The sequence below is a fragment of the Paenibacillus sp. FSL H7-0690 genome, from assembly GCF_037980415.1.
In the GTDB taxonomy this organism is placed as follows: Bacteria; Bacillota; Bacilli; order Paenibacillales; family Paenibacillaceae; genus Paenibacillus_AQ; species Paenibacillus_AQ odorifer.
In genome coordinates, this window is the sequence record NZ_CP150281.1 from 3,056,589 (window position 1) to 3,171,931 (window position 115,343).

Below are 115,343 nucleotides of genomic sequence, written 5' to 3' on the forward strand. Positions count from 1 at the left end.
TACAATCAGGAATATTCGAAGGGAAAACAACCGGAACTCCACTCTTTGTAGTTCTGTACAACAAAGATATGAAACCGGAGGCCTATAACGATATTCAGCATTCATTTAGACCCGGCCATGCGGATTATACTTTTTTGCAGAAATATGGAATTCGCGATCATAGAGGCAGTGGGCGGGCATCTGGCAGGGAAACAGCGGCAAGAGTAGCTGGCGGAGCGATCGCTCGGAAACTGCTCGAAAGAAGAGGGGTTGAGGTACTAGCCTACACGCAAGAGGTCGGAGGGATTAAGTGTCAAACCTTTGATGAAGATGTTATTGAACAAAATGCAGTCCGCGCCTGTGATGCTAAGGCTGGAGCTGAAATGATTAAAAAAATTGAACACTTAGCTTCGATTGGAGACAGCTGCGGAGGTATCGTGGAGTGTCGGATTAGAGGGGTTATTCCGGGTCTTGGAGAACCCGTATTTGATAAATTGGATGCAGAGTTAGCTAAAGCGATGTTATCTATTGGTGCTGTAAAAGGAATAGAGTTTGGAGCTGGATTCGAAGCGGCCTCTATGCTTGGAAGTGAACATAATGACGCGATGAATAAGGATGGATTTCTTAGTAACCATTCCGGCGGGATTATAGGCGGAATCAGCACAGGAGAAGAGATTATTTTTCGAATAAGTGTAAAGCCTACATCCTCGATTTCTGTTACTCAACAGACCATAAACACGAATGGTGAAGAAGTTGAGATTAAAACGGAGGGCAGACATGATCCATGTATCTGTCCGAGAATCGTGCCGGTTGTTGAAGCAATGGCTTGCTTAGTATTGGAAGATCTTTATAAAAGACAAGCTGCTATTTTTGGATGAAACACTTTATAAAATGAAACAAATCAAAGACTGCACCTCTTAGCAATAGTCTGTGAGGTGTAGTCTTTTTTGCATATGTGGTATCATATGGATAATCATTCAAATTATGCTTTGTCTCTAGCTATGCCATAAGATACAGCACAGCGAAAAGGAGGGAATAGATGAGAATCTTTGTTGCAGGTGCTGCAGGTGTGATTGGACGGTCATTGCTTCCTAAGTTACTACAAGCGGGGCATGAGGTTATCGGTCTGACCCATAAAGAAGAAAACAAAACAATCCTTGAGAGCTTAGGGGCACAAGCGGTAATCGCGGATGTGTATGAGCGTGAGTCTATATTTGCGGCTATTCAAGCAGCCCAACCTGAAGTGGTAATTCATCAGCTGACTTCATTAAGTCAGCGGAATTTTGCAGATAATTCAAGGATAAGAATAGAAGGAACACGAAATATTGTCGATGCTTCACTGACAAACGGGGTTAAACAGATTATTGCTCAAAGTATCTCTTGGGCTTATGAAGCTGGTGAGGGACCTGCCACGGAGAATACTCCATTAGATACTAATGCTTCTGAATCCCGGATGAGAACCATTGAGGGTATCCGCTCACTTGAAAAGGCAGTTGCAGAAATTCCTAATCATGTGATTTTGCGGTACGGAATGTTGTACGGCCAAGGGACTTGGTATGATACTGCGGGATTAATGACAGAAGAAATTCGACAAGGGAGACTGACTGCAACAGAAGCGGTTACGTCATTCCTTCACGTGGAGGATGCAGCTAACGCGGCGGCGCTTGCTCTGAACTGGCCTTCTGGTCCAGTTAATATTGTGGACAATGAACCTGCGCGAGGAATAGATTGGGTGCCTGTTTTTTCTGAAATCTTGGGAGCTCCTAGACCTCCTTTGCAAATGGGCAGAGAAGGCTGGGAACGGGGGGCGTCCAATACAAAAGCTCGAATGGATTACGGATGGAGTCCATCTTACCCTTCATGGAGGTCAGGTTTTGCTCAGAGCTTGAAAGGTTAGAGATGAATCCAAACATGTACAAGGAGAGATAACATGAGTAAATTAAAGAATTTTTCTTTAGTAGTCGTGAATTTAATTGCTGATCTATGGTTTGGAATCGTTCGAAAACCAGAGTTTTATGATAAACACACCGTTACTAGAACAAAGAAAGGGTATGTCCTATTTGTATCTATGGCAGGCATTATCGCAGTGGGTTCAGCTTTTTGGTTATGCTCGAGAATATATTAGAGAAAAGGCTGCCAATTGGCGGTCTTTTTTTTGAGATTGGATGTCAGAAAGCTAGAATGTTATGTTACTACTTAATAGATGGTTAAAACAGGCTCCTTATTATGTTCAGCGCATAAGATTAATGTCTAAACTCATGGATGAAAATCGTGCCAAAGTGACGCTTATTGCCGCCTCAGCTGGATTCGGAAAAACGACACTTGCGGCCGAATGGGCTCGTACTCATTCCGATGAGGTTGCATAGCTTGCAGATAACCATCTTGTACGGTTCTGGTTAAATTTGCATGCTGCAATTGAGAGAATCTTTCGCCCCTTTTTAAATCGCTTGGATTTGTTTATCCAGTCTGTTCGTGAAGGTTCAGTAGAAACTGCGATTCCTCTTTTATTAAACGATCTGCATTCTCTTCCAGGCTCTATTACACTTATAATGGATGATTATCATGCGATTACGAATCAATCGATTCATGAAAGTATGGGCTTTTTCATCGGACATCTTCCGGCTAATGTGAAGCTTGTAATATTGAGTAGAACCCTCCCGCCACTCGCCTTATCCCGCCTAAGAGCACAACAGGAACTACTAGAATTAAGTAACGATGATCTGAGATTTACATTTGACGCAATTGATGAGCTACAATCTCAATCCTTGAGCGAGCAGCTTTCACAAGATGAGTTATTTTTGTTCGAGCAAAAAACAGATGGATGGGTAGCGGGTTTGATTCTTGCCTTCCGCTCTTTTTCAGGAAGGGCTGGTCTTGGAAGCTATCCAGCATGCTTTTGAGGCAGAGGATTATACGTTTTCTGCATCATGTATGGATAGGCCTTTCAATTCAATTATCAAAGATGGCGATGAATCTTCATTGCTAGATTTATTAGATAAGTTGCCGATCAAAAATAGATTGTGCACCCTGATTTGTTTTATTTTCAAGCGAGTTCGATGGCTGTCGCTGGACGATCAGATGATGCCAAACGCTTCTTACAAAAGGTTGAACTTTTCATGGAAGAGGAATTTATTATTCCGGAAAAAGAGCAAGCAGTAATTCAAATGCGGTTGGATCTGTATCGTGCTTCGGTTGCATTTTATCAGGGGGACGTGGATACGTTCGTTGAGCTATTGGACCAAAACAGGGAAGGCACAGAGAGATTTGCATCTATAGTAAACGTTACAAGGACATGGTTTTGTATTTTTGGCGGATCTTTTCTATGAACGGAATCATCTTAAAGATGCAAATGTCCAACTGGACAAAGCGCTTGTTATGTGTATTTCCACGAGGCATGTGAGCGTGTGGGTGCCAGGGGTTATTTTGCAAGCTAAAATGTTAAAAGCAATGGGTCATGTGGAAGATGCAGCGGAGGTTTTGCAGACAGCTATTGCGGAACTTAAGCAATATCATTCTCCTGGCAGGGAAAGATTGCTGGAAGCTGCATATATTCGAATTCAGTTCTCGCAAGGACCGTTAAGTAGCGGTGATGAATGGCTAACGAAAAGGCATATTAGTGCAAATGATAAACCTAATGTTGCCCGGGAATACGAACAAATCACACTCGCGCGTATGCTGATGGTCCGTCAAGCTTATCAAAAGTTAGAGGTTAAAAACCAGGTAAAGCCGTTTCTAAGATAAAAGAAAAGCATTTGCTTTAAATCGGCAAAAGACTAATATAACAGTTTATTACCAAACATTTACTTTAAGAAGTGATACTATGGAATACAGAAGGTGATAGGACTAGCGAGGAGGAAATGTAAATGCAATTAATGGCATGGTCTGATTACGAGATTTCATATGACTTAAATAATGATTTTTCTATTCGTAAGGCAGAGTCGGAAGAATGGGGACTGTATTGTTCCATTTATTATAATATGCAATATAATGGTTTTTTTAAAGAAGAAAGGTTCAATTCTGCCCAAAGAAACGCTTTTTGGATCTATAAAGGCGAGTCTAAAATAGGTGGAGTAAGGATGTCGCCTAACCGGATATATCATTTATTTGTTATTCCACCGTTTAACGATACATTTGTGGTGCTGAAGCTATTAAAAAAGCTTTTGATTTATTGGTCGGATAGAACAAAACCTATAAAAACCTTCGAGGTTCTGCCAGACCAGGTTCAATTATTTGCGCGGGCAGGGTTTTGGCCTGATGAGTTCAGATGCCGTTGGATGCACCGTCCTACAGATTATTTTGAGGTCGAATGGAACAAAGAGTTAAGGATTGAAAGTCCTCAGATCGAAGATAATGGAATGGGCGCTAAACGTTTTATTCTTGAAGAGCAGATCGCCGAATGTAACTATGCGAGCTTCGATGGAAGTCTTGAGGCAACAAGGAGAAAAAAATTCGCTTATGAAGATTTTATCCCAAGTGAAGAACCAAATTATACAAATGAAGTATTACTTACAGCGTCCACGCTTGTGTATGATAAGAAATCGGGACAGCTAATTGCGAATTGTCTCTTGGGTTTACAAGATGATTACGCAGCAGTTTACAGTATTGGTGTAATACCTGCTTACAGAGGAAAAGGGATTGCTACACTGATGTTGAAAAGAGGACTTAATCTCCTGAAAGATAAGTATCCGATCCTAAGGTTATATGTCATGGAAGGTAATGACGCGGAGTCTGTTTATTTAAATCTAGGATTTGTCCCTGGAGTACAAGAGATACAGAGTATGTATATTCCTATGCACGACTAAGAAAGGCTGCCAGATGGCAGCCTTTTTTTTGTTAACTAGGCATGAGAGGTAATAGGAAACATGAAATGTTGAGGGAGTTCTTTTAATAACGGACGTATAAATAAGGTATCTTCACTCTGGGAAATTAATTCTGCCTTAACTTGATCGATTGGATAATCTGGTGTGAAATAAAAATGTATAACTTCAGTATCCGGAGAAATAATGCTTTTCAATACTGTGTTGATATCAAAACTTGTTGTACTAATAATATCAAAAATATGAAGCTGATGATCCTCATGTTTAAAGATCACAATAACGTCAGCCTCTTCAATATAATAAAAGGAATCGTGAAAAGGAAGAATAAAATAAAACAGCAGCTGATGTTCATTATTTATCACACTTAGCGCAGAGGATACCGGTGTTCTTTTGACTGCAAAATTTTTGATCATGCTAAAATCAACGGGGTTACCTATAGATAAAGGCCGCACAGAGTAGGTTGTAGTTGGCTGATTGCTAAGATGAGCAACGTTAAGTGAAAAGCTGCTTTCTTGCATGCGTTCAAACCCGAATTTAGGATAAAAATCCAAAGCGCGCTCATTAGCAAATAAGTAGAGGAAGTCGTATTCATGTTCGTACTTAGCGATAATGTGGTCTATTAATTTTCGGGATAAACCTTGCATACGATAATCAGGATGTGTCATCACCGTCCCAATTTGGATGGCGTTGTATTCTTTTTTGTTGATGAGAATAGTCATTTTATTAATAGATGCATTCGCAATGACGTGATCTTCATCGATAAAGGAATAACAAATATATTTGTCATTCCAGCCCCCTTGTTCATACCAAGGTTTAAAATCAATACCAAAGATTGATTGGGCTAAAGAATTGAAGCTAAGCTTATATTTATCGATGTGTTTATAATCGCTAATCAATTGATATTCATTCATAGAATATACCTCTATTTCAGATGATTTTGGGATTCGCATTTTATGAATATATAATACTATGCTTTTTAACCGTAAAGTTGATTTTAAAAATACTATACCAATATAATCCTGTAGATGTGTTATCATAATCTCTAAATTATTGACTCGGAGGTATAAGATGAGAGAGATAGATTACAGTCATTATTTTTGGCAGGATGAGAAAATAAGACTAAGATCTGTTCACATTTGCAGAATTCTCATCACAGCGACTGATGTTTACGATCGAAAATCTGAATGGTGAATATGTGGGTGGAGTAAATCTTAATAGCATAGACGAGAAAAATGGTACGTTCAGTATAGGCGTGCAAGTGGATAGAGACCATCGAGGTAAGGGGTATGGGACAAGAGCTATCAACATCCTGTTGAAGTGTGCTTTTTTGGAGCTTAGACTCAACAAGTTTAACGAATGTACGCTCGAAGGTAACGAACCCTCAGCAGCTATGCTTAGAAAAGTGGGTTGTGTTCAAGAAGGCGTGCGCCGTAAAGTTATTTATACAAATGGACAGTATTTAGACTTACTGTTGTTTGGATTGACGAAGAATGAATTTGTGGAGAAAAACGCTATGAAATAGTGCTTAGGAGAGGTTACTTGGAAAGCGGAGTGGCGCAGGGATTATAGCTGAGAAGGACGTTTAGAAAATGAACTTGGCAAAGTGGAACTTATTAGTTACCTAAAAAGCGATTCTTCAATAACTGGAGGATCGCTTTTTTGCGTTTTGCTGTTCGAATTGATGTTCTATTGAAGCTTGCGGACCCAGAAGACGCTATTTGCAAATATTAAGCTTTTTCAGAGTAGTTTCGGACTCCAGTGCAGCTATTCCCCAAGAATAGCTCTATATATGTTACTTTTTATGCCAATAGCGTCCATGGGGTCCGACAGCACACCAAAAGTGGGGAAAAGCAGCGAATAGAGTCAATGGGGTCCGATAGTAGCTCGAACGAGCAAACTTGAACAAACTAAACAAAGAATGGGAGGAGGATCATGCAGAAGCATGTGGATTCAGATGGAGTTTGTATCGTGCTGAAGTATATTGATCCAGATAGAGTTTGGTTTGCGCAGAAGTATGTGGGCTCAGATGGAGTTTATTTCGTGCAGAAACCTGTGGATTCAGATGGAGTTTATTTCGCGCAGAAACTTTCGGACCCAGAAGACGCTATTTGCAAATATTAAGCTTTTTCAGAGTAGTTTCGGACACCAGTGCAGCTATTCCTCAAGAATAGCTCTATATATGTTACTTTTTATGCCAATAGCCTCCATGGAGTCCGATAGCACACCAAAAGTGGGGAAAAGCAGCGAATAGAGTCAACTGGGTCCGATAGCAACTCGAACGAGCAAACTTGAACAAACTAAACAAAGAATGGGAGGGGAGCGTGCTGAAGCCTGTGGATTCAGATAGAGTTTATTTCGTGCAGTAGTTTGTGGGCTCAGATAGAGTTTGGTTTGCGCAGAAGTATGTGGGCTCAGATGGAGTTTATTTCGCGCAGAAACTTTCGGACCGAGAAGACGCTATTTGCAAATATTAAGCTTTTTCAGAGTAGTTTCGGACACCAGTGCAGCTATTCCCCAAGAATAGCTGTATAAATGTTACTTTTTATGCTAATAGCGCCCATAGGGTCCGATAGCACAGCAAAAGTGGGGAAAAGCAGCGAATAGAGTCAATGGGGTCCGATAGTAGCTCGAACGAGCAACTGATCAAACTAAACTGATCAAACCAAACAAACCAAACAAACCAAACAAACCAAACAAACCAAACGAATCAAATTAAACTAAACAAAGAATGGGAGGGGGTGCCGAAGCATGCGGGTTCAGATAGAGTTTGTATCGTGCCGAAGCATGTGGACCTAATTCTTCGAGGATCATTCTACGAAATCAACGATGTACAATCATTTATTCCGTACTTTCACCATATGAAAAATTCACAATAGAAAACCACAAAAAAACTAAGCTCTCCCTACCCACATCCACATAAATCATCCTATATCCCACCAAATCTCTATAAACAACGTAATAAGTGAACCCTCTATCAAATTTCAGGTTGTGAAAGTTGGAAAATAGTGCTTATACTAGAGTAATAGAAGGAAAGATTAGCCAACAACATTTACAACATGAGGAGGGTTTATATGGCGTTTATGATTGCTCAACGAGCGTTTATCAAAGTGTATCTTATAACAATGGTAGAACAACACCGCGGTTACGGATATCAAATGCTGGAGGATTTACGTCGGGATTTCAAAGCCCATGGTTATTCCCCTCCACAGAGTGAAATCTATCGCGCCCTGCATGAGCTGGTGCAGCAAGGGATTTTATATCGTACCAAGCAGCTGAAAGGCAATGACCCTAAAGTGGATTTTCAAGAAATCGTACTTTACCATTTCACCTCAGATGGTGAAGAAAAAGCAAAATTATATAAAAAGCAGGTAAAGACGGATCTTGACCGCTGCTTAGGCATTTTGAATAAAGCTGTTGTGGACAACTATTAGAACTGCAACTATAGTAATATTTTCAGGATGCTCTCACCCTGTTATAATGGTTACTGCCGGATGATTGCAGTATATACTTGGAGGTAGCAAAAGATGGATGAACATATGAAACGCCGGTTAGACAAACAGCGGAAGCTGTTCAGTCAACTTGGCATCACATTAGACGCTCTAACCATACATGAAAAAGAATTCAGCATGAAGCTGCGTGGCTACGATGCGGAGGAAGTAGATACATTTCTGGACAGCGTAATCAAAGATTACGAACGTTTCTATGCGACGATAGCTGATCTGATGGATAAATGGCAAGAGCAGCAGCTGGAAATGCGGGAATTAAAGGCAGAAACAAAAACAGAGGTTATCCAGGTTCCTGTTTCCCGAGGCATTGATCCAAAAGAATTGGAAGAGGTTATTCTGAGGCTTGAAACTAACGTCCGCCAGCTTAAAGATAAGCTTCCTCGCGTGGAAGAGTTTTTATAAGGCGCTGTTTGGGATAATGGGAGCTCCGCTTGACATTTCTAAATTTACCATTGACGAGTTAGCAGTTCATGAATTATGATATGTTCATAAATGATCATTTATATTTTAGTGGCGTGTTACCGTTAAGGGCATGAGCCAAGAATTGTCTTTATTTCCATTAGACAATTCTTGGCTTTTTTTGTTCCAATTTGACGATAATTAGGGAGAGGAGTGATGAGCTTGTCGCGAGAGATCGAGCAATTTCAAGTACAGCGTGTAATTGGGAATAACGTTGTAATGGTTCAGGGAAGCAAAAACGGGAAGGAATATGTCATCATTGGCAAAGGTATTGGATTTGCAGTGAAGGGTTCTGGTGTGATCGAAGGAAATGATGCTCGGATTGAAAAATTGTTTCGTCTAGAAGATCGCGAAGCCTGGAGCCAATATCAAGTTTTGCTGGAAGATATAGATCCTAAGGTAATGAAAATAACTGATGAGATAATTGCAGATATCCAAAGTCAATTTCCTGACAAGTTAAACGACAAGATTTATCTGGCACTCCCGAGCCACATACAGTTCACCATCTACCGTCTGCGCAACGGGATGGATATTATTAATCCGTTTTTGCAAGAAACCAAAATGTCATTTCCGAAGGAATTTGAGATCGCTTACAAGGCATCGGAGAAAATCAATGCTGAATTTCAAGTGCAAATCCCCGAAGATGAGATTGGATTTCTTACTTATCATGTGTATTCAGCCGTCAATAATGTATCGGTTGGTCAGTTAGTCAAGGCCTCTAATATTGTCAATGAGCTTCTAGACATGATTCAGCAAGAACGAAAGATAACTTTTGAGCACGGCAGTATGAATCATATCCGATTAATGATCCACTTGCGTTTTTCGCTGGAACGTATTTTAAAAGGATCACTAATAGATAATCCCTTTGTGAAACATATTAAGAAAGAATACAAAGAGGAATACAAGCTGGCTAAAAAGCTCGGTAAAGTAATGCAAAGATCGCTTGAGGTCGAAATTCCGGAAGAAGAACTATGTTTTCTAGCCATGCATTTGCACCGGTTATTTCAGACCTTAGTGAAATCAAATTAACATCTTAAGAGGAGTGGAGCATATGTTTTCCAAATGGAAATCAAAAAAAGAAGAGAAACATACTGAACATACCATCGAAATCATGGCACCAATCAGCGGGGAGTCAGTTCCACTAGCACAGGTTCCGGATGAAACCTTTGCTGGCGGTCATATGGGTAACGGAATTGCAATAAAACCATCTGAAGGAATTTTGAAAGCGCCTTTTGACGGTAGGGTTGCTCATATCGTGAAATCGAGTCATGCAGTCATTCTGGAACATTCCTCCGGTATGCAATTGCTATTACATATCGGAATCGATACTGTCAGCCTCAAGGGCAACGGTTTTGTCAGTCATATAACCTCTGGAGATCAAGTAAAAGCAGGTCAAACGCTAATCGAATTTGATCTGGACGTAATTCGCGCGGCAGGTTGTGACACAATTTCGCCTGTAATCGTGACCAGTACAGAGGAGAATCCACCTCAAGTAAGCGGACATTATGGTCAGGTTACAGCAGGACAGGATCTGATTCTTACCGTGGCTTCAAAGTAAATGGTTTATAGAGCACTACTACTATTGAACCGAAAGGATGATTTTAAATGTTGGCTTTTCTACAAAAACTAGGTAAGTCGTTAATGCTTCCTGTTGCAACCATGCCGGCGGCAGCTATTCTTCAAGGGTTTGGTTTGCTTAACTACGAAAAAGATATTCCGCTAGGAGCGACCATTGGTGGATTTCTGAATCAATACTTTGCTCCATTTCTAAACGCCGGAGCGAATGCGATCTTCGGTAACCTAGCCTTAATCTTCGCGGTAGGGGTTGCCATTGGATTTGCCGGTGACGCCGTAGCAGCTTTGTCAGCAGTAATTTCTTACATGGTACTGACTAAGATTCTGCTTATCGTACCGCTTCAATTCTCTTTCATCAATGATGATGTTGTATTGAACATGGGTGTGCTTGGTGGTATTTTTGCCGGTGCTTGGGCAGCGTTCTTATACAAGAGATATCACAATATAAAAATGCCTGATTGGCTCGGATTTTTTGCAGGTAAACGTTTTGTCCCAATCATTACGGCAGCTTCTATGATGGTTCTTGCTGTATTTGTGGGTATGATCTGGAGTCCGATACAAGATGTTATTAGTGACTTCGGGAACTGGGTTGTGTCACTGGGGGCTGTTGGAGCATTCATCTTCGGTACAGCTAACCGCTTGCTGATTCCGTTCGGTCTTCACCACGTGCTTAATACGATTGCTTGGTTCCAAATTGGTGATTTTACGAATGCAGCTGGTGAACTGGTGCATGGTGACTTGTACCGCTTCTTCGCTGGAGATAAAACTGCTGGGATGTTTATGACTGGATTCTTCCCAATTATGATGTTTGCGCTTCCAGGGGCAGCACTTGCATTTATTCATACAGCTAAACCGGAAAAACGTAAAATGGTTGCTTCCATCTTCATCGGTTCTGCCATTGCTTCTTTCTTAACAGGGATCACTGAACCACTTGAGTTCTCCTTTATGTTCGTAGCACCACTCTTGTACGGAGTTCATGCTTTATTAACAGGATTCTCCATGGCCTTGATGTACATTTTAGATGTTAAGCTTGGTTTTGGTTTCTCCGCAGGTTTGATCGATTATCTTGTAAACCTGAAACTGTCTACTAATGCATGGATACTTATTCCTGTGGGTCTTGGATTCTTCGTCTTGTATTATGTACTATTCCGCTTTATTATCTCATTGTTCAAGCTAAAAACACCTGGACGTGAAGATGATGATGAAGAAAGTCTGTTAGCACCACCTGGAGGTAATGGAACGCCTTCATCGTCTTCTAAAGCTGCTCAAATTCTTGAGAACATCGGCGGTCCATCGAACATCCGCAATATCGATGCATGTATCACACGCCTTCGTCTGATTGTTAATGACGAAAAAGCCGTTAAAGATTCCGCATTGAAACAGCTCGGAGCTTCCGGTGTTATGAGACTGGGTCAAGGGGCTGTGCAGATCGTATTTGGTCCAAAATCAGAGCAAATTAAAGATGATATTCAAAAGCTTTTATAACTAAATTGATCATGTTGAAATCATTAAACAGGGCTGGTTCTCATACCAGTCCTGTTTTTTTGCTGTGTCCAGAGATAAAGGGTTGCTTTATAGATAATGCCTAGTATAATACTTGGTATAAGTAAGCAAAGGAGTCGGTACACATGTCAGTCGATGATTATTTGGATCTTTTAAATTACGCCAAGGCGATTAAAGATGGGCAGTGGCAGGCTGACATCATTGAGCGCTTAAAGAATCTTAGTGCAGCAGCGGAAAGTCCTCAGATACAAGAAGAAAGTGTAATAGAACTTTGGTCAAGGTTTGATGCCATTAACATAATGATCATGAAGCTGTTTGAGAAGTTACGGGAGAATGAACATTCAGAGCAACAGTTTCAGTGGAAAGAGCAGCTCTGGGAGCTTAGGCTGGAACGGAGTATTTTATCTAAAAAGATTCTTAATCGTTACATTCGAATTAGGTAAACACTAGAAGACAGTTTCCTTATTAATTTAGGGGCTGTCTTTTTTTACGTAATCTTGATACAAAAATACATTGATAGTCGTCTTACTTATAGCTGCAGCTGATAAGGAGGATTTACAAGATGGAAATTCCGGAATCTGAAATTTTTAAAGCAATATTCTATGAACATTATCCTATTGTCAGACGTAAGCTGACCGCTTTGGTTCGTGATGAGTCGGCAGCAGATGATTTGGCACAAGAAGTTTTTCTGAGATTGTATCGTAACCCCCCAGATGATCCAGCAGCGCTGGGTGCCTGGCTTCATAGAGTCCTTACTCGTATTGGATATGATTATCTGGACAAAAAAGCAAGGGAACGGCGGCTGCAAAATAAACAAGAACAGTTATACGAAGTGAGGGAATCACCTCCTTCAGGAGAGGAAGTCTTAATCAGTAAGCTGGATCAGGAGGATGTTCATGAATGGTTGAACGAGCTGCCTGACAGGGATAGACAAGCGCTTCTGCTTAGATACTCTGGTTACAGTTATGCGGAAATAGCAGGCGAGCTTGGTCTAAGACCTCCCGTAGTAGGGACATTACTGCACCGTGCGACTCAGAGGTTAAGACAAAATGCAGCAAAATCACTGTCTCAGACGGAATAATAAAACGAGATAAGCGAAGCTCCAAATTATTTAGGAGGGATTACTAATGACTAAACAACCGCTAAATCAAGATCATAATAAACAACATACAGATGAAGCCTGGGCCAAATTGCAAAACAAGTTAGCGTCTGAGCCTGCAAGTCCCAAATGGTCTGTGTGGAGTCAGCAGTTGTCTGTGGATGGTATGAAAGATGATGACAAAACAGATCCACATATAGACCAGCCTCAATCTACGGATGACAATCCAAAAGCTAATATCCGATCCAAGCGTCCTCGCATGAATCGTCGGCGCAAATGGGGAGTAGCAGTGGCAGGTGCCGCGATCTTTGCGGTTATACTTGGAACTCCAGTAGGAAATACGGCTATGGCATCGCTGCTGAATCAATTTCGGATGGAAGAAGTTACAGTTGTGAATGAAAATGATATCCGGGATATTTTTTATCAGGTAAATGAAAGTCAATCCATGAATGAAGCTATGAACAAATTTGGTGTGTTTACTAGTTCCTTTGGTTCAAATAAAGGGATTATTCCGCTAGATCAGGTGGAAGAGACTCTAGGTTTTACACTTCCAAGCGGAACTTTGCTCGAGAATGTGAAGAGCGCATATATAACCAATTCACAAGAAATAACCTTGAAGCTTAATATTGAAGCAGTTAATAAAGCAATGAAAAGATTGGGTGCAAAACAGCTTCTTCCAGAAGCCATAGATGGGAAAGAAATTAAATTAGATCTTTCGGAGATCGTGAATTATGATCTTTCGATAGATAATGATAAATGGGCTAATCTTACACAGACGAAGACTCCTTTAATTACGGTAGATCCAACTATAAAGGTTGATGAAGCTTTGGAAGCTATAATCGATTTTCCATTGCTGCCAGATTATCTGAAATCCAGCTTAAAGCAGAGCCGCATTTTATCGGGTGAAATTCCTCTGCCACTGGTAAAAGGCCTGAATACCGATCAAATAAAGATTAAAGATACAACGGTTCTACTGAATCAGAATGAATATAGTCAAGGGATTGTGTACTCGGCCGTTTGGGTACAGAACGGACAACTGTTTGATTTCAACGGAGGAAGCGTGTATACAGATAAAGCTGTATTCTTAGAGAAGCTAGGGGAGTTGATTGAATAATGACGGCTGCTGCAATAGAAGCGAAGTCTTTGACCAAAGAATATGATAACGGACGTGGTTGCCGTGATGTAACGATTACTGTTGGGAAAGGGGAAGCCTTTGGCTTCCTCGGCCCTAATGGTGCGGGGAAAAGTACCTTTGTCAAAATGTTGGTAGGTCTCATTCGTCCATCGAATGGTAGTGCTACTCTATTTGGTCATAAGATCGGTTCACTTGAAGCCAAGTCCCAAATCGGATATTTACCGGAATTATATCGCTATCAAGAATGGCTTACGGGGGAAGAAGTAGTAAGACTGCATGCCAAGCTGTGCCGTGTAGATCGATCTGTAGCCGACAAAAGAATTCCAGAGCTTCTAGCGGAAGTTGGAATTGGAAACCGTGGACGGGATCGTGTGAAACATTATTCCAAAGGGATGCAGCAGAGATTAGGGCTTGCTTGCGCTCTTGTAAACAATCCGGCCATCGTTTTTCTGGATGAGCCCTCATCGGCGCTAGACCCGATTGGACGTCAGGAAGTTCGGAATATTTTGCAGAGGCTAAAAGAGAAGGGAGTTACAATATTTCTTAACTCTCATCTACTGGAGGATGTTGAACTCATCTGCGACCGTATGGCACTGCTGAATAACGGAGTTATACTGCGGCATGGGAAAGTATCTGAGATCTTAAATAAGCGAACAAGCTGGCATTTTAAAGTGGGCGGTTTTACGCCTATTTTGTTGTCTTGGTTACAGGATAGTACTGAACTTCAGATCAAAGTTTCAGCGGATATCGGAGCTCAATCTGAAAAAGGAGCTTCATTCCCAGCTACATTGGAGAGTAGCACAGTTTGGCTGGAAGCGGAATTGGAGAATGAGGAGCAAGTAGGCTGGCTGAACACGTTAATTATTGAACAGGGCATGACCTTATATGAAGTCTCACGGAAGCGAGAACGTCTGGAAGACTGGTTTATGAGTGCTGTATCCGGCCTAAGTCACAGAGGTGAACACGAATGAGAATAATCATAGGAATGACCTGGAAGGAATTGCTGCGTAAACGAGTAATGGTATTAACATTGCTTATGACCATTGTCTTTCTTATAGGGTTTTGGTTTGTGGCAAATACGATCGGACAAAGCGGAATACCGAACAGAACAGATATTAGCAGTGGCGAGCATCTCTTAGCTAATTTTACAAATGGTGCTTTTATATTATCACTTGGCTTCTTTTTTGGCGCTTTTGTACTCGCCTTTTTGGCGATCTTCAGTTCCTTCTCAGCTATTGCAGGTGAAGCGGAACAAGGGGTTATGCAGGCTTTACTGCCAAGACCGCTGCCGCGGTGGAAATGGTATACAGGTCGCTGGCTTGGATATGTGACGTTTGGGATCGGTTATGCCCTGATTTTATTTATTTCTATTTTATGGATTACTGAGATCCATGCCACCGTTCCTAGAGATGCCGTAGTCCTATTGAAATCATTTTTGTTATTCTCCTCTGTAGTACCTTTGCTAATTACGATTTCTATGCTGGGTTCTGGATTCTTCTCAGCAGTGGGGAATGGTGTCTTTATGACAATGTTATATGGAGCTGGCTGGTTAGGTGGGATGATTGATAAGATCGGAGGATCGCTGAGATTAGAACCCGATGTCCTTGACACATTAAATAATCTGTCAGGAATGATGGCACTGCTTATGCCAGTGGATGGTTTACAGCGGAAAATGACCGCCGTCCTGTTCAGCGCTAATGAAATGAGTGGAATGATGGGGTTGTTCGGCAGCATGAATGGATTGCTGGATTTTAATACGGTTCCGTCAAATATGTTTATTTTTTATGCGATTGGATATACCCTGTTAGCTTTTGTTATAGGTCTACTTCGCTTCGAGCGAAAAGACTTATAAAGGGGATGTTAATCCAAAAAGAGCCCTCTTGTCTCATGATCGGGACAATTAGGGCTCTTTGTGTTGTGTAGCGGGAATCATTTCTTAATACCAAGCTCAATCCATTCGGTAGACCAGTTTCCAATTTCACCAAGTATAGGAGCAAGCGCTGTGCCTTTTGGAGTCAGAGAGTACTCAATACGTACTGGCATTTCAGGATATACAGTTCGCTCTATAATGCCTTCGGTTTCCATTTCCTTCAATCGGTCAGATAACACCTTGCCACTGAGATTGGACAGACAGCTCTCAATTTCACCAAAACGGCGTGGCCCTGGCATAAGCACGAAAACAATAAGCGCGACCCAACGTTTACTTAGCAAGTCTACCGCTTTTTCAAAGCGAGGACACATGTTGAAATCATTCATAATATCACCTCGACATTCATTATATCATAAACTTACATAAAGTAATTATAAATATTTAAAGATATATTATAACTTGACGAAGTTATATTACAATGATAAACTTACTTACAAATAGTTACTTATAATTTAACTAATATTTTATCCTTATGCTTAGCTCTATCTAAGCATTGATGAACAATGAGGAAGGTGTAATTATGATTAAACCAGAAATCACTTCTATTTTACAGAATAAAATCACGCGAATTCCTTTAGCAAATTCCACAAATATATTGGTTGGACCCATTACATTACCGGTGAATTTAGACGGCGAGACCGTTGTTTTTAAATGGTACAACTGGCTGAATACAACGGATGCAGAGCTTCTTCAAGAGGATAGCAGTAAAGCAACGGCAGCTTTAATTTCACGTTTGCCATCCATGAACTTAGCAGAAGGACAACAATCCAGTGTGTTGGTATATGGCGATTTCGAAGAATCTGAGGATGCATTGATCCGGATGCATAGCATCTGCCATACTGGCGATATTTTTGGCAGTAAACGTTGCGATTGCGGCTTCCAGCTGCATCAATCCATGAAAATGATTGTTGAGCATGGCTCTGGGGCATTATTTTATCTCGCGAATCATGAAGGAAGAGGCATTGGCCTGTTCAGCAAATCTTTAGCGTATCTTTTACAGGAAGAAGGATACGATACAGTTGAGGCTAATTTAGAGTTGGGATTTGCTGATGATTCAAGAAACTACGAAGAGGCAATCAGTGTTCTGCAAACTTTACGTCACAAACCAGTGACGCTGATTACGAATAATCCGAAGAAATTGGATGCGCTCAAGGCTGCAGGGATGAATGCCGTGAAAAGAGTAGCGTTATGGGGAGATGTATCTTCTTTTAACGAGAAATATTTGCGGACTAAAGTCGCTCGCTCAGGGCATTTAGAAGCTGTGAAGGACACCCATTCGCTAAATGAAAGACTGGCTAAGTAAAGATTGAAGTAGTGCTTTTGCGCTTCTTCTATTATAATGGGGTACTGGGAACCAACTCTAAGCTTAGTGAGGTACAATATGACTGCTATTCAAGTACAAGACTTACGCAAAACATTCAAAGTACAAAAAAACCGCGAGGGTCTCAAAGGGGCCTTCGCTGATTTGTTTAAAAGGGAATATACGGAAGTGACTGCGGTGAAGGACATTTCCTTTTCCATTCCTGAAGGTGAGATCTGTGGATATATCGGCGAGAACGGTGCTGGGAAATCGACCACGATCAAAATGCTCACAGGTATTCTCGTGCCGACTTCCGGAAACCTGACAGTAGGTGGGTATGTTCCGTATTTGGAGCGCGAGAAATTCGTGAAAAATATCGGTGTGGTATTCGGGCAACGAAGTCAGCTATGGTGGGACATTGGCGTGATTGAGTCGTTCCAGCTCCTGCGCAAGGTTTACCGGGTGTCTGAACAAGATTTCAAGAAACGGCTGGATGAATTGGTCGAACGACTGCAACTGCAAGAACTGCTGAATCGTCCGGTTCGTAAGCTTAGTCTAGGTCAGCGGATGCGTTGTGAATTAGTGGCAGCATTGCTTCATAATCCATCGATTGTATTTCTGGATGAACCGACCATTGGCTTAGATATTGTGGTGAAGTCAGAGATCCGTGAATTCCTGAAAGATATGAACCGCGAGCATGGGACAACCATACTGCTGACTACACATGACCTGCAAGATATTGAGGCGCTTTGCTCCCGAGTGATAATGCTTGATGATGGCCGTATCATTTATGACGGAGGACTGGAAGACCTGAAGCAGCGTTGGGGAACTGGACGTGAGGTTCAATTTCAATTTGGAAATGCAACGAAACGTCAGCAACTTGAGTTATGGACTGAGGGATTGCCTGTTACTTGGTCTGCGGAGAACGATTTAGGGGCGTCTGTCTGGATACCGCTAGAGCTAAATGTATCGGATGTATTAGGCAGAGTAGTGGGAAAAGCAGACATTACTGATATCAAAATCATAGAGACCAATACGGACGATATTGTTCGCAGTATTTATCAATCCGGGTCTGCAGACAAGCCTGATGAAATGGCTGCCGCTCTGAAGGATGAAAGAGAGGCTTTACATGTCTGATAAGCTTAATCCTGCAACAGCTATGTCTTCCTCCTCAGGAAGTTCATCTTCTGGCGGTCCTCAGGAGAATAGCCGTAAATTACTATTCGGGGCTTACTTAGATTTTATACGCATCCGTTTTCTTACCATGCTTGCTTATCGGATTAACTACTACTCAGGTATTCTTATCTATTCACTGAATATTGGGGTTAACTATTTCACTTGGATGGCCATTTATGGCAATGGGGATTCATTGGGTGGCTTTACTGCAACGCAAATGACATCATATGTTGCTGTGTCGTGGATGGCTAGAGCCTTTTATTTTAATAACCTAGACCGCGAGATCTCTACGGATATCCGTGATGGAAGTATCGCTATCCAGTTTATAAGGCCCTATAACTATGTCTTAGTCAAAATGATGCAAGGTCTTGGAGAGGGAATGTTCCGCTTCCTTTTATTTATGATTCCCGGCATGGCGATAGCGATGCTGCTGTTCCCGGTTCAATTGCCAACAGCGCCATCTGCTTGGGCAGGGTTCCTGGTGATGCTCTTTTTCAGCTTTTTAATTAATTCACAGATCAATATCATCACAGGGCTCTCGGCATTTTTTGTAGAAAATAATGAAGGCATGATGCGAATGAAGCGGGTGATTGTAGACTTATTCTCCGGCTTAATCGTACCGATCAGTCTGTTTCCTAACTGGTTATCTTCCGTACTTGAGGTGCTGCCGTTTCAGGCGATTACCTACTTGCCAGGTTCAGTGTTTACGGGACGGGTGCAAGGGGTTGGAATATGGAATGTATTAGGGATACAAATTATTTGGTTCCTAGTATTGCTGATTCCAATTGTCTGGTTATATCATGCGGCGCGGCAGCGTCTCTTCGTGCAGGGAGGTTGAGGAAACATGTATTACCTGGGATTATTAATTGAATATATCAAAAACTATATGAAGAGCCGGCTCACCTATCGCGCTGACTTTTGGGTAGAGGTCATTTCAGACTTACTTTTTCAAGCTACCAACTTTATCTTTATTCTCGTAATTTTTATGCACACAGATAGCCTGGGCGGCTGGAATCAGAATGAAGTAGTGTTCGTTTATGGATTCTTTATGGTGCCATTTGGGGTGTTTAGTTGTTTTGTGAATCTATGGGGATTTAGTGAACGTTACATCGTTAAAGGTGAGATGGACCGTATTTTGACACGCCCAGCTCATAATTTGTTCCAGATCTTTTTGGAAAATGTTGATCCACCAGCACTTATGGGCTCATTCATAGGTATTATTATTATGGCCATCAGTGGCAGCAATCTGGGTCTTCCTTTTGAATGGTGGACGATACCGGCTCTGATCGTTCTAACGTTAAGTGCGGTCGCCATCTATACGGGGATTTACACAACGTTGACTTCATTGTCTTTCTATTCGGATGCTCCTACTGGCATTCTTCCGTTAATGTACAACATTCAGACTTATGGCCGGTACCCGGTAACGATTTACAATCGTGCTATACAGGTATTGCTTACTTGGATCATTCCATTTGCATTCGTCGGAGTGTATCCAGCCGCGCTTTTTCTACAGCGGGAGGAGATGACCAGCCTTGCTCTGATGACACCTGTAGTAGGCGCTATATTCCTGGGGATTGGTTTGTTAGCCTGGAGTTATGGCGTACGAAGATATAAAGGTGCGGGGTCTTAAGTTAAGCTAGTGTTTTGTTAAGTTGGAAAGGCTACCTTCGGGTAGTCTTTTTTTTCACTCGGAATCATGAATATGCTAAAATCATTTATATCTACAATGGGGAGGAATCATAGATGAATGTGTTAGATATTTTACCAGCACCCGAAAACTTAAAAAAACTTATGAAAATACTTGCTTCTCTAAATATTGTCTTATGTCCAGAGGAATGGCTTCGCTATCATAGTTTTGATTCTAAATTTGATAAGAATGTTTCTCTAGCATCGATCGATAATGGCTCAGGCGATAATTTGTTTATTATTTTTACACCTCAAGGAACGGTAATTAAAGGTTTTGATCATGAGTCCGAAGTAAGTCCATATGCGCGTGACGAACATGAAGTTTGGCCAGGAATCTATGAAGAGGTCCCAACCTCGCTATTGTCTTTACTGGAAGATGAGGCGATAGCTAAGGATGATGTTACTTTTTGTTTTTGGCGTGAAAATAATGATTTGACGTGGCAGAAGGGGAAGGTAGAGATTCCAGCGGAGGTAGAAGATGGTTCGGACTTTTTGCTAGGGACTATTTTCCGCACAGCTGAGGATTTTGTGGAATTTGCCGAAGGTTATTTTGAACTCACACTCCCTTTAGAGGTTGTTGCACAAGTTTATGAGGGGGCAGCCATTACAAAAGAGATGATCAAAGCGTTAAATCCTGATGGTGATGTAGAGACAATCCTTCAGGAGTTAGCAGAGCTAGACTCTTAGGGACTTATCGATTTTGAAAACAAAGGGGGATGCGAAATTGGAACTTTACGTGGAAAAGCTGAATGCTGATGCTGCTTGGGATATTTTAAGCTGGCAATATGATCCACCCTATGATTTTTACAATAATGAACTAACTCCTGAAGCTATAAGTGAAATGCTAGAGGAAGCATTTTTTTCTGTACTTGATGCAGATAAACAATTGATCGGATTCTTCTGTGTAGGAAGTCCAGCACAGGTTCCAAATGATAAATATACATATTCTCAGGATTTTATAGATGTGGGTTTAGGAATGAAGCCTGAGTTAACCGGACAGGGGAATGGGACTCTATTTTTCACAACAGTCCTTAACTATATTAATGAGAGATGCGAGGAAAAACCAAAGCGGCTGACAGTGGCGAAGTTCAACGATAGAGCGATACGCTTGTATGAAAAACTAGGATTTAGCAGGGAAGCTGAAATCGTTAAAGGAACTACAGAATTTATAATTATGATTTGTAATGAAAATGATAATCTTGCTTCCATGTATGAGCGGGCGAAACCCGGCGAACTAATTACTTTTGGCGCTTATCCGCAAATGGCGGACGGAGCAGACCAAATGCCGATAAAGTGGCGGGTGCTGCAAAATTCAGGTAGAGAACTGTTCATTTTGAGCGAGTATATTTTGGACTGCAGGCGGTATCACGGTGAATATGTTGACGTTACATGGCATGACTCCGATTTGCGAAAGTGGTTGAACGATGAGTTTTATAATGCCGCTTTTAATGACTCCGAGCACAGGCTCATCAAGACTACACAATGCACAGATAACGGAGAGGGAAGTATAAACACGGAAGATAAGATTTTTCTGCTTAGTGTTTCGGAGGCGAATGAATTCACCTTTAAACTTGGAGAAGATACTTTACGTGCGAAGCGTAGGGCGATAGGAACGGGATTCTCCAAAGTGAAAAAGAACGATGGATGTAAATTGTATGTGTATGATAAAAAAGTCAAAGCTGATTATATCCTTGAGAAGGATGAAGAGTTTGGCTGCTCATGGTGGTGGCTGAGAACTCAACCTGCGATTTCCTCACGTGCGTATTTTGTAGGTACTCGTAGCAGTATTCGCAGTTACGGACATGTCAACTTAGCTTGTTACGGTGTGCGCCCCGCTTTAATCCTTAATCTTCAATGAGATAATTTCCAGAGCCTTGCCCATCTGCTCTTCGCGGGAAGTGAACCCTACCACAGAAACAAAACAGCCTGAACCCCTAGGAATACAGGACTCAGGCTGTTTATTATTGTATCTATTTCATGGAATTAGACTTGTCTTTAGCATTGAGTGTAGCAATCAGTTTCTCGCCTTCGACATCCAGGTTTGGCAGAATACGGTCGAGCCATTTTGGAAGTGCCCAAGCTTTGTTGCCGAAAATAGACATTACAGCAGGAACTAATCCCATTCGAATAATGAAAGCATCGATTAAGATCCCTACGGCCAGTGTAAAGCCGATTTGTTTAATCATGACATCATCCGTAAAAATAAACCCTGCAAAAACGGAGATCATAATTATAGCAGCACCTACTACGACACGACTCACCTGGTTGTATCCATGAACAACGGACTCTGATCCCTCATGACCATGAACGTACGATTCACGCATGGAACTGACAAGGAAAACCTGATAGTCCATCGCAAGCCCATATAGGATACCCGTAACGATGATTGGCATAAAGCTTAGCAATGGGCCACCGGTGTCGAAACCAAAGAGAGAATGGAGCCAGCCCCATTGGAACACGGCTGTGGTGATCCCGAAGGTAGCGAGTATGCTAAGCAGAAAGCCGATCGTAGCTTTGATAGGAACGATAATCGAACGAAATACCAACAGAAGAATAATGAGCGATAGGAGAATGATGATTCCTACATAAATGGGAAATACATCTGCCAGTTTGGCCGACATATCGATGTTAACAGCGGTAAATCCGGTAACCCCGAGTTTAACATCATTACTTTGAGCGATACTAGATTCCGTAGCCCGTAAATCATTCACCAGATTTTTGGTTGTTATATCGCTAGGACCCGTTTCTGGAATCAGACTGAAGATAGCCAAATCCTTAGTCATGCCCAGAGGAGTGACCAACGCGACATTCTCTTGAGCTTGAAGCTCTTTTACAAGATTTCCTAGAAGCTCCGGAGTGACTGGAGTGGAAGAATTCTTTGGTTCTGCAACCAGAATAAGTGGTCCGTTAAACCCCTCTCCAAAACCCTCGGATATAGCATCATAACTTTGTCTTGCTACCGTGTCCAAATTCGCTGAGGCAGCTCCGGGAATGCCCATTTCCATTTTCGCTATGGGGGTTGCTGCTACGCCAAGTACCACGACGATGGCAACAATAGTGACCCAACGATACTTGATGATGAATTTAACCCATCTATCAGCTATACCGCGGTTACCCGTTTTATGATGATCCTTGTTTTTCTTGCGAGCTTTAGGCGAACAGATGCGTTCACCCACCAATCCGAGCAATGCCGGCAATAGGGTTAAGGCAACAAATACGTTGATAAGGACGGTAGCTGCTGCTACTAACGCCATCGTTGATAAGAAAGTAAGCCCGATTACAAGCATACCGCAGAGAGCAATAATAACCGTCAAACCGGCGAAAAATACGGCGCTGCCGGATGTGCCAATAGCTCTAGCCGCAGCTTCTTGTGCGCTTAATCCTTGATCAATAATCATCCGGCGTTGGCGATTTACAATGAAAAGAGCATAATCGATTCCGACGGCTAATCCAATCATAAGCGCCAAGACGGAAGTGACACTAGGCATTTCAATGAATTTGGAAATAGAAAATGCTCCACCTACACCGATGCCGACTCCAAGCAGTGCAGTTATAAGGGGCAGACCTGCTGCAACGACAGAGCCAAGCGTCACCAGCAAAACAATTGCAGCAATGACAAGTCCGACAATCTCAGCTGATCCTACACCGATAGATACTGATTTGAGTGTCTCGCCCGGCAGTACAGTGATGTTGGTATCTTTCTCGACATTCTTGACGGTATCAATTACAGAATCAAAAATATCTTGAGAGATAGCAGATTGCTCAATGGTAAACTGGAACTGGAACAATGCAATGCTACCGTCTGCGGAAAGAATAACACCAGGTACTGGAACGCCATCTGCCATCAGAGGACCATAGGAAGGGGGGGCTGTGGCTGCTGCAGACTGATCCATACTGGCAGCCTGAGTTGCTTCAGTAGTTGAACTACTTGCTTCCGCTGCATAATCCGCAGGATTAATCACTTCGTTTATACCGTAGACCTCATTAACACCTTTAGTGATCGCTGCCAAACGTTCTGGCGTATCCAATCGCTCATTTTCAGGTGCTTTGAACACGACACTCCCTTGTCCACCAGATGCAGCCGGAAGTTCTGTTGCTAATTGATCCAAAATCTTTTGCGATTCTGTGCCTTCAATCTTCATTTCTGAACTGATATGAATACCATTCATGCTGATCATAGAGATGACAATTCCTAAAATTAAAATCCAACCTAAAATGAAGTACCCAGGTTTGCGATAAGCGGTTTTTCCCACTCTGTATAATAATGTTGACATGTATCTATTTTACACTCCCTCGATGATGAAAACTGATTGTTAGCCTATTAGAATCCGTTGCGTAAATATCCGTAAATAGTTTCCAAAAATTGATCGAACGTAAGAGTTTGAGGACTTGGATCGTCGCTCGTCGTTTGTCCCGGAAGCAGCACATTAAGTTTTCCGTCAATTAAGGGAAGTACAGTTCCGTAAACCGAATTTATAAGCAGATAAGTATAGACCTCGTCATACTTACCATTTGACAAGTGCAACAATGTTTTTTGTGCTCCAGTTTGCGTAAGATGTATTGCTCTTAGATAATGGGGCTCGAGAGCTGGGAATTTTCGGGAAAGTAAAGAAAGCTCACGCAACCTCCCTATAAGCTCAGATGTAAGTTGCATCTTAATTAGTTGATATAAGGTATCCAGCAGGGAGGCATTTTCAGGGATTTTGGTGAGCAATTCTTCATACTCATTCGTGTTCCGTACGGTAACTGCTCCCATCGCAACTGCCTCTTCCTTGCATGTGAAATAGTTTGCGAAAGTTCTTCTGGAGTAGCCGGCTTTTTGCACGATATCTTCAACAACAAAACCGTCCAACCCATGTTCAAGTGCAAGTTCGAATGCCGCTTCAGCTAGCGCTTTTTCAGTGGCTTCTTTTTTGAAATCTCTCAACGTTTGTTTAATCATAATTTATGTATACACCTCCCATATAGCTGTAATTGTGGTGAAGAACCTATGAAGTATTCAATTTTTCCAAGGTTACCTCTGTGAGGATTAGTATTGCAGATTATATTCTATCGCAAACTTGCCCAAAGTGCAAAGTTGCTCATTGTGCAAATTTAGCTTCGGGATCTGCTAGAAGAAAATTCCCAGCAGTTTCACAGCTATATGACTACGGCTGAAAATTGAATTGTGGTATAAATAAGAATGGAGGGGATCAAATGCTACAAGAAACATGTGATTATATAAATGACAATTTTCCTGAATATTGGAGCGATATCAACATCCGTTTTGAGTTAGGAAATCCTTATCGAAACGGATCAAAAAAGAGAATTGATCAAGTAAATAAAAGGGTAAATATAATATTCGAAGAATTGTTTAAACCGAATGATGTTATATATGTTTTAATCAAAGATTGGGGAGCAAATGCAGATCCCATGTTTGGAAATACAACCCCTGACTATCTATATGAAATACTTCAAGATAGAGCTATAGAAAGGGAGACCTTCTTTGAGATCGACGAAGAAAAAGATGACAACGGTAACAGCATTCAAGTTAAAAATGAGTATCAACTTATAGTTTTGTCGGGGATAGTTTCTTCGATTCCATATAAGAAAATTTTTGAAGGGATTTCTCATTATGAGCAGGGAAGAGAACCTTCCATTGGGCAAAAAGTTTACTTTCTAAGTCGAGAAAAGAACATTCTATTTCACATGTATGATGATAGAGGATGTATCGCTTACGCTCTTTCAGTACCAAATCTAAAGATACTATATACAAAATATAACGACTGGATTGTTGATTACTGGAGAGAGTATATGGATGGTATATTCAAGAACTAGTTCTTATTTAACATACATGCAGTATGCTAGATGAGCATTGAAAACAGGAAATAAAAATAGAATAATTTCTCTTTATCAACAGATGAAAAGAGTACATAATTACAGACGACCTCATTAACTCTAGAAATATTTTGTGAGTATTATAAATGATCTTTTCAAAGAGGGGAGTTCGTTTGTTGTATGTATGGAATTCTGGCTGTTTCCGGCCTGTCTTTTCTTCTGGTGGCGGTGTTTACACCTCTATTGATCTGGACGCTGCATAGACTGAGGTTGACGCAGCCGATTCGTGCCGAGCTTCCAGCAGATCATCAGGCCAAACGGGGTACACCACTAATGGCAGGGTTGATCCTGCTTATCGGGATAGCGATTTCGCTGCAGTTTCAACCCGGGCCTCTAATGTTACTCTTATGCGTTGTGTTTTTGTTGTTTAGTTCAGTTGGATTTTTGGATGATTTCAAAAAGGCTTTTTGGCAAAACCCATCCGGCATCAGCGGCCGCTCAAAACTAGTGCTTCAATTTCTTTTTACTGGAATTATATTATATGTGTTGTTCCATTCGTTCGGCCTGACGAGTAATATCGAGTTATTTAAAGGCCAAAATCTGCAGTTGCCTTTATACCTTTATGTGACTATCATTTTGCTGTTTGTGGTCGGCTCCGCGAATGCCATCAATTTTACAGATGGTCTCGATGGGCTACTGATCAATGTTGCCATACCGTCGTATTTTTTCTTTTTTATGATCTCGGACAAACCTGAAGTGCAGACTTTTTCACTTGTTATGATCGGTTGTCTGCTAGGGCTTTTGCTTTACAATATTTATCCAGCAAGAGCGTTTATGGGCGATACTGGATCACTCGCGATCGGTGGCTCCCTTTCCGTTCTGGCTGTCATTGAAAAGGTTGAGCTTTTGATTCCGATTTTGTTTTTCGTTTATTTTGCGGAGCAGTTGTCGGTCATTTTACAAGTTTGGTACTACAAACGGACGAAGCTGCGGCTATTCCGGATGGCTCCGATCCATTACCACTTCAGCTTAAAATACGGATGGAGTGAAAACAAAATCGTGATGATTTTCGGTTTCATTTCTTGGGTATCCGTACTGCTGTGCTGGTTGATATGGAAATATTTAATTCACTAAACGAACAATTCGATACGAAACATGAATCTACATAATGTTATTGCAACAACGAGACATCGGCATCTTTTGTATTTACAAATCTATAAAAATAGATATAATGGAACACATGGAACCTTTATTGATATTCAAAGCGTTGTCTAACGAGACTCGCAGTCAAATTATGATGTGGCTAAAAACTCCCGAGGAATTTTTTGATGAAAAGCCTTATTTACAACAAGGCCTAAATTTTCAAATTGGGATTTGCGTGGGAGATATTCAAGCTAAAGCGGGGCTTGCACAGTCGGTTATTTCGAGCTATCTATTGACTATGCAAAAAGCTGGTTTGCTGGAATCTGAGCGAATTGGGAAGTGGACGTATTATCGTCGAAACGAAAAGACAATTCAAGAGTTTTCCGATTATATTAAAGAGAAACTATAGAAGAAAGGAGGAAGGGCTTTTTTTTGGTAATACATATCTACAAATCTAAATATGTGAATATAAATGGAGGATTATTTTAAAATGAAAAAGGTTAACCCTTTGCTTATTATTATTTTGGCTTTAGGCGTATTTGGCATTATTACAACGGAAATGGGGATTATAGGTGTTCTGCCACAGGTAACTCAAAAATTTAATATATCAACTTCTCAGTCTGGATGGCTTGTAAGTATATTTGCTTTAGTTGTTGCTATTTCAGGTCCATTTCTGACCTTATTGGCTTCTGGAATTAATCGTAAAATAATTCTATTAACTGCTGTACTTATTTTTGCAATTTCAAATATTGTTTATGCGTATACGACCATGTTTGAAGTAATGCTGATTTTCCGTATTATCCCTGCTATTTTTCATCCCGTGTTTTTTTCAGTTGCACTTGTTACCGCTGCCCAACTTGTCCCTCCGGAAAAGAGCACCAAAGCAGTTACAAAGGTTTTCGCCGGAATAACGGTCGGGTTTGCTTTTGGTGTGCCTTTGACTTCTTATCTCGCGAACAAAATTTCGTTAGAAGTCGCTTTTCTGTTTGGAGCTGTCGTAAGTATAATTGCCTTTTTAGGAATACTAGCTTGGCTTCCTTCCATGCCAGTTAAAGAAAAAATGTCATATGGTAAACAACTTGATATTTTACGCAAACCCCTATTGTGGTTAAATATTGTGGCAGTTATTTTTATCTTTGCAGCTATGTTTTCTGTGTACAGTTACTTTGCTGAATATCTTGGGCAGGTAACACATATGAACGGGTCATGGATTAGTATCATGTTGATGGCCTTTGGGATAATCATGATTTTTGGGAATTTTTTATTTGGAAGCCTTTTGCATAAAGGCATTACAAAGACCGTTATCATGTTTCCATTGTTATATGCGGTAACTTACTTATTCGTATATTATCTAGGTTCTTATTTCCTTCCGATGGTTGTTATCATAATCATTTGGGGGGCAGTGCATTCCGGCGGACTGATTGTCAGTCAAGCATGGTTAACGACCGAAGCGAAAGAAGCTCCCGAATTCGGTAACAGCTTGTTTATCTCATTTTCCAACCTTGGAATTACTATAGGGACTGCTATCGGTGGTTGGGTTATTTTTCACGCAGGAATACATCAACTCATCTGGATCGGAATTATGTTTTCCCTGCTTGCTTTCTTATCGATCATAATCAAAATAAAGATTTCCAAATTAAACGTGGTGGAAGTAGAGTAAAGGCGAAACAGCGATAGCCAAGTATCTTTTTTCTGGTACATGGCTGTCGCTGTTTTCTATGATTAGTTGTACAGTCTTGTGTTTTTAAGTTTTTTAATTTATTTTTAATAGACCCCATGAAATTACATACGTGTATAAGAAAGAGGTTAACAATGAATAAGATTTATCTAGTAAAAAGATTTTTAGCTATCACACTCTTACTTGGAACAACAACTGCCTGCAACTTAGCCGAGCAGATTACTTTAGAGCCAGTTCCAACGATTACGGCTGATTCCAGTTCTGGATTGGGTTCTACGCCAGACAATACAACAGAGGACAACAAACGTTTAATAGATGCAAAGGTAACACGAGTAGTCGATGGTGACACCATGAAGCTGACTATAGGCGGCAAAAAGGAAACCATTCGTTTATTGCTGGTCGATACTCCAGAGTCAGTGAATCCGAACATCCCCGAACCACAGCCCTTTTCGCTAGAAGCTTCTGATTTCGCCAAAAAGATGCTTACGGATAAAGATGTACAAATTGAACTAGATGTATCGGAGCGGGACAAATATGGCCGCCTACTTTGTTACCTCTATATAGATGGGAAAATGTTCAATGAGATTCTGCTAGAGCAGGGTTATGCACGTGTAGCCTATGTATTTGCACCTAATACAAAATACGTAGATCAATTTCGAGCGATTCAGGATAAGGCGCGAGAGCGGGGAAGAGGTATTTGGAGCATTGAAAATTACGCGCAAGACAATGGTTTTCATGTGCAGAAAAAGAAATAAACTTTAATTAGCTTAGGATATTTGAGCCTATTAGAAGAAAGGATGTAGTTTTTTGAGCGATTATATTATGGAGTTAAGAAAGCTGGTAGGTACCAGACCGCTTATAATGGCAGGAGCCTGTGTTTTATTGTGCAGCAATCATCAATTATTATTACAACGTAGAACGGACAACGGATGCTGGGGTTTGCCAGGTGGCTCGATGGAGCTTGGGGAGACTTTAGAAGAGGTAGCTAAGAGGGAGCTTTTTGAGGAAACGGGCTTAACAGCCAAAGGTCTTGAATTGTTCGACATGTTCTCTGGAAAAGATCTTTATTATAAATACCCGCACGGGGATGAAGTATATAATGTTGTGGCTGCGTATCTATGCACAGACTTTGATGGGGCGCTAAAAGTAGATGGAATTGAAGTGCAAGAATTGCGTTTTTTTAATTATGCAGAATTGCCAAGCGAGCTGTCTCCTCCAGATGTTCCCGTCATTAAGAGGTTTTTGGATCGTTTTGTGAAGTGATGTCGGATGGTATTCAAAAGATTAAAGAGGGCTGCCTAGTGGTAGCCCTTTCTTTAGTTTGCCATTTCCTCGGAAGTTTCAGTACATCCACGAATTTTCCTGTTGAAAATAACTATAGCAGCAGTGTTGACTTCGTCAAACTATTGGAGTAGTCTGTATCCAAGACCCAAACTATTGCAATAGTGTAAGGAGATGATTTAAATGACTATTAAACTTTTTGATTCGGAACTTAAAGTAATGGAAGTGTTATGGAAAGAAGGAGATAGGTCTGCCAAACAAATTTCTGATATTTTGAAGGCTGAGATTGGTTGGAATATGAATACAACTTATACTGTTATCAAAAAGTGTATTGGTAAAGGTGCAATTGAGCGCTATGAACCTAATTTTATGTGTCATGCGTTAATTGCTAAGGTGCAGGTACAAGAAATGGAGACAGATGAGCTGATTGACAAGGTGTTCAATGGTTCTGTCGACAAGTTATTTGCATCCTTACTTGGGCGTAAGAAATTATCTGCTCAACAGATTGAGAAGCTCAAACAAATCGTCGATAACGTTGAATGAGGTGATGGCCTATGAGCACCTTTATGAATATGAGTTTTACTGCTGCGGTGATGATCGTGGCTATTATTGTCATTCGAGCGCTGGTCATCAATAAGCTGCCTAAGAAAACCTTTATGGTGTTATGGGGGGTGGTTGTATACAGACTACTGATTCCCTTTTCTTTGCCGTCACCATTTAGTATTTACACATGGGTTGATAGTTTACCTTTGAATAATTCGAACAATGTGACTTTCGTTAATCCGTCCTCCCCACTAACCTTAACCATGAATCTAGTAGGTTCGACTTCGACGTCTGAGGTTCAGTCGATTAATAACCATTTGTCTTTTGCTATCTCGTCTATCTTAGTCATTTGGATAATGGGTATGGTTATTTCCGCATTGTACTTCATCATCACTTATGTGAAATGTCGAAGAGAATTTCATGCTTCTTTGCCTGTTGATCATCCCGTTGCTTTGAAGTGGCTAGATGAACATAAGTTGACTCGCACGATACAGATCCGGCAATTGGATTTAATCCGTTCACCCCTAACCTATGGAATTAAGCATCCAGTAATCCTACTGCCGAAAAATACAGACTGGAGTAATATTGAGCAGATACAATACATTCTTATGCATGAACTAGTACATATTCGACGATTCGATCAGATAACGAAGCTGATATTAACAGCTGTTCTCTGTGTTCATTGGTTTAACCCGTTAGTGTGGGTCATGTATATGCTGGCTAATCGTGATATTGAACATTCCTGTGATGAAACGGTTGTGCGATCATTTGGCGAAACAACGAAAAGAGCTTATGCGATGTCTCTTATAACAATGGAAGAACGAAAGAATAAGCTAAACCCTTTAAGCAATCATTTTTCAAAAAATGCGATTGAAGAAAGGATTATGATGATTATGAAGATGAAAAAAACGACCACCGCTGCGACTGTTCTAGCCATTGTCTTAGTTGTTGGTGCTACGGCTGTTTTTGCAACCAGTTCAGCGAAGTCTGTTGGCTTGAAGACGAATCAAGATTCATCTGTGTTGACTCGTGGGGACAATGATAATATTCAGTACTCAACGAATGGAGGAAAGACATGGATGAGCCAAGTGGAGTATGAAGCAAAATATCCCGTTTCAGATGTAGAATGGTGGACTTATGATGAATACAAAGCTTGGCTCGAAGATGAAAAAATAGAACTCCCAAAAATAATTGGAGGAAAAGCATGGACCTCAGGAGATGGGTGGTTCACATGGACACAGAAGCGTGTGGATGATGTTATCGCTAGGTATGAAAAAAATCTTGCTGATATTAAGAACGGGACAAAAATTTCAAAGACCGTGAATGGTCAGGACGACATGATGTTGTCCTCTAATGCGACTGAAATAAGTACTTCTGTCTACAGTGAAACCATTTCGTCGGACAACGGTGAGGTTATCTCATTTGGCCCGTTTGACACGAAGGAAGAGCTTCTTGCTAAGGTTAAACCTTACTGTGAGCAACAAGTCAAGCAAGGAAATATGACGCAGAGGGAAGCGAAAGAGATACTGAGCAAATACAATTAAGAATAATCTAAGAGTGTGTTGTCACATAAATGTTAGATTCCTGCTTAACTTCGATTTCTAAAGCGTCACCCTTCCCGCAGAACGTTAATAAGATGAACAATGAAACATGACATCAGCCCGGAAAGGTGTGCGATTATGGACGGAACAATCCTGAATTTCTTTGCTGGCGGCAACACAGCTCACGGCTTCTCTAACCTCTATGAGTCGTCATTGCAAGGTTTAACACGTTTGTTTGTTTTAAAAGGAGGCCCCGGTACGGGGAAAACTAGAATCATTCGAGAAATCGGAGATCTTCTGGCTCAACAAGGTTATGAGATCTGGTTAATTCACACAGCGTCAGATAATGATTCACTCGACGGAGTGGTTATTCCTGAATTAAAAGTAGGAATTATAGATGGTACGGCTCCACGGGTCATTAAGCCAGAATTGCCTGAAGAGGCCATCATACATGTGAATTTGGAGCAGGCCGTCGATACGCTCCAGTTAAGCCAGCGTTGTATTGAGATCGACAGCTTAGTTGATCAGTACACGGAAGAGCATGAACTCGCTTATTCAGGCTTTGCTGAAGCACTCCGCATTCATGACGAATGGGAAGCGATTTATATTGCGACAATGAATTTCCAAGCCGCTGATGAGCTGACTCAGGAGTATATTCAACTTCTGTATGGTGATCAGAACTTCGAAAAAGTAAGCCGGGTGGATCACCGTTTTTTAGGTGCAGCTACGCCTAAGGGTGCAGTGGATTTTGTACCTAATTTAACCGCAGGGCTAAAAAGATATCTTGTAAAAGGTCGCGCGGGTTCCGGTAAATCTACACTTTTAAAAAAATTGGCGGCTGAAGGAATAAAACGTGGTGTCAATGTTGAGATTTACCACTGTGGTTTCGATCCGAACAGCCTTGATATGATTATCGTACGCGAGCTTGGGTTTGCTATTTTTGACAGCACAGCTCCGCATGAGTATTTCCCTGATCGTGCTACCGACGAGATTGTTGATATGTATTCACGGTGCATTCAGCCAGGTACGGATGAAGCTTTTGCCGAAGCCATCGCAAGTATTAAAGAGCGATATTCCAGCACCATGAAACAATCCATTCAACATCTGACTGATGCCAAAGTATTTTTGGATGAGTTAAAGACAATCTATGCCGACGCTACAGATTTTGACCATGTAGATCAGATTAAATCCCAAATTCAACAAGAAATCAGCGGGATTGTAGAAAGTCCTCAGGAGGTTTAACCTTCATTAAAGATCGCTCTCTTAGCGGGCGGTCTTTTTTCTATGTCAAGAAATTGGTATGGTACATACGCACCCATGCGGTTATTTCCACCAGAATTGTATCCAAGTATGCTCTCTCTAGGGACAACGATAAGGGAGAGAGAAACTTATGAGTGATCAGAAAGTGATGTTTAGAACGGGTCTTAAGGATTCTGTAGCTATTGTTGCAGGATTTATTCCTGCTTGTTTTACGTTTGGATTGGTCGGTAAGGGATTAGGCCTGGGGAGTCTGGAAGTGTTCTTATTGTCAGCGCTCGTATTTGCGGGAGCCAGCCAATTTATTGGCGTGAAAATGCTTGCCGCTGGTGCCGCCGCTCCAATGATCCTGCTGCTTACGTTGATCATTAATTTAAGATATTTGTTTATAAGCCTATCTTTTGGGGGTCAGCTTGACCGTACAATCAATTCACTGTCCAAAGTCTGGATTGGGTTCAGTTTAACAGAAGAAGTGTACGCTGTTAGTATGATCCCCCGCAATCATTCAAAAGAAAATATAAAACTTCCATATTTGCTGGGTCTACAAATTCCTCCGTATATAGCAAATTTGCTGGCAACAGCTGCGGGAATATCGCTGGCATCCTACATTCCGGCTATATACTTACCTGCTTTGAACACCTCATTATATGCCTTACTGATAGCACTAATAGTGCCACAACTAAAGGGAAGCATTCGGAATTTGGCCATATGTTTAGCAGCGGCGGGTTCTTCATGGCTTCTACATCCCGTACTTGGAAACTCCTCGATACTTGCAGCTATGTTAATGGGTATGGCAGTAGGCTCCTTATTTCGAAAGCAAGCTGAAGTAGAAAAGGAGGTATCCGTATGACTATTCTGATCATTATCGGGATGGCAATCCTTACATTTTCATTTCGTTTTGTACCTTTGCTGCTGACAAAGCATACGAATGGCTCTTCCAAAGTCCAAGCTTTGTTGGAATATTTGCCTATCGCGGTTCTTAGTGCTTTAACGGTTCCTGGGATATTTCAGGTGGACGCAGATGACAATCTTGTAGGTATCGCTTCGGGTATAGTCGCTGTTATACTGGTATTAATTAGGAAAATCCCGCTGTTACTCGTGATCTTAGGCGCTGTTTCTGCAGCACTAATTGTAAAAATCCTTACTATGAACCATTAAGAAAACCCGGATTAGAAGGGTAGGAAATCTTATGAAGCATGAATTGCTGATTACTCTCGATAAACAAAGACCTATTCCATTAAGCCGTCAAATTTATGAGCAGGTTCGTAATGCTATCCATTCAGGAGCTTTAAGTGGGGGGGATTCACTGCCTCCATCAAGGACTTTGGCCAATCAACTGGAAGTATCCAGAAGTGTAATTCTTCAATCCTACGAGCTACTTCAAGCAGAGGGTTATCTGGAGATGAGAAAAGGGGCAGGAACCTATATAACGGGGCTGCCGGTGGAGGAGAAAGACCCCCAGGATTCTGAGAACCCTTACAATTTTATAACGAAGGGTCCTGATTTCCTAACACTCAATCCTACTTCTATTATAGAAAACGACTTGAACACAGTATTATGTAATTTTCGGCACGGTGTACCTGCATGGGACGCTTTTCCAATGGATCAGTGGCAAAAAGCATTAATGAATGCCTGTCGTCGTGCATCTCCTGATACTTTGGGTTACGGCCCGGTCGAGGGCTCTTTGGGACTACGCCAAGAGATTGCACGTTTATTACGGTCCACACGTTCGATGCCCGTGGTTCCGGAGCAAATTGTGATTACATCCGGGGCAACGCAGGCATTGGATATATTATCGAGAATTTTTGTTTCAAAAGGTGATCATGTTATTGTTGAAGATCCATCACATAACGTTGTGCGGGAGATTTTTTCGTTCGCTGGAGCGGTGGTTACACCCATCAGAGTTGACCTAGAGGGTATCTCTGTAGATGAGCTCCAAGTAAGCTGTGATACCATCAAAGAAGGTCCTCATAAAAAACCAAAACTAGCTTATGTCACTCCCTCGCATCAGTTTCCTTTCGGGGTGACCCTGTCGATGAAACGAAGAGTGCAGTTACTGGAATGGGCCAAAGCCCATCAAGCTTTTATTATTGAAGATGATTATGATAGTGAATACAGGTACGAGGGGCCGAAGCTATCATCACTTGCTGGACTAGATGTTGAGGGTAGAGTAATTTATGTAGGCAGCTTTAGTAAAGTGTTATTTCCTTCTCTGCGCATAGGTTATGTTGTATTGCCTCCGACTTTGATTCAACCTTTTTTGGCGGTCAAATGGATAACAGATCGTATGTCTTCTGCTTTGGATCAGGAAGCGTTGGCGGAATTTATTCAGAATGGACATTATGCAAGGCATGTTACGCAGATGGGGAAACTTTATGCTGCCCGCAGGGCTTGTCTAGTAAAAAGTTTGGATGCTGAATTTGGCAGTCGTGTCCGCTATTATGGGGAAGAGGCGGGTCTTCATTTATTAATTGAGCTGGAATCCAATGCCGAAGAGCATCGTATAGCTGAATTGGCGTTACGCTATGGAGTTCGGGTTTATCCTGCGTCTTCTTATTTTGTGGGCATTAAACCTCAAGGTCCTGTCTTTCTACTTGGTTATTCCAATCTCACCGAGAATCAGATTAAGATGGGTGTGAACCGCTTGATGTTAGCTGAAACGGAAGCGGCAGTTAGTACTAGAACTTAATCGAAAACGATAGAATACCTAATTCTGGAGGTTTTTATGAAACGGTATATGTTAGGGATTGATCTTGGCGGAACCAATATTAAAGCAGGGATTTACGATACTGATTTTATAGCTGTAAAAGAAAGATCTATACCAACAGAGGCTGCTAAGGGCCCGGCCCATGTGTTGGGACGGATTAGAGAAGCAGTACGTTTAATCACGGATGAAGCGAATATTCCATTAGATTTGGTAGAAGGAATGGGAATCGGAGTGCCAGGATTACTTGATCCAGTAACGGGAATTTCTTTTTTCTCACCGAATTTTCCGGATTGGGAGCATGTACATGTTGTAGATGAGATGAAAAAATTCTATGACTTTCCTACTTTTATTGATAATGATGTTAGGGTTAATCTTTATGGTGAATGGCAACAAGGTGCAGGAAGAGGGTATAACAATCTGGTTCTGATTACCTTGGGAACGGGATTAGGGTCGGGTATTGTGAACGACGGAAAAGTGATCTACGGTACGTCTTATAGCGCTGGTGAAATTGGGCATATGAATATGTACAGGAACGGGCGTCCCTGCAAATGTGGAAGCTCCGGTTGTTTGGGGCGATATGTGTCCGCGATTGGCATGGTGAATACTTTTAAAGAAAAGCTGAAAGAAGGTCGAACAAGTATAATTCAGACTTGGACTAAGGATCAAGATGAGCAAATTACCGCGTTAATGATATCTGAGGCTTACGAACTTGGAGACGCTCTCTCTATGGAAGTAATGCAGGAGACTGGAACTATACTTGGGTTTGGATTAGCGAATGTTGTGAATATCCTCAACCCGGATCTTATTATTGTAGGTGGGGGAATGGCAGCGGCGGGAGATAAATTGCTCCAACCTGTAAGAGAGACTGTGCATCAGCATGCGTTGAAGCTATCAAGCAGTAAGTGTAAAATTGTTCAAGCAGAGCTTGGGAGTCGAGCAGGAACTATAGGTGCGGCCTCTTATGCGTATAGTAAGCTGCAAGATGCAGGGAAATTAAACTTTGCTTAGTGTTATTTGTTTTTTACATGAAATGGAACCAGATCGAGCCGCCCGGAATACAACTGTATAAAACCGTGGAGGTGCTCTTATGTTTGCAATCATGCAATTAATAGGTGGAGTGATTCTTTCTTTGGGATGGATCCCGCAGATTGTTCAAATCCTCAAATCAAAATCCGTAGCCGATTTAAATCTCAAATCGTATTTACTTATGCTGCTCGGGATTAGTTTAATGGAAGCTTATGCGATCAGTTTGGCGGTTACGGGGGTTGGATTAGCTTTTTTGATTACGAATACGATGTCTTTATGTGTTGTATTGCTGGTTATTATTCTAGTGATTAAATATCGAACAAGACCATGAATGAAGCTAATAGATATAATCTAGATAATGAATGTAGGAGGTTAATTTGCGCGAAAAATATTATACATATGAAATCGATGCGGTAATTTTTCAATTGCAGGAAGCCTGTGATTTTGCTTGGTTAACTAAGCTGGGAAAAGTGTTTAAAGTGTTCGATCAGCAAGACTCCGGAAATCTTTCTTTTGGTGTGGAGCAGGAGGGGAAGAAGTATTTTGTGAAATTTGCTGGGGGGAAACCTTTGACTTATGCCGGGAATCCTCAGGATGCTGTTAACCGTTTAATTGAAGCTATTCCGTTATATAACGAACTTAGATATGATGCGCTGATCACGCTACTGTCACATTTTGAAGTTGAGTCGGGGTATGTAGCAGTCTTTGATTGGTTTGCAGGTGAATGTTTACATTCGCATTGGCTGTTTGCGGGAGAAGCGAAGCTGAGTCATCCGGAGTCGCCTTTTTTTCGTTATAAGCAATTATCCGTTGAAAAACGTCTGTCTTCATTAGATGTAATCTTTTCGTTTCATGAATATGTGGAGTTACAGGGTTATGTGGCTGTCGATTTTTATGATGGAAGTATTCTATATGATTTTGTAAACGATGAAACTAAAATTTGTGATATTGATTATTATAGACGTAAGCCTACTGTAAATGATCTGGGAGAGAACTTCTGGGGTTCATCCAGATTTAAGTCACCGGAAGAGTTTAGCTTGGATGCGCCGATTGATGAAGTTACGAATGTATTTAATATGGGCGCCACAGCATTTGTTTTGTTAGGAGGAGCATCCGATCGATCGTTTGCAAAATGGGAAACCAGCCAAGCCCTCTACGAGGTTGCTTTGCGGGCTGTCAGTGCGGTGAGGGAGCAGCGGTATCGGAATATAGCGGAATTTAAATTGGCTTGGGATGCGGCAAAAAATGTTTGAGGCTGGAGGGAAGGCGAGGGATATAATTGCTGGTAAACTTTTATGATTTGGATAAGGAAAAAGAAGTTGAGCTGAAGTACGTTGTTATTATGGTTAAACATGGTGAAGAATGGATCTTAGCGAGACATCAGAACCGTTCGACGTGGGAGTTTGCCGGAGGGCATATAGAGGTTGGTGAAATCCCGGAGCAGGCTGCTGCCAGAGAATTATATGAAGAAACGGGTGCGGAACAATTCTCACTTTTTCCAATAGCTATTTATAGGGTCACTAGTATCGACGCTCCAGAAAATTATGGTAAGTTATATTTTGCAAATGTGGAACAGTTCGCAGAACTTCCTCCTTATGAGATGGCAGAAATCAGAGGATTTACTGAGATACCAAAAGAGCTGACGTATCCCTTGATTTACCCAGCCTTGATATCAAAAGTTCAGGATTTCATTAACCATTCATCTTCAGCTGTAGGATAAGAATGATAGCCCTGCTGTTGTCACATGATATGATTAATAAATAGAACAAGCAGGAGGGATTTCATTGAAAAGAGACATTCAGCATGTACCCTATGGCTATGAGCCGCCAGTTGAGCAACGTAAAGGGACTTTAGTGTTTTACGACTCTTTTGAACATATAACAGATCAAGAGCTTGAAGTGGCGGCAAAAACTGCAACAGACCGGCGTTTCACCAAACTGGTGTTATATCCACTTCATGAGGAAACGGTGCGACGGATGACCAAAGAGCCGGTGAGCGCTTATTATAAGCGAGAGGACCGGCTGCATGAATGGAAAAGGGAGCAAGGGCGTAGCTTTATCACGGTAGAGAGTTTGGAAGGGAAGCGAAAGAAGTATACTCCGCTTGATTCAGCGTTGCGGCATCTTTTGGAGATCTATCCTTCGCCGATTTTTCTGTATTTAACGCCTGAGGTGGCGAATCAGTTCGCGTCTTATTCTTCTTTTGAAGAGTGGATTGTAAAGATTCGGTTATTGTTGCCAGCTGCACCTTCATCACTGCATCCACGGTTACTAAAATTTCGCCATCGCTGGGATGTTGTTGGAGAAGAGAGAGATTAAAATTAACAAATTTAATTTGTGCTGCTTTGTTTACGTCTATAATTGTACATTCTCCATTGATAATGGATAAAACATCCGATACAAAAACCTAGGATTGCCACAGTGGCGGCCACCGCAACGAGCGCTGTGAAAATGTAAGCTGCGATCGTCCAGCCAACGATGAAGCTGATGAGACCCCCTGCGAGGCAGAAGACAGCTATGCTTTGATTAAACTGTTGTTGTGACCAGTCTTCGAGTACATAGTGGGAACGCTCTTTTGTCAGAAACCTGGCAGCTAGCTTAATGATGGGATTATAACCGAACAAAAGACCGAGCAATCCGGCAAACAAGGGCAGCGCTAGTATCCAGTGTTGTCCTGTTAGCCAGGTTAATATTACAGAAATGACGATAAACGCCTGATTAGTTTTTACTAATGGCCGGGGAATTCCTTTGGGCACGTTTTGCATTTTATTCACACCTTTCTCATTGGAATAATTATAGTATACGCTGGGATTGCGGGAATGGGAAGTAGAGAATTTCAAGCGGACGTGGGGTGTCGGGAGTTAATTTAGTGAGGGAGAGAGAAGGTATGGAGATGGCTGGAGGCGGATGGGGAAGATGGGGCGGGCGGATGGAGGTAGGTGGAGCAGATGGGCGGATGAAGCAGACGGGCTAGAAGGGGCAGATGGAGAAAATGGGGCGAGTGGGGGCAGAAGGAGCAGAAGGAGCAGAAGGGGCAGAAGGAGCAGATGGGCTGGATGGAGGCAGGTAGTAATTTATTGCGAAAATACAGATGGACATTAATAGCATTCCACCCCAAGCACATTACGTCCTCACCTCCTCTCCACAGCACATTGGGCCTTCTCTCGTTCACACCATCTCCTGCACACCATCTCCTGCACACCATCTCCTGCACACCATCTGCTTCACTTCATCTGCTTCACGTCATCTCATTCACTCCATCGGACCCCAGAGTCCTTATTTGCTGGAAAAGTAACCTTTTGAAAGATTAACGGACCCCAATGCAGCTATGAGCACAAAAAGGGATGAAAACAGTTCGGTTGGAGTGGAATAGCGACGGTGAGGTCCGATAAATTGTGAAAAGACATGATTTAGCGCAAATAGCTGCATCTGAGTCCGATAGGAATGTTAGCTTGAGAGCAAGTGTAGTACAGGGAAAACAAAAGTGTGAGAGTAAGTGTGAAGCAAGGGAGTACACGGACAAATGTATGCGCGGAAATAGTGTGGGACAAGTGTAGTAACTAACGAAGCTAATAGCTCGATGAGAAGTAAATGTGAAGTAGAAGGATGCTCGAAGTTAGGAGCCATCGGACCCCAGAGTCCTTATTTGCTGGAAAAGTAACCTTTTGAAAGATTAACGGACCCCAATGCAGCTATGAGCACAAAAAGGGATGAAAACAGTCCGGTTTGAGGGGAATAGCGGCGCTCAGGTCCGAAAATGAGCCCAAAAGCATGTTTTAGCGCAAATAGCTGCATCTGAGTCCGATAGGGAGGATGGAGCTAACCCAACCCAACCCCCACGATCTTCCACCAAAATTACTTTGAATTTAAGTAATTTATGTGTTGACATATCTCTTTGAAATATGGTTTTATTATGTAGACCAATTGTTATAATGCAAAGGAAGTGTCAGCTTGTCGAACAAGCCGAATACGCGTGAGGCGATTTTGGACACAGCTTCGAAATTGTTTTTTTCTCAGGGATATCATGCAACAGGACTGAATCAGATTATTAAAGACAGCGATTCACCGAAGGGGTCTCTTTATTACTACTTTCCTCACGGTAAAGAAGAACTGGCTTTAACATGTATTAACCGGACTAGTGAAGTTGTCGCTCAGAAGCTTAGACATCATATGGAGAACAGCAAGAGTGCGTCTGAGGCAATGGAGGATTTCATTCTAGGAATGGCTAAAGATGCTGTGGAATCCTCATACGAAGGGATTGTTCCGTTTAGTTTTTGGTTGGCGGCGGAGACATCCTGTATTAGTGAGGAGCTGCGGACTGCGTGTAAATCTGTGTTTATGGACTTGCAGGATGTGATCAAGAAACGTCTTTTGGATGAGGGCGTGGAGAACAAGCCCGCGGCCGATAAGGCTTCAGTGGTAATCTCTTTATTTGAAGGGGCGCTTCTCCAGACGCTGACTTTTCGGGAGGAACAACCGCTTCTCGCGGCGGCAAAGTTTATCCCAGTAATACTTGGTTAGATACAGACAAATAGATAAGATTATCAGGAGGACTAAGGGTGGAAGCAACTATGCAAGGGAACCAACAAAACGAGGTCAAGAAGTTTAAGACTATTCCAATTCTTGTCTCTTTATTACTAGCAGGTTTTATCGGAATGTTCAGTGAAACGGCATTAAATGTTGCCTTAAGTGATCTTATGAATGTCCTACAAATTACCCCAGCAACAGCACAATGGTTGACAACAGCGTATCTGCTTACACTGGGTATACTAGTACCAATTTCGGGGATGCTGCTTCAATGGTTTTCGACGAGACAGCTGTTTATAGCGGCTTTATGTTTTTCAATCCTAGGAACATTCCTAGCGGCAGTATCACCTAACTTTGAGTTCTTACTTACAGCAAGAGTGGTTCAAGCTATGGGAACAGCGCTTCTGTTGCCACTGATGTTTAATACAATCCTTATCATCATTGCTCCTGAAAAACGTGGGGCAGCAATGGGGATGATCGGTCTGGTTATTATGGTTGCTCCGGCGATTGGGCCTACCATTGCTGGACTGCTTATTGAAAGCCTCAGCTGGCACTGGATCTTCTGGTTGTCATTGCCATTCTTAGTGATTGCATTGATATTCGGGATTCTGTTCATGCAAAATGTAACAAAGGTGACGAAACCGAAGATTGATATCCTCTCCATTGTGTTGTCTTCACTCGGGTTTGGTGGTATTGTGTTTGGTTTCAGCAGTGCCGGTGAAGAAGCGGGCTGGGGAAGTCCGAAAGTGATCATTGCAATCATCGTAGGTGTAGTAGCACTGTTATTGTTTGGACTTCGTCAAATGAAGATGAAGGAGCCAATGATTAATCTGCGTGCTTTTAAATATCCAATGTTCGCTATTGGTGTAGCTATGGTATTTATTTGTATGATGGTTATTCTGTCCTCCATGTTGATTCTTCCGATGTACCTTCAACAAGGACAAGGTTATACAGCTTTCAAAGCGGGTCTGTTGCTGCTTCCTGGTGGAATTATAAACGGATTGATGTCCCCAATTATGGGTCGTATGTTTGATAAATACGGTCCGAAATGGCTCGTGATTCCAGGTCTGATTATTGCAGCAGTTGCCTTGTGGTTCTTCTCCAGTATTACTGTAGCTTCTACGGTTGTGTTCGTAATCGTACTTCACAGTACGCTTATGATTGGTATTTCAATGGTATTTATGCCGGCACAGACGAATGGTATTAACCAGTTGCCACTAGAACTCTATCCAGATGGTACAGCTATTATGAATACACTGCAGCAGGTTGCTGGTGCCATTGGTACTGCATTAGCAGTCAGCATTATGACCGCGGGTTCAAAAAGCTACATGAAAACTGTGGAGAACCCAGCAGATCCAGCTAATATGTTACCTGCGTTCACGAACGGTGTACAAAATGCTTTTATTTTCGGAATGAGTATGGCGATTGTAGGACTAATTCTTGCTTTCTTCATAAAAAGAGTAGTTGTTAATCATAAAATGAATACCCCGATGCATTAATAAATAAATTTGACGCAAGAAAAGGTGTTCGAATAGGTTAGTTTGTAAAATCCCCTTAGGATAGACAGTGAAAAAAAGTTCATGATCTCATGGACCTAACACTGTTGATCGAAGGGGATTTTTTTTTTCGCAATAAGAAAGAGGACCACTCCTCATTAGAATACCGAAAAGCGACTCCACTTAAAGCTTTCTTTTTTAAGAAAAATGCTGGGATATATTAGTCAGATATTCTTCTTCGGCCGTATTTTCTTTCATTTGAATGAGCATTTTTGCATCTGCACCAACAACATATCGGAATTGACTTGTCTCATCTGTGGCGGCTTGATATATTGTTTCCGCAACAAGTTCTGGAGGCGAAGCATACGCAGGTTGTTTTTCCATCTCACCCAATTTACCCAAAAATGCAGTAGTAAAAGGTTTATATTCCGTTAATGCTTCATTAAAAAAGAACTCCATCGATCTACTACCAAAGTCTGTCTGAATGGCACCAGGTTCAATTAACTTTACTTTGATGTTTTGTGATGCTAATTCATAAGATACGGATTCAGAAAAACCTTCTACGGCAAATTTCGTTGAATGATACAGAGACATTGTAGGAAAGGTTACTTTCCCACCCATAGAAGAGATATTGATCAGCAAACCATCTTGGTTAGCTCTAAAATGTGGCAGCATGGCTTTAGTCATACTGATAAGACCAAAAACGTTGACTTCAAACTGTCTTCTGATCTGCTCATCTGTAGCTACTTCTATAAGTCCCATTGTTCCATAACCAGCATTATTGAGAAGAACGTCAATTTTACCGAACCGTTTGATCGCCTCCTCTAACGCAGGTTGAATCGTGTCTGCTTTCTCAACATCGAGCCGTAACACCAACACATTATCAAGTGTAGTGAATTCACTTTCTTGTTCAGGTGAACGCATCGTGGCTACCACATTCCATCCTCTTTCAGCAAAATGTTTTGCTGTAGTTCTACCGATACCAGACGAAGCACCCGTTATAAAAATTGTTTTCATCTACAATTCCTCCTAAAAGTTTTATGAGCGGTACATCTTAACCTGGTTCGTATTAAAACTCACTTCGTAAGTACTAACTTCTCCATGTTTAACAATCCCTCAGCAATGGTTGTTAGTTTAGCCTTATATTCTTCTATGCCAATTTGAATGCAGATGATCTGTGCTGGATGCATTTCATCTTTATAAAGCGAATACTGAGCGAGTAATTGATCTAACTTATGTTGTGATTCCTCTTGAGCTTGCTTCAACCAAATAATCACCTTCTCATACCCGACAAATTCACCAAAATAAAGCCTCATCATAAAATCAGATTTCTTAATACTGTCAGCCTCTAGTGGGGCTAGTAAATAGGCATTAAAACTATCTCTTCCTTTATCCGTGATGTTTAAAAGATTTTTATTAGGCTTACCTTCCTGAGGTATGTTTTCCTTAGTAATCAGACCCTCCTTTTCCATGCGAGCAAGTGTAGGGTAAATCGTTCCATAACTAGAACTATAGAAATTAGAGAATATTTCCTCCAATAACTGCTTTATTTCGTATCCAGTCAACGATTTTTTCATAAGCATGCCTAAAATAACATCCTGACTGTTCAAAATAGGGCCTCCTTTAAGTTTCTAAATATTTGTATATCGTTATCACAATATATCAGACCTTTATATATTGAGTCAATATATATTGGACGGATACTTGGAGTTGTTTTTTTATGTATTCATTTCCCTAGAATATAAATGCAGTGGCAGTAGAATGAGGATTACAAGTATGAGGATTATAATAATTAAGAGACATTCCGAGAAAATGACGATCTCTCCCTGGCAGAATACCGGGGAGCGATCGTCGTTTAATTCTCACTTTATTAATTTTCATTGTGTCCATTCCATCATATATACTCGTTGTAACTCCACGTTAAGGATCACGATACAGTAGCTACCATCATCTTTTTTCTTATAATAATACAATCCTCTTTCTTCGAGTTCTATAGGGTTCGCCTGAAATAATTTTTCGTATTTTTCTTTTTCATTGGGATAAATGGCAATCACAGAGTCTTTGAAACTTGATATCCTCTCTTTTAAGAGGTCAATGAAATCAACATTGAGGGGATGCCAAAATGCTGCGTCTTTGATTTCTTTGAATTGCTTTTCGTCATAATCTAATACGTAATAGCTTTCGCCATCCCCATGGAAACTAGGTGGACTTTCAAATATCACCTTTGACTCTGTAGGTTTAGAGATCGATATGCCCCAATTTATCTTCCACGTCTCATAATAGTTCATCGAATTGTTACGGAGCATATATCCAACGAAAACAAATATGAATAGAACGGTAAAACTCAAGATTGTTATTGTTGTTTTTCTCATCGTTGATCTCCTCAACATCCTGCTTGTATTACCATTATTATACATGAATGAGGAGGGAATAAGGGATTCTAAATAGAAACTTTACATACATAGATTTACGATGTATAGTTGTCCTAGGTATAAAAGGATAACTAATATTCATGATATACAGATATTAGTCATTAGAAGACGAAGCAAATCAACGGTATAAATCCCGTAGAATGAGCCGAATCCGGTCCGACGAAGCAAATCAACGGTATAAATCCCGTAGAATGAACCGAATCCGGCTCGACGAAGCAAATCAACGGTATATATCCCGTAGAATGAGCCGAATCCGGCTCGACGAAGTAAATCAACGGTATATATCCCGTAGAATGAGCCGAATCCGGACCGAGGAAGCAAATCAACGGTATATGTCCCGTAGAATGAGCTGAATCCGGCTCGACGAAGCACATCAACGGTATATATCCCGTAGAATGAGCCGAATCCGGACCGAGGAAGCAAATCAACGGTATAAATCCCGTAGAATGAGCCGAATCCGGTCCGAGGAAGTAAATCAACGGTATAAATCCCGTAGAATGAGCCGAATCCGGTCCCACGCCAATTGTAAAGTTAGAATTTAGGAGGTGTTAGCCGTTGAAAGTAAGTAAAGAGATGCTGAAGGGCAGTACGGGTACGTTAATTCTGACACTTTTACTGGAGAAGCCATTATATGGTTATGAGTTAATCAAAGAGCTGGAGCTGAGATCACAGGGTGTTTTTTCATTAAAAGAAGGAACCTTGTATCCAATTCTGCATGCGATGGAAAGTGAGCGCTGGGTAGAGGCTTACTGGATGGAGGTAGAGGGAAGGAAGCGTAAATACTATAGAATTCTGGATGAAGGTAAAGAGAAACTCAAGGAGAAAAAAGCAGAATGGGTTATGTTTAAAGGTGCAGTTGACTCCGTTCTGGGAGAGGGTGGTGTATGATGAAAGAGAGGCAGCAGCAATTTTTGGATGAAGTGTGTGCAGAGATTAAAGCGAAAAAAACTCACCCAGAGATACGTCAAGAATTAGCTAGTCATCTAGAAGATTTAATTTGTGAAAAAGAATCAGAAGGTGTATCACGGGAAGAAGCCATAGCTTGGGCGATCGCACAAATGGGAAATCCGCAAACGTTAGGAAAAGAACTTCATCTAATACATAAACCACATGTACCTTGGGGATTGTTTGGCGTTGTAGCTTTATTATCCGCGATCAGTCTGATCGGAATGAGTTCTGTGGATGTAGGCTACAGTGATATTGTTAAAGGTGCTTTTTTGGATAATGCGTTTAGACGCCAAGCGATAAATATACTCATTGGAATTGTATTGATGTTTGGATTGTATTTTATCGATTTCAGAAAGCTGAAAAGTTTCTCGTGGGTATTATACGGAACATCAATAGCAGGAATTCTGTCGAGTATATTCTGGGGGATAACAATAAATGGAGTGAATTATGGTCCTAGGATTTTTTTGATCTTACCTGATATGACATCCTATCGTCCTTATGTTTTGATAGTCGCGTTAGCAGGGATTTTAGTGAATCGTAAGGAATCGGCTAAAAAGAAAACTTGGCGAAGTGGGTTGTTCGACATAAGCCTTCTGTTAGCACCTGCATGGCTTCTTATCTCTCTAAACTCTCTTCCAGAGCTTGTGGTGTATCTAATCTCTTCACTAGTATTATATGTATGGATTACTCGCGATTGGATAAAGAGTGTAGTATTATTAGGGTTCTTTGTAATAGTTGGACTAATGGTCATCTTCAATAGCGACTACCTGATGGCCAGAATTATTAGTGCAATAAATCCATCTTTAGATCCAGAAGGTTATGGCTATATCTATCAAGTAATGCGTGAAGTTATTAGTTCAGCAGGTTGGTGGGGGCACGGATTCGGAGCAGTAGAACAAAAGCTGCCGTATGTCTACTCAGATATGTTGCCTGTCTATCTTATTCATTGTTTTGGTTGGGCGGGGGCGCTGCTTTTGCTTACAGTTATCTCCTGGTTCTTTATTAAGCTTCTATCTACGATACGAGCGATTCGTGAGCCCTATGGACAAGCTTTAGTGTTGGGTTTGGCATTTTTACTAGCCATAAGACTAACCTATGGTCTTGCTGTTTTGAGCGGCGGAATGATGTTGACTTCTATCCCGTTCCCTTTCCTGAGCTATGGGAGTCATGTGTGGTTTGAATATGCGGCTATTGGACTTTTGATGGGAATTTATCGTAGGAAGGATATTGAAGCCGTCCAGGATAATACTGTACTGAGTTAGATTCAGGATCCTCTCGTATGTCTAATTATTAAGTATGAATACTTAAGGGAGGTCTTTTAATGGGATGGAAAAAAACAGGCTTGTTAAGTATTGCCTTTGCCCTAGGCTCTATGGGAGGGTTTGGGAGTATACATACAACTGAGACTGTAGCTGCCGCAACTCTGAAAGAATCTGCGAAAGTCTATAACCAATTCCAACAATATGTACAGAAACCGGCATCTCTTGCTAACGCACGGAATTATTTGATTAACCATATCAAAGAAGTGGATACCTGGACAGCAACTCAGATGACACTCCAGCTCGAAAATGCACAGAAGGCATATTTACCTGTGTACTCTGAGAAGGTTTTTCCGGAGAATGTTCAGAAAGAGATAAATAATGCTTTTTCCAAAAGCAAAAATCTAACCTACAGCACACTCCTTAATGCGATCAAAGATCCCAATGTACGCAATATGTTAATTGAAGGACGGGATAAGGGGTATAAGCTGGAGACTAGTGAGGGCATGTACTATCCAGTGATGCATTATGAGGGGTTCAAAAGCTTTAAGCCGTATGTCACGAAGGACATCGCTGCTTATATAGACATCATGGCCACTGAATCGAATCAACCAAGTGTTTTTGATGCAGCTATTGTGATTAGTTGGACAGAGTTAACGAACAGGGCGCTTGCACTGGAGGATTTTGTGACGAAATACCCAGCTTCCAATCGGTCAACCGTTCTTCAAAAAGAGCTGCTCAATGCAACTTCACGCTTATTATATGGATCAAGCAACACACCAGCTTATGACTATGATGAGCAAGTAATCAAACCTGAAGTAAAGAAGGCGTATGAGAATGCATTAAAAGGAAACAAAGGCGACACCAGAATCCTAATGATTTTAGAAAAACTACTGCAGTTACTTGATTCCACGAATAATAAACTCACACCTGAAGTGGAGAAATTTCTAAATCAAACGGTTAATTCGAAATGAAGAGGCGGGATCTATTGAGAAGCGGATTTAGAGGAACAAAAATCATAGTTTTCGCATTTGTGCTGTTGTTATGGACAAACACTATTTTTATGGGCAGTGCAGATGCAGCTTACGTTGGATCATCTACAGACAATGTACTGCAGCAAATGCAGCTGGAGAAGAAAAACCGCCTGCCGCAAGGATTTGTCTATTTGGATGAAGTGATACCTACTGCCCAATTTGAAATTCGCTATTACGGAGACAATAATTTTGTAGGGAAGCGGATTGATGGTTATAAAGCGCCTTTAGCGATCTTTTCACAGACTGCAGCTACAGCCTTGAAGGCAGTAAGTGAGGATTTAGCCAAAAAAGGATATATCCTAAAAATCTATGATGCTTATCGTCCGCAGACCGCGGTGAATCATTTTGTAAGATGGTCACAGAATTCCGCGGATACTAAGATGAAGCAGCAATATTACCCGCTACTGGATAAACGTAATTTATTCAAACTCGGATTTATAGCGAAAAAATCAGGACATTCTCGAGGCAGTACCATCGATTTAACGATCGTCAATAAAGAGACCGGTCTAGATGTAGATATGGGCAGCCCGTTTGATTTTTTCGGAGAGATCTCTTTTTATGATACATCGTTGATCACCAAGACTCAGAAAGCAAATCGCGCAATTCTCAAAGAGGTTATGGTGAAGCAAGGCTTTAAACCTTATAGTAAGGAATGGTGGCATTTTACGCTGATAAAAGAACCTTTTCCTAAGCAGTATTTTGACTTCAAGGTGGAATAATCATTTCTAAAGAAGCGGCTCAACATAATGTTGAACGGCTTCTTTTTTTTCTTGGCTTTATTATCCTTAGGATTAGCACATGCTGGAAACGCACATAATACTTGTAATAACTAAAGGGAGGTTTCGAGCGATGATCAAAATGGCAGCGGTAGTTGTGTTAGGTGTTCTGTTTTTAACTAATGGATTTGGTGGATTTGCCGCTCCAACAGTATGGGCAGACTCCGGCCAGGTTAGCGTAATTTTGAATGGTAAACTACTGGAAACTAATCCCCATTCAGCCTACAATAAGGGTTCCACGGTCATGATTCCGCTCAGAGAGGCTTCCAATGCACTGAAATATACAACAACATATCAAAAAAGTTCAGAAACTATAACACTAACAAAGATAAATGAAATAATTAAATGGAAGCTTAACGAACATTTAGTTAGCATCAATAATGCACAAGAGTTGGTTTTTAAAGATGATTTCGAATTCAGACAGGATCATATCTATGTTCCAATCTCCTTTTTTAAGACAATTGGTTTATTAACCTCATATGATGGGGAGTCCAATCAAGTTGAAGTGTATACCCCTGAAGTGACAGCGAGTGTTATAGCGGGGTTACTGGTCGGCGGTAAATATAATGAATTATCGGAGCGATATCATTATGATGTGGTCGTAAATAAGCCAAGCTCAAATGGATTACTGGAAGACTGGAAGCAAATTACGATAAAAGCCGGGAATTATCATGGGATTAAATCTACAAAAAGTAGCTATAACGAGGATCAATTTTCTATCCGCTGTGTATTGGATTTTGCAGAGACAGAGATTCCACTTGAAATTATTTTGAACACATCGGGCAAAATTATAGAATTAAGAGAGACACTCTAATCGGAAAATGATTCCATGATGACTATGCACATTTCCCAAGCGAGAAGATTTTAGGGGATTATGCATAGTCTTTTTGCTGTTCTAATATACTTTCCCAGATAATTTCTGAAGGGTATCGTAAACCCGATGTGTTTTTAATGTAAAAAATGGTTTTATTTGTTGACTTCCAGATTCATCGAATGTAAATTAAAATTTGAAATAATAAATAAAGCATTTAATTAAATTAGAGAAATGAGTGGAGTACTGGATGACAAAAACATTGACCGGAATGAGTTCTGCAGAAGAGCAACCCTTTTCGTTAAAAGCAATCATCCCCCCGCTTCTTGCTATTATTGTCGGTATGATTATGGTTATTCTGGATGGTACTGTTGTGAATGTGGCCGTTCCCAAGCTGGTTGATTATTTTGCTTCCGATCTCAAAACGATTCAGTGGGCGATTACGGGTTATACTTTAGCTTTAGCGGCTGTAATCCCACTCGCGGGCTGGATGACCGATCGTTTTGGATCGAAACAAGTTTTTCTGGCAACTCTTACGATGTTTATTCTTGGCTCTATGTTATGTTCGGTTGCACAAAGCTCATCTCAGCTCATTATTTTTCGAGTCATTCAAGGTCTTGGCGGGGGGATGGTTGCTCCCATTGGGATGGCGATGGTTTTTAAATTAGCTCCAGTAGAACGTCGAGGTTCTATTATGGGGATGCTTGGTATTCCAATGCTCTTAGCTCCGGCACTCGGTCCAGTCTTATCCGGTTGGCTGGTGGAGTACGTAAGCTGGCACTGGATCTTTTTGATTAATGTACCTATTGGAATTGTTGGCATTATTCTTGGTGTTAAATATTTGCCGAAGTCTGAACAAAAGAGCAAAGGCAAACTCGATATCCTAGGCATTATCCTTGCCCCAATTGCCTTCTCTATGTTGGCTTATGGGGTGAATGAAGGCGGTGGAACAAGCTGGTCGTCTACTCCCGCTATTGTTGGCTTATCTGTTGGAGGGGTTGCATTGATCCTTCTTGTCATTGTGGAGCTGCTTCACAAAAATCCGCTTTTACAACTGCGAGTTTTCCGTTCGTCGGATTTCACTCGGGGTATTATTTTAACTTGGGTTATGCAAGCTGCTTTGTTTGGGTCCATGTTATTTGTGCCCCTTTACCTGCAGCAGATTCGAAGCTATACCCCGCTGGAGACCGGTTTGATTCTACTTCCGCAGGCTTTAGCTTCAGCAATCGGAATGCCGATTGGCGGCAGGTTGTTTGATAAGATCGGGGCTCGTCCGCTGGCGTTTGTTGGACTTAGTATCATTACGGTCACCTTGTTCCTGTTATCCGGAATTAGTGTTACAACAAATTTATCGTTAATTATGACATACCTGGGTTTCTTAGGCTTTGGGATGGGTCTAACGATGATGCCTTTGAATACTCATGTCTTGAATGCTGCTCCACGTGAATGGGTGGGAAGTGTAACTTCACTTACTGCTGCTGCTCAACAAGTCGTTGTTTCATTTGCTATAGCTGGAATGACAGGTTACCTGACTAGTCAGATCGCTGTTCATATGGGAGCACTGAAAGCGGGAAGTAATCCTTTGACAGCCGCAGTTAGTGGTTTTGATGATGTGTTCTTCCTGTCTGGCTGCATAGGAGTGGTAGGTGTATTGATGAGTATTATTTTGCGCAAGCCTAAGCTTTCTGCTGGCGATCCTACCTCTGGAGAGGGACAGAAGGCAGATGCGGCGATGATGATGGGGCATTAATGGAATCCATAAACTTAGATAATATAGAAAAGGCGTCGTTCAGCTTGTATAGTTGAACGACGCCTTTATTGTTATAAATGCTCTGGTTTCTTCTGAGCCCACGATGCGGGGAGACTTGCTTTACCAAGCAGCTCAGAAGCCACGATTCCCAACAGAACAAGCGCTGCGCCAGCATAGCCTTGCATCGATAACTTCTCAGCAGCGAACCAATAACCAAACATCGCAGCGAAGACCGGCTCAAGGGAGAAGATTAGTCCGGTGCGGGTTGGTGAAGTATATTTTTGAGCAATAGGTTGCAGGATGAAGCCACAGGCACTGCATAGGATACCAAGCGCTAGAATTGCTGCCCAACCTGGCAAAGTAGAGGGGAGCGAAGGTGTCTCGAAGATTGCGGACAACACTAAGGCCAACCCTCCGGCAAATCCTAACTGCAAGATTCCAATATTCAGGGAATCACATTCTTTTACCGCCTTGCCTGTAAATAAGATCTGTACCGCATAGAACACTGCCGAAAGAATACACAGAAAGTCACCCGGTTGAATAGTTAAGGTTGCATTTAAGGTAAGAAGTCCAATCCCGGCTATGGCGAGGATGGAGCCGAACACTTGCGGAGGTGCAACTCTTTTTTTGAAAATAACTCGATCCAAGATCGGTACAAAAATAACCGTCAATGCAACTAAAAATCCTGCATTTGAGGTGGTGGTTGTTTGAAGTCCGAAGGTTATACATGTGAATACGCCTAGCAGGAGGAATCCGAGGAGAGCACCATATTTTAATGTTCTCATGTCTACTCGTCTTAATCGTTTGTGGAATATCATAGCGGCTAATATAAAAGCAAGTCCGAAGCGGAGTGCAATCAGATTGAATTCGCCTAACGTACCTAACCCCATTTTCATAAATATGTAGGAGGAGCCCCAAAATAATGTTACAACTAACAGCAGCAGCTCAGCTTTGAGCGGTTTCATCTCTTCATCCATCCTTCTTCATTTTCAACTCAATATAGTATAATACGGCTCTATACATAAGGTAACTGAATGTTTATCATAGGATACATGAGTAAAACTTATGTAATTTATAAGGGTGGGAACAGAGGTTGAGCATTAATAAATATGAGATTTTTCTGAAAGTTGTAGAGCTAGGCAGCTTAACAAAAGCAGCAGAAATGTTGGGTTTTACGCAATCCGGAATTAGTCACACCATTAGCAGCTTGGAGATGGAGTTTGGGTTCGCGTTATTAATTAGAAATAGATCCGGTGTGAAATTAACGGTAAACGGGGAACAAGTTCTGCAGCCTATCCGTGAAATCTTGAAATGGAACGAGAAATTGAAGCAGGAGGTAGCGGACATCCACGGGCTAGAGATTGGCACGATCACCATCGGTACGTTCACCAGTGTGTCTGTGCATTGGCTGCCAGGGATGATTAAGCAATTTCGCAGTGAATACCCATATATAGAAATCAAGCTGATGGAAGGCGGTTATTTGGAGGTTGAGCAGTGGATAGAGGCTGGAGTGATCGACTGCGGTTTTATTTCACTGCCTACACGTGAGAAGTTTGACGTAATTCCTTTAAAAAAAGACCGGATGTTAGGGATTGTATCTAAAGAGAATCCACTTAGTGCAGAACCCTTTCTTTCCTTATCGCAAATTGCTAAGGAGGATTTCATTATCCCGAAAGCAGGCTCGGATTATGATGTTAGACGTGTGCTGGATAAGGCGGGTATTAAACCTCATGTTAAATTCTCAGCAGGTGATGACTATGCCATTATGTCGATGGTGGAGAAAGGCCTTGGCATTAGTATTTTGCCAGAGCTTGTCTTGACCCGGCAAAATTATAATGTGGCCATGCTAGAATTGGAGGAACGTAGTTTCAGATCGTTAGGAATTGCTGTCCACTCTATGAAATATGCTTCTCCCGTCACCAAAAAATTCCTAAAGCATGTGCAGGTGTGGCTGAAAGATAACACCTAAATAAATACGTCAAAAAATAAGAAACTGATACCTCATCAAAGTTAAGGGAGATCAGTTTTTTTGTTTAGTACTTCAGCTAGTTTTTCAGAAAACAGGAACTACACACAGGCCGCTGTAATTGATTTTAAAGGATTTTCATTAAATATATGTATATCTCCATTATCTTATAGTTTTTACGGCATTATAGAGGATTTGAGAGACGTTAAATTGCATGTTTATCCTCTATTAATATCTGTTTTACAATAATTAATATGTTATAATTAGAAGAGTGGAAATAAGGAATGTATTCAGATGTTCTGGAAATGTGAGGACTTTATGCACAATTACGGATGGATAAGATTAGGAGGAGGATTAAGCGATTGAGCGTTACAATAATTACACTTGTCGTAGTAGCAGTATTTATAGGTGCCTTAATGAGAACCGTGTTTGGTTTTGGTGAAGCGATTGTGAGCATGCCACTGCTTGCACTGCTCCCGATTCCTCTACATACCTCAGTTTCTTTGATTGGATTGGCAGGCCTCACGGTTGCCTCACTTACAGTTGTGAGTGGGTGGCGGCATATAGAACGATCTATTTTGATTCGATTAGCACTCTCAACAGTGATAGGAATTCCTGTAGGACTTGTCATGCTTTATTTAGCACCGGCAAGTGTAATTATGACTGGACTTGGTATATTTTTGATTGTTTATGGAGTTTATTCGGTGATTAAGAAGAGAATATTTAAGACGATCGATCATCCCTTGCTTAAGGCAAAAGGCTGGGTGTATCCTTTCGGATTCGCTTCGGGTGTACTTGGCGGTGCTTATAACTTTAATGGTGTCCCTGTCGTGATCTATGGTACTTTACGACAATGGAATCCGGATCGTTTTCGGGGTACGTTGCAAGCTCATTTTCTTATTTCTGGTGTACTCGTTGTAACGGGTCATGCTATCGGGGGATTGTGGACGGTGGATGCTCTTGTTCTTTATGGATATTCTATTCCAGCAATTCTCTTAGCTACGGTCCTTGGGGTATATGTGAATAAACGTATTCCTGCTAAAAAATTTGAGAGTTACTTATTTCTGATTATCATTTTACTTGGTGTCCTAATGCTAGTGCCTCGCGGATAGTTGAAAAGAAAAAGAAAGACGTTCTTCCCCCTTACTGTATATGAACGTCTTTTAAATTTATCCAATCTTAGGGTTGACGAAGAGCCTTGTTCATGAGAAAATGTACGCGCGTACATTAAATGAATGCGTTTTCGAATAGCGAATTGAACGAGGCTAAATGTCACTGTTCATAACCTATGAGAAGGAGGAATTTATATCGCCAGCCGTAAAGAGGTTGCCGAGCTTGCAGGTGTCTCAGAAGCCACAGTATCTCGCGTGTTAAACAATGTTGGTCCGATTAAGGAAGAAACGAAGGAACGTGTGTTGGCAGCTGCACTGAAGCTAGGCTATACCCCTAGTTCACTTGCTCAGAGCTTTGCTCGTAGACGGAGCGGGAACTTGGGTGTAGTGATGCCTTATTTGCCGAAAGCCCGCTTGTTCTCCACTTATTATTTTTCGGAAATATTAAGTGGAATAGGGAGCAAGGCGCGAGAAGAGGGTTATGATCTGTTAATGCTGTTTCGGAATGCCGAAGCGCCAATGGATTATAACGAGTTGTTTAAGATGCGGAAGATCGATGCTTGCATTGTGCTTGGCGCTAAAGAAGAGCCAGGTGAGCTAGCCTCACTCCGCCGTTTGAAGGAAGAAGACCATCCTTTTTGTCTGATTAATCAGCATTTTGCTGGGGAAGCTTTTCACGAGGTGGATGCCGATCATGTCGAAGGAAGCTGGCAAGCGGCTAAACACTTACTGGAACAAGGGTTTAAGAGGATTGCTTTTCTAAATGGGCCAGAATCTTATTCCAACAGCCGAGATCGTTTAACGGGGTATACCCGCGCTTTGGCAGAGGTGAATCTTTCTGTAGACTCTTCACTTTTGTTCGAAGGTAACTTCAGCCGGAAAAGCGGAATTATAGCTGCCAAAGAAATGTTGCCTTTGCTGAATGAGATTGATGCGATTATGGCCGCCAATGATCGGATGGCCATAGGTTTGCAGCAAGGACTACAGGAGTTAGGAATACCAAGGGATCGCCTGCCAGCTATTGTGGGTTATGATGATTCGGAAGCTGCGGAGCTTACCACACCTGCATTAAGCAGTGTGCGGGTTCCCTTTTACGAACTAGGTGAACTTGCCGCAGCCCAAATCATTGAATTGCTGGGAAACAATCTGGCAGAAGTACCCGCACCAGCCGTACAGATCAAATTACCGACAGAACTAGTTATACGAGCTTCATCTAAATCTATCAACACTTAGGAGGAATAAGATGAAACAGCTTCGCATTGGAATGATCGGTTATAAATTTATGGGTAAAGCCCACAGTAATGCTTATCGCAGTTTGCCTATGTTTTTCCCGAAAGCGCTTAAACCGGAAATGTCTGTAATCTGTGGACGTAATAGTGAAGCGCTTGGAGAAGCTGCATCGCAGTTAGGCTGGGCGGATTGTGTTACGGACTGGAAGGATCTGATCGCTCGAGAGGATATTGATCTTATAGATATTAATGCTCCCAGCAACGCGCATAAGGAGATAGCTTTGGCAGCAGCCAAAGCAGGTAAACATATTTTTTGTGAAAAACCACTTGCGCTGACCTTGGCGGATTCCCGTGAAATGCTGCAAGCTGCTGAAGACGCGGGAGTTACACATATGGTTGGTTTTAATTATCGCTTTTCTCCGGCAGTTCGACTGGCTAAGAAGCTCATAGAGAGTGGGCGGCTGGGAAAGATTTATCATTTTCGGGCTTGGTTTCTACAAGATTGGATAATAGATCCGGATTTCCCTTTAGTATGGAGACTGCAGAAGGATATCGCCGGTTCAGGTTCACATGGAGATCTGGGGGCGCATCTCATAGATTTGGCTCATTTCTTAGTAGGTGATATGAAGGAAGTAATCGGCATGAGCGAGACCTTCATAAAAGAGCGTCCGCTCGCCGCTGAAATGACTGGTTTAAGCGCTAAAGGAGATAAGGATGCACCCAAGGGTAAGGTTACCGTTGACGATGCCACCTTATTCTTAGCCCGTTTTGATAATGGTGCTCTGGGCAGCTTTGAAGCTACAAGATTCGCAGCGGGTCATCGCTCTACCAATTCTTTTGAGATCAATGGAAGTCTTGGCAGTGTGAAATTCGACTTTGAACGTATGAATGAATTAGAAGTTTATTTGACCTCGGATGCCGAGGATGTACAAGGTTTTCGCCGTGTGCTGGCGACCGATCCTGCTCATGAGTATGCAGAGGCTTGGTGGCCGCCAGGTCATACGATTGGTTTTGAACATACGTTTATTCACGAAATGCTGGAGCTTTCTAACGCAATTGAAGAAGGTCGTCAGCCAGAACCGAATTTCAATGATGGAGTGAAATGCCAAGCGGTGTTAGAGGCAGTAGAACGCTCTATTGATGAACGCCGGTGGGTCGATTTATCTGAGATGTAATCTAACCTTAGAAGGAGTGCTGAAGATGAGAAAAGCATTGATTGTATGGGGCGGTTGGGAGGGTCATGAGCCTGAGCAGGTAGCGGATATATTCGCTAAAATGTTGCAAGAGGAACAGTTTGAAGTTGAAGTATCGAATACACTGGAGGCTTTTGCTGATGAAGATAAGCTTCTTGGACTAGATTTGATCGTTCCGGTATGGACAATGGGCACAATCGAGCAGGATTTTGTGAATAATGTCTCAGCAGCTGTACAGCATGGAACAGGTCTTGCCGGTTGCCATGGCGGGATGTGTGATTCTTTTCGTAATAATGTAGATTGGCAGTTTATGACGGGTGGACAATGGGTAGCTCATCCTGGGAATGACGGCGTTAACTATACCGTAGAGATTTGTCAAAGCTCAAGTCCTCTGGTAGAAGGATTAGAAGATTTCAGTGTTTGCTCAGAGCAATATTATCTGCATGTAGATCCAGCTGTTGAAGTTCTTGCTACGACTCGATTTCCAGTAGTTGAAGGGCCTCATTCGTATAATAAGGCTGTTGATATGCCAGTAGCTTGGACAAAACGTTGGGGCTTGGGCAGAGTTTATTATAATTCACTGGGGCATCATGCGGACATTGTAGATCAGCCGCAAGTGCGTGAAATGATGCGCAGAGGGTTAATATGGGCAGCTGAAGGTAAAGCGCAAGCATTATCCAATGTTTCGGGGGTTAGGAATAGCTATAGTGGAATGGCAGACAGTCAATAAATTCTGGGAGCGATCAGCGAATGGATAAAGTCAAAGTTGGTATTATTGGATGCGGTAAAATCAGTAGCATCTATATGGAGAACTGTCAAAAGTTCGAGATCCTTGATCTAGTTGCATGTGCGGATTTAGATTTGGTGAGAGCACAAGAACAAGCGGATAAATACAATATTCCAAACGTCTATACCACAGAACAATTACTGAATGATCCAGAGATAGAAATCGTAATCAACTTAACGATCCCAGCTGTTCATGCGGAAGTATGCCTGAAAGCTATTGAAGCAGGTAAACATGTATACGTTGAGAAACCTCTAGCTGTGACGAGAGAAGAAGGCCGCAAAGTTCTGTCAGCTGCGCGGGAAAAGGGAGTACTTGTGGGCAGTGCACCGGAGACATTCTTCGGAGCGGGAATTCAAACGGTTTTGAAGCTGATAGATGAAGGAGTAATTGGCGAACCTGTTGCAGCTACTTCGTTTATGCTGGGCCGTGGACATGAGCATTGGCATCCAGATCCGGAATTTTATTATGCCGCTGGTGGAGGTCCAATGTTCGATATGGGTCCTTACTATTTGACGGCTTTGGTGCAGCTGTTGGGTCCTATTCATACGGTTAGCGGAATGACTGGGAAAGCGCTGGAAGAACGTACGATTACAAGCGAGAAGAAATTTGGGAATAAAATTCCTGTTCAAATTCCAACTCACGTAGCCGGAACCTTACGATTTGAAAATGGTGCCATTGCAACGTTGATTACAAGCTTTGATATCTTTGGCGGGAGCAACTTGCCACATATAGAAATCTACGGAACGCTAGGAACGATTCAAGTTCCAGACCCGAATAACTTTGGGGGTCCCGTGAAACTCCGGCTTATGGGTGAGAATGAGTGGACGGAACAGCCGTTGTTGTCAGGGTATGATCAGAATACCCGCGGGATTGGACCAGCAGATATGGCTTACGCCATTCGGACGGGTAGAGGGCATCGTGCCAGTGGAGAACTGGCTTATCACGTATTAGAAGCAATGTGGGCTTTCCATGATTCTTCTGATGCTCATTCATTCTACGAAATGGAAAGCACCTGCACTCGTCCTGCGGCACTTCCAATCGGTCTTGCTCCTTACACTTTGGATTAGAGAATTCTTCCTGAAACTGCAACCTATCACTTCCGGTCTTCGTTTGAGAAGATGAAGAGTGGAGGTGTTAATAGGATGCGTAAGATAATTATTGGTTGGATATGGATTCCCGTTGTTATTTTGTTAATCAGTAGCTGTTCAGAGGCTCAACAAGCGCATAAGGAGCCAGTTCCAACTCCTGTAATTAGTTCAGTACCACAAATTTTAGCTTCTACGAACCCCGCAATGGATGATCCAGGCGCGGTTAAGACTTTCTTATCAGCTCAGAAGATTCCTAACGGAGATATTTATCTGCAAGATAACAAGGTTCATATTAATATTGTAGGTTTGAACTCGGAGATTGAGCAAAGCCTTGCTCAGACTTTCACTGCAGGTACTTATGAGCTTCATGATGTGAAATATACGATGCAAGAGTTATTAGCTGCTCAAGAATTGTTGCATGAACAAGATCTATACCAGAAGCTGAATCTCTACGGCTCTGGTGTAGATACGATTGGTAATAAAGTAACTATTACCATTCCGTCTGATGATGCGGAAGCAGCTAAGCTTGAAATTGAAAAGTGGATCGATCCGAAGATGTTGACCTATGATATTTCAGAAATAGGTGATCCGCATGTAGTAGGTACAATCGTTGATATCGATACTAAACAGGCGAAGCGGATTCTAATCCTTGAACCTGGTAACGAAGATCCATCTTACTGGTTCACATTCAATGCGAAATCTGAAATGTTTAATGAAGCAGGAGAGACCATCAGCTTTAAGGATTTACAGGTTGGACAGCAGGTTAAGTTATGGAATACAGGGATGGTGCTGGAATCTTTTCCCGCGCTTGCGAGTGTGCGGAGGATGGAGCTAGCAATTACTGAATAATCTAATAGACCCGTCAACAGGTAGCAAGTGCTCCACGTATTTGAACTGTAGATGGAAAGTGAGGGTGCTCTAACCCTCACTTTTTTTAATTAGGAATAGTATACTTTTTCTACTTTATATAATGTATGCTCGATTGTTGGACAGAGATTGGCATGTACTTTGTAATATTTAACTCGAAAATATAAACTTTTCAAAAAGTTCTTTATATTATTTTTTTGTTTAAAGGCAGGAAGAAATTCTGGATTTTTCTCCACATCACCAAAACTTTGAATCCATTGCTCTACATAAGTCTGACTAAGCATTTTTCTATCTAAAACACTCATTATGGATCTTACCATTCGCTCATCTTCCCCATCGGAGTATATTCGATCTGTTATGGTCATCTTTTCGTAAACCAAATCGAGGATAGTTATGAGGTCATTTTCATCCAGTTCGGAGCATTGAGCCAATTCATCTAAAGTATCTGCTGCATGGGCTATAGCATGAGCCCAGCCTTTTTCTTCGTCATACCCCCGGTAATCCCGCTCATTTTGCACACTGCAAAATACCTTCTCTTTTATCTGATGAATTTGCTCTCTTGAGAGAAATGGTGATTCTTTATGCCTCATGAAGAGGAGTGGGATAACTAGCATAGAGAAAGATCTGGTAAAGACAGAGTCTGTATTGGTTTCGCCAAGCTTAAAATGCAAATGGTTTTTATCCAAGATAACGGGTATAAGTTGTTCCAGTTCGTTTGTAGTTAGAGAATTACCTGGGATCCAATGTGATAAGGTTGTATAAATTAGCTCATCCCGTAGTTGGGCATCTAAAGAACCAATGTTATTTATCATTTCTTGTACCAACTGGAAGGTATCGGGAGGTGCTTGGTAATCATTTTCTTTTATGCATATCAACGTTTCTTTTAAATTCATTTTATAATCTCCTATTTTCCAGTGTGAATTATTTTCTAATACCGGATGGTGTAGTTCCTTTATATTGCTTAAACAGCTTGGTAAAATAATTAGGATTGTCGCAGCCCACTCGTCCAGCAATCTCCGTTACAGTAAAATCTGTCTCCAGCAGCAGTCGTTCTGCTTCATTTACGCGGCAAAGATTAACATAATCGATGAAGGTTCGGCCGGTGAGCTTCTTAAAGGTTTTGCAGAAATGGTATGGATTTAGATTAACGGATCTCGCGGCGCTTTCAATGGTCATTTTCTCATCAAAATGGTTCTCCATGTACTCCAGCAGTGGCTTAAAACGCTCACGATTGAAGGATTGACGTTCATTTGTTCTGCCAGAAACCTGTTCAGGCAAAAAGGTACGGGAGAGCAATACAAAAAGCAGATGGAGTTGATTTTTGATGATCAGCTGAAATGCAGGACCTTTCTGATGCACTTCATCCACGATAGTGTTCAGAAGAGAGTAATAAGTAGAACAGGTTGGAACTAGTGCTGCTGGTTTAACTGGTAGCTGATATCGATTCTCCAAATAGGGAGCTACGAATTGTTCATGTTGAGGATCTTGCTTCCAATCTTTAAATAAAGAACTATGAAATACGACGGATATAAATCGGACATGATCATCCCGCAGACTATATCCAACATGCAAACCTCCAGAAGGAACAAACAAAACCTCTCCGGGATGCAGTTCGTAGGGCTTGCTGTCGATGTGGAAAATGGCGCTGCCTGCTTGCATGATAATGATTTCGAAATGCTCATGCCAGTGTAGAAAAAGGATGTTCTGGCCGATTTTCGCATGTTTGCATTCATTAAAAAACAATCGAAACGGATAGGTGTTTCCTTCTAATTGAGGGTATTCTTTAAGATCATTAGGATAGCTCAATATTTATTCAACTCCCACAATATACGACTATATAAACACAATATAATAAGAGTTTTAAGCTCAAATGCAGTATATACTCGGGTTATAGAACTTACTATAAACCAATATTGGAGTGGTACACAAGATGAAGGATACAATGCGTATAGGTACATTAGTTGGTGGCGGAGATGCTGTTAGAGTGATTCCGCAAATCGTAGGTCATGGCTTCGAATCTTTTAGCTTAACCTTCTGGCAGACTACAGGTGAAACAGATCTTGTGGAAACTGGTAAGCGTGTGCAAGAACTTGCGGCAAAACATGATTTTGTGATTTCATCGGTTGGCATCTTTGGCAATCCTTTGACGAATACGGGTGACAATTCCGATGCATTAGCGAGCTGGGAACGGCTTATTGATCATGCTCATGTATTTGGTACTGATATGGTATCAGGATTCACGGGACGACTACCAGGAGTGTCTATTGATGAATCGATTCCGAAGTTTGCCGAGGTATTTGGTGAGCTGACAAAAAGAGCAGCAGATCGCGGAGTAAGAATTGCTTTTGAGAACTGTTCCATGGATGGCAATTGGACTTCTGGGGACTGGAATATCGCTCATCATCCAATAGCCTGGGAAAAGATGTTTAACGCTGTCCCTGCTGACAATATGGGACTCGAATGGGAGCCTTGCCATCAGATGGTGCAGTTGATTGACCCGATCCCACAGCTGCGCAAATGGACAGATAAGATTTTCCATGTACACGGCAAGGATGCCACCATCGCTTGGGATATTGTAAAAGAATATGGAATCCACGGCCCGAAACCTTATGTATGGCACCGTACTCCGGGTTTTGGTGATACGAACTGGACGGATGTTATCTCCATTTTGCGTCAGGCTGGTTATAAAGGCACCATTGATATTGAAGGTTGGCATGATCCTGTCTATCGGGATGAACTGGAAATGATGGGTCAAGTACATGCCTTGAATCATTTAAAACAATGCCGCGGGGGCAGCTTTGTGCCTAATCCGCTTTAATAAGTCAGGGGGAGAAATATGACAGCACAGTATCGGGTAGTAGTTGCAGGTTGCGGAGGAATGGCTAATGCATGGATTGAATACGCTTTATTGCGTCCAGATACTAAGATCGTTGCTCTAGTAGATATAAGGTTGGAGTCAGCTGAGGCGATGGCCGCGAAGCATGGGATTTCATGTCTGACGTTTACGGATATTAAGCAGGCGATACAGGAGACCGCAGCAAATCTCGTCTTTGACGTTACTGTTCCCGGAAGTCATTTCAATATTTCTAGCACTGCATTGGAACTTGGATGTAATGTGTTTAGTGAGAAACCTTTAGCTGAGACTATGGAGGAATGTAATAAGATTGTTGAGATCTCGGAACGGACTGGAAACGCTCATGCTGTGATGCAGAACCGCCGTTATGATCCTCGTATTCGTTCTTTAAGAAAAATCATAGAATCAGGAACGATTGGTAGAACAGGATTTATCGGTGCAAGCTTTTTCCTTGGGGCTCATTTCGGGGGATTCCGTGATGTTATGAAAAGTCCGTTGCTGCTGGATATGGCGATTCATACCTTCGACCAGGCCCGGTTTATTAGTGGCGCGAACCCTGTGTCCGTATACTGTCAGGAGTTTAATCCTCCCGGTTCATGGTATGAGGGGAATGCTTCGGCAGTGTGCATTTTCGAGATGTCCGACGGTTCAATATTTACCTATCAGGGATCTTGGTGTGCAGAAGGTGCATCCACGTCATGGGAAGCTTCTTGGCGGGTTAACGGGGAGAAAGGAACCGCAATCTGGGATGGTCATGAGCTGCCATATGCTGAGGTAGTTACTGCAGGAGATCAGAGTGATAAGTTCATTCGTGACGTAAAGCGTGTAAATGGTGAAAACGTTGAGATGAGTAAAACATTCCATCAAGGGTGTTTGGATGAGATGTTCTTGTCATTAGCAGAGCAACGTCCTGCAGAGACGAATTGTAGAGATAATCGGTATAGTATGGCAATGGTGTTCGGAGCGCTGGAAAGTGCTGAATCTGGCCGGAAAATCGATCTAGTGGAGTTTTGAGATTGACTTCTGTTACTACAATCGCCAGCAAGGAGATCAAAATGAATATTAGAGCTTACCGAGAATCGGATCTTAGTCAAATTGTCTCATTGTTCTACGAAACAGTTCATTCCGTAAACAAACAAGACTACTCACAGGAACAGCTGGATGCTTGGGCACCTAAAGAGGAAGAGGCCCTTAAGCTTAATACTTGGAGAGCTTCTTTACGTCAAAATATCACTTATGTAGCCGAAATTGATAATATTATTGTGGGCTTTTCTGATATGACAGCAGAAGGACATTTGGATCGATTATATGTTCACAAAGATTACCAAGGGCAAGGTGTAGCCTCTGCATTGGTGAATAAGTTTGAATTGAAAGCAAAAGAACAGGGTCTTTATGAAATGGATACCGAAGCAAGCATCACTGCTAAACCTTTTTTTGAACGATTGGGGTACCAGGTTATTGCGAAACAAAGTGTAGAACGAAAAGGTGTTTTGTTGGTCAATTATAGGATGAGCAAAAAAATAATGTAATTCAAAAAAGCAGGTTGCTCATTAGAGCAGTCTGCTTTTTATGATAAGAAGGATATTCAAATTCACCCATCAATCAAGTTCATTAATGCTACAGTATCAAATCGATCCCCTTGCACTAACCATTTACCGTCCACTTCAAAGAGAGTCAATATACCTTCCAAAGGTACACGTTTACTTTCTTTGTCATCCTTATCCAATAAAACAAGATCCACCGTATATTTTAACTCGACAATATCCTTTTTTTGTTCGGAAAGGTTGAATTTTAGGTTTTCCGGTTTTAAAGAAAGCTTTTGTTTATCAGCGATTTTAAATGGGATAGTTGTAATTCGGTTCGCTATAGCTTTTTCGGAAAAGTATTCTGTAAAATACGGTTTCATCTCTTCATTTCGCGCAAGAATGGATTCATCAGACATTAAATCCTCAGAAGCCTTGACGGTATATTCTACATTTTTATATTTCTCTGCGGCTTTAGTAGCATCATCTACTTCTGAACTACATCCCATAATTAACGCCAGGGATAATAATATCATGCTTAATATCAACGGTGATTTACGCATTAGTACACCCCCAATGTATTTGATCTTGCATTATTATACTTATATTACCATGTTGTGGTTTCATAATTTCAAGAAGAAAATGATTCAAATCCCTAAATATGGTATGGTGTAAATATGATCGTAAATTTGAGGAGATTAAACTAAAAAGTAGAATCGAAAGGATTATTAAAATGAACACAACCTTAAAATTTACTCACGGGAATAAAGTAGGACTGATTGCTTGTTCAGATGGTGTGAGAGTAGAAAACCTAGCAAAAGTAGAGGAATTAAAAAGAGTTTTGCATTCATTTGGACTCCATGTAGTGGTGGCTAATACTTTGTTTAGAAAAGAGGGTTATTTCAGCGGCAATCCCATGGAAAGAGCAGTGGAGCTGAATCAACTATTTAAAAATACTGAAATTAGCGCGATATTCGATATTTCAGGTGGGGATTCTGCCAATCAGATCTTAGAGTACATAGACTATGAAAGTATCCGAATGACCCCCAAACCCTTTTTCGGAATGAGTGATTTGTCAGTTATTTTGAACGCTTTATATACGCAAAATAATTCGAAATCCTATCATTATCAGTTGATGAATTTAGTGTCTTCTGATGGGGCGGAGCAGCAAAGGGCTTTTTATCGAACATTCTTCGAGGGTCAAAACGATCTTTACGATTTCCGGTATCATTGGGTTCGTGGTAACCAGATGAGCGGGATAGTAATCGGGGGGAATATTCGCTGCTTTTTGAAGCTGGCAGGGACAAGCTATTTTCCGGATCCTTCGGACAAAATTTTATTGTTGGAGAGTTTAAGTGGCAGAGCTAACAAAATAGTCTCCTTTTTTGCTCAGCTCCAGCAATTGAAATATTTTGATGCTTGTGCTGGATTGATTCTAGGGTCGTTTTCAGAACTTGAGAACTTTAATGAATTCCCGATAGTAGAAGAGTATGTGAAGGAAATTAGCCATTCCGCCTCCATTCCTATCATAAAGACAGCTGAGCTTGGGCATGGCAGTAACAGTAAGTGTATTGTTGTGGGTGATAAAATCACTTTGTAAAATTCTTTATCAAATTCCTCTTGCCAGAGAACTTGGAAATGGAGCATATTTATTGAAATCAGAGCGAGTACATAATACATTTGTAAAGTAATTTAATAAAGTGATTTAAAGGAGGGGTATGATGTCAACACACGATTATCTATCAAAAGAAGAATTGAAAGATGCGATTCATATTGCCTATCAGTCTCTTGATCATGAATTTGATGGCATTGAGAACTCCCAAAGAGACAATCGTATGGAAGGGGTTGATCGTACCCCAGCAGAAATCATTGCTTATCAATTGGGCTGGTTGAATCTTGTTATGAAATGGGATAAGGATGAAAAATCAGGGTTAACCGTTATTACACCTTCACCGGATTATAAATGGAATCAACTTGGCGGATTATATCAATCGTTTTATCATACATATGCTGCCTACTCATTAGATGAGTTAAGATCTTTATTTCAAGAGACAGAACATCAGTGGCAGAACTGGATTGATTCTTTAAGTGATGAAGAACTTTTTACGCAAGGCGTGCGGAAATGGACAGGAAACAATCCAAGATGGCCAATGGTCAAATGGATTCATATTAATTCAGTAGCACCGTTTAAGACTTTTCGTTCTAAGATTCGCAAATGGAAAAAGCTTAATGTAACTAAGGAAGTATAAAAGGACGGATGATTTTTGAAGAAGATATCTATTATTGTAAGTACATTTATATTTTTGATTGCATTAAGCTCGATTATATTTGTCGTAGTAAACAACTCTTCTAAACCCATTAAGAGTCCTGAGAACATTGAACTAAAAGAGTTGGCGAATGGAAACAAAATTCAAGTGGACTTTTCGGAGAAACCGACTGTATTCGTATTTTTCACCTCATGGTGTCCATATTGTAATGACGACGCTCCTAAGATTGTCTCATTGTATGAGAAATATAAAAATAGAGTGAACATATACGGAATCAATTTGCTTTATCAAGATGATCTTTCTGAAGTAAAACAATACGTGGCGGATTACAACATTAAGTATCCCGTTCTCCTAGATGAAACAGGTGATCTCCATAAACAATTTGGTGAACAAGCTTTTCCAGCGTTGTTTTTTATAAACTCTGATGGCAAGGTTATGGATCAAATTATTGGCTCGACTGATTTTGACGCAATTGAGAGTTCGTTTAAGATTTTCATTAAAAACTATGATTAAGGAGGTTGAAATGAATACGATCCATTTAGAGGTTTTTGCAGCAAAAGATCAATCGGATGTAGATATATTTTGGGGACTTTTTAATAGTTACATTAATGAATTATCTCTCCACGTATCTATGGGCGATGATTTTGACCTGGATTACTTTTATTCAGACGAGTATAGAGAGATCATTGAAGAGCTAAGAACAAGAGATATAAATCCTTTAAATTTGTTTCTTATACATAAGGACGGTACTGTGCTTGGATTTTTAATGTATGTTACTTATTTTGATGAGGGTGGAAAGTGTTTTTTAATGGAGTATTATATTGAACCTACGTATCGGAATTTAGGGTATGGCGAATTTGCCTATTCAATGGTCGAAAAACATGTTTATGCAGACGGTGCAAAGTATATCGAGTTAACCCCGACTAATGATGCAAATGAAAGGTTTTGGCGCAGTGTGGGGTATATGAAATCATCGGATATGGATGAGGATCATAAATACATTTATCGGAAATCACTTTGTATCTAAACCGTAAGGAGTTAATCCCTATGATCAAAAAAAGAAAGAAACTCATAATCATTACCGCATTTCTTTCATTTTTGCTTCTGATGCTGATTGTAGTCTATATAATAAATCCTCAACCTTTTATGTAGAACCAGATTTTTCAGAGGTCACAACAACGATGCTTTTGAACGATATTGATCCAGACGGATTTAACTTCGATGTGATCGCCCATTCAGAAATTAATAGATGGTTTGGAATCTTTGTCGGGTTTAGTGGAGCTTATTGATGGATTAAATAATGTAAAAGAGTTCAAAACAATCTATAAATCAATCGAATCCCAAAGCTAGGAGGTTGAGATGAAGAAATTCATTATTGTAATTCTAGCCATAATTGCTTTATTGCCATTACATGCGGTCTACGCGGATTGGGCCGGTTCGTTTGTTGTTTATTCAGGTGACATCTACGAAATATCAGACGATGAACTCATCCCCTCCGAAGAAATCGATAAGAAGATAGGGCATGTAACTAAATATTCCGATGAGGAAGGCACGTACAGGGGAAATTTCTCGAATATTTATCCTAAAGGTACGCCCTACTACTCAATTATCAATACCGATCCAAAAGATTACATTGCTATTAAGACCCAAGAGGATATCTTTGTAAAAGCTTATAATAAAGGCCATTATCCCAATGATGAATTGGTTAAAAAAACGATTTGGATATATTTCTTATTGGGGACATCGGTTATCGTCTTATTAATAATTTGGATAATGAAGCGGAAGAAAGCAGTGTTGTAACTAGAACGGCGTGGGGGAAAATTCAAGTTAGAAGGTGAATATAGTGGATGAAGTATCAAATTTAATCAAAAAGTTATCATGGCACACACGCGAAGAGGAAAAGGAAGATGCAATTAATAAGCTACAATATATAAAGGATGAAGCTTTGCATTTATTAGTACAACCTATATCAAAAGACTATTGGGATGGAGCGGCTGAAACAGTCATACGTTTAGGATATCCACGTGTGAAAAGCATATTGCCGGGTTTGCTTGAATGGATACAAGATTTAAATTGGCCAGGTGCGGGGGAAATAGCTGGTTTTTTACTTGAAATAGGGGATCCGATGATTCCATATGTTAAAGATGTACTAAATCAACACAGCGATGATCAAGAATGGGTGTATTGGATTTTCGAAAAATTAATTGATCATTGGAACACGAAACAAGTCCAACAGATACAAGCAGAATTAATTAAGATTTCACAGGAAAAAGCCAATGACCTATCGGCATTAAGAATCTTATTAACTCACGGTATATACGCAAAAGATGTGGTCTGTGAAATAATCCAGCACAAAAAAGATGTCCTTGTATTTGAACTCAAGGAACTTCATGATACTCATCTTGAAATTGATTGTGAAGCTCTTCATAAAGAATTCTTAAATCAGCAGCCTAATGTAATTAAACAGTTTCATGAGCACAATAAAGACCGTTTTTATATATGTAATGCGATATCTAACCGCCAAGAAGTTTTAAGAGAAATAGAAATTTTTACTGCTGAGTTTCTCACTTCGTGAAGTTATCAAGCTTTACTGAAATAAATTGAAAGGAGACTAACCAATGAACAACATAAAAGTACTTCATTATGATGCTTTTTCTCCTTATCCCAACAAAGGAAATCCAGCTGGTGTAGTATTAGATGCGGCTCATTTGAGCGAAAGTGACATGCAAGCGATAGCTCATAAGGTCGGTTTTAACGAAACAGTTTTTGTAGTCTCATCAGATGTAGCTGATTTAAGGCTTAAGTATTTTACGCCAGGCCATGAGATCAATCTTTGTGGACATGCTACAATGGCATCTTTATTTGCTTTAAAAACAAAGGGGATCCTTGGTGAGGCTGGCTCGATAAAGATCGAAACAAACGTGGGGGTGCTACCCATTCAATTCAGTATGGTAACTTCATGATTGAAATTGATTGTCTGGGAGAAATCTGTCCAGTACCAGTAATGATGTTAAAAAAACATCAAAAAGCCATTCAAAATGGCGAACAGGTGATTCTGGTTACTGATCATAGCTGCGCAAAAGTTTCCATCACGGATTACTGTCGTGGTTCAAATTTGAAATGTACCATCCAAGAAGTTATTAATGGGGTATGGGAGATTACGATTGAGATATAAGTTCAACACAATGTATCAATCAATGTCTTTTCTATATAACGAATTAATTGTTTCGTATCATTGTCACAACGCTGATTATGTTTTTTTACCATGTAGACATCGTTATTTACTTGGAACTGATCAATATGAATAATCTTGAGTTGTTTACTATACAACTCTTTTTTTATGGACATATAAGGCAGAAAGGCAACACCATGTCCTCTAATTGCAGCAAGCTTTACCGCCTCAAGGGAGTCCAGATTAAACAGTATGTTTAATTTAAGCTCACCCGCAGATATGTTATTTAAAGCCCTTTGCACACAATGAAGCTGTGAGGACCAGATTAACGGATATTTAGGGAGCTCATTCAGTGTGATTTTATCAGGACAAACGGTCGTACTGCTTGCCACTAGCATAACTTGATCAGAAAACACCATATTGGAGCTTAATTCAGATTTCGGGGAAGGCCCGGAAATAAAGCCAACATCACCTTCTTCAAGAAGCAAACGTTCTTCTACCAGTGACGATGCCCCTTCGTTTAGAGTGATATGGCAATTGGGAAAATGCTTTTTTACCTCATATAAAGTACATGGCAGGGCATAATTACAGACTTCTGGAATCGCATAAATAGACAGCTCATGTTGTGTTGGCTGTAAATGATTGATCTCTGTGACCATATCATCATACAATTTACAGATTTGCTCCGCATACTTCTCTGCTATAATCCCTGCTTCTGTTAGGCTGGCCCCTTTATTACTTCTCACAAAAAGCTCAGAACCCAAGGTATTCTCCCAGGATTTCAACTGCTGACTCAGTGCGGATTGGGTGATATGAGATTTCTGAGCGGCTTTAGATATACTTTTTAACGAAGCAATATCTAAAAATAATTTAAGCGTTTCCATATTCATACTTATTCCTCCTGTTGCCCGCTGTTAGTGCAAACTATAGCATACTTGATTACGCTCCATCTGTGCCATTAGTAACACTTATACAGCATAAAGAAAGCAGATAACCACAGCGCAAATAAGTATGTTACTATTTTCACATAGTCAATTACATAAAACGATGGAGGTGTTAGACTATGGGGCAAACCGTAAGTCCCGAAACGAAATCAACTCGAACCAGAGCTCCTAGAAAACCTAAAAAGAGTCAGTTGCCCATCGCGTTGCTGGTCACAGTTCTCATTATTGGGTTTGGTTTTTTCCTAGACCATTCCCACGATAAAATGGTTGTCTACCTGCTTTTCGGTATTTCGTTTGGCGTTATTTTGCAAAGATCACGTTTCTGTTTTACTGCATCACTTAGAGATCCATGTATTACAGGCAGCACATCGGTAACAAGAGCTGTACTGATAGCATTTTCTCTCGCTACGATCGGATTTACAGCCATAAAGTATCCAGCATTCCTGGAAGGTAAACCGATTCCTGGGATGGATAATGTGGGTCAAATCAGTTTTGCTTTGATAATTGGCGCAGTATTATTCGGAATAGGCATGGTTATTGCAGGGGGTTGCGCTTCGGGTACATTGATGCGTGTAGGTGAAGGATTCACGATGCAGATGTTGTCACTTGTGTTTTTTGTCATTGGGTCACTTTGGGGATCACATGATATGGGTTGGTGGAGAGCTAACGTTATAAAGGATGCACCCACTGTATTTTTACCAGACGTCTTTGGTTGGCTTGGAGCGCTAGTTGTTCAGTTCCTGATCATTCTTCTGTTGTACATCGCTGCAGTTAAATGGCAAGAGAAAAAGATGGGAAGCGCAGATTAGTTTAAGTTATTACGTGAATATTTTCACTATTAGGAATTTTAAAAAATATAAAAGGTGGTTTTTAAGATGGCTGAATTTACACTTGATTGCCTGGGAGAAGCTTGTCCGGTACCGTTAATGAGAACAGAAAAGAAAATGACTGAACTAAATGTTGGAGACGTTCTAGTTGTTGCTATTGATCATAGCTGCGCAATGAAAAACGTACCAGAATGGGCGAGAAAACAGGGACATAATGTGGAAATCGAAGAGGTCGATGATGGCGAGTGGGAAGTTGTTATTGAGAAGGTAAAATAGGATCGCTAAGTAGGAAAGGACGGTGAATGAAACGGTGAACGAATTCTGGTTGAAGATATCGTCTAACCGCTTTTACAAGCAATTGCTCAAAGAACCGTTTACTTATGTAACTGGAGCTGTACTTCTCGCTGTGTTCGCTACAGCACATCTGGCTGTTTTCTCAAAAGGATGGGGAGTAACCAGCGCCTTCGCGGACTGGGGAGCTTGGGCGTATCGACTGGTAGGAGGAAATGTAGATAACTGGGCTTACTTTAGTACGGAGAAAGCTCAAAAAACATTATCTTCCGGATTTTTGAATGATGGTGGGTCTATTCGAAATGTAGGGATTATCTTAGGTGCATTAGCAGCGACATTGTTTGCTTCCGAGTTCAAGCTTAAGAAAATTAAGTCCAAAAAGCAGGTAGTGGCGGCTGTACTTGGTGGGTTGCTCATGGGGTACGGAGCTAGACTGGCTAATGGATGTAATATAGGTGCATTATTTACGGCTATAGCTTCTTTATCGCTTTCAGGCTGGATTTTTGGATTGTTCCTGCTGGTTGGTGCATTTATAGGCAGTAAATTATTAGCCAAATTCTTTATGTAAAAGTGAAATAGGCTGAGCTTATAGTGCTGACGAGAGTCAGCCTATTTTATTGAAATCATAGTCTACACAGGAGGGTCAATTGAAATGGAAAAGAAGACAGAACAGTATGATGTCGTCATTATCGGTGGCGGGGCTGCTGGATTAACAGCAGGGATCTATTGTGGACGAGCAAAATTGAAGACACTTCTTTTGGAAAAATCGCTGGTAGGCGGTCTTGCGACTTATACTAATGAAATAGAAAATTATCCTGGTTTTCCTGAAGGAACGACCGGAACAGATCTTATGGGATTATTTCATAAACAAGCCAAAAAATTTGGTGTGGATTTCAAAATGACAGATGTCAAATCTGTCTCGGCAGCGGAAGGGATTAAAGTAGTGGAAACCTTTCGGGTTCGATATGAATGTAAAGTCATTATCATAGCCAGTGGAGGAAAACCAAGAATTACAGGTGCAGCTAATGAAGATATGTTCTTATATGATAAAGGAATTTCCTTTTGTGCAACCTGTGACGCTGCGGCAAATACGGGGAAAACAGTTATGGTCGTTGGCAGTGGTGATGCAGCTATTGAGGAAGGGATGTTTCTGACTAAGTTTGCAGATAAAGTGATCGTATCTGTCATGCATGATCATGGGAAAATGGATTGTAATGAAATTGCCAAAACGCAGGCACTAGAAAACCCTAAAATGGAATTCATGTGGAATACGGTGGTAAGTTCTTTCGAAGGTGAGGAACGTTTGAATTCCGTCGTCCTGAAAAATTTAAAATCTAATGAACTGCAAAACGTAAAGGTCGATTCATGTTTTTTATTTATTGGATACACCCCTAACACAGAAATTTTATCAGGGGTAGTAGATCTAAATCGTAATGGATATGTACTTATTAATGAGAAAATGGAAACGAATATACCTGGGGTCTTTGCAGCAGGAGATGTGTGCGATAAATTTCTAAAACAAGTTGCTACCGCTGTTGGCGATGGTGCCATTGCAGGGTATGGTGCAGAGAAGTATATATCTGAATGTGAGGTGTATGAGCATCAAATTCTGAATCAAGGCAAAGCATCTGTTGTTTATTTATGGAATGCCACAGATCCTTCCTGTCGGGAGTTATTGCCTCTAATTGAGGGATTTGAGCAATCCCATTCGGATGTCAGGGTCACAAAGGTAGATGTATATAAGTCACCCGGACTTGCTGCCAAGCTAGGAATAGATTCAGTTCCTTCTATTGTTTATCTAGATGATGGAAAGATCCAAAGAGTAATTACTGAAAAGATAAATGAAGAAATACTGAGGACTCTTGCTAATTAAGGAGAAAGTCAAAGACACATGCAGATGTTATCTCTGTATGTGTCTTTTTTTATTCAAGCTTAAGGAATATGAGAAGAGCTAATGCAAGAGAGTGTCAAAGTATCAATAATAGTTGTTTTGTCATATATTTTTGAAAGCGCTTAAACCTTATGATTATTTTATAAATGTTGCAACTATAGCGGAGGGAGAAAGGACATCAATTATCTGTACATATCTTCAAAATCATCACAAGGAGGATTCACCTATGGCGAACGCAAGCGTCGCACCAGACAAGAGATCCGGACCGAATCTCAACAAGCAACGAACTAGCGGGATCAGACGCTTTTTTAAGCAAATAGATCTACAGCTTATGGTATTACCAGCACTTGTTCTAGTTTTTATTTTTGCCTATATCCCCATGTACGGGATTCTAATTGCATTCCAGGATTACAAGTTAGGGAATAGCTTTATTAGCAGTGACTGGGTTGGCTTAAAGCACTTTATTTACTTCTTTAATGCTCCTGAATTTGAAGTGGTTATGAAAAATACAATCATTATCAGCTTACTGAAGTTTTGTTTTGGGTTTCCTGCACCGATTATTTTGGCGTTAATGCTGAACGAAGTCCGTAAGATGTTCTTTAAACGGGTGATTCAGACCGTTACTTACTTGCCTCACTTCTTATCTTGGGTAGTTATCGGCTCAATGGTTACCTCGATGTTATCCGTAGATAACGGCAGTATAAATATGCTGCTTGAGAAATTGAAATTCATTGATGAACCGATCAACTTCCTTTCCATGACAGAATATTTCTGGGGCATTTTAGTTACAACCAATGTATGGAAAGAAATTGGATTTGCTTCAATCGTGTACTTAGCTGCCATTGCTGGTATTGACCCGCATTTATACGAAGCGGCTTCGATGGATGGTGCAAGTCGGTTTAAACAGATATATTTGATAACGTTGCCTTCAATTATGCCAGTTGTAATCATCTTTATGATTTTGGCAATCGGTAATCTGGTGAATGCAGGATTCGAAGATATTTTGATCCTAGCTTCCAATCCAGCTCTGCGAGAAGTGTCAGATTCAGTTGATGTATATGTTGTACGTGTCGGTATAGACAATTTCAGGTACTCCTATGCGACTGCTATCGGATTGTTCAAGGCCGTGATCAGCGTGACATTACTTACCTTTGCCAACTTCATTGCCAGAAGAGCAGGGAACAGCTTGTGGTAATGAATTACTCAATATAGGGGGACCAAACTATGAAACGTATTAATATAGGAGATCGAATATTTATAGGATTCATATATGTATTTTTGACCTTACTGGCATTTTCCGCTTTTTATCCATTTTGGAACTCACTTGTTATTTCCTTTAATGAGGGGATGGATACTTCGAAAGGTGGAGTTACTTTCTGGGTCCGTGAGTTCACGCTTGAGAATTATAAGATCGTTTTTGAAGATTCTCGTCTAATGGGTGGATTCGTCATTGCTACATTGCGGACAGTAATCGGTACAGTAACAGCGATACTGGCCACTTCGATATTCGCTTATGGAATGTCGAAGCGTGAACTGATGGGTCGCAAATACTACATGATTATGTGTATCATTACTATGTATTTCGGTGGGGGACTCATTCCGTCTTACATGCTTATCAGAAGTTTAGGTCTCTTCAACTCATTTTGGGTGTTTATAATTCCTGCACTGGTCAGCGTATGGAATATGATCATATTCCGGACCTTCTTTCAAGGCCTTCCACAAGGTTTAGAGGAGTCAGCAAAGATTGACGGTTGCGGATATTGGGGGACTTTTGTCCGCATCGTACTTCCTTTGTCGGGACCAGTTATAGCAACATTATCTTTGTTCACAGCAGTAAATCACTGGAATGAGTGGTTCGTAGCGAGTATTTACATTACGAAAGAGGAGTTAATGCCGATTCAGACCATCTTAAGACAGATATTGTTCTCTAATATTGCTTCAGAACAGCTGTCTAATGTAGATGCAAGCTCCATTGCTCATATTAACTCGGCAAAGAAAATAACCTCGAAGTCATTAACGATGGCTACGATCATGGTTGCAACCATTCCGATTGTATGTGTGTATCCATTCCTACAAAGATTCTTCGTTAAAGGGGTCTTGGTCGGATCATTGAAAGAGTAGGATGATAGAATGAGAATGGGTTTAGAGCGTATTGCTTTGAACATAGATTACAAATTGAAAGGGGAAAATACATTGAAGACTAAGAGAAAGATGCTTCTCGGTATGATGTCTACCTTGCTATTAACGACTTTGGTGGCGGGTTGTGGTGGCAACAATTCAAGCGCTCCGGCGGCAACTGCTGAACCAGAGAAAGAAGGAGGAACAGCGGTCAACACAGCAACTGAAGCACCTGCGGCTGATTTGTATGAATTAGGGAAAGAACCGCTTGAAGTCTCATTCTACGGAAATTACGGCTGGTATCAAATGCCGAAATGGGGCAAAGATGCTGCTTCTAAATGGATTTTAGATAATCTGAAGATCAATGTCACAGGAATTAGCTCTGGTGGTAATAACGCTCAAAAGCTGCAAACGATGATCGTTGGTAACGAGCTGCCGGATATTGTGTGGACCGAGAAAGGTGCTGACGTAGAACGTCTTCGCCAAGCGGATATGCTAGTTCCTTTGGATGAATATATTGATAAATATCCAAACTTTAAGAAATACTTAACAGCTGGACATTTGGAATTGCTTCGGTCCCCTGATGGGAAGATCTATCAGCTGCCGAATTATTATACAACTCAGCCAAACGGAAATGCCGGTTATGCTATTAATAAAAAGATTTACAAAGAGCTTGGTTCTCCTAAGCTAGAAACGACAGATGATTTGTATGCTTATTTAAATGCTGTTAAGGCGAAGTTCCCTGACGTTATTCCGTTCGAGACGGGTTTAGCGAGAGATGGTAACGGAATTGACCAGTTATTCTCCTCTTTTAAAGAGAGTAATCTGTCGTATACTAGAATATACGCCGTACCTGATGGCGACAAAATGGGTTCGATATACAAGGATGAAGGATTCCGTGAGTCAGTTGTATTTGCTGCTAAATTAATGCGTGAGAAGCTAATGACGCAGGATGCGAATACTCAAACAGAAGATCAAATTAGAGAGAAAGCGATGAATGGCAAGTTTGCTGTTATTGCGACTTTTGATCCAATGAAATTGCTCGCCACTGCTGATGAAGAGATGAAGAAGACGGATCCGGAAGCTGGATATATGTTTATTAAACCGATTTACAAAGCTGGTTTGGATCAAAGTAAGATTACTCCAGGAACGTATAATCAGTTAGGTTGGAACGTTGCTACAATCACTAAAAACGCTAAAAATCCAGAGGCTGTATTCGCTATGCTTGACTGGATGACAGGACCAGAAGGTTCTATGGTTCTTAACTGGGGTCCTCCAGGACCAGAAGGTTATTGGGATGGATTTGAAGCAGATGGACTTACTCCTAAATTTAATAAAGATAAATATCTGAATGAGCCAGAAGCTCTGTCCGAAATTAACGGAAAAGCCGGTGACTTGGTATGGGTAGGTAATACTGTTTTCTTGGATAATACAAAGAAAATGATGTTGCAAACCCTTCCAGCTGACAAGATTGACTTTAGTAACCGTTGGCAGATGGAAGTAACTTGGGCTTCGCAAGGTGACTTTACGGAGTTCCTGAATTGGGATCCGGCTCCAGACAGTGAAGAAGGGATTATCAGACAAAGTGTCAGAGATATCTGGTTAACAGCAAGAGCAAAATCGATGTATGCGAAGACTGATGCAGAAGCATTAGCAATTCTTGATAAAGCACATGAAGATTCTATCAAGGTTGGCTATGAGAAATTCCTTGATTATGTAACAAAAGTATGGACAGAAAATAAGAAAGCTTTAGGTAAATAATAATTTGTAATACGAAGGTTTGCTATTTAGCAAGCCTTCGTTTTTACGTCCCATTTCTTGTACTCATTGTTTTATCAGCTGTTAGGGAAGAGAATGAATGGTATACTGAAAAAGATTGGTTAGTAGAATTCAGCTGGTTGGATTAAAACATTTCAAAGGGGGATTGTGTTGATGTACAACGTATTATTAGTAGACGATGAGATGCTTGATCTTGAAGGCATGAGACAATTCATTCCTTGGAATGAACTGGGTATGCAGGTCGTGGAGGCAGCGAATAACGCGTTTACGGCATGCGATATTTTAGAACAGCATGTTATTGATATTATTGTTAGTGATGTGAATATGCCGAATATGTCGGGTCTAGAGCTGGCTCGGATTGCCATAGAGAAAAAAAACGATATACGTGTGATTTTTGTAAGCGGTTACCAGGATTTCAGCTATGTGAAACAGGCGCTTTCACTAAAAGCATATAGCTATGTCCTTAAGCCAATGGATGACAAGGAACTTATTGCTGCACTACAGAAAGTAAAGCAGGATTTAGATGATGAAAGTAAACGGCGTGACGTTGAAGAAGCTTATCAGCATATGATTCCTATGGCCAAGAATGATTTGTTGATCCGCTTATTTGAAGGGGAATGGGAGGGGGACACTCAAGCTGGAATGTTAAAGCTTATGAAGTCCTACGGTCTGGATAAGCTGGAATGGCCTATACGTGTGGCGGTTTTGGAGCTGGATTATTTCAACTGGTTGCAAGAACAGGATAATCTAACTAAACATCTAATGTCCAAGGACTTTCTGTATGAAGTGAATACTATTGCTCAGAAGCACGGTATGCCACATTGCTATAAGGTATCTTCTTATCGAATCGCGTTGTTGATTAACGAACAGGAGATGGAGAAGTTTATTGAAGAAATTTATGAGTCAATTCGCACAAAATTTCCTGTCACTATGACCGTAGGGGTAGGGAAGCCTACATTTGCTATGGACCAGGTCCACACCTCCTATCGGCAAGCTATGGAAGCCGTTGACGGAAAGATGTTTCTCGGCAAGGGCAAACTAATTATGTATGAAACGGTTAGCAGCGAACCTGGAATGATTGATGCCCGTACGTTGGATGCCCGTATGGATACACTTTTTAAAGCGATGAAAGAATATGAGTTAGTCCTTATTTATGACGAGATCGATAAGCTGTTTAAATCCGTGAGTAGTTTAAGATCTAAATTCACGATTCATAATCTAGCCATGTATATTATATGGAAGCTGGATCAGCAGTTGAAAGAGGTTAGTGAGGATTTATTTGAAATCTTAGGTATGGAGTTACATAGTTTAGATATTTTGCTTCAATTCGATACGATCAGTGATATACGCTCTTGGCTTGTACTCAAAACGTTTGAAATATCCGAGTATCTACGCAGTAAAACAGAGTCAGTGAACAATAAACTGATTAGAGAAATTATGCAAATGATGAAGGATAAGATGAGCGAGAATTTTACGTTAAAGGATATTGCACAGCAGTTCTCTTTCTCACCCAACTATTTGGGATATCTATTTAAAGAGGAAACTGGGAAAACGTTCAGCGAAGTACTCATTCAGCTGCGAATGGAACAAGCCGGCAAGCTTTTGAAAGATCCGAAGTGTAAAATCTATGAAATCGCGAGCCAGGTAGGTTACCGTTATCTTCCTTACTTCAGCAGACAATTCAAAGAAGCCTATGGTATGACACCTATGGAATATCGTAAGCGGGAGAAGTGATGGGGGATGATGTTGCATGAAACAACCAAGAAGTAAACATAAGTATGTGCCGATAGGGTATAAATTAATGCTGACGTATATTTTTTTCATTATTATCCCAGTATCTGTGATAGGTTTTGTCTCTCACTCTATGTACAATGATTCATTACGCGAGCATACAAGTTCGAATATTAAAGGTACGTTGTTGCAAATTCGCGATAATATTGATTATAAAATGGGGGAAGTTACCCGGATATCCACGCAATTATATAGTGATTATGATTTCTATCGGAATCTGCGAAGCTATGAAGAAGGCTGGGAGAATTATGACCGGATGTCTATGAAGGTACTTCCAAAGCTGGACGTAGCTATTCAATCAACGGGTATGAGGATTGGGATGTCGCTATTTTTAAAGAATGAATCCATTCCTGAGATCTATTCGAATTCACTAGAGGGCTATCTGGATAATAGTAGCTTCTATCATCTTTACCATATGAACCGGATTGAAGGGAAATCCTGGTATTATGATTTTCCAACCGAGAAATATGCGGAGACTATGAAATGGTGGCAGATTGAGCGCGATGTAGAAAATAATCGTATCTCGTTGCTACGTAGATTAATAGATACATATGATCCTCTTGTACCTAAGGAGATTGGCTTCCTGCGGATTAATGTAGGCATTCCAGATCTGTTCAATAGTGTGAATTATACGAAGATAGGAAAAGGAAGTATTCTAATTTTAAAAAACGAGTTCGGAAGAACGATGTACCAATCGGGAGAACTACCAGAGCACTATTCCAACGAAGCCGAACTTAATAAGGATTACCTGACGATTAGTGAAACAGTTACAGTTTCTAACCAAGCTTGGCAATTAAACGCGCTAGTTCCAATTACGATTCTTGAACAGGATGCAGTGAAGGTACGACTGTTTATTATTTTGATGTGTCTCATCTGTTGTGTAGTTTTTAGTTTTGTCGGCATATTTATATCCCGATATTTTTCAATTCGGATTAATAAGTTCGTGTACGTGCTGAATGCCTATCGGGAAGGTGATCTTCACAAGCGTATTTCCTATCGAGGCAAGGATGAATTCTCTCAGATTGCAACCGCATTAAATGATATGGGCGAAAATATCGATATGTTGATTAAAGAGGTATATTTGACGCAGCTCCAGAAGAAGGAAGCAGAGCTTGAAATTCTGCAATCACAAATCAATCCTCATTTTCTATATAATACGTTGTCATCTATTATTCAATTAGCCAAGTTTGGTCAAAATGAGAAGCTGCAGCAGATGGTGCTGGAATTAGCGAAGTTTTATCGCCTGACGCTTAATGAAGGACGAACCATGATTCCGGTCCCGACTGAAATTGAGCAGGCAAACGCTTATTTAGAAATTCAGAAAATTAAATACGGTGATCGTCTGGAAGTTATGTTTGATTTTGATACAGAAATCTGGCCTTATGAGACTATAAAACTGATTCTACAACCCTTTATCGAGAACGTGCTGAAGCACGCCTGGTGTGGTGATCACATTCATTTACGCATTGTTGGGCGTAAAGAGGGCAATGATATTCTATTCCGCATCATTGATGATGGAATCGGCATGAGACAGGAACGTATTGATCAAATTTTTGATCCAAAGGGCCACACGAATACAGGTTATGGGGTCCGTAATGTAGATCAGCGGATTAAACTGCAATATGGATCTGAGTACGGCGTAACCATTTTTAGCCGTGTTGGAATTGGCACTTCTGTTCAGATACTAATTCCTGCTAATAAGGGCAAGCGTGGCATTCGTTCGAATGTTGTACATGATGAAAAGGGGTCTTAAAGCTAGTTTTTCTAGCCTAAGACCCCTTTAATTTTAATTAAAATCCTTTATATTGAGGCTCTTCGGACTCCAATTCGGTTACCCGGTTCTCTACTTGAGTTACGATTTGTTGTGTTTGCTCGGCTGCGTTCGTGAACAAGGTTTTTGCACTCTCGTTTTGTGTTTCTAGTGCAAATTGTTCAAGACTGGCTTGAGCACCTTTTAAAGAAGATAAACATGTTTTAACTTGTGAGGCTACTGTCATTGAGTTTCTCTCCTCTGTGTTGGATTATTAGCATGACGAATGCTATTGTCCTCAAATGCTTCTAGCGTTATGCAGGAAAAAAATTCATACTTCTAGTAATAGATGATTTTCCATAAATAAGTAGTGAAATTCCGGATTGAATGCGCCTTTATTGACAAATAATGAGTGTTAGTAAACAAGTTTTGATTCAAAAGGAGGGTAATTGTAATGCCGGAGTGGTTAGAGGTTGTAGTTCGAACGCTCTTTGCTGTGGTTGTACTTTTCTTTTTAACAAAATTACTGGGAAAGAGACAAGTATCGCAGCTCTCGTTCTTCGAGTATATAACGGGGATAACCGTCGGCAGCTTAGCCGCTTACATTTCTTTGGATACGGATAAGTTATGGCATTTAGGGCTCATTGCACTGATTGTATGGGTGGCTTGTTCTTTAGGGATCGAATACCTTCAGATGAAGAGTAAAAAAGCAAGAGACTTTATTGATTTCAAGTCCACCGTACTAATTAAGGACGGAAAAATACTCGAAGATCATATGAAAAAAGAACGTTTAACCACAGATGAACTGCTGGAGGAATTACGCAAAAAAGACGTTTTCAATATATCGGAAGTGGAATTTGCGATTATGGAATCTGATGGAGCCATAAATGTTTTACTCAAGAGTGAATATCAGCCGGTAACCCCTAAGCAATTGGGTATAAAGGTTGCCCCGGAGAAAGAGTCGCAAGTTGTCATTATGGATGGTAAAGTGCTCGACAAACCATTAGACACCCTAAACCTGACGCGAAGCTGGCTGGATGGAGCCCTTGAGAAAATGGGTTTTACGGTTGAGAATGTTTTTCTTGGACAAGTTGATTCTTATGGTGAGCTGACTGTCGATTTGTATGCAGATAACTTTAAAGTCCCACAGCCGCAGGATAAGCCTCAATTATATGCTTTGCTGAAAAAGTGTGAAGCTGATTTAGAGATGTTCAGTTTATCAACAGATAACGAAAAAGCTAAAAAAATGTATGAACAATGTTCGGAGCAATTGCAGGCTTCACTGAAGGTTTTGAAACCGTTAATTCAAAGCTAAGGGTAAAGATAAAGGCACTCTCGAGTAAGATCGAGGGTGTTTTTTATATTAATTTAAATAAATGTAATAATATGGGCATAAAGTAGCTGTACAACTTCGAAATATTAATTATAGTTGAGATTAGGCTGGAGTTATAGATGACACAAGATTGGAGGAATGCCTTCGCTTTTTATTTACATCAGAAAACAAGGAGGAAGATGTTCACGTGAAACTAAAAGGAAGATTTTCATTCGGAATTATGGTTGCGCTTACAACTTCACTGGTTCTAGGTAATTTGGCATGGAGTAACCCTACCGCTCAGGCAGCAAATATCTTCAGTAATGATTTTGAGAATGGAAGTGCCGACAATTGGATGAGTACAACAGGAACTTGGTCTGTAGTTGAAGAAGGTGGCAATCATGTGTATTACCAATCCAGTCAAAACGAAGGACGTTCGTTCTCCGGTAGCAACACGTGGACAGATTACAGCGTTCAAGCTGATGTGAAGATTGATGATTTCAATGGGACTAATCGAACTTATGTGTGCGGGCGCTATGTTGACGGAAATAACTATTATGCTGCATCTCTGTCTAACAGTAATGGTGGGACGCTTGAAATACGAAAAAAAGTGAATGGTTCAAGTTCAACACTGGCTAGTAAAACTGATTTTCCTATAACTACAGGGACTGCCTATACAGTTAGGCTAGAGCTTAGTGGAGATTCGCTTAAAATGTATGTTAATGATGTTTTACAGCTAAATGCACACGATAACATTTTGACAGCAGGAGGTATAGGACTTGTAGCTTATAAGACAGCAGCGAAGTTCGACAATATCAATGTCTCCGATATCACCACGGGCACTCCGACACCAACGCCTACTATAGCTCCAACAATTGCACCAACGGTAGCTCCTACGGCTACTCCAACAGCAAGCGCAACCCCCACTGCGACAGTAGCTCCAACCGTCACACCAACAGCAACACCAGTTGCAGGCTCTATTTATGTAGCTCCAAATGGTCTGGACAGCAACGCAGGAACAATTGGTAGTCCAACCACACTGGCCTCAGCGATTACGAAGGTAGCCCCCGGGGAAACCATCTATATGCGTGGAGGGGTTTACACGTATTCTTCAACAATAATTGTTGGACAAGATAATAGCGGAAGCTCTAACTTACGAAAGAACATCACTGCATATGGGACTGAGAAGCCTATATTGGATTTTTACGCTCAGCCATTTGACCCAGCTCAACGTGGTTTGCAGATATACGGTAACTACTGGAAGGTAAAAGGATTAGAGATAAGAGGCTCAGGAGACAATGGGATCTTTATTGGCGGGAACTATAACATTATTGAGAATGTTGAAACCCACCATAATCGGGATTCGGGACTGCAAATCAGCCGTTATGCTTCATCACTGACCAGCATGAGTCAATGGCCGAGCTATAATCAGATCATTGGAGTGTATTCTCATGATAATTATGATCCGGATAACGGGGAAGACGCTGATGGTTTTGCTGCTAAGCTGACCATAGGTCCTGGTAACGTATTCGATAAATGTATAGCTGCATGGAATACAGATGACGGCTGGGATCTTTACAGTAAATCAGAAACAGGCCCCATCGGAGTGGTGACGATCAAGAATAGTATCTCCTATAAGAACGGACAGACCTCAGATGGAAATTCAACGGCAAACAGTGATGGGAATGGATTCAAACTAGGTGGTGAAAAAATTGCAGTAAACCACATTGTGCTGAATAGCATAGCGTTTCAAAATAAAAAACACGGATTCACTTACAATAGTAATCCAGGTTCCATTCAGTTAACAAATAATACTTCTTGGAGTAACGGACAGAGTAACTTTGCTTTTGATGCCGGTACTCACCAATTTACGAACAACTTGTCTTTTGCTGGAGGATCGAGTGACAAAACAAGTGGAACCGATATTCTAAGTACTAATGTGTGGTGGAAAAGTAATGCAAGTACCAATGCCAAGGGTTTGGTGGCCAGTGCCGCTGATTTTGTAAGTCTTACACCTTCAGTGGTGCGAAATGCAGATGGTTCTTTTAGTCTGGGCAGTTTCCTCAAATTAACTGGGGGTAGCGATCTAATCGGAACTGGAACACCTAGCGGAACTAATATTGGTGCAACTTTTCCGTGATTTGAAAGCTAGGGGTATGAGCTCCTTATTTAATTGACTCTGTAGGATTAGATAGGTCATTTTATTCGATATTTTGATGGGCATGAGTCCGGTACTATACCGGATTTGTGCCTATTTGGTTTGTTTTAAGTATAAACCTTCCATCACGTTGGCAAACTAAGCCAGATTAACAAGTCACAATTTTGGAGGTAGTCTGCAGATGTCTGGAATTATTGAAACAATAAAAGAACAACTGGAAGGATCTAGTGATGCAGTTTTTCAAAACATTCGCCTTCATGGGCATTCCTGTGACTTGATCTATATCCCATTCATCGTAAATTCCCTGAGTCTTCATAAAGATATTGCATTGCCGCTAAAAAATGAAGCAAATTCAGAGCACAAATGGCCGGATTTTTTAGAACGACTGGATCGAGGAGCTGTTTTTCCCATCCCGTATCTTAAGGAGTTTGACATAAACAAGGCTGTGGATTTGATTGTCGCTGGAAAAGTAGTGCTTTATTTTGAAGAGCTTCCTTATGTTTATTATTTTGAGATCACGCAATATCAGAAAAGATCGGTTACGGAATCACAAAATGAACTTGTGGTGATTGGACCACAAGAAGCATTTATTGAAGATATTGAAACAAATCTGTCCCTGCTCCGACACAAAATTAAACATCCGGATCTAAAGACTATTCATTATACGATTGGTAAATATACAAAAACTGATGTGTATGTTGTATATATTGAAGGACTTTATAAAAAAGAAGTTCTTACTGAAATTGAAAAGCAACTAAATGAAATAGATATTGATGGCATATTGGGCATTAGTTATATATCGGAACAATTACGGAAGGGGAACTTGACACCATTTCCGGTATTTCAATATACAGAACGTCCCGACTCGGTGGCAGCTTCTTTAATGGAAGGCCGGATCGGAATATTACAGGATGGCACACCCACTGCAATGATTGCACCTACCTCTTTTTTTACAATGCTACAATCCTCTGAGGATTATTATCAAAGCTTCTATGCCGCAAGCTGGATTCGAATGGTTCGATTTGTGTTCTCCATCCTATCGATGATTCTTCCATCGCTTTATGTTGCGATTACAACCTTTCATCCTCAGATCATTCCCTCAAACCTGTTAATTACGATAGCATCTGCCAGAGAGAACATTCCTTTCTCAGCATTGACTGAGGCTTTGATTATGGAGCTTACCTTCGAAGCCCTTAGAGAAGCTGGAACCCGAATACCAAAGCCTGTGGGCCAGACCGTTTCTATTATTGGGGGTATAGTCATCGGTCAGGCTGCGGTACAAGCGGGAATTGTATCCGCTCCAATGGTTATTGTTGTTTCCATTACCGGAATTGCCACCTACATTATTCCCCATTATGAGCTCGGTCTGACTTTTCGCTTACTTCGTTTCCCTTTATTGATTATGGGGGGAACAATGGGATTGCTCGGGGTATATATTACAGCTTTTTTGATTTACGGACATTTAGCTAATCTTAGACCGTTAGGCTCACCGTATTTACAACCCGTTGCCCCTTTGGTGTTAGAAGATTGGAAGGACACATTATCTCGCTTTCCCTCTAACTATATGAAGAAACGCAGCAAACTTTATAGCAACAGGAATCTAAGGAGACAGAATCAAAAATGAGAACTCTAAAGATAGGAGTTGTTATACTTCTACTCCTAAATTTAACAGGCTGTTGGTCTTCAAAGGTGGAACTGGACGAATTAACCTTTGTGTACGGCTTATTTATAGATGTAGGCAAAGAAGCAGGCACCGTTGAAATTACGATTAACTCTCCTTTGCCCAATCGTCTCAACTCGGGAAGCCAGCCCTCAAGTGGTGGCGGTGATGGGAATAGTTATTCTACAGTTTCTAAGACCGCAGATACGATCGCAGACGCCATGTTACTAGTTCAGAAAGATCTGACACGTCAACTTAGTCTTTCCCAATTGAAAATAATTGTCTTAGGGAAAGCTTATGCAGAACAAGGGATTGGTGAACTCCTATTATGGATTAGAAGAGAGCCAAGTCTCCCCCTTGGAACCTATGTCATGGCTAGTCCCGGCAGTGCAAAAGAGATGAATACATTAACACCTATCTATGAACAATTGCCTTCTGATGTACTGAGGAGCTTTGGAACAGAAAAATACATGTTTTCGACTACAATTAAGGACTGCATATTCGCTGAGGCTTCGGGCGTTGGATTTGCTATAAATAATCTTTCATTTGGCAAAAAAGAAGAAACTACAAAAGAAGGCAAACCACAATATTGGGCAGGCATTCAAGGAGCTATGTTGTTTCAGAATGAGAAAATGAAGGGAATACTAAAGCTTAAAGAGGGGAGGGCATTGGCATGGGCCGCAGGCAAGCTTAAGCTGTCGGTTTATTCTGTTACCTGGGATGGTGGAGAAAGTGCAGCAAGTGTTGTATTTGTTAGCACCAAATCTTCGAAAAAAGTAAAAATAACGGATAAGGGTCCAGTTTTTACAGTGAAATTAAAGGGAAAAGCTAGTGTGATTTATTTAAGGGATCCTAAGAAAAGAAATCTAGAGGAGATCAGTAATATCATTACAGAGAAACTAAGCGATAAAGTAACTGCTAATCTGACCGAAGCTATACGTTTATCCCAGCAAGCAGGTGCGGATGTTCTACAGCTCGGCATGTTGCTGGAATGGAATGATCCGAAACTTTGGAAGCAATTAAGAGAACGTTGGGATAATTACTACGCTCATGAGGCAGATATTAAGGTGAAGACGGACTTTCGGATTGTGGATTTTGGGACAGCAAAATAAAGAACTGAGGAAGGAGAAGTTATGCGTACAACAAAGTGGCAGCTGTTCCGGTTTATCACCATTTTTTTTAGCTCACAAACCACCATTTTTTTGATACCAGCTATTATTGCTACTTCCTCTTATCAAGGCTGGATTGCATTAATCGTTGGCTCCTTATTAGGATTGATATTATTGTGGTTTACAATCTATGTTGGTAAGCTGCGACCTAATCAAGCTTGGGTTCACTTTGGAAAAGAGATCATTGGCAAATGGCCACATAAATTTATGATTCTGCTCCTACTATGCTGGTGTGTTTATTATGTTTCTTTCGATATAGAGAATTTCGTACTATTTTTCGGCTCGAATTATTTAAGAGGAACTCCACCTCTATTTATCCAGTGTGTCGTTGGTCTCGTAATCATGTACACGGCAAGTCTAGGATTTGCAACAATTACATATATGGCCGATGGATTATTTATTATTTTCTTTATTACCGTGATCATATTATTTAATTTATTCCTTCCAAACGCGGACTTTAATATGGTACCTGCTTTCTTTCATTATCATGATCCTGGAATCGCCCTGAAAGATTCTATTGTGGTCATGTCATGGTTTGGAGAATGGATTGTGCTTTTGTTCATTGCACCTGATTTAAAAATTGAAGCGAAAATGATGAAAAGATTAGTATTTGCGCAGTTCTATGTTTCAATTACGGTCTTAATAGGATGGTTATTGACAATGATGAGTTTTGGTCCACATTTAGGCCAGCAACTCCAATATCCTTTTCTTGAGATGGTGCGTAGTTCAAAAGAAGATAATTTATTAGGTAATACTGACCCGCTTTTGATTGGAATATGGTCGTCTTCGATGTTTATTCACAGCGCTTTCCTTATCTATGTAGCTTCAAAATGTGTAGCAAGTTTGTTTAATACTAATAGTAAAAAATTTTACGTTCCCCTTTTAACACTGGCTTCAGTGACAATAGCATACTTATATTCACGCGACGTCGGCAGATATTACGAACACTACAAAAGCTTTGCCATTGTGATCATTTGGCTAATCGTTGAAAGCATACCCATCTATTATGGGATTGTAGCCTTTTTTCGATATCGGCATAAGACTGCGAAATGAAAATCGAATGGAAGACGGGTGCTGTCTAATTACGGACAGTGCTTTTTTTGTGAATTATAAATCGGGTACGCTTTCTGTTATGATTAAAGCACTTATTACATAATTATCCTCAGATTGGATGGTGTATTCACATGAATCTTCAAGAAGTAACTGAACTTATCAAATCTATTAGGGCCAATCTTGCCAAAGTCATTGTAGGAAAAGAGGAGGGAGTAGACCTGCTGCTGACCGCATTACTTGCGAATGGACATGTCTTGCTGGAAGATGTACCTGGTACGGGTAAAACCTTGCTGGCAAAGGTTCTTGCCAAATCATTGGATTGTTCATTTAAGCGCATACAATTTACGCCGGATTTATTGCCTTCCGATTTAAGCGGGATCAACTATTACAATCAGAAGACGGGAGAGTTTCAGTTCAGACCAGGTCCGGTATTTGCTAATATACTGCTGGCTGACGAAATTAATCGTGCAACACCTAGAACCCAATCCAGCCTACTGGAGTGTATGGAGGAACGGCAAATTACTATCGATGGGGTAACGCACGGATTAGAAGCACCGTTTCTTGTCATTGCTACTCAGAATCCGATAGACAACCAAGGGACCTTCCCACTGCCTGAGGCTCAATTAGATCGATTTTTGATGCGGATTACTACGGGTTATCCTACCTTTGATGAAGGGATACATATTTTGCAGCGTTTTCGTGAGAATAATCCGCTCGAAGAGTCTTTTCCTGTAGCAACGGCACAAGATATTCAAGCCGCACAGCGTTTAGCCGCATCGGTAAGTATCAGTGATGATTTATTAGGTTATATCGTACGGATAACGGAAGCTACACGCAAATCTACGGCAGTAAAACTGGGTGCGAGTCCACGTGCCAGTGGCGCGTTGCTTAGATCAGCTCAGGGATATGCACTTATTCAAGGCAGATCCTATGTAACACCGGATGATATCAAAGCCGTGGCTGTTTCCGTGCTTGCACATCGTCTGCTGCTTCATCGGGGATTAGGCTCAAGAGAGGGACAAGCCGCGGATATTGTATTGCAAGTGCTTCGTGAAGTTGAGGTGCCTGCTGAACCCGTGACGTCCTTAAGAGGCGGAAAGGTGGAATGACCTATGGCTTTGCCTTGGTTCATTTTCATTACAGTGGCGTTGGTGTTACTTCTTGCTGACATTTATAAACGGAATGGTCTGAAAGCGCTTAGTTATTCTCGTTATTTTTCAAGTAAGACTGCTTATGAAGGAGAACGTATTGAGATGATCGAGGAGATCATTAATGCGAAGCTTCTTCCTTTGCCGTGGCTCCGATTGGAGTCTAGTATTGCGAGAGGTCTGGAATTTGGAAGTCAGGATAATCTTGGGATTAGTACAGGAGAAATCTCTCAGAATCATATTAGTTTATTCTATTTAAAATCTTATCGTCATATTAAAAGACGGCATCAAGTGACATGTGAGCGTCGTGGTTTATATCGTTTAGAATCCGTGACTATGACAACGGGAGATCCATTTGGTTTGACTCGAAAAAACAAAACATATCCACTCGAGTTAGAGTTGTTGATCTATCCCGTTCTGCTGAATCTAGACGAGCTTCCATTGCCCATTCATAGCTGGCTGGGTGAGCTTCCTGTGAAAAGATGGATCGTTGAAGACCCTTTTCTGACTGCTGGCATTCGTGAATATAGCTCAGGAGATTCTATGGGATTGGTAAACTGGAAGGCTACAGCACGTACTGGTGTTATGCAGGTTCATAAAAAAGATTACACGGCTGATTCCCGGCTCGTCATCTGTCTGAATATAGAGGACAGTGATTCCATGTGGAGAACGGTGACTGATGTGGAACGAATCGAGCAAGGAATAAGATATGCAGCGACTATAGCTGAATACGCAATGCAGCATGGAATTGAGACCGGATTAATCTGTAATGGCAGATTGGACGATGCTGGCGAAAGAGATCCAATTGAAGCAGAGCCGATGGCTCAGCTCGAAGATATGTTAGAGCTCCTGGCAAGGCTGAAGCTGGATAGAACACTTCCTATGAGTCGACTATTGGAATTGCAGGTTGAGAGTGGAATTAGTGACACAGACTTTCTAATCATAAGCTGCCATAGGGGAGCAGAATTGCAAAAGGCGACGGATCTCCTAATGCAGCAAGGCAATGGTGTGGAATGGCTGGATATTCCGGAACAAGGGAGAGAGAGCGCATGAAGCTTACGTTGTCTGGCTATGTAAGGGAAACAGTGAAACTCTGGTTGTGGTCTATTATTGAATTGTTGCTATTTCTACCGGTTTGGGTTCTATTTCAGATTTATTTGTTGCCCCAACAAGATGAACAAATATGGTTGATTGCGCTGCCTATACTAGCTTTAGCAGGCATTCTTTTGCGCAATTTTTGCAATGTAAGATGGAAGCAATTACTTGCCGCCTTAATCCTCGGGGCATTATTAGGTGTGGCTTCAGGGAGTTTATCCATCGAAAGCCTTCCCTTAGGTGTAGCTGGAATTATATGTACATTCTTAGGGATGACGGTAGACTCTAGAAATAATAGATTCAGAATGTTTTGGATAGGTATAATAATCTATTTTGTGGCAACTATAGCGTTTCATAGAGTTCCTGAATTGGAGCCAAGTGTGCCGTTATTGACCTGGTGTGGCAGTCTGTATTTAATACTGACTTTACTTATTTCTAATAGCAGCTATATACGATACAGCGCACTTACTGAAGAGAATGAAACGCTGCCCAAAGGGATACAACGGAATAATCGTATATATGTCATTGTAATTGGAGTTATTGCAGCTGTACTAGCGGCAGGTGTCGGTAAAGCTATAGGATCATTGGTATGGAGACTCTTACGCTCATTTTTCAATTTTATTAATCAGTTATTTTCTGGCACAAAAGAACCAGAGCCTCCGCCAGCAGAATTGCCGCCAGCAACTCCGATGTTACCACCAGTTGGCGAGCAAAAGCGTGGCTGGCTAGCTATTATACTAGAATACGGGTTTTATATTTTGGCGGCGGTATTATTGGGATTTGTAGCCTATTATGCACTTCGCTGGTTGTACAGAAATGCTGGAGAAAAGTGGCGGAAAGTCATAGATGCATTGTTATCGATGTTACGTAGGGAACATACCCCTAAGAATAATACAGCATATCTTGACGAGGAGAAAAGCGTCTTTACTTGGGAACAAACCGTTCGAGGGTTAAAAAATTTCTGGAGCTCTCGTCTTCCTTCAAAACATCGTAAGGATCGCTGGGATCAGATGAATGGCGAGCAGGAACGTGTCCGTTGGCTTTATCGGCGGTGGCTTAATATAAAGCGCGATAACGGTTATGAAATGAAAAGTTATCTTACGCCGCAGGAAACAAAAAGGGATGTTTTGCTATGGGGAGATCGTAGCAAGCATAAACGTAAGGGTGATGATGATTCTTTAGCAGCAGATCAATTGATTGAAATATATGAAAAAGTTAGATACGGAGAAGACGAGCCTGCTGCTTCTGATATTGCAGCTTTGAAAAATCAACTGAAATTATAGAATCATTTTCAGAATATATGCAAATTGGAACAAATAGGTTACAAAAGACCTGTAAGAGTTACAACATGGATACAATTGGATCTGTGCTAACCACTATAATAATTCTAGTAAAATACTCGTGGAGGGAAGTCAATGAGAAAGCATAGCAGTACATATGTTGTTTTACTCTTAAGCACCTTTGTCATAAGCCAGTTGACAGGGCATACCGCTTCGGCTGCTGCAGTTAGTTCTGTTCAGCCAAAATCGGCGGTAGCTGCTGCAACTGTAACAGCTCCTAGTAATCTGGGTTCCGTTTCTTTAGGAGCTAATATCAAAGCTACACTGGAAGATGTGAATATTTGGTCACAGCCTGGAGGCAATATTTTAACTTATACAATTAACTATTCGAATGGAAGCAGCAAAAGTGCTAGCCTACTGTATTATTTTTCGAGAGTTATGACCTCTGGCGGCTCTGTTATTCCAGGGAATCCACTAAGTGCGGACGCTACTAAGAAAAAAGTGGGTTCTAACGAAAGCTTGCGCGTTACATATTATGTTAATGTCGGCCAGGTAAATTCGTTAAAAGGTATCAAGATTCCAATGTACGTTTGGGATTCCAAAACCAAGGGGTATCTCAAGCAAGTAGGAACTTTTAATATACCCGCCAACTATTCGCCAACCGCTGTAAACGGAAAAAATGTAAGCACTACAATGAATGACATTCCGGTTATTGCTAAAAGTGAATCCTTGGAGCTCTACAAATACAGCGGAAAGGTTTATGCCAAGGTGGGCATAAGCTTGACCAATAAAGGCAGCAAAGTATTAAGTGATCCTGGTTACGCAGCATATTTGGTCTCGGCAGGGGGAAGCTCGTATGAATTAGCCCTTGACCGTTCTCAGCTTAGTTATAAAATTCAGCCCCAAGAGAAAAAAACCATTTATTATCTTACAGAAATTCCTTCGTATATGAAGACGGAGAATATGAAACTGCAATTCACCCAAAAGGATGAGGCGCTGAAGCTGGAGATTGCCAAATCCTCGTACAAGCTGCCTGCGGCTACTACACCAAATCTGGTAGTTGGCAAAGGTGTAATCAAGAAAATTACCATCAATAACAATACGGTTGAAACCCAATTAAATAACGCAACCGTATACGCAGAGAACAATAAGGGATTCTGGACTTTTCAGCTGCGAGTGAAGAATACAGGAAAGACAGCCGTTACGTTACCTTCTTATGAGCTTGCTGTCAAATCCTCAACGGGGACAACCTTTCCGATCAATTCTAAGGGCTTGAGCGGATTAACCATAAAACCGCTGGAGGAAAAAATCATCCCGCTTACCGCACAGGTACCCCTTGAGGTAGAACAGAATTCACTGCAATTGCAGATGATTGAGGCTGTTTCTGCTCCAGATAATAGTGAAACGGGAACTACTGGAGAAGGTGCAGCAACTGGAAGCACTGGTGGAACCAATGTCGCTACGAGTAACACAGCTAAACTAACGGTTCCGGTTGCTTACTTTACGATCTCCTATACCTTGCGTCCTGAGATACAGAAAGGTATGGAATATAGAGCAACAAATGAATATGGGACGTTTACTTATAGTTTAGTTTCCTTGCAGCGTTTTCCATGGAAAGACGATGATATCGTTGTTGCCAGATTAAATATTACGAATACCCAATCGGTTGCCTTGTCTCTGCCGGAATTAAAGGGAGCTGTTCAGGTAGACAATGAGGACATGTCATCTTCAACGGAATTGTTTATGGATAAGGAAACTTCAACGATTGGGCCCGGTAAAAACGCTGAAATCTATGTGTTTGCCAAAATTCCTTATACACAAGAGTTCGATAAATTAAAATTAAATCTTTATTCTATGGTAAAAGAAGAGAAAAGCTCGTTCCTGTCAGTTACTACGAACAGCATGATGAACGCTGTAGCTTCTATTGAAACTGGAGGAAGTTATGTTATCTCTGGTAAAGGCAAGAACGCAAAAGTGCAAGAGAACAAAACCATTATTTATGAAGGACTTAACTCCAATCTCGTATACACAGAGCTGCTTCTGAGCAGTGAAGAGAAAAGACAAAGCAAAATGGCTCGCCTCCAAGCTTATTACAAAACGGGAGATGGTCAGCTATTCGAAGCTACAGCCAATCAGCCGGATACGTCTGCTACTCCAGGCGGTAAGCAATTAATCACCTTCTGGGCGAAGGTTCCCAAGGCTGTTAATGCTTCTGATGTAAGTCTGTTCCTTGGGCCAGGGATTACTGGGAATAAACTGACGGAACCCGGTCAGGAATCCACTGGATTTATTAATATGGCTTCACTGTCATTAAATCCGGTCATCACACCACCAGAGAAGAACTTGACGAGGGTGGCTATTTATCCGTATACCATGTCCGTTCTAAGTTCGGAAGGGCGCTCACTACAAGGCAGTGACTCTATAAATATAGTTATGAATTACAATCTTCTTCGTGACAGCAGCTATGATATGGGAACCTTCACGCATAAGCTGGTCCTCAAAATGACGGATCCATATGGTCTATCTCAGGAACGAAGCTTGAACATTGGCACCGATATTCTTGAAGGGACCAACAACTCGTATACAGCAAGCTTTAGCAATAATATGTATAAGAATTTGTCAGGAGGAACCTACCGGATCACGCTGTACGATGAATTCCAAGGCGAACGGATCGAGTTGGCTAGTCAAGCTTATAACATCAAGATTGATAGAGCAGTTGTAACTGAGAAATAGCATTTCATATCTATTATTGTACGAAGAGGAGCAGCTCCAATGTTGCGAGTGGAAAATGTAACGCATTCTTATAAAAACGGTAATGAAACTACAGCAGTGCTTCATCAAATTGACTTTTCTGTGAAAGAGGGGGAGATGGTAGCACTGCTGGGGAGCTCGGGTTCCGGTAAGTCAACGATGCTCAATCTGATGGCAGGACTAATGAAACCTACGGAAGGCCATATTTATATTGCCGATCAAGATATCGTGAAGATGAGTGAGAATAAGCTATCGGAATTTCGCAGAAAAAATATCGGGTTTATCTTTCAAGCTTATGAGCTGATTACTAGCATGACAGTCCGTGAAAATGTAGAGCTGCCGCTGGTTTTTCAATCCGTTGCACCCTCTATACGTAAACAAAAAGCTTTAGAATTGTTGGAAGGAGTCGGCATTCCTGATAAAGCCGACTTGTTCCCTTCCCAGCTGTCTGGCGGACAGCAGCAGCGTGTTAGTATTGCACGCTCCTTGATTACGGAACCATCTGTTATCTTTGCAGATGAACCAACCGGAAACCTAGATTCGAAGACAGAAGAAGAAATTATCAATATCCTGCTTAACCTGAACAAGAAGATGAAGACCACCTTCATAGTTGTAACTCACGAGCTAAAAGTCGCGGAGCAAATGCAGCGGATATTCACGCTTCGGGACGGATATATGATTACTGAAAACCAAACTTCTTCGAATACTGAACTCGAAGGGGGTATACTCATTGAGGATTAGTGATATTTCCCGCTTGGCTTGGGAACAGGTCAAACGGCGGAAAGTTGTCACAGGTCTTTGTATGGCTGGCATATCCATTGGATGTGCTGCAATCATAGTTGCATTAAGTATAGGAGACTCCGCACAGAGCTACACGGAGCGGGAAATCAACCGCAATTTCAAAATGGATGAAATTACGGTGTCTCCCAACGGAGGTATACCCTCCCAAGGAGGAGGCAACGGTGGCAGCGGATCGTCTGCGGCCAATGAAAAGCTTGATCCCGGCAGGCTGACAGCACAAAAGCTGGAGATTATTAAAGGCTTGCGGCATGTAACTGCAGCAGCTCCCTTTCAAGAGCTAGGGTACATACAGATGTTGACTATCGATAATAAAATAACAGATGTACAGCTTATTGGAACGGATCTACGCTTGTTAACGAAATATGATAAGAAATTCAAACAAGGCGGAGCTTCTGATTTGGTAGGAATGGCTGTACTGAACTATGGTGCAACCGTTGGACTGATTGATAACGAAACTCGGCAGCGTCTTTTTGAACAACTGAGTACAGATCCATATAACAATAAGTTGATGGAACAGTACAACAGCTTAAGCATGCTTCCAACAGATATGTACAAGCAGCAGGTTCAATTACAGTCTTTTGATCCCGCCTCTCAAACTGGAGGGATGTTGGTTAGCTCACCGATTCAAGTGGTGGGAATCCTCGACAACCCGAGTGGAACGAACGAGAACATGGCTATGTACGACAAGAAGATCTATGTGTCACTAGAGACTGGCGAGCGGCTTGTAGAACAAATGAAGCTATCGAGTGGAACCGCTGGGCAAAAGGGTGTCTATAACTCAGCGATTGTAAAGGTAGACAGCACTGAGAATATCGTGGAACTGGAGAAGCTTATTCAGAAACTTACTCTAACAACAAGCACGAATTTGTATCAAAAAGAGGCACTCGCTGATACCTTCAGCATGGTCAAGAAAGCAGCTCTCGGTATAGGTGTATTTATTCTGATTATTGCTTCGATCTCCATTATCGTTGCGATGACTATGTCCACTCATCAACGACGACGGCAGATCGGTATTATGAAAGTGTTGGGCGCCAATATGGGCCAGATCCGCAATATGTTCATTACAGAAGCGGCATTGCTCGGGATGTTGGGCGGATTGCTCGGCATAGCCTTTTCATACTTGATTGTATTAGGAATTAATAAGCTCATCGGTAACTCTTCAGGAATGGGTGGAGGCGAGCCTTTGGTGATTTATATTCCTCTGATGACTCTTCCGGTAGGGATCGCATTTGCGGTAATGACAGGGGTATTATCGGGTATTTATCCGGCGATCAGTGCATCCAGAACGAATGCACTCACGGCGATTAAACGGGATTAGCTATTTTTAAGTTGAAAGGAAGCCAAAGTGATGAAGAGGAGAATCAAGTGGATTGTATTGGTACTGATTATAATTGCAGCAGGTTATTTTCTATATAGTAAGATGTATAAGCCTGAAGCGCAGTTAGAGCCTGTTGAACCCCCACAAGCCATAACTTTTGAGGTCACACAGGAGACCATTACCAATTCCATACAGGTTAAAGGTAATTCTAATTATGAGAAAGAAACGCTTGTTTATGCTCCATATGCTTCAAAGGTGACAAAGTGGAAGGTTGAGAACGGTGGACAGGTCAAAAAAGGTGATTTACTGTTTACTCTCGATCAGGAAGCCTTGAAGAATGAGATTGCTACACAAGAGGCGACCATCCGTAAAGCAAAGCTGGAAGCAGAGCTGAATGCATTTGTGAGCCAGCAAGACGAGGAGAATGCAGCCCTTGGTGCGACTGAAGCAGAACGCATTAAAGCACTCACAGCCCAAGAAGCAACACGGCTAGGGGACGAGCTTAATCAGGTCAATGCCGAAATACAGGCACGCGAACTAACAGAGAAAAAAGCCAAACTCAAAACAGCACTTTATTATGCTCCGGCAACCGGCATTTTCTTATTTGACAGTGCAAGCGAAATTCCGCAAACAGTGACAGATAATCAATATATCGGAAAAATAGTAGATATGAACAAGCTAGAATTCATTGCTCTTGTAGGTGAACAAGACGTCTTCCGTATAAAGACAGGCATGAAGGTCGACGTAAAAATGACAGCTATAAAAGATTTGAAGTTATCTGGAGAAGTTACGAAGGTAGCGAAATTTGCAAAGACAGCTTCAGGGCAGAATGCTACTGCCAGTTCGGTTCCTCAATTCGAAGTGGTTATCACGCTGCAGCCTGACGAGCATTTGATCGGTGGCTTAAGCTTAAACGGAGAAATTGAAACAGTTCGCAAAGAAAATGCCACCGTTGTATCCAGCATAGCTGTAATGCATGAAGGAGACCTCTCCTACGTTATGCTGGATAAAGGGGACGGGCAATATGAACGAAAAGATATCGAAGTGGGTCTGGAAACTACGGACAAAACAGAGGTTCTCTCTGGGTTGAAGGTTGGAGATGTTGTTGTTCTTCAGTAAAAATGACTAACGCTTAGATTTACTTCTCAATCGTTTGACGCCAAACGTTAATCTCTTTATTAAGATCGGTAAGATCAGGAACCGGGATTTGCTCATCGGAAAGGTTATATTTGGCTTTTAAGGCTAAGATCCGATAGACGCTTTCATCAATCCGTGTTTCTTGAATCTTACCGTTTTTTACGTTTTGCAGGAGGGAGTCCATGACCCGTTTTTCATTATCATAGCCGTGAGCAACAAGGAGAATATCACTACCTGCATTCACAGTATCTACTGCTGCTGTAGTCAGATCGTAGTTCTTCATAATGGCTCCCATGGTTAGATCGTCTGTAATTACGATTCCTTGGTAGCCCATTTCATCTCGAAGCTGTTCACCAATAATGGTACGCGATAAGGATGCAGGTTTGTCTGGATCTAATTTTGGAAACAAAATATGAGCGACCATTACGGCGTCCGTCCCCTCTTTAATGGCTGCTTGGAAGGGGAGCCATTCTAAGTCAGCTAGCTGACCGGCTGTTTTGTTCACAATCGGCAGATCCAGATGGGAGTCGACAGAAGTATCTCCGTGTCCTGGGAAATGCTTGACAACAGGAACGACGCCTTCGCTCTCAATTCCCTTCATTTCGGCAATTCCTAGTTGAATGACTTGGTCAGCAGCATTGCCGAACGACCGGTCTCCGATGACTGGATTGTCTGGATTGCTATTGATATCGAGAACGGGAGCAAAGTTCATATTAAATCCGGCTGAACGTACTTCTCTTGCGAGCAGCTTTCCCATTTTCTCGGCAGCAGCAGCGTCATTACTTGCACCCACTGTTCCGTTAGAAGGGAATGTAGCATATTCTTTAGGCATCCGGCTGACTTTTCCACCCTCCTGATCAACACTCATGAATAGTGGGGCAGGGTTGCCAGTGTTACTCTTTTTCATAGAATTGATAAGACTGATCATCCCTTTCAGGCTTTTAATATTGTCCTTATAGAGGATGATTCCACCTATTTTGTCTTCGGTAATCATCCTTTTAGCTTGCTCATCAAGGACAGTTCCATCAATTCCAACTAGGAGCATTTGTCCGATTTTTTCTTCCAAAGTCATCTCAGCAACCTGAAGAGCAATTGGATCGCTGACTGCTGAGGGGGTGGGAGCCAAGCTGGTGGTTGGTGCAGGTGTGGATTCGGAGGTCGGTGAATCGGTAGCTTCGGACGGTGAATTATTGCTGCTATTAGAACAGCCAGCTATGAGGAACAGTGACACCATAGCTGCAATAATGAAGAGTGTACCGGAAATCTTAGGCTTTAGGCTGTGACGAGTCAATCTAATCATCTGAATAGTCGTCCTTTCGTTAGCTAAATTAGATATTGGGAGAGGAATCCTTGCTGACTTAGAAGCACGGTGATAAGATAAACTTAAATATTTACATATTAAATTTGAATAATGAGGTGACGGTCCAATGAAAGATGGATTAGTACAAGCACTTAATGAACAGATGAATTTCGAGTTTTATTCCGCTCATGTTTATCTAGCGATGGCTGCTTATTGTTCCGGCGAAAGTCTGGATGGATTTGCAAACTTTTTTCTAATTCAAGCCGAAGAAGAACGGTTCCATGCCATGAAGATTTATAAATTCCTTAACGACCGGGATAACCGTGCTACGCTAGAAGCACTGCCAGAGCCGAAGAACGAATATAACTCGATGTTAGATGCTTTTGAACATGCCTTCGCGCATGAACAGCAGAACACTAAACGGTTCTATCATTTGGCTGACCTTGCTCTGGATGAGCGTGAACATGCGACGATTTATTTCTTGAAATGGTTTATAGACGAGCAAGTAGAAGAAGAAGCACTCTTTAGCAACATCATCAGTAAACTGAAACGAATTGAAAAAGATAGCAACGCCTTCTACATGCTGGATGCCGAGTTTGCTGCACGTACTTTTACAGCTCCGGCTGAATAAGTTATTGAAGCCCAAAAGCCTGAGAAATCAGGCTTTTTTATTTTATAGATGTAGGAAGTTTAATCGCGAGCAGCTTATTATCCGTCCGAATCATCAGCATCCCTCCAGTTTTAAGGGAAGGGGCAAAGTTACGAGAGCCTGTGTTCACAGTGAAAATAGGCTTTAGAGTTAACATGTCATAAGCGTGAAATAGGCCATCAGATTGTCCACTATAAACCACGTTTCCGAACAGATCCGTCTGTACCACTGGATTCTCTCCAATATTGAGGACGACAAGCTGGCCGGTTCCTAGCTTCAGTGCGGATAAAGTACCTTTATCTTGATTTTGAAATAACATTCTTTGTTGATAAACTTGGTTCAATGGAGAGTCTTTTTCTTTAACCATCGAGGCCCAGGTTTGCACCGGTTTACCCTCTGCAGAATAATTCCAGAAATCATATTTCACAAACTTACTGCCCTGAAAGATATAAAAGTCCTTTCCATCCAAAAACGCGTTTCCATTCATCCCATTATAACTGTACACACCATCTTTATTCTCGGTATCTGTCCATTTATATAAACGTTCTCCTTTTAATTCACCTGTCTTTATGTTGAACACGGATACTTTGACTTTTCGATTTACCGGGTCATCATCCATCATAAATGTATTCGTGATAGAGTAGAGGAGCCCATCCTTCACTGCTAACGGCATCCACTGCCGGGTCTGGTCCCATAGTTTTTTTCCTGTCAGACTGTCATAAGCGGCGAGTCCAGCAGTTGTTAAGGCCCCTTGAGACAGATAGCTGCGAATAACGACCCCATCTGATTCCATGACCTCTGATAAGCCTGTAAAGTTATTGCTTTTCTCTACAGCCTTCCATTTGATCTTTCCGGTTACGGCGTCAACTGCTGCTAATTGTTCCTCTTGAGTAACATAAATAGTAGATCCTAAACGCTGTATATTTGTAGCTTTGGGGAGTGTTATGGAAGCCGACCATGCTTTTTTACCTGCCTCATTAACGGCATATAGGGAGCCGCTTTGGGTCAGACCGTAGATAAATCCATTGCTGTACGTGAATAGCGGCGCTAATCCACTTCCGAACTCCCATAATTTTTTGCCTGTTGCCGCATTCATTGCGGTTAATTTTTCATTGCGCTGCAATGCAAAGATCTTCCCGTTTTCCGCGAGTGCTGTAATGTCCTGTCCGGTGATTCTGTCTTTTTTTAAAATGGCGAGTTGTGCTGACCAAACAGGTTTTAGGATCGGGGCTGTGACTTCACTGTAATAAGTGTTACTTAGGCTTACAATTGCTTTTTCTGCAGAAATGACTGACATTGATCCACTGTTTGTTATTGGAATTAAAATACTCCCTATAGCTAAACATGTAACAATTTTCTTCGGCAAAGACTGAATCATCACTCCACGCTCCTTTGAATTAGTCATTACTATAATTAGACAATAAAAATAGCAAAAAGTTACTATTCCAGAAGAATGGAAGCAAAGTTGAACGGGGGCAAACTATGTTGCGTCCTGCAAAACAGTTACGACCTTGCAACTCTATTTGACAGAGGGAACTATTGCGCCCCGTAGCAACACTGTTTCTCTAGACCCACCCGATTCTCAAAGTGTAGTATAGAACAATACTATTCTTTGGGGGTTCTTTTTTTGGAAACTTATAACGACATTAAACAAGGCGAAAAAGGAGCTTGGCTAAGCATCGTTGCTTATATCTTTTTATCAGCTATCAAGCTGTTCATAGGTACGGTCTCAGGATCTCAAGCGTTGCTTGCAGATGGATTGAATAACAGTACAGATATTATTGCTTCTATCGCGGTACTAATTGGCCTGAAGATTTCCAGAAGACCGCCGGATTCGAACCACAGCTACGGGCATTTTAGAGCGGAGACCGTGGCTTCATTAATTGCTTCATTCATTATGATTGCGGTAGGGCTTCAAGTTTTGTACCAAGCTGTGAACAAATTTATTCAACCAGCACTGGAAAGTCCTGATCTCATAGCGGCGTGGACGGCAGTGGGCTGTGCTGTAGTTATGATGGCTGTCTATATGTATAATATTAGGCTGGCCCGTGCCATTAACAGTAACGCAATGCGGGCAGTAGCACTGGATAATCGATCAGATGCTATAGTTAGCGTGGGCGCTTTTATCGGAATTGTGGCTTCCTCCTTGGGCGTTCCTTGGCTTGACCCGCTTACAGCCATCATTGTCGGACTAATCATCTGTAAGACGGCATGGGATATCTTTAGCAAAGCTACGCATGATCTGACGGACGGATTTGATGCGGAAGAGCTTGAACATATGAAAGAAACTGTGGCAGAAATTGATGGTGTACAATCCATAAAAGATATCAAAGCCCGTATCCATGGGAATAACGTATTAGTAGACACAACTGTGCTAGTGGATTCTCAGCTAAGTGTAGTGCAGAGTCATGATATTACGGAAGAAATTGAAGAACAGTTAAAAGACCGGCACCAAGTTTCCAATGTACTTGTACATATCGAACCCGTGATGAAGTAGAGATTTATCAGTAGGTGCCATATGTACAGCTAATGGTTGAATATAAGCACCTGTGATGTTGTTAATAGTTCTTTTGTGGAGAAAGGTGGAAAATAAAATTAAAATGTAATTTTCAAGAAACGGAATGGTGATTTCATGATCGCTTGGAAAGATTCATATGATATCGGTGTAGAAAAAATTGACTGCCAGCACAGACAGTTGTTAGCGAAATTGAACGAATTCTTTGAAGCATGCAGTAATCAGCAAGGGAAAGAAAAGATTGAGGAAACACTGAAATTCTTAAAAGAATACACGATTGAACATTTCAGTAATGAAGAGCAGCTGATGGAGGAGATCAACTTCCCTGAACTAGCTGAACATCGTCAGACGCATGCTGATTTCGTGAAGGCAGTTCTCGAATTGGAAGAAACGGTCAAAACAAAGGGAGTATCCGTACTCTCAACCATCAAGCTTAATCGAACGTTAACAGACTGGCTGATAAATCACATCAATAAATGCGATAAGCTGATTGGTCAATGTATGGCCACACGTGATAAAGCGATATAAGATAAACCTCCAAAGAAGATGCCGATGGGCATTTTCTTTTTTTAGTTCCGATGTTTTCCGAACACCGCATTGCAGTTTATACTGGGTTAACGGTTTGTGTTATGATTTGAGATAAGAAGTAGAGAAGTAGTTAGGTAAAGGGGAGAGAAACGATGAAAACATTACGAATGTTAGCTTCAGGATTTGCTATGCTGCTCATTCTGGGTCTTGTTAATTTCTACATTGGCTATCACGGCTGGTTACTTATTCATGAATGGTTTTCAGGTGTTTCGTCAGCAGTATTCTGGACATTATTTATGCTGATCGCTTTTGCGTATGTCATTGGAATGATCCCATGGCCAAAATCGGTTAAACCGATCGCCAGATTCTTTAAAGTGATTGGATCGTATTATTTAGCGTGTATGGAATTTGCTATCATTACGTTACCTTTGGCAGACCTATTATATGTGATACTGGGATGGTCAGGAATCAATCGTACCTATTACATTGCAGAAGCGGGCGGGACAATTCTGATATTACTGGCAGTCTTTCTGGTCTGGGGTTCAATCAACGCCTGGAGTACCGTGATCCGCACACATTCCATACCTATTGATAAATCTATTGGCACCAGCACGCCATTAACGATCGCGGTTGCTTCAGACCTGCACTTAGGGAATATCGTGGGCAATCGTCATCTCAAAAAAATGGTGGCACAAATGAACGCGATGCAACCCGATGTGATTTTGCTGGCTGGAGATGTCTTGGATGACAGCATTGAACCTTTTATCCGCAATAGTATGAGTGAACAGATTAAACAGTTAAAAGCTCGTTATGGTGTCTACGCAGTACTGGGCAATCACGAATATTATGGTGGATCAATTAAGGAATATACCGATTTGATGAGTAGTATTGGGATCAAGGTCCTGCAAGATGAGGTTGAAGAAATCGCAGGAACGTATATTGTAGGCCGAAAAGACAAGACAGCCGAGACGATGGAAGCTGGTGGCAGACAAAGTGTAAGCACCTTGCTCGAAGGACTTGATCTTACACGTCCTGTGATTATGATGGATCATCAGCCTACAGGCTTCGACGTAGCCGCTCAAGCTGGGGTAGACGTTCTACTCTCTGGTCATACGCACCGAGGACAGATTGCTCCTAATCACTGGATCACTAAACGTTTGTTCGAGCTGGACTGGGGATATCTTCGTAAGGACAATTTGCATGTAGTGGTGTCGTCAGGATATGGAACATGGGGACCCCCAATTCGTTTAGCTAGCCGGTCGGAGATCATTAAGCTGGAGGTTATGCTGGAGGGTTCTAAAAAATACAGTGAAGAGTCTGTTTCCACAAAAACGGTGTTAATCTAAAGTGAGTTTATTTAGAGGCTGTTTCATCAGCAGATTTATTCTGCTAGGTGAGGCAGCTTCTTTTTTTGACAACTCATGGGGAGTGTAGTATGTTTAAAATTAGTTAAGGACTTAACTATATTGGAGCTGAATTATAGAAAATGGATCATTTACAACAGTTTGTGCTGAATCAGCCATTGCATACCAAAGCATTTTTTACATTAGTTGAAGCTACTGCAAATTTAGTTTCTGTTTCTGAGAAATATTGGCAGTCGAAAGGATTGAACGGAGCAAGAATTCGTATCTTGGTGGAGATCTCTAAACAGGGAGGTGCGATTCTGCCTTCTACATTGGCTCACATTATTGGAGTTACCAAAGCTAATATAAGCATGCTGTTAACACCATTGGAGCGAGACGGATTAATAACCCGTTCGAATGATACCAAGGATGGCAGAAAAAGCGTCATTTCGATTACGACTGAAGGCCAGCAATTACTTCTGGAGCATCTTCCAGAGAATCGTCAGGCTGTCGCAGAGAGAATGAAGAATCTGAATGATCAGGAGCTTCATCAACTTATCTTTTTATTACAAAAACTGAGTACATTGGAATAACAGAAAGGGTGTTATGTATGTCGATTATGGTTACAGGAGCCACAGGCCAATTAGGCAGCTTAATTATGGAGAAGCTTGAGAAGTACATTCCGGCTAGTCAAGTTATTGCTTGTGTTCGTCAGCCAGAGAAAGCTGTTAATTATTTAGAAAAAGGGTTCGAAGTCCGTTTTGGCGATTATGACCAGTTAGATACGCTGATTGAAGCTTTTACTGGGGTCACAACGTTACTTTTAATCTCCAGCGCTCATACCGATGATAAGATCAGATTATATCAGCATGCTCAGGTCATTCATGCAGCAAAAAAGGCCAATGTGAAGCATCTGCTTTATACTGGATTTGCCTTTCCCCCCAAAGGTCCGATTCCTTCTTATCATGTTCATTTACTAACTGAGCAGATGATTCTTGAATCAGGGATAGATTATACGTTTCTACGTAACGCTTTGTATATAGATTTTGTGGGTGTGCTTGGGTTGAAGGAAGCGATGGAAAGCGGTGAGCTACCCACTTATCCAGGGAACTGGCAGTTTAATTCAGTCACTCGTGAGGACCTCGCTTTAGCTACGGCAAAGGTTCTTACAACGAATGGACATATGAACCAAGTCTACGAACTAGCTGCACCAAACGTTTGGGACTTCAACGAATTAGTTGATGTATTATCAGAGTTATCAGGGAAAAAAATTACGTTTCGCCAGGATTCAAGTATTCAGCATTGGATTTATACATTTCTAGCGAAGATAGATACTGCTTCTACATCAAAAGATCTGGAGAGACTGATGGAGCGGCCGGTTACCACACTTAGAGAGAGTATTAAGCCTTTTGTTTGATCTGACTTTAGTTGTTCTATCGTTATAAAGTTGTTACTATGAGTTCATCCATTATTCAGGGAGTGTAAATGATGAAGAAGATTTTAGTAGCAGATGACGATGTGAATATTCGAACATTATTAAAACATGTACTAACAAGGGAAGGATATCAGGTGATGGAGGCCAGTGATGGCCGAGATGCGATACATAAATTGCAGGACAGTATTGCGGATTTAGCGGTCGTAGATGTAATGATGCCACATGTAGATGGGTTAGAGCTATGTCAGCATATTAGAGAAACGTATGATATTCCGATCATTTTATTGACAGCACGTCAGCAGCTGAGTGATAAAGAGCAAGGTTATTTGCGGGGGACGGATGATTATCTAACGAAACCTTTTGAGCCTGAAGAGTTGCTATTTCGGATCAAAGCGTTATTTCGCCGCTATTCCATTGCTTCAGATGATCGGATTCGATTAAATTCTCTAGTTATTGACCGCAAAAATTATGAAATAACCGATGGTGATGAGGTTCTGCTGCTACCGGTAAAAGAGTTTGAGCTTCTGGCTCAACTCGCACAATATCCAGGCAGGTTATATACACGTAGTGAGTTAATTGAACTGGTATGGGGCATGGATTATGAAGGGGATGAGCGAACAGTCGATGTACATATCAAACGTTTGCGTCAGCGCTTCGTAGATTATCAGGAAGATTTTGTGATCCGAACCGTTCGAGGCATTGGCTATAAATTGGAGATGGTTAACGTATGAGATCCTTGTATGTCCGGATGTGTATTGTCTTCTGTTCAGTAATTGTGGTGAGTAGCCTTCTTGGATTTTTGGTGTCTAATATTTACTATCAAGCCCAGATTAAATCTCAGAACGATGCCAAACTTACCGGAATGGCTATCGAGGTTCAACAATTCGCAGAATCACATCCGGAGACAATGGAGGATTATTTGCGGAGTATAGCCAAGCTGGGTTATAAAATCTATTTAACAGATGCTGAAGGGGAATCAAGATTCTACGGGAAGCCCTTTAGAAAAGAAGATTTGGATGAGCAGCAACTAGAGAAGGTTCTGAATGGGCAAATTTATCATGGGGTTGCGGATTTCCCGGACAGTGCATTTATTACCGGATTTTTTGATAATCAACTGCGTAATTCAATTGGTGTTCCTGTAAAAGTAAACAATGAGACGTATGCTTTGTTTATGCGTCCGGATGCTGAAGTACAATTCGGTGAGCTGCGCGTCTTTTTTGCTGTGATCATTGGGTTCACCGTGTTGTTTAGCTTAGGCTTTGTAATGATTAGCGTACTGCATGTAGTTAGACCTATTACACGTTTGACGACGGCCACTAAACGGATCTCAAAAGGCAGATACGATATCAAATTGAATACGTGGCGGCGTGATGAGATTGGTCAGTTAGCTTCCCATTTTATGATTATGAGCCGGGAGCTGGAACGAACAAATCGGGCACGTCAGGAATTTGTCGCTAATGTATCACATGAAATTGAGTCGCCATTAACATCTATTCAGGGATTTGCCCAAGCGTTACAAGATTCAACCTTACCTGAGGATGAACGGTTACAGTATCTCAATATCATTGACCAAGAAAGCCATCGTCTTTCATTGCTAAGCAAACAGCTGCTTACCTTGTCTTCGCTTGATTATGATCCTAATTCCATACAGAAAAAGTCGACAGACTTACGTGCACAACTAAGACAGGTCGTACAAATCATGGAATGGAGATTAACAGAGAAACAACTGGCCGTGCGTTTGAATCTTGCAGACATCAGCGTTCTAGGTGATCCAAATCTATTGTTCCAGGTATGGATGAACCTGCTCTCCAACGCCATAAAATACACACCTGCTGAAGGTTCCATTATGATTTCCGCGAAGCTTGTGGAACAGAACTGTATTGTTTCTGTGTCTGATACGGGTGAAGGCATTTCAGCTGAGGAGTTGCCGTTAATCTTTGATCGTTTCTATAAAGTAGATCGAGCACGTACGCATGAAACACATAGCAGCGGACTTGGACTTGCGATTTCTCAAAAAATCGTAGAAGCGCATAACGGAACCATTGAAGTAACCAGTACTTTGGGTGAAGGGACTACCTTTACAGTTACACTTCCGCTTTTGTAATTCATTATTCATACTCCGTTCATTTTCATCTTCTAAACTGTGACTATACAGATTAGAAGGAGTGGTAATATGTTTTTAGCCTTAAGGGAAATGCGACATTCTAAAGCCAGATACCTATTAATTATGGTTATCATGTTATTGGTTTCCTTTCTTGTACTTTTCGTCACGGGACTAGCCAGAGGATTAGCTTATGCAAATATCTCTGCAGTAGAGAACATGCCGGCGAATTATTTTGTAGTGCAAGGTGATGCGGATCAGACCTTTAGACGTTCTCAGTTAACAGATACGGAGCTTCAGAATGTACGTGCAGTAGTTGGAGACAATAATGCATCTTCACTTGCAATGCAGATGAGCACTGTCACTGCTAACGAGGCAGACGTAAAAGCAGATATTACTTTTTTTGCAGTAGATATGAATGGGTTATTAGCTCCTAAAGTAGTTGAAGGTGACAAGATTACAAATGAGACAAACGGTAAAGTCCTTGTTGATCGTGACCTGGAACAGTCAGGAATTAAACTTGGCAGTATCATTCGTGATCAGGCAACCGGGATGGAATTTACTGTCGCAGGTTTTGTTGAGGATAGCTCTTACAGCCATACCCCAGTAGTTTATATCAACAATCAGGATTGGCAAGCTATGAAGCAGGGGGTTAACCAAGGAGAAGAAACCTCTTCGTCGGTACCGTTTAATGTGATTGCCCTTAATGCGAATGCTGATCAAGTAAATAAGATTTCAACGAATGTAAAAGATGTAGAGGTCATTACGCAAAAAGTAGCTATTTCCAATATTCCGGGCTACTCGGCAGAGCAGGGTTCACTGCTAATGATGATTGTTTTCCTGTTTGTGATCGCAGCGTTTGTTCTGGCAGTATTCTTCTATGTCATTACGATTCAGAAAACTAGTCAGTTTGGTATTCTGAAGGCGATGGGTACCAAAATGTCTTACTTGGCTTGGAGTGTGGTAGGGCAGGTTATGATTTTAGCTATTTCAAGTCTTTGCATTAGCTTACTGCTTACCTTTGGGATGAATAAGGTTCTGCCTGATTCGATGCCATTCCAACTGGAGCCTTCCACCATTCTTTTAACCAGCTGTTTATTCGTTGGGATGTCTCTTTTAGGATCACTAATTTCTGTCGCTAAAGTGGCAAAAGTAGATGCATTAGAAGCTATTGGGAGGGCTGGAGCATGAGTGCAAAACTAATCATGAAGCAAGTAACCAAAAACTACGGTGATGGCGATACAACGGTGTCTGTGCTGAACAATTTGAATCTGATCGTTAATGAAGGGGAATTCGTTGCTGTCCTTGGACCTTCGGGAACAGGGAAAAGTACATTCCTTTCAGCGGCTGGTGCACTTCTAACACCTACTAGTGGTGAAATTTTTATAGATGGGGAATCACTTACAGATAAAAGTAAAAGTGAGCTGACGGAGCTCCGTTTAGAGAAGATAGGTTTTATGTTCCAAAGCGCTCAGTTGTTGCCTTATTTGAAGGTGGAGGAGCAACTCCTTTTTGTAGCCAAGCAGGCGAAAATGAGTGCTAAGGAAGCGAAGGAACGGGCTGCTGATTTGATGAAGCGGCTGGATATCTGGAAACGGCGTAATCATTATCCGGAACAGCTCTCCGGTGGGGAGAAGCAGCGTGTAGCTATCGCTAGAGCGTGGATGAATAAACCAGCGATTCTCTTTGCAGACGAGCCGACAGCCAGTCTGGACTTCAAACGCGGAAGAGAAGTTGTACGCATGATCGCTGATGAGGTGAAGAGTGAAGGTAAAGCAGCGGTAATGGTCACTCATGATGAACGGATGCTCGAATGGTGTGACCGGGTTCTGCATCTGGAAGACGGGCATTTGGTTGAACATCAAGTATAATTTCATAGTGTGGAAGAAAAAAAGCTACTTGTCTTTTCTAAAGACAAGTAGCTTTTTTATAAAGACATCGGTAGCTAAGGAAGAAGAACATTCTTGATGTCGGATGATTGAGAATTGCCTTTCCAGATGATGTTGCCTGATTGGCAGCTCTTTGATCTCACCGCTTTCTAGTTCCTTCCGTACAATCCATCTGGAGAGCATGGCGATTCCGAGGCCAGAGGCTACAGCTTCTTTAACACCTTGAGAGCTGTTGAAGACATAGGATCTTTTAACAGATATATCTTCCTCCTGTAGGAAATGATCACTGAAAGCTCGTGTACCCGAGCCGTGCTCCCGAAGCACCCAAACCTGATCCTGCAACATGCTCTGCTCCACAGAAATCGCTTTTGACAGAGGGTGGGTAGCAGGAGCGACCATAATCATCTCGTCTTTCATATAAGGAGTGACATTCAGATCATTCTCATGGACCTCACCTTCAATAAACCCTATGTCCAGTTCGTTGGATTTAACGCCTCCAATAATCTCCTCAGTATTGCCTATCGTCACTTGCAGCTTGACCTGCGGATATTGATTGGCAAAATCAGCAAGTCTTGCCGGCAAAATATATTCACCTATAGTAAAACTAGCGCCGATATGTATACTCCCAGTGACTTCGTCCTGAAGCATATGGATTTCCTGACTTGCTTCATCGAAATGAGCCAATATTTGTTTGGCGTGTTTATAAAGAATACTGCCGGCTTCTGTTAATCTAACCTGTTTAGAAGAACGATGCAGGAGTTTAGCACCGAGCTCATTCTCAAGATTCCGGATATGCAGACTGACACCGGGTTGAGATAAATTCAGCGCTTCTCCTGCTTTGGAAAAATGACTCAGTTCAGCTACAGTAACGAATACGCGTAATGGATCTACAATCATTGTAATCCCTCATTAGATTAGTCTATACTCCCGAATAAGCCAAGAATCCACCGTCAACGGGGACGGTAACTCCGGTCACAAAGCTGGACATTGCTTCATCTGCTAACCAGAGTAGTGTGCCAAGCAGATCCTCCGGCTGTCCAAAGCGGCGCATTGGAGTATGAGAGATGATTTTTTGGGAACGGTCTGTAAGCTCGCCATCTTCACGAACCAACAGCTTCTCATTTTGTTTAGTAAGGAAAAAGCCAGGGGCAATGGCATTCACACGTATACCAGACTCAGCGAAATGAACGGAGAGCCACTGGGTGAGATTATTAATTCCTGCTTTGGCAGCGCTGTAGGCAGGTACTTTGGTCATTGGAGAAGGTGCACTCATGGATGAAATATTAATAACAGATGTGCCCGTTCTGCCGAGCATCTGCTTGGCAAAAACTTGGGTTGGGATCAATGTTCCAATCAGATTAAGGTCCATCACATTGCGAAATCCATCTACACTAAGGTCAAAAAAAGTAAATATGTCCGGGTTCTCCAGGTCATCATTTTTGAAAATCTCTTGGGTCGTATTTGCTGAGGAATCATTTCCGCCAGCTCCGTTAATTAATAGATCGCAAGGCCCCCAGTGATTCTTAACGGCTTCTGCGGCTCTCATAACACTCTGTTGATCTGTAACATCACAGGAGAGTGAAATCGCTTGACCGCCTGCGGCTGTAATTTCAGCGGCAACCAAATCTCCCTTAGCTGCGGTGCGATTTAGAATCGCGACTTTAGCTCCTTGCCGACCTAACTCTAGCGCCATAACCCGGCATAATACACCGGCTCCTCCGGTAATCACAGCGATTTTCCCTTCTAATGCTGGATGCAAAGTTAATTCTAGCATAACCATTGAACCTCCCTAAAAGTCCTGAGTGTGATTAAAGTTCCTTATCAAGTACATGCTGTGATTTTTTTTGCGAAAATCCTATATGATTATAGAACTGTACAGCATCTTCTCTGGTTTGATTGGTACGTACTCTAATTTTGCTAAACCCTGTTTGGATTGCCCATCGTTCACAGGTTTCTACAAGCTGTCTGCCAATTCCTTCTCCGCGGCAAGTCTGATCAACAACAAGACCTCCGATTTCAACAAATGAAGGAGATTCAAGTAAGATTCGAACGGTCGCATGTATCCATCCTACCAATTGTTGATCTGATTCAGCTACATATACAGTATGATCTTTGTGTGTTCCGATTTCTTGTAGTCTTTCTCCTAATTGTTCGATATTCAAAGGATATCCAAGCTGGCTTGAGAGTCTTGCTATCTCTTGAATGTCGCTTATAGATGCTGTTCTGATAAGAATATCGTTCACCACCTCAAAATTGTAGGTTAGAGCCTTTTTATTATAGTTCATCACATAGATTAAGACATTCCCTAATAAATTTACTTAGTGCTGTTACGATAGGCAGAAGGGGAGATTCCTATTGTCTTTTTGAAATATTTAGAGAAATGGGCTAATTCCATACTGACTTGCTCCGCGATATCTGAAATGCTGAAATTGCTATAAGAAAGCTGTCTTTTAGCATGCTCCATTCTTTTCAATTGTACATAATGCATGGGGGGAACCCCTATAAATTTCTTGAAGTAGGGGATGAAATAGTTCGGATGTAAGTGGACAATTTCTGCTAACTCTTCTATTTCTATGGGTTTATCCAGCCGCTCATCAATATATTGAAGCACATAGGCGAGCTTTCCTTGATCCCCCGTATGTATAAATTCTTGCATAAAGTCTGTTTTGATATTCTCGTTCGATTCAAGACAAGTAGCAATTAGATTGAGGACGTTCGCCTGAGTACGCAGAATGGACAATACATCATCTTTTTGAAACTGTTCGATCATTTCTGTGAAAATAACCCGTACGGAATCTGGGTTGGGCGCATCACAGATAAACAGTTTGTTTGCCGAATGGAATAAGGGCCACTCCCCAATATCAGCATCAAAATGGCAGAAATAGCGTGTATAGGGATCATTCATTGACGTCTCTGTAGTTTGAGTGCTTCCTGCGGGCATGATCATTAGCTGACCAGCTCTCGGATAATAAGTAACACCGTTAATGATAACTTTTCCCTCACCGCGGTCAATAAAATACAGCCGATTAAAGGTTGGAGTTTCTAGCGTACGATTCCACCCGCTATATCCGCTTCTTAGTTGGGCATGGGTCACTTTTACGGTAAGATTCTGGAGGAATCTGCCGGTAAGGTTACCTGGATTATTCATCATCTAGCTCCTCTATGACTTGATTATCCTTATTATAACGAATTAATTTAACTAAATCATCTTATTATTGTGCAAATAATGCTTAGTTTCGCTCATGTTCATGTCTATTAATTAAGTATATTCTCATAACATAACCTCAAATAGGGAAGTGATCTGATTGAATAAAGTACGGTATGGCATTATTGGAATTGGGAATATGGGGAGTGCACATGCACAAAGTTTGTTGAATCATATTAAAGATGCTGAGCTTGCAGCTGTATGTGATGTAAGGGAAGAACGTTTGAAATGGGCAGAAGAGCATTTACCGGAAAGTGTACAGAAATTTGCAACACCCCAAGAGTTATATGAGTCTCATCTCATAGATGCAGTATTAATCTGTACTCCACATTATGATCATCCAACTTTAGCTATCGAGGCTTTTCAATATGGATATCATGTATTGGTTGAGAAACCGGCTGGGGTCTATACCAAAGCTGTTAAGCAGATGAACAAAGCTGCAGCAAAGTCTGATCGTAAATTCGGAATCATGTATAACCAGCGGACGAATCCTTTGTATCAAAAGCTTAGGGATCTCATACAGTCTGGTGAACTAGGCGAAATCCGCCGCACAAATTGGATTATCACCAACTGGTACAGATCACAAAGTTACTATAACTCCGGTGGTTGGCGGGCTACATGGGCAGGCGAAGGTGGTGGGGTGTTGCTGAATCAAGATCCTCATCAACTAGATTTATGGCAGTGGACGACAGGTATGATGCCTAAGCGGATCAGAGCATTTTGTCATTTTGGTAAATACCGCAATATTGAGGTTGAAGACGATGTAACCGCTTATGTGGAATATGAAAATGGTGCGACAGGGCTTTTTATCACCACAACAGGTGAAGCACCGGGAACTAACCGTTTCGAAATTACTGGTGATCATGGAAAAATCGTAGTGGAAGGCGGGAAATTAACCTTTTGGCGTCTACGCACGCCGGAGCCGCAATTCAATGCAGAGTTTACGGGAGGATTCGGCAGTCCAGAATGTTGGAAATGTGAGATTCCTGTAGAAGAGGGTGGCGGGGAACAGCATAAAGGAATTTTGCGGAACTTTACGAATGCCATTCTACACGATGAGAAATTGTTAGCTCCGGGTGAGGAAGGCATTCACGGTCTAACGCTATCTAATGGGATGTATTTATCGGCTTGGACCGACGATTGGGTGGAGTTACCGATTGATGAAGATTTATTTTATGAGAAGCTCATGGAAAAGGTGGAGAATTCTAACTTCAACAAAGAAACCACAGCCGCCCAAACCTTTGATGTTAAGGGAACTCATTAAATTTTAATCAGAGAGGAAAGATCCTATGAATCGTTCAACCATTGCTGCTCAAATGTACACATTACGTGATTTTACTAAAACTGCGGAGGATTTAAGATCTACTTTTCAAAAGGTCTCTGCTATGGGTTATGAAGCTATTCAGATTTCAGGCATCGGGCCAATCGATCCGAAGCTCGTAAAAGAGTATGCGGATGAAGCAGGTCTGGCAATATGTGCAACCCATGTGTCTTGGGATCGGCTAGTGAGCGATTTGGATGCTTTAGCCGCTGAACATAAGCTGTGGAACTGCAAAAATATTGGACTAGGAAGTTTACCGGAAAAATTCCGTACGGGGCAAGAAGGTTACCGTGAATTCGCCAAGCTGATGTCGGGCATTGCAGTTACACTAAAAGAACAACATGATCTGCAATTTGTTTATCATAATCACGATTTTGAATTTGAACGGTTTGATGGATTGACTGGCATGGAAATTCTGCTCACTGAGTCTGATCCTGCCGTTGGTTTTGAGCTGGATTTATATTGGGTTCAAGCGGGCGGAGGGAGTCCAGCCGAATGGATACGCAAAGTTGCAGGTCGAATGCAGGTAGTGCATT

At 41.3% G+C, this 115,343-nt stretch carries 121 protein-coding genes and 1 pseudogene (2 of these 122 cut by a window edge); 101 read left to right on the forward strand and 21 right to left on the reverse strand.

Annotated features, from left to right (window positions below):
- The 7 genes from aroC to MHI32_RS13490 form a co-directional block, all read left to right on the forward strand.
- Window positions 1–857, forward strand: partial view of a chorismate synthase gene (gene aroC, locus MHI32_RS13460; RefSeq protein ID WP_076126139.1) — the 3' portion only. 199 nt of this gene lie to the left of the window's left edge; 857 of the gene's 1,056 nt are visible here — the last part of the coding sequence; its start codon lies beyond the left edge, outside the window; it ends in the stop codon at window positions 855–857.
- A 161-nt stretch (window positions 858–1,018) separates the two neighbouring features.
- Window positions 1,019–1,876, forward strand: a complete 858-nt coding sequence (locus tag MHI32_RS13465) for an NAD(P)-dependent oxidoreductase (protein ID WP_076280747.1) — start codon at window positions 1,019–1,021, stop codon at window positions 1,874–1,876.
- A gap of 33 nt (window positions 1,877–1,909) precedes the next feature.
- Window positions 1,910–2,104: a hypothetical protein gene (locus MHI32_RS13470; protein WP_076126143.1), complete on the forward strand. Its 195-nt coding sequence runs from the start codon at window positions 1,910–1,912 to the stop codon at window positions 2,102–2,104.
- Between the two features lie 277 nt (window positions 2,105–2,381).
- Window positions 2,382–2,879, forward strand: a complete 498-nt coding sequence (locus MHI32_RS13475) for a hypothetical protein (RefSeq protein ID WP_340012520.1) — start codon at window positions 2,382–2,384, stop codon at window positions 2,877–2,879.
- A gap of 156 nt (window positions 2,880–3,035) precedes the next feature.
- Window positions 3,036–3,305: a hypothetical protein gene (locus MHI32_RS13480; protein ID WP_340012521.1), complete on the forward strand. Its 270-nt coding sequence runs from the start codon at window positions 3,036–3,038 to the stop codon at window positions 3,303–3,305.
- Window positions 3,286–3,720 carry a hypothetical protein gene (locus tag MHI32_RS13485; RefSeq protein WP_340012522.1) on the forward strand — a complete coding sequence of 145 codons (435 nt, stop codon included), beginning with the start codon at window positions 3,286–3,288 and terminating at the stop codon, window positions 3,718–3,720. The genes MHI32_RS13480 and MHI32_RS13485 overlap by 20 nt, the downstream gene beginning before the upstream one ends.
- A 122-nt stretch (window positions 3,721–3,842) precedes the next feature.
- A complete protein-coding gene (locus MHI32_RS13490) occupies window positions 3,843–4,781 on the forward strand; it encodes a GNAT family N-acetyltransferase (RefSeq protein WP_340012523.1) in 939 nt (312 codons plus the stop codon).
- Between the two features lie 35 nt (window positions 4,782–4,816).
- On the opposite strand, the gene MHI32_RS13495 is transcribed toward MHI32_RS13490, so the two are convergent.
- Window positions 4,817–5,707 (reverse strand): GNAT family N-acetyltransferase, encoded by an 891-nt coding sequence (locus MHI32_RS13495; RefSeq protein ID WP_076183777.1) that lies wholly within the window; start codon window positions 5,705–5,707, stop codon window positions 4,817–4,819.
- 251 nt (window positions 5,708–5,958) lie between these two features.
- Between MHI32_RS13495 and MHI32_RS13500 the strand changes: the two genes are divergently transcribed.
- The 12 genes from MHI32_RS13500 to MHI32_RS13555 all read left to right on the forward strand — a co-directional run bounded on the left by MHI32_RS13500 (window position 5,959) and on the right by MHI32_RS13555 (window position 15,925).
- Window positions 5,959–6,318 (forward strand): GNAT family protein, encoded by a 360-nt coding sequence (locus MHI32_RS13500; RefSeq protein WP_248548169.1) that lies wholly within the window; start codon window positions 5,959–5,961, stop codon window positions 6,316–6,318.
- Between the two features lie 410 nt (window positions 6,319–6,728).
- The gene (locus MHI32_RS13505) at window positions 6,729–6,917 is read left to right on the forward strand and encodes a hypothetical protein (RefSeq protein WP_340012524.1); all 189 of its coding nucleotides are present in this window, start codon (window positions 6,729–6,731) and stop codon (window positions 6,915–6,917) included.
- Between the two features lie 950 nt (window positions 6,918–7,867).
- Window positions 7,868–8,227 carry a helix-turn-helix transcriptional regulator gene (locus MHI32_RS13510; RefSeq protein WP_036686667.1) on the forward strand — a complete coding sequence of 120 codons (360 nt, stop codon included), beginning with the start codon at window positions 7,868–7,870 and terminating at the stop codon, window positions 8,225–8,227.
- A gap of 93 nt (window positions 8,228–8,320) precedes the next feature.
- Window positions 8,321–8,704 (forward strand): DivIVA domain-containing protein, encoded by a 384-nt coding sequence (locus tag MHI32_RS13515; RefSeq protein ID WP_036686669.1) that lies wholly within the window; start codon window positions 8,321–8,323, stop codon window positions 8,702–8,704.
- A gap of 213 nt (window positions 8,705–8,917) precedes the next feature.
- Window positions 8,918–9,790, forward strand: a complete 873-nt coding sequence (locus MHI32_RS13520) for a PRD domain-containing protein (RefSeq protein ID WP_076126156.1) — start codon at window positions 8,918–8,920, stop codon at window positions 9,788–9,790.
- A gap of 22 nt (window positions 9,791–9,812) precedes the next feature.
- A complete protein-coding gene (locus MHI32_RS13525; RefSeq protein ID WP_076126158.1) occupies window positions 9,813–10,319 on the forward strand; it encodes a PTS glucose transporter subunit IIA in 507 nt (168 codons plus the stop codon).
- 47 nt (window positions 10,320–10,366) lie between these two features.
- A complete protein-coding gene (gene nagE / locus MHI32_RS13530; RefSeq protein WP_036686675.1) occupies window positions 10,367–11,821 on the forward strand; it encodes an N-acetylglucosamine-specific PTS transporter subunit IIBC in 1,455 nt (484 codons plus the stop codon).
- Between the two features lie 143 nt (window positions 11,822–11,964).
- On the forward strand, window positions 11,965–12,282 hold the full coding sequence (locus tag MHI32_RS13535) for a hypothetical protein (RefSeq protein WP_036686678.1): 318 nt from the start codon (window positions 11,965–11,967) through the stop codon (window positions 12,280–12,282).
- A gap of 119 nt (window positions 12,283–12,401) precedes the next feature.
- Window positions 12,402–12,920: a sigma-70 family RNA polymerase sigma factor gene (locus tag MHI32_RS13540; RefSeq protein ID WP_076301889.1), complete on the forward strand. Its 519-nt coding sequence runs from the start codon at window positions 12,402–12,404 to the stop codon at window positions 12,918–12,920.
- 46 nt (window positions 12,921–12,966) lie between these two features.
- The gene (locus tag MHI32_RS13545) at window positions 12,967–14,052 is read left to right on the forward strand and encodes a DUF4179 domain-containing protein (RefSeq protein ID WP_248548173.1); all 1,086 of its coding nucleotides are present in this window, start codon (window positions 12,967–12,969) and stop codon (window positions 14,050–14,052) included.
- Entirely contained in the window at window positions 14,052–15,044 is a 993-nt protein-coding gene (locus MHI32_RS13550) for an ABC transporter ATP-binding protein (RefSeq protein ID WP_076126163.1), read from the forward strand. Before MHI32_RS13545 ends, MHI32_RS13550 begins: the two co-directional genes overlap by 1 nt.
- Window positions 15,041–15,925, forward strand: coding sequence for an ABC transporter permease subunit (locus MHI32_RS13555; RefSeq protein WP_340012525.1), 885 nt, complete (start codon window positions 15,041–15,043; stop codon window positions 15,923–15,925). The genes MHI32_RS13550 and MHI32_RS13555 overlap by 4 nt, the downstream gene beginning before the upstream one ends.
- A 77-nt stretch (window positions 15,926–16,002) precedes the next feature.
- Here MHI32_RS13555 and MHI32_RS13560 read toward each other — a convergent pair whose 3' ends face one another.
- Window positions 16,003–16,329 (reverse strand): winged helix-turn-helix transcriptional regulator, encoded by a 327-nt coding sequence (locus MHI32_RS13560; protein WP_036686688.1) that lies wholly within the window; start codon window positions 16,327–16,329, stop codon window positions 16,003–16,005.
- Window positions 16,330–16,523: 194 nt separating this feature from the next.
- Between MHI32_RS13560 and MHI32_RS13565 the strand changes: the two genes are divergently transcribed.
- The 6 genes from MHI32_RS13565 (at window position 16,524) to MHI32_RS13590 (ending at window position 22,023) form a co-directional block, all read left to right on the forward strand.
- Window positions 16,524–17,306: a GTP cyclohydrolase II gene (locus tag MHI32_RS13565; protein ID WP_076183786.1), complete on the forward strand. Its 783-nt coding sequence runs from the start codon at window positions 16,524–16,526 to the stop codon at window positions 17,304–17,306.
- Between the two features lie 78 nt (window positions 17,307–17,384).
- Window positions 17,385–18,440 (forward strand): ABC transporter ATP-binding protein, encoded by a 1,056-nt coding sequence (locus MHI32_RS13570; protein ID WP_076126169.1) that lies wholly within the window; start codon window positions 17,385–17,387, stop codon window positions 18,438–18,440.
- 127 nt (window positions 18,441–18,567) lie between these two features.
- Window positions 18,568–19,317, forward strand: a complete 750-nt coding sequence (locus MHI32_RS13575) for an ABC-2 family transporter protein (protein WP_051491475.1) — start codon at window positions 18,568–18,570, stop codon at window positions 19,315–19,317.
- A gap of 6 nt (window positions 19,318–19,323) precedes the next feature.
- Window positions 19,324–20,109 carry an ABC-2 family transporter protein gene (locus MHI32_RS13580; protein WP_076190041.1) on the forward strand — a complete coding sequence of 262 codons (786 nt, stop codon included), beginning with the start codon at window positions 19,324–19,326 and terminating at the stop codon, window positions 20,107–20,109.
- A 113-nt stretch (window positions 20,110–20,222) separates the two neighbouring features.
- A complete protein-coding gene (locus tag MHI32_RS13585; protein WP_076190042.1) occupies window positions 20,223–20,852 on the forward strand; it encodes a hypothetical protein in 630 nt (209 codons plus the stop codon).
- Between the two features lie 37 nt (window positions 20,853–20,889).
- Window positions 20,890–22,023, forward strand: coding sequence for a GNAT family N-acetyltransferase (locus MHI32_RS13590; protein WP_256717158.1), 1,134 nt, complete (start codon window positions 20,890–20,892; stop codon window positions 22,021–22,023).
- 112 nt (window positions 22,024–22,135) lie between these two features.
- Here the strand turns inward: MHI32_RS13590 and MHI32_RS13595 are convergent, their stop codons facing one another.
- Window positions 22,136–24,439 carry an MMPL family transporter gene (locus MHI32_RS13595; RefSeq protein ID WP_340012526.1) on the reverse strand — a complete coding sequence of 768 codons (2,304 nt, stop codon included), beginning with the start codon at window positions 24,437–24,439 and terminating at the stop codon, window positions 22,136–22,138.
- A 47-nt stretch (window positions 24,440–24,486) separates the two neighbouring features.
- Window positions 24,487–25,107, reverse strand: a complete 621-nt coding sequence (locus tag MHI32_RS13600) for a TetR family transcriptional regulator (RefSeq protein ID WP_340012527.1) — start codon at window positions 25,105–25,107, stop codon at window positions 24,487–24,489.
- A gap of 254 nt (window positions 25,108–25,361) precedes the next feature.
- Here MHI32_RS13600 and MHI32_RS13605 point away from each other — a divergent pair, with 254 nt between their 5' ends.
- From MHI32_RS13605 to MHI32_RS13685, 17 genes are all read left to right on the forward strand, one after another.
- The gene (locus MHI32_RS13605) at window positions 25,362–25,982 is read left to right on the forward strand and encodes a DUF3885 domain-containing protein (protein ID WP_076305484.1); all 621 of its coding nucleotides are present in this window, start codon (window positions 25,362–25,364) and stop codon (window positions 25,980–25,982) included.
- A 180-nt stretch (window positions 25,983–26,162) separates the two neighbouring features.
- Window positions 26,163–27,116, forward strand: coding sequence for a phospho-N-acetylmuramoyl-pentapeptide-transferase (gene mraY, locus MHI32_RS13610; protein WP_076279012.1), 954 nt, complete (start codon window positions 26,163–26,165; stop codon window positions 27,114–27,116).
- Window positions 27,117–27,222: 106 nt separating this feature from the next.
- Window positions 27,223–27,534: a helix-turn-helix transcriptional regulator gene (locus tag MHI32_RS13615; RefSeq protein ID WP_076190171.1), complete on the forward strand. Its 312-nt coding sequence runs from the start codon at window positions 27,223–27,225 to the stop codon at window positions 27,532–27,534.
- An 81-nt stretch (window positions 27,535–27,615) separates the two neighbouring features.
- Complete coding sequence (locus MHI32_RS13620; protein ID WP_076309269.1) at window positions 27,616–28,785, forward strand: MFS transporter; 1,170 nt, start codon at window positions 27,616–27,618, stop codon at window positions 28,783–28,785.
- A 152-nt stretch (window positions 28,786–28,937) separates the two neighbouring features.
- Window positions 28,938–29,558: a thermonuclease family protein gene (locus MHI32_RS13625; RefSeq protein ID WP_340012529.1), complete on the forward strand. Its 621-nt coding sequence runs from the start codon at window positions 28,938–28,940 to the stop codon at window positions 29,556–29,558.
- Window positions 29,559–29,625: 67 nt separating this feature from the next.
- Window positions 29,626–30,066, forward strand: coding sequence for an NUDIX hydrolase (locus MHI32_RS13630; RefSeq protein WP_076126240.1), 441 nt, complete (start codon window positions 29,626–29,628; stop codon window positions 30,064–30,066).
- 201 nt (window positions 30,067–30,267) lie between these two features.
- Entirely contained in the window at window positions 30,268–30,627 is a 360-nt protein-coding gene (locus MHI32_RS13635) for a BlaI/MecI/CopY family transcriptional regulator (protein ID WP_076126183.1), read from the forward strand.
- 11 nt (window positions 30,628–30,638) lie between these two features.
- The gene (locus tag MHI32_RS13640) at window positions 30,639–32,171 is read left to right on the forward strand and encodes a M56 family metallopeptidase (RefSeq protein ID WP_339248561.1); all 1,533 of its coding nucleotides are present in this window, start codon (window positions 30,639–30,641) and stop codon (window positions 32,169–32,171) included.
- A gap of 135 nt (window positions 32,172–32,306) precedes the next feature.
- Entirely contained in the window at window positions 32,307–33,410 is a 1,104-nt protein-coding gene (locus MHI32_RS13645; protein WP_339248564.1) for a PRK06851 family protein, read from the forward strand.
- A 148-nt stretch (window positions 33,411–33,558) separates the two neighbouring features.
- Window positions 33,559–34,275: an AzlC family ABC transporter permease gene (locus MHI32_RS13650; RefSeq protein ID WP_076190048.1), complete on the forward strand. Its 717-nt coding sequence runs from the start codon at window positions 33,559–33,561 to the stop codon at window positions 34,273–34,275.
- The gene (locus MHI32_RS13655) at window positions 34,272–34,583 is read left to right on the forward strand and encodes an AzlD domain-containing protein (RefSeq protein WP_036686713.1); all 312 of its coding nucleotides are present in this window, start codon (window positions 34,272–34,274) and stop codon (window positions 34,581–34,583) included. Before MHI32_RS13650 ends, MHI32_RS13655 begins: the two co-directional genes overlap by 4 nt.
- A gap of 31 nt (window positions 34,584–34,614) precedes the next feature.
- A complete protein-coding gene (locus tag MHI32_RS13660; RefSeq protein ID WP_339248566.1) occupies window positions 34,615–36,114 on the forward strand; it encodes a PLP-dependent aminotransferase family protein in 1,500 nt (499 codons plus the stop codon).
- A 36-nt stretch (window positions 36,115–36,150) separates the two neighbouring features.
- Window positions 36,151–37,140 (forward strand): ROK family protein, encoded by a 990-nt coding sequence (locus MHI32_RS13665; RefSeq protein ID WP_076190051.1) that lies wholly within the window; start codon window positions 36,151–36,153, stop codon window positions 37,138–37,140.
- Between the two features lie 79 nt (window positions 37,141–37,219).
- Window positions 37,220–37,489 (forward strand): PQ-loop domain-containing transporter, encoded by a 270-nt coding sequence (locus MHI32_RS13670; protein ID WP_076126195.1) that lies wholly within the window; start codon window positions 37,220–37,222, stop codon window positions 37,487–37,489.
- Between the two features lie 46 nt (window positions 37,490–37,535).
- Window positions 37,536–38,411: a serine/threonine protein kinase gene (locus MHI32_RS13675; protein WP_076190053.1), complete on the forward strand. Its 876-nt coding sequence runs from the start codon at window positions 37,536–37,538 to the stop codon at window positions 38,409–38,411.
- A 26-nt stretch (window positions 38,412–38,437) separates the two neighbouring features.
- Window positions 38,438–38,878: an NUDIX domain-containing protein gene (locus MHI32_RS13680; RefSeq protein ID WP_076218016.1), complete on the forward strand. Its 441-nt coding sequence runs from the start codon at window positions 38,438–38,440 to the stop codon at window positions 38,876–38,878.
- A gap of 64 nt (window positions 38,879–38,942) precedes the next feature.
- On the forward strand, window positions 38,943–39,476 hold the full coding sequence (locus MHI32_RS13685) for a hypothetical protein (protein ID WP_076126201.1): 534 nt from the start codon (window positions 38,943–38,945) through the stop codon (window positions 39,474–39,476).
- An 11-nt stretch (window positions 39,477–39,487) separates the two neighbouring features.
- On the opposite strand, the gene MHI32_RS13690 is transcribed toward MHI32_RS13685, so the two are convergent.
- On the reverse strand, window positions 39,488–39,922 hold the full coding sequence (locus MHI32_RS13690; RefSeq protein ID WP_076126204.1) for a DUF4395 domain-containing protein: 435 nt from the start codon (window positions 39,920–39,922) through the stop codon (window positions 39,488–39,490).
- Between the two features lie 1,186 nt (window positions 39,923–41,108).
- Here MHI32_RS13690 and MHI32_RS13695 point away from each other — a divergent pair.
- Entirely contained in the window at window positions 41,109–41,678 is a 570-nt protein-coding gene (locus MHI32_RS13695) for a TetR/AcrR family transcriptional regulator (RefSeq protein ID WP_076186025.1), read from the forward strand.
- Window positions 41,679–41,728: 50 nt separating this feature from the next.
- Complete coding sequence (locus MHI32_RS13700; RefSeq protein ID WP_340012733.1) at window positions 41,729–43,183, forward strand: DHA2 family efflux MFS transporter permease subunit; 1,455 nt, start codon at window positions 41,729–41,731, stop codon at window positions 43,181–43,183.
- A 195-nt stretch (window positions 43,184–43,378) separates the two neighbouring features.
- Here MHI32_RS13700 and MHI32_RS13705 read toward each other — a convergent pair whose 3' ends face one another.
- The 4 genes from MHI32_RS13705 to MHI32_RS13720 form a co-directional block, all read right to left on the reverse strand.
- Window positions 43,379–44,197 carry an SDR family oxidoreductase gene (locus MHI32_RS13705; protein ID WP_340012533.1) on the reverse strand — a complete coding sequence of 273 codons (819 nt, stop codon included), beginning with the start codon at window positions 44,195–44,197 and terminating at the stop codon, window positions 43,379–43,381.
- A gap of 59 nt (window positions 44,198–44,256) precedes the next feature.
- Window positions 44,257–44,790 (reverse strand): PadR family transcriptional regulator, encoded by a 534-nt coding sequence (locus MHI32_RS13710; protein WP_081388325.1) that lies wholly within the window; start codon window positions 44,788–44,790, stop codon window positions 44,257–44,259.
- Between the two features lie 267 nt (window positions 44,791–45,057).
- Window positions 45,058–45,552 carry a hypothetical protein gene (locus tag MHI32_RS13715; protein ID WP_076280735.1) on the reverse strand — a complete coding sequence of 165 codons (495 nt, stop codon included), beginning with the start codon at window positions 45,550–45,552 and terminating at the stop codon, window positions 45,058–45,060.
- A 138-nt stretch (window positions 45,553–45,690) separates the two neighbouring features.
- The gene (locus MHI32_RS13720) at window positions 45,691–46,035 is read right to left on the reverse strand and encodes a hypothetical protein (protein WP_340012534.1); all 345 of its coding nucleotides are present in this window, start codon (window positions 46,033–46,035) and stop codon (window positions 45,691–45,693) included.
- A 132-nt stretch (window positions 46,036–46,167) separates the two neighbouring features.
- Between MHI32_RS13720 and MHI32_RS13725 the strand changes: the two genes are divergently transcribed.
- From MHI32_RS13725 to MHI32_RS13750, 6 genes are all read left to right on the forward strand, one after another.
- A complete protein-coding gene (locus tag MHI32_RS13725; RefSeq protein WP_036678319.1) occupies window positions 46,168–46,500 on the forward strand; it encodes a PadR family transcriptional regulator in 333 nt (110 codons plus the stop codon).
- Window positions 46,497–47,822: an FtsW/RodA/SpoVE family cell cycle protein gene (locus MHI32_RS13730; protein WP_340012535.1), complete on the forward strand. Its 1,326-nt coding sequence runs from the start codon at window positions 46,497–46,499 to the stop codon at window positions 47,820–47,822. The genes MHI32_RS13725 and MHI32_RS13730 overlap by 4 nt, the downstream gene beginning before the upstream one ends.
- Window positions 47,823–47,881: 59 nt before the next feature.
- The gene (locus MHI32_RS13735) at window positions 47,882–48,793 is read left to right on the forward strand and encodes a hypothetical protein (RefSeq protein WP_340012536.1); all 912 of its coding nucleotides are present in this window, start codon (window positions 47,882–47,884) and stop codon (window positions 48,791–48,793) included.
- A 14-nt stretch (window positions 48,794–48,807) separates the two neighbouring features.
- Window positions 48,808–49,572 carry a M15 family metallopeptidase gene (locus MHI32_RS13740; protein ID WP_340012537.1) on the forward strand — a complete coding sequence of 255 codons (765 nt, stop codon included), beginning with the start codon at window positions 48,808–48,810 and terminating at the stop codon, window positions 49,570–49,572.
- 130 nt (window positions 49,573–49,702) lie between these two features.
- The gene (locus MHI32_RS13745; RefSeq protein WP_340012538.1) at window positions 49,703–50,443 is read left to right on the forward strand and encodes a copper amine oxidase N-terminal domain-containing protein; all 741 of its coding nucleotides are present in this window, start codon (window positions 49,703–49,705) and stop codon (window positions 50,441–50,443) included.
- Window positions 50,444–50,690: 247 nt separating this feature from the next.
- Window positions 50,691–52,190: an MDR family MFS transporter gene (locus MHI32_RS13750; RefSeq protein WP_076194336.1), complete on the forward strand. Its 1,500-nt coding sequence runs from the start codon at window positions 50,691–50,693 to the stop codon at window positions 52,188–52,190.
- Between the two features lie 71 nt (window positions 52,191–52,261).
- On the opposite strand, the gene MHI32_RS13755 is transcribed toward MHI32_RS13750, so the two are convergent.
- Window positions 52,262–53,155, reverse strand: coding sequence for a DMT family transporter (locus MHI32_RS13755; RefSeq protein ID WP_076129293.1), 894 nt, complete (start codon window positions 53,153–53,155; stop codon window positions 52,262–52,264).
- A gap of 128 nt (window positions 53,156–53,283) precedes the next feature.
- Between MHI32_RS13755 and MHI32_RS13760 the strand changes: the two genes are divergently transcribed.
- From MHI32_RS13760 to MHI32_RS13790, 7 genes are all read left to right on the forward strand, one after another.
- Window positions 53,284–54,159 (forward strand): LysR family transcriptional regulator, encoded by an 876-nt coding sequence (locus MHI32_RS13760; RefSeq protein ID WP_076278999.1) that lies wholly within the window; start codon window positions 53,284–53,286, stop codon window positions 54,157–54,159.
- 359 nt (window positions 54,160–54,518) lie between these two features.
- The gene (locus MHI32_RS13765; RefSeq protein ID WP_340012539.1) at window positions 54,519–55,268 is read left to right on the forward strand and encodes a sulfite exporter TauE/SafE family protein; all 750 of its coding nucleotides are present in this window, start codon (window positions 54,519–54,521) and stop codon (window positions 55,266–55,268) included.
- A 189-nt stretch (window positions 55,269–55,457) separates the two neighbouring features.
- Window positions 55,458–56,501, forward strand: a complete 1,044-nt coding sequence (locus MHI32_RS13770) for a LacI family DNA-binding transcriptional regulator (RefSeq protein WP_076194330.1) — start codon at window positions 55,458–55,460, stop codon at window positions 56,499–56,501.
- Between the two features lie 10 nt (window positions 56,502–56,511).
- Window positions 56,512–57,672, forward strand: coding sequence for a Gfo/Idh/MocA family oxidoreductase (locus tag MHI32_RS13775; protein ID WP_076185992.1), 1,161 nt, complete (start codon window positions 56,512–56,514; stop codon window positions 57,670–57,672).
- 25 nt (window positions 57,673–57,697) lie between these two features.
- Window positions 57,698–58,420 carry a ThuA domain-containing protein gene (locus MHI32_RS13780; protein ID WP_076280731.1) on the forward strand — a complete coding sequence of 241 codons (723 nt, stop codon included), beginning with the start codon at window positions 57,698–57,700 and terminating at the stop codon, window positions 58,418–58,420.
- 20 nt (window positions 58,421–58,440) lie between these two features.
- Complete coding sequence (locus MHI32_RS13785) at window positions 58,441–59,544, forward strand: Gfo/Idh/MocA family oxidoreductase (protein WP_076278996.1); 1,104 nt, start codon at window positions 58,441–58,443, stop codon at window positions 59,542–59,544.
- A gap of 75 nt (window positions 59,545–59,619) precedes the next feature.
- Window positions 59,620–60,414, forward strand: a complete 795-nt coding sequence (locus MHI32_RS13790; RefSeq protein ID WP_340012540.1) for a hypothetical protein — start codon at window positions 59,620–59,622, stop codon at window positions 60,412–60,414.
- A gap of 89 nt (window positions 60,415–60,503) precedes the next feature.
- Here MHI32_RS13790 and MHI32_RS13795 read toward each other — a convergent pair whose 3' ends face one another.
- Window positions 60,504–61,325: a DUF2785 domain-containing protein gene (locus MHI32_RS13795; protein WP_280752848.1), complete on the reverse strand. Its 822-nt coding sequence runs from the start codon at window positions 61,323–61,325 to the stop codon at window positions 60,504–60,506.
- Window positions 61,326–61,353: 28 nt separating this feature from the next.
- The gene (locus MHI32_RS13800) at window positions 61,354–62,238 is read right to left on the reverse strand and encodes an AraC family transcriptional regulator (RefSeq protein WP_076129302.1); all 885 of its coding nucleotides are present in this window, start codon (window positions 62,236–62,238) and stop codon (window positions 61,354–61,356) included.
- 124 nt (window positions 62,239–62,362) lie between these two features.
- Here MHI32_RS13800 and MHI32_RS13805 point away from each other — a divergent pair, with 124 nt between their 5' ends.
- The 3 genes from MHI32_RS13805 to MHI32_RS13815 are packed head-to-tail and all read left to right on the forward strand — an operon-like array spanning window position 62,363 to window position 64,815.
- On the forward strand, window positions 62,363–63,250 hold the full coding sequence (locus MHI32_RS13805) for a sugar phosphate isomerase/epimerase family protein (protein ID WP_076129303.1): 888 nt from the start codon (window positions 62,363–62,365) through the stop codon (window positions 63,248–63,250).
- Window positions 63,251–63,268: 18 nt separating this feature from the next.
- Window positions 63,269–64,300 carry a Gfo/Idh/MocA family oxidoreductase gene (locus MHI32_RS13810; protein WP_076280728.1) on the forward strand — a complete coding sequence of 344 codons (1,032 nt, stop codon included), beginning with the start codon at window positions 63,269–63,271 and terminating at the stop codon, window positions 64,298–64,300.
- A gap of 41 nt (window positions 64,301–64,341) precedes the next feature.
- Window positions 64,342–64,815: a GNAT family N-acetyltransferase gene (locus MHI32_RS13815; RefSeq protein WP_076194362.1), complete on the forward strand. Its 474-nt coding sequence runs from the start codon at window positions 64,342–64,344 to the stop codon at window positions 64,813–64,815.
- Window positions 64,816–64,877: 62 nt separating this feature from the next.
- On the opposite strand, the gene MHI32_RS13820 is transcribed toward MHI32_RS13815, so the two are convergent.
- Window positions 64,878–65,372, reverse strand: coding sequence for a hypothetical protein (locus MHI32_RS13820; protein WP_076280727.1), 495 nt, complete (start codon window positions 65,370–65,372; stop codon window positions 64,878–64,880).
- A 170-nt stretch (window positions 65,373–65,542) separates the two neighbouring features.
- Between MHI32_RS13820 and MHI32_RS13825 the strand changes: the two genes are divergently transcribed.
- The 8 genes and pseudogenes from MHI32_RS13825 (at window position 65,543) to MHI32_RS13860 (ending at window position 70,251) form a co-directional block, all read left to right on the forward strand.
- On the forward strand, window positions 65,543–66,409 hold the full coding sequence (locus MHI32_RS13825; RefSeq protein WP_076281134.1) for a S66 peptidase family protein: 867 nt from the start codon (window positions 65,543–65,545) through the stop codon (window positions 66,407–66,409).
- 121 nt (window positions 66,410–66,530) lie between these two features.
- A complete protein-coding gene (locus tag MHI32_RS13830) occupies window positions 66,531–67,058 on the forward strand; it encodes a ClbS/DfsB family four-helix bundle protein (RefSeq protein ID WP_340012541.1) in 528 nt (175 codons plus the stop codon).
- 15 nt (window positions 67,059–67,073) lie between these two features.
- Window positions 67,074–67,589: a TlpA disulfide reductase family protein gene (locus MHI32_RS13835; protein ID WP_076194316.1), complete on the forward strand. Its 516-nt coding sequence runs from the start codon at window positions 67,074–67,076 to the stop codon at window positions 67,587–67,589.
- Between the two features lie 10 nt (window positions 67,590–67,599).
- Window positions 67,600–68,103, forward strand: coding sequence for a GNAT family N-acetyltransferase (locus tag MHI32_RS13840; RefSeq protein ID WP_339190893.1), 504 nt, complete (start codon window positions 67,600–67,602; stop codon window positions 68,101–68,103).
- A 332-nt stretch (window positions 68,104–68,435) separates the two neighbouring features.
- A complete protein-coding gene (locus MHI32_RS13845) occupies window positions 68,436–68,876 on the forward strand; it encodes a hypothetical protein (RefSeq protein ID WP_339190895.1) in 441 nt (146 codons plus the stop codon).
- 43 nt (window positions 68,877–68,919) lie between these two features.
- Window positions 68,920–69,651 carry a DUF5071 domain-containing protein gene (locus MHI32_RS13850; RefSeq protein ID WP_339190898.1) on the forward strand — a complete coding sequence of 244 codons (732 nt, stop codon included), beginning with the start codon at window positions 68,920–68,922 and terminating at the stop codon, window positions 69,649–69,651.
- A 43-nt stretch (window positions 69,652–69,694) separates the two neighbouring features.
- Window positions 69,695–70,021 (forward strand): annotated as a pseudogene (locus MHI32_RS13855) (PhzF family phenazine biosynthesis isomerase); the annotation flags it as partial.
- A gap of 14 nt (window positions 70,022–70,035) precedes the next feature.
- Complete coding sequence (locus tag MHI32_RS13860; protein WP_339173995.1) at window positions 70,036–70,251, forward strand: sulfurtransferase TusA family protein; 216 nt, start codon at window positions 70,036–70,038, stop codon at window positions 70,249–70,251.
- A gap of 2 nt (window positions 70,252–70,253) precedes the next feature.
- On the opposite strand, the gene MHI32_RS13865 is transcribed toward MHI32_RS13860, so the two are convergent.
- A complete protein-coding gene (locus MHI32_RS13865; RefSeq protein ID WP_076135116.1) occupies window positions 70,254–71,138 on the reverse strand; it encodes a LysR family transcriptional regulator in 885 nt (294 codons plus the stop codon).
- 173 nt (window positions 71,139–71,311) lie between these two features.
- Between MHI32_RS13865 and MHI32_RS13870 the strand changes: the two genes are divergently transcribed.
- The 9 genes from MHI32_RS13870 (at window position 71,312) to MHI32_RS13910 (ending at window position 81,642) form a co-directional block, all read left to right on the forward strand.
- Window positions 71,312–72,001, forward strand: coding sequence for a YeeE/YedE thiosulfate transporter family protein (locus MHI32_RS13870; protein ID WP_076135115.1), 690 nt, complete (start codon window positions 71,312–71,314; stop codon window positions 71,999–72,001).
- Between the two features lie 66 nt (window positions 72,002–72,067).
- The gene (locus MHI32_RS13875) at window positions 72,068–72,295 is read left to right on the forward strand and encodes a sulfurtransferase TusA family protein (RefSeq protein ID WP_076129313.1); all 228 of its coding nucleotides are present in this window, start codon (window positions 72,068–72,070) and stop codon (window positions 72,293–72,295) included.
- Between the two features lie 22 nt (window positions 72,296–72,317).
- A complete protein-coding gene (locus MHI32_RS13880) occupies window positions 72,318–72,878 on the forward strand; it encodes a YeeE/YedE thiosulfate transporter family protein (protein WP_232061338.1) in 561 nt (186 codons plus the stop codon).
- An 84-nt stretch (window positions 72,879–72,962) separates the two neighbouring features.
- Window positions 72,963–74,183, forward strand: coding sequence for an FAD-dependent oxidoreductase (locus MHI32_RS13885; RefSeq protein ID WP_340012542.1), 1,221 nt, complete (start codon window positions 72,963–72,965; stop codon window positions 74,181–74,183).
- Between the two features lie 244 nt (window positions 74,184–74,427).
- Window positions 74,428–75,396 (forward strand): ABC transporter permease subunit, encoded by a 969-nt coding sequence (locus MHI32_RS13890; RefSeq protein ID WP_076129315.1) that lies wholly within the window; start codon window positions 74,428–74,430, stop codon window positions 75,394–75,396.
- Window positions 75,397–75,425: 29 nt separating this feature from the next.
- Window positions 75,426–76,322 carry a carbohydrate ABC transporter permease gene (locus tag MHI32_RS13895; RefSeq protein ID WP_036678249.1) on the forward strand — a complete coding sequence of 299 codons (897 nt, stop codon included), beginning with the start codon at window positions 75,426–75,428 and terminating at the stop codon, window positions 76,320–76,322.
- 72 nt (window positions 76,323–76,394) lie between these two features.
- Window positions 76,395–78,080 (forward strand): extracellular solute-binding protein, encoded by a 1,686-nt coding sequence (locus MHI32_RS13900; protein ID WP_175617374.1) that lies wholly within the window; start codon window positions 76,395–76,397, stop codon window positions 78,078–78,080.
- 171 nt (window positions 78,081–78,251) lie between these two features.
- Complete coding sequence (locus tag MHI32_RS13905) at window positions 78,252–79,832, forward strand: response regulator (RefSeq protein WP_076185961.1); 1,581 nt, start codon at window positions 78,252–78,254, stop codon at window positions 79,830–79,832.
- Window positions 79,833–79,848: 16 nt separating this feature from the next.
- On the forward strand, window positions 79,849–81,642 hold the full coding sequence (locus MHI32_RS13910; protein WP_076185958.1) for a sensor histidine kinase: 1,794 nt from the start codon (window positions 79,849–79,851) through the stop codon (window positions 81,640–81,642).
- Between the two features lie 37 nt (window positions 81,643–81,679).
- Here the strand turns inward: MHI32_RS13910 and MHI32_RS13915 are convergent, their stop codons facing one another.
- Window positions 81,680–81,886: a DUF1657 domain-containing protein gene (locus MHI32_RS13915; RefSeq protein ID WP_036678243.1), complete on the reverse strand. Its 207-nt coding sequence runs from the start codon at window positions 81,884–81,886 to the stop codon at window positions 81,680–81,682.
- 207 nt (window positions 81,887–82,093) lie between these two features.
- Between MHI32_RS13915 and MHI32_RS13920 the strand changes: the two genes are divergently transcribed.
- The 12 genes from MHI32_RS13920 to MHI32_RS13975 all read left to right on the forward strand — a co-directional run bounded on the left by MHI32_RS13920 (window position 82,094) and on the right by MHI32_RS13975 (window position 98,503).
- Complete coding sequence (locus MHI32_RS13920; protein ID WP_076129318.1) at window positions 82,094–82,954, forward strand: DUF421 domain-containing protein; 861 nt, start codon at window positions 82,094–82,096, stop codon at window positions 82,952–82,954.
- 859 nt (window positions 82,955–83,813) lie between these two features.
- Entirely contained in the window at window positions 83,814–85,091 is a 1,278-nt protein-coding gene (locus MHI32_RS13925) for a right-handed parallel beta-helix repeat-containing protein (protein WP_340012735.1), read from the forward strand.
- Between the two features lie 199 nt (window positions 85,092–85,290).
- The gene (locus tag MHI32_RS13930; protein WP_340012544.1) at window positions 85,291–86,733 is read left to right on the forward strand and encodes a spore germination protein; all 1,443 of its coding nucleotides are present in this window, start codon (window positions 85,291–85,293) and stop codon (window positions 86,731–86,733) included.
- The gene (locus MHI32_RS13935; RefSeq protein WP_076301985.1) at window positions 86,730–87,881 is read left to right on the forward strand and encodes a Ger(x)C family spore germination protein; all 1,152 of its coding nucleotides are present in this window, start codon (window positions 86,730–86,732) and stop codon (window positions 87,879–87,881) included. The genes MHI32_RS13930 and MHI32_RS13935 overlap by 4 nt, the downstream gene beginning before the upstream one ends.
- A gap of 21 nt (window positions 87,882–87,902) precedes the next feature.
- Window positions 87,903–88,991, forward strand: a complete 1,089-nt coding sequence (locus MHI32_RS13940) for a GerAB/ArcD/ProY family transporter (RefSeq protein ID WP_076185951.1) — start codon at window positions 87,903–87,905, stop codon at window positions 88,989–88,991.
- Between the two features lie 131 nt (window positions 88,992–89,122).
- Window positions 89,123–90,100 carry a MoxR family ATPase gene (locus tag MHI32_RS13945; RefSeq protein ID WP_076217909.1) on the forward strand — a complete coding sequence of 326 codons (978 nt, stop codon included), beginning with the start codon at window positions 89,123–89,125 and terminating at the stop codon, window positions 90,098–90,100.
- 3 nt (window positions 90,101–90,103) lie between these two features.
- A complete protein-coding gene (locus MHI32_RS13950) occupies window positions 90,104–91,192 on the forward strand; it encodes a DUF58 domain-containing protein (protein ID WP_076129323.1) in 1,089 nt (362 codons plus the stop codon).
- Window positions 91,189–92,517 carry a hypothetical protein gene (locus MHI32_RS13955; RefSeq protein ID WP_340012545.1) on the forward strand — a complete coding sequence of 443 codons (1,329 nt, stop codon included), beginning with the start codon at window positions 91,189–91,191 and terminating at the stop codon, window positions 92,515–92,517. Before MHI32_RS13950 ends, MHI32_RS13955 begins: the two co-directional genes overlap by 4 nt.
- 132 nt (window positions 92,518–92,649) lie before the next feature.
- Window positions 92,650–95,247: a hypothetical protein gene (locus tag MHI32_RS13960; protein WP_340012546.1), complete on the forward strand. Its 2,598-nt coding sequence runs from the start codon at window positions 92,650–92,652 to the stop codon at window positions 95,245–95,247.
- A 39-nt stretch (window positions 95,248–95,286) separates the two neighbouring features.
- A complete protein-coding gene (locus MHI32_RS13965; protein ID WP_076129325.1) occupies window positions 95,287–96,006 on the forward strand; it encodes an ABC transporter ATP-binding protein in 720 nt (239 codons plus the stop codon).
- Window positions 95,996–97,384, forward strand: a complete 1,389-nt coding sequence (locus tag MHI32_RS13970; RefSeq protein ID WP_175619944.1) for an ABC transporter permease — start codon at window positions 95,996–95,998, stop codon at window positions 97,382–97,384. Before MHI32_RS13965 ends, MHI32_RS13970 begins: the two co-directional genes overlap by 11 nt.
- Window positions 97,385–97,414: 30 nt before the next feature.
- Window positions 97,415–98,503 (forward strand): efflux RND transporter periplasmic adaptor subunit, encoded by a 1,089-nt coding sequence (locus MHI32_RS13975; protein ID WP_076129326.1) that lies wholly within the window; start codon window positions 97,415–97,417, stop codon window positions 98,501–98,503.
- Between the two features lie 19 nt (window positions 98,504–98,522).
- On the opposite strand, the gene nagZ is transcribed toward MHI32_RS13975, so the two are convergent.
- A complete protein-coding gene (gene nagZ, locus MHI32_RS13980) occupies window positions 98,523–99,821 on the reverse strand; it encodes a beta-N-acetylhexosaminidase (RefSeq protein ID WP_340012547.1) in 1,299 nt (432 codons plus the stop codon).
- A gap of 127 nt (window positions 99,822–99,948) precedes the next feature.
- Between nagZ and MHI32_RS13985 the strand changes: the two genes are divergently transcribed.
- On the forward strand, window positions 99,949–100,452 hold the full coding sequence (locus MHI32_RS13985) for a ferritin (protein ID WP_076129328.1): 504 nt from the start codon (window positions 99,949–99,951) through the stop codon (window positions 100,450–100,452).
- Window positions 100,453–100,489: 37 nt separating this feature from the next.
- Here MHI32_RS13985 and MHI32_RS13990 read toward each other — a convergent pair whose 3' ends face one another.
- A complete protein-coding gene (locus MHI32_RS13990; protein ID WP_340012548.1) occupies window positions 100,490–101,848 on the reverse strand; it encodes a PQQ-binding-like beta-propeller repeat protein in 1,359 nt (452 codons plus the stop codon).
- Between the two features lie 249 nt (window positions 101,849–102,097).
- On the opposite strand from MHI32_RS13990, the gene MHI32_RS13995 reads away from it, so the two are divergent.
- The 9 genes from MHI32_RS13995 to MHI32_RS14035 all read left to right on the forward strand — a co-directional run bounded on the left by MHI32_RS13995 (window position 102,098) and on the right by MHI32_RS14035 (window position 110,263).
- Window positions 102,098–102,967, forward strand: a complete 870-nt coding sequence (locus MHI32_RS13995) for a cation diffusion facilitator family transporter (RefSeq protein WP_076129330.1) — start codon at window positions 102,098–102,100, stop codon at window positions 102,965–102,967.
- A gap of 135 nt (window positions 102,968–103,102) precedes the next feature.
- Window positions 103,103–103,513: a bacteriohemerythrin gene (locus tag MHI32_RS14000; RefSeq protein ID WP_051491008.1), complete on the forward strand. Its 411-nt coding sequence runs from the start codon at window positions 103,103–103,105 to the stop codon at window positions 103,511–103,513.
- A 152-nt stretch (window positions 103,514–103,665) separates the two neighbouring features.
- Window positions 103,666–104,859, forward strand: a complete 1,194-nt coding sequence (locus tag MHI32_RS14005) for a metallophosphoesterase (protein WP_340012550.1) — start codon at window positions 103,666–103,668, stop codon at window positions 104,857–104,859.
- Between the two features lie 140 nt (window positions 104,860–104,999).
- The gene (locus MHI32_RS14010; protein WP_340012551.1) at window positions 105,000–105,449 is read left to right on the forward strand and encodes a MarR family transcriptional regulator; all 450 of its coding nucleotides are present in this window, start codon (window positions 105,000–105,002) and stop codon (window positions 105,447–105,449) included.
- 17 nt (window positions 105,450–105,466) lie between these two features.
- Complete coding sequence (locus MHI32_RS14015; protein ID WP_340012552.1) at window positions 105,467–106,273, forward strand: NmrA family NAD(P)-binding protein; 807 nt, start codon at window positions 105,467–105,469, stop codon at window positions 106,271–106,273.
- A gap of 71 nt (window positions 106,274–106,344) precedes the next feature.
- Window positions 106,345–107,022, forward strand: a complete 678-nt coding sequence (locus tag MHI32_RS14020) for a response regulator transcription factor (RefSeq protein ID WP_076129334.1) — start codon at window positions 106,345–106,347, stop codon at window positions 107,020–107,022.
- Window positions 107,019–108,395, forward strand: coding sequence for a HAMP domain-containing sensor histidine kinase (locus MHI32_RS14025; protein ID WP_076194281.1), 1,377 nt, complete (start codon window positions 107,019–107,021; stop codon window positions 108,393–108,395). The genes MHI32_RS14020 and MHI32_RS14025 overlap by 4 nt, the downstream gene beginning before the upstream one ends.
- Window positions 108,396–108,464: 69 nt before the next feature.
- Entirely contained in the window at window positions 108,465–109,583 is a 1,119-nt protein-coding gene (locus MHI32_RS14030) for an ABC transporter permease (protein WP_076185926.1), read from the forward strand.
- Window positions 109,580–110,263 carry an ABC transporter ATP-binding protein gene (locus MHI32_RS14035; RefSeq protein WP_076129337.1) on the forward strand — a complete coding sequence of 228 codons (684 nt, stop codon included), beginning with the start codon at window positions 109,580–109,582 and terminating at the stop codon, window positions 110,261–110,263. The genes MHI32_RS14030 and MHI32_RS14035 overlap by 4 nt, the downstream gene beginning before the upstream one ends.
- 24 nt (window positions 110,264–110,287) lie before the next feature.
- Here the strand turns inward: MHI32_RS14035 and MHI32_RS14040 are convergent, their stop codons facing one another.
- Genes MHI32_RS14040 through MHI32_RS14055 form a run of 4 tightly spaced genes read right to left on the reverse strand, consistent with a single transcriptional unit; the run spans window position 110,288 to window position 113,432 of the window.
- Window positions 110,288–111,178, reverse strand: a complete 891-nt coding sequence (locus MHI32_RS14040) for a LysR family transcriptional regulator (RefSeq protein ID WP_036678189.1) — start codon at window positions 111,176–111,178, stop codon at window positions 110,288–110,290.
- A gap of 22 nt (window positions 111,179–111,200) precedes the next feature.
- The gene (locus MHI32_RS14045; protein WP_076305063.1) at window positions 111,201–112,055 is read right to left on the reverse strand and encodes an SDR family oxidoreductase; all 855 of its coding nucleotides are present in this window, start codon (window positions 112,053–112,055) and stop codon (window positions 111,201–111,203) included.
- 34 nt (window positions 112,056–112,089) lie between these two features.
- Entirely contained in the window at window positions 112,090–112,566 is a 477-nt protein-coding gene (locus MHI32_RS14050) for a GNAT family N-acetyltransferase (RefSeq protein ID WP_340012737.1), read from the reverse strand.
- 29 nt (window positions 112,567–112,595) lie between these two features.
- Complete coding sequence (locus MHI32_RS14055; RefSeq protein WP_305953559.1) at window positions 112,596–113,432, reverse strand: AraC family transcriptional regulator; 837 nt, start codon at window positions 113,430–113,432, stop codon at window positions 112,596–112,598.
- 154 nt (window positions 113,433–113,586) lie between these two features.
- Here MHI32_RS14055 and MHI32_RS14060 point away from each other — a divergent pair, with 154 nt between their 5' ends.
- On the forward strand, window positions 113,587–114,750 hold the full coding sequence (locus MHI32_RS14060) for a Gfo/Idh/MocA family oxidoreductase (protein ID WP_076309370.1): 1,164 nt from the start codon (window positions 113,587–113,589) through the stop codon (window positions 114,748–114,750).
- A gap of 25 nt (window positions 114,751–114,775) precedes the next feature.
- Window positions 114,776–115,343, forward strand: partial view of a sugar phosphate isomerase/epimerase gene (locus MHI32_RS14065; RefSeq protein ID WP_076219693.1) — the 5' portion only. It continues 194 nt past the right edge of the window; the window shows 568 of its 762 coding nt (coding positions 1–568); it begins with the start codon at window positions 114,776–114,778; its stop codon lies beyond the right edge, outside the window.

Excerpts from the sequence above, each read along its gene's own strand:
- MHI32_RS13465 (WP_076280747.1), top strand. The coding sequence starts at position 1,019 with ATGAGAATCTTTGTTGCAGGTGCTGCAGGTGTGATTGGACGGTCATTG.
- MHI32_RS13470 (WP_076126143.1), top strand. The coding sequence starts at position 1,910 with ATGAGTAAATTAAAGAATTTTTCTTTAGTAGTCGTGAATTTAATTGCT.
- MHI32_RS13480 (WP_340012521.1), top strand. The coding sequence starts at position 3,036 with ATGGCTGTCGCTGGACGATCAGATGATGCCAAACGCTTCTTACAAAAG.
- MHI32_RS13490 (WP_340012523.1), top strand. The coding sequence starts at position 3,843 with ATGCAATTAATGGCATGGTCTGATTACGAGATTTCATATGACTTAAAT.
- MHI32_RS13495 (WP_076183777.1), bottom strand. The coding sequence starts at position 5,707 with ATGAATGAATATCAATTGATTAGCGATTATAAACACATCGATAAATAT.
- MHI32_RS13500 (WP_248548169.1), top strand. The coding sequence starts at position 5,959 with ATGTTTACGATCGAAAATCTGAATGGTGAATATGTGGGTGGAGTAAAT.
- MHI32_RS13505 (WP_340012524.1), top strand. The coding sequence starts at position 6,729 with ATGCAGAAGCATGTGGATTCAGATGGAGTTTGTATCGTGCTGAAGTAT.
- MHI32_RS13510 (WP_036686667.1), top strand. The coding sequence starts at position 7,868 with ATGGCGTTTATGATTGCTCAACGAGCGTTTATCAAAGTGTATCTTATA.
- MHI32_RS13515 (WP_036686669.1), top strand. The coding sequence starts at position 8,321 with ATGGATGAACATATGAAACGCCGGTTAGACAAACAGCGGAAGCTGTTC.
- MHI32_RS13520 (WP_076126156.1), top strand. The coding sequence starts at position 8,918 with ATGAGCTTGTCGCGAGAGATCGAGCAATTTCAAGTACAGCGTGTAATT.
- MHI32_RS13525 (WP_076126158.1), top strand. The coding sequence starts at position 9,813 with ATGTTTTCCAAATGGAAATCAAAAAAAGAAGAGAAACATACTGAACAT.
- nagE (WP_036686675.1), top strand. The coding sequence starts at position 10,367 with ATGTTGGCTTTTCTACAAAAACTAGGTAAGTCGTTAATGCTTCCTGTT.
- MHI32_RS13535 (WP_036686678.1), top strand. The coding sequence starts at position 11,965 with ATGTCAGTCGATGATTATTTGGATCTTTTAAATTACGCCAAGGCGATT.
- MHI32_RS13540 (WP_076301889.1), top strand. The coding sequence starts at position 12,402 with ATGGAAATTCCGGAATCTGAAATTTTTAAAGCAATATTCTATGAACAT.
- MHI32_RS13545 (WP_248548173.1), top strand. The coding sequence starts at position 12,967 with ATGACTAAACAACCGCTAAATCAAGATCATAATAAACAACATACAGAT.
- MHI32_RS13550 (WP_076126163.1), top strand. The coding sequence starts at position 14,052 with ATGACGGCTGCTGCAATAGAAGCGAAGTCTTTGACCAAAGAATATGAT.
- MHI32_RS13555 (WP_340012525.1), top strand. The coding sequence starts at position 15,041 with ATGAGAATAATCATAGGAATGACCTGGAAGGAATTGCTGCGTAAACGA.
- MHI32_RS13560 (WP_036686688.1), bottom strand. The coding sequence starts at position 16,329 with ATGAATGATTTCAACATGTGTCCTCGCTTTGAAAAAGCGGTAGACTTG.
- MHI32_RS13565 (WP_076183786.1), top strand. The coding sequence starts at position 16,524 with ATGATTAAACCAGAAATCACTTCTATTTTACAGAATAAAATCACGCGA.
- MHI32_RS13570 (WP_076126169.1), top strand. The coding sequence starts at position 17,385 with ATGACTGCTATTCAAGTACAAGACTTACGCAAAACATTCAAAGTACAA.
- MHI32_RS13575 (WP_051491475.1), top strand. The coding sequence starts at position 18,568 with ATGCTTGCTTATCGGATTAACTACTACTCAGGTATTCTTATCTATTCA.
- MHI32_RS13580 (WP_076190041.1), top strand. The coding sequence starts at position 19,324 with ATGTATTACCTGGGATTATTAATTGAATATATCAAAAACTATATGAAG.
- MHI32_RS13585 (WP_076190042.1), top strand. The coding sequence starts at position 20,223 with ATGAATGTGTTAGATATTTTACCAGCACCCGAAAACTTAAAAAAACTT.
- MHI32_RS13595 (WP_340012526.1), bottom strand. The coding sequence starts at position 24,439 with ATGTCAACATTATTATACAGAGTGGGAAAAACCGCTTATCGCAAACCT.
- MHI32_RS13600 (WP_340012527.1), bottom strand. The coding sequence starts at position 25,107 with ATGATTAAACAAACGTTGAGAGATTTCAAAAAAGAAGCCACTGAAAAA.
- MHI32_RS13605 (WP_076305484.1), top strand. The coding sequence starts at position 25,362 with ATGCTACAAGAAACATGTGATTATATAAATGACAATTTTCCTGAATAT.
- mraY (WP_076279012.1), top strand. The coding sequence starts at position 26,163 with ATGTATGGAATTCTGGCTGTTTCCGGCCTGTCTTTTCTTCTGGTGGCG.
- MHI32_RS13615 (WP_076190171.1), top strand. The coding sequence starts at position 27,223 with ATGGAACCTTTATTGATATTCAAAGCGTTGTCTAACGAGACTCGCAGT.
- MHI32_RS13620 (WP_076309269.1), top strand. The coding sequence starts at position 27,616 with ATGAAAAAGGTTAACCCTTTGCTTATTATTATTTTGGCTTTAGGCGTA.
- MHI32_RS13625 (WP_340012529.1), top strand. The coding sequence starts at position 28,938 with ATGAATAAGATTTATCTAGTAAAAAGATTTTTAGCTATCACACTCTTA.
- MHI32_RS13630 (WP_076126240.1), top strand. The coding sequence starts at position 29,626 with ATGGAGTTAAGAAAGCTGGTAGGTACCAGACCGCTTATAATGGCAGGA.
- MHI32_RS13635 (WP_076126183.1), top strand. The coding sequence starts at position 30,268 with ATGACTATTAAACTTTTTGATTCGGAACTTAAAGTAATGGAAGTGTTA.
- MHI32_RS13640 (WP_339248561.1), top strand. The coding sequence starts at position 30,639 with ATGAGCACCTTTATGAATATGAGTTTTACTGCTGCGGTGATGATCGTG.
- MHI32_RS13645 (WP_339248564.1), top strand. The coding sequence starts at position 32,307 with ATGGACGGAACAATCCTGAATTTCTTTGCTGGCGGCAACACAGCTCAC.
- MHI32_RS13650 (WP_076190048.1), top strand. The coding sequence starts at position 33,559 with ATGAGTGATCAGAAAGTGATGTTTAGAACGGGTCTTAAGGATTCTGTA.
- MHI32_RS13655 (WP_036686713.1), top strand. The coding sequence starts at position 34,272 with ATGACTATTCTGATCATTATCGGGATGGCAATCCTTACATTTTCATTT.
- MHI32_RS13660 (WP_339248566.1), top strand. The coding sequence starts at position 34,615 with ATGAAGCATGAATTGCTGATTACTCTCGATAAACAAAGACCTATTCCA.
- MHI32_RS13665 (WP_076190051.1), top strand. The coding sequence starts at position 36,151 with ATGAAACGGTATATGTTAGGGATTGATCTTGGCGGAACCAATATTAAA.
- MHI32_RS13670 (WP_076126195.1), top strand. The coding sequence starts at position 37,220 with ATGTTTGCAATCATGCAATTAATAGGTGGAGTGATTCTTTCTTTGGGA.
- MHI32_RS13690 (WP_076126204.1), bottom strand. The coding sequence starts at position 39,922 with ATGCAAAACGTGCCCAAAGGAATTCCCCGGCCATTAGTAAAAACTAAT.
- MHI32_RS13700 (WP_340012733.1), top strand. The coding sequence starts at position 41,729 with ATGCAAGGGAACCAACAAAACGAGGTCAAGAAGTTTAAGACTATTCCA.
- MHI32_RS13705 (WP_340012533.1), bottom strand. The coding sequence starts at position 44,197 with ATGAAAACAATTTTTATAACGGGTGCTTCGTCTGGTATCGGTAGAACT.
- MHI32_RS13715 (WP_076280735.1), bottom strand. The coding sequence starts at position 45,552 with ATGAGAAAAACAACAATAACAATCTTGAGTTTTACCGTTCTATTCATA.
- MHI32_RS13730 (WP_340012535.1), top strand. The coding sequence starts at position 46,497 with ATGATGAAAGAGAGGCAGCAGCAATTTTTGGATGAAGTGTGTGCAGAG.
- MHI32_RS13735 (WP_340012536.1), top strand. The coding sequence starts at position 47,882 with ATGGGATGGAAAAAAACAGGCTTGTTAAGTATTGCCTTTGCCCTAGGC.
- MHI32_RS13745 (WP_340012538.1), top strand. The coding sequence starts at position 49,703 with ATGATCAAAATGGCAGCGGTAGTTGTGTTAGGTGTTCTGTTTTTAACT.
- MHI32_RS13750 (WP_076194336.1), top strand. The coding sequence starts at position 50,691 with ATGACAAAAACATTGACCGGAATGAGTTCTGCAGAAGAGCAACCCTTT.
- MHI32_RS13755 (WP_076129293.1), bottom strand. The coding sequence starts at position 53,155 with ATGAAACCGCTCAAAGCTGAGCTGCTGCTGTTAGTTGTAACATTATTT.
- MHI32_RS13775 (WP_076185992.1), top strand. The coding sequence starts at position 56,512 with ATGAAACAGCTTCGCATTGGAATGATCGGTTATAAATTTATGGGTAAA.
- MHI32_RS13780 (WP_076280731.1), top strand. The coding sequence starts at position 57,698 with ATGAGAAAAGCATTGATTGTATGGGGCGGTTGGGAGGGTCATGAGCCT.
- MHI32_RS13785 (WP_076278996.1), top strand. The coding sequence starts at position 58,441 with ATGGATAAAGTCAAAGTTGGTATTATTGGATGCGGTAAAATCAGTAGC.
- MHI32_RS13790 (WP_340012540.1), top strand. The coding sequence starts at position 59,620 with ATGCGTAAGATAATTATTGGTTGGATATGGATTCCCGTTGTTATTTTG.
- MHI32_RS13795 (WP_280752848.1), bottom strand. The coding sequence starts at position 61,325 with ATGAATTTAAAAGAAACGTTGATATGCATAAAAGAAAATGATTACCAA.
- MHI32_RS13805 (WP_076129303.1), top strand. The coding sequence starts at position 62,363 with ATGAAGGATACAATGCGTATAGGTACATTAGTTGGTGGCGGAGATGCT.
- MHI32_RS13810 (WP_076280728.1), top strand. The coding sequence starts at position 63,269 with ATGACAGCACAGTATCGGGTAGTAGTTGCAGGTTGCGGAGGAATGGCT.
- MHI32_RS13815 (WP_076194362.1), top strand. The coding sequence starts at position 64,342 with ATGAATATTAGAGCTTACCGAGAATCGGATCTTAGTCAAATTGTCTCA.
- MHI32_RS13820 (WP_076280727.1), bottom strand. The coding sequence starts at position 65,372 with ATGCGTAAATCACCGTTGATATTAAGCATGATATTATTATCCCTGGCG.
- MHI32_RS13825 (WP_076281134.1), top strand. The coding sequence starts at position 65,543 with ATGAACACAACCTTAAAATTTACTCACGGGAATAAAGTAGGACTGATT.
- MHI32_RS13830 (WP_340012541.1), top strand. The coding sequence starts at position 66,531 with ATGTCAACACACGATTATCTATCAAAAGAAGAATTGAAAGATGCGATT.
- MHI32_RS13840 (WP_339190893.1), top strand. The coding sequence starts at position 67,600 with ATGAATACGATCCATTTAGAGGTTTTTGCAGCAAAAGATCAATCGGAT.
- MHI32_RS13845 (WP_339190895.1), top strand. The coding sequence starts at position 68,436 with ATGAAGAAATTCATTATTGTAATTCTAGCCATAATTGCTTTATTGCCA.
- MHI32_RS13860 (WP_339173995.1), top strand. The coding sequence starts at position 70,036 with ATGATTGAAATTGATTGTCTGGGAGAAATCTGTCCAGTACCAGTAATG.
- MHI32_RS13865 (WP_076135116.1), bottom strand. The coding sequence starts at position 71,138 with ATGAATATGGAAACGCTTAAATTATTTTTAGATATTGCTTCGTTAAAA.
- MHI32_RS13870 (WP_076135115.1), top strand. The coding sequence starts at position 71,312 with ATGGGGCAAACCGTAAGTCCCGAAACGAAATCAACTCGAACCAGAGCT.
- MHI32_RS13875 (WP_076129313.1), top strand. The coding sequence starts at position 72,068 with ATGGCTGAATTTACACTTGATTGCCTGGGAGAAGCTTGTCCGGTACCG.
- MHI32_RS13885 (WP_340012542.1), top strand. The coding sequence starts at position 72,963 with ATGGAAAAGAAGACAGAACAGTATGATGTCGTCATTATCGGTGGCGGG.
- MHI32_RS13890 (WP_076129315.1), top strand. The coding sequence starts at position 74,428 with ATGGCGAACGCAAGCGTCGCACCAGACAAGAGATCCGGACCGAATCTC.
- MHI32_RS13895 (WP_036678249.1), top strand. The coding sequence starts at position 75,426 with ATGAAACGTATTAATATAGGAGATCGAATATTTATAGGATTCATATAT.
- MHI32_RS13905 (WP_076185961.1), top strand. The coding sequence starts at position 78,252 with ATGTACAACGTATTATTAGTAGACGATGAGATGCTTGATCTTGAAGGC.
- MHI32_RS13910 (WP_076185958.1), top strand. The coding sequence starts at position 79,849 with ATGAAACAACCAAGAAGTAAACATAAGTATGTGCCGATAGGGTATAAA.
- MHI32_RS13915 (WP_036678243.1), bottom strand. The coding sequence starts at position 81,886 with ATGACAGTAGCCTCACAAGTTAAAACATGTTTATCTTCTTTAAAAGGT.
- MHI32_RS13920 (WP_076129318.1), top strand. The coding sequence starts at position 82,094 with ATGCCGGAGTGGTTAGAGGTTGTAGTTCGAACGCTCTTTGCTGTGGTT.
- MHI32_RS13930 (WP_340012544.1), top strand. The coding sequence starts at position 85,291 with ATGTCTGGAATTATTGAAACAATAAAAGAACAACTGGAAGGATCTAGT.
- MHI32_RS13935 (WP_076301985.1), top strand. The coding sequence starts at position 86,730 with ATGAGAACTCTAAAGATAGGAGTTGTTATACTTCTACTCCTAAATTTA.
- MHI32_RS13940 (WP_076185951.1), top strand. The coding sequence starts at position 87,903 with ATGCGTACAACAAAGTGGCAGCTGTTCCGGTTTATCACCATTTTTTTT.
- MHI32_RS13945 (WP_076217909.1), top strand. The coding sequence starts at position 89,123 with ATGAATCTTCAAGAAGTAACTGAACTTATCAAATCTATTAGGGCCAAT.
- MHI32_RS13950 (WP_076129323.1), top strand. The coding sequence starts at position 90,104 with ATGGCTTTGCCTTGGTTCATTTTCATTACAGTGGCGTTGGTGTTACTT.
- MHI32_RS13955 (WP_340012545.1), top strand. The coding sequence starts at position 91,189 with ATGAAGCTTACGTTGTCTGGCTATGTAAGGGAAACAGTGAAACTCTGG.
- MHI32_RS13960 (WP_340012546.1), top strand. The coding sequence starts at position 92,650 with ATGAGAAAGCATAGCAGTACATATGTTGTTTTACTCTTAAGCACCTTT.
- MHI32_RS13965 (WP_076129325.1), top strand. The coding sequence starts at position 95,287 with ATGTTGCGAGTGGAAAATGTAACGCATTCTTATAAAAACGGTAATGAA.
- MHI32_RS13975 (WP_076129326.1), top strand. The coding sequence starts at position 97,415 with ATGAAGAGGAGAATCAAGTGGATTGTATTGGTACTGATTATAATTGCA.
- nagZ (WP_340012547.1), bottom strand. The coding sequence starts at position 99,821 with ATGATTAGATTGACTCGTCACAGCCTAAAGCCTAAGATTTCCGGTACA.
- MHI32_RS13985 (WP_076129328.1), top strand. The coding sequence starts at position 99,949 with ATGAAAGATGGATTAGTACAAGCACTTAATGAACAGATGAATTTCGAG.
- MHI32_RS13990 (WP_340012548.1), bottom strand. The coding sequence starts at position 101,848 with ATGATTCAGTCTTTGCCGAAGAAAATTGTTACATGTTTAGCTATAGGG.
- MHI32_RS14000 (WP_051491008.1), top strand. The coding sequence starts at position 103,103 with ATGATCGCTTGGAAAGATTCATATGATATCGGTGTAGAAAAAATTGAC.
- MHI32_RS14005 (WP_340012550.1), top strand. The coding sequence starts at position 103,666 with ATGAAAACATTACGAATGTTAGCTTCAGGATTTGCTATGCTGCTCATT.
- MHI32_RS14010 (WP_340012551.1), top strand. The coding sequence starts at position 105,000 with ATGGATCATTTACAACAGTTTGTGCTGAATCAGCCATTGCATACCAAA.
- MHI32_RS14015 (WP_340012552.1), top strand. The coding sequence starts at position 105,467 with ATGTCGATTATGGTTACAGGAGCCACAGGCCAATTAGGCAGCTTAATT.
- MHI32_RS14020 (WP_076129334.1), top strand. The coding sequence starts at position 106,345 with ATGAAGAAGATTTTAGTAGCAGATGACGATGTGAATATTCGAACATTA.
- MHI32_RS14025 (WP_076194281.1), top strand. The coding sequence starts at position 107,019 with ATGAGATCCTTGTATGTCCGGATGTGTATTGTCTTCTGTTCAGTAATT.
- MHI32_RS14030 (WP_076185926.1), top strand. The coding sequence starts at position 108,465 with ATGTTTTTAGCCTTAAGGGAAATGCGACATTCTAAAGCCAGATACCTA.
- MHI32_RS14035 (WP_076129337.1), top strand. The coding sequence starts at position 109,580 with ATGAGTGCAAAACTAATCATGAAGCAAGTAACCAAAAACTACGGTGAT.
- MHI32_RS14040 (WP_036678189.1), bottom strand. The coding sequence starts at position 111,178 with ATGATTGTAGATCCATTACGCGTATTCGTTACTGTAGCTGAACTGAGT.
- MHI32_RS14045 (WP_076305063.1), bottom strand. The coding sequence starts at position 112,055 with ATGCTAGAATTAACTTTGCATCCAGCATTAGAAGGGAAAATCGCTGTG.
- MHI32_RS14050 (WP_340012737.1), bottom strand. The coding sequence starts at position 112,566 with ATGAACTATAATAAAAAGGCTCTAACCTACAATTTTGAGGTGGTGAAC.
- MHI32_RS14055 (WP_305953559.1), bottom strand. The coding sequence starts at position 113,432 with ATGATGAATAATCCAGGTAACCTTACCGGCAGATTCCTCCAGAATCTT.